This window comes from Salinivibrio siamensis, assembly GCF_001996005.1.
In the GTDB taxonomy this organism is placed as follows: domain Bacteria; phylum Pseudomonadota; class Gammaproteobacteria; order Enterobacterales; family Vibrionaceae; genus Salinivibrio; species Salinivibrio siamensis.
Genome location: NZ_MUFB01000005.1, coordinates 1 through 115343, shown reverse-complemented (window position 1 = coordinate 115343; position 115343 = coordinate 1). Strand labels below are relative to the sequence as shown.

Genomic DNA, 115343 nt, shown 5'->3' with positions numbered 1-115343 from the left:
GCGCACGCATCATGCCATGTCTGGCCATCCACGCCATCTCACCGTGATACCCGTTGTCGAGCCAGCGCTGTAATTGCGCTTCATGTTGCTTGAGATCAACATCCGTGATCCCCACTTGCTGGAAGCCTAGCGCTTGCCCCCATTGCTTGATACGTTGGGCAAGTTGGTCGAAATCAATGGATGCATCGGGCTTGGGTTGCGACATAGCGATAGATCCTGAGGCCTTGGGTGGTGCAGTACAATCAATGGAGGCACTTAATGGCGACAAGTTTACCACAGAGTTTCTATCGCGCAGAGCAAGTTCGTGAAGGCGAGCAAGCGGTCGCGCGTGCACTGTCGATTCCCATGTATCAGCTAATGCTACGTGCTGGGCAGTCAGTGTTTGACTGTATCAATCAACATTATCCCAATGCGGCACGACTATTAATCGTATGTGGTGCCGGTAACAATGCGGGTGATGGTTATGTGATTGCGCGGCTTGCCAAATCCTCGGGGTTAAGCGTTACCGTGTGGTCGCTAGTGACACCAAGCAAACTGGAGGGTGATGCGGCGACCGCTTGGCAAGAGTGGCAAGATTGTGGTGGTAGCTATGTTGAACACCCACCAACGATCAGCCAGTTCGATGTGGTGGTCGATGCTATCTTGGGTACCGGATTATCGCGTGCCGTGGAGGGGGAGTTTGCTCAGGCGATCAGCGCCATCAACCTCGCGGCGGTACCTGTGGTTGCGGTAGATATTCCCTCTGGGCTTTGTGCCAATAGTGGCTGTGTGAAAGGCGTGGCTATTGACGCCGATGTGACCGTCACCTTGATTGCGTTAAAGCAAGGATTGCTCACCGGCCAAGCGGTTGCCCATCGCGGTGAGTTAATGTTTGCAGGCCTGAATATCGCGACAGCATTCTCGCGTCAGTCCACCCCTGCGGGTTACCTTGTTCGTGATGACTGGGTCGAGCCGCATTTACCTAAACGCTCGCGTAGCGCACACAAGGGACAATTCGGTCGCGTCCTGTGTTTAGGGGGCGACCAGGGCATGGCGGGCGCAGTGGCCTTGTCAGCGCAAGCGGCGTTAAGAACCGGTGCCGGGCTTGTCAAAGTGGTGACGCAAAAAGCGCATACCCTGATGCTGGTAACACGTCAGCCAGAACTGATGACGCAAGGGTGGGAGCCCGGCCAATCACTCAGTGAGACGTTGGCATGGGCAACACATTTGGTCATTGGCCCGGGACTCGGTCAGAGTGCGTGGTCGGATGCGTTGTGGACGATCGCCATGAGTGCCCGGACGCCCAAGGTGATTGATGCGGATGGCCTCAATAAGTTAGCGCGGCAGCCACAACATCGCGATGACTGGATCCTCACCCCACATCCCGGTGAGGCCGCGCGCTTATTAGGTTGTGAAATCAAAGAAGTGGAACTTGACCGCTTTGCTGCCGTCAAAGCGATACACACGCGTTATGGTGGCGTTGCCGTACTTAAAGGAGCGGGAACAATCGTATATGATGGCACAAATTATGCTGTTGCTAATGTCGGTAACCCTGGCATGGCGTCTGGGGGAATGGGCGATGTGTTGTCGGGTGTCATAGGCAGTCTTCTGGCGCAAGGCGTAGACTTATTTCCTGCCGCGGCTCTGGGGTGCTATCTTCATGGCAAAGCGGGTGATAAGGCGGCCGAGGCAGGTGAACGGGGGTTATTGGCCAGCGATCTATTCCCCTATTTGCAACAATTAGTAGATTAGCGCACGGGTGGCGGTAGCCATGCAAGGTGCGACGAATACCCATATAAAGATGAGATCCCTTTGTAGTATGACCCAGACTTTTACCACCTCATTGACTGATGCCGATCGCACTGTGGCGTTTGGTGCCGCGTTGGCGCGTGCATGTACGCAAAATACCACTTGTTACTTGCACGGTGATCTTGGCGCCGGCAAAACCACCTTCTGCCGCGGTTTTGTGCAAGCAATGGGACATACCGGGAATGTGAAAAGCCCCACCTATACGCTCGTGGAACCTTACCTATTGCCACCCTGGCACATATACCATTTTGACCTTTATCGGTTGGGCGATCCGGAAGAGCTGGAGTTTATGGGGATCCGTGATTATTTTAATGATCAGGCGCTTTGCTTGATTGAATGGCCGGAAAAAGGCCAAGGCTGGTTACCGCGCGCCGATCTAGACATTACTCTGCGCTATGACGGTGAGCAGCGTGAACTGGTTATTGACGCGAATACCCGCGTTGGGATCGCAATTATCGACCGTCTAGAGTGGGAAGACTAGCATGATGTGGCAGCGGCTTTGCATCTTGATGATCGCCAGTTTGTTGAGTGCAACAAGTTGGGCCAATAAGATTGAAAATATTCGGGTATGGCCCGCCCCCAATGAGACACGGGTGGTGGTAGATCTTGAAGATAAACCGGATTTTAGCTATTTCTCACTGTCACGTCCCGATCGGCTGGTGGTTGATTTAAAGCAGAGCCAGCTGGCTACGCGCTTACCTAAGCCAGTCAAAGGCAGTGATATCTTGCGTAAAATCCGTAAGAGCAGTCCGCCCGAGGCATCGACGTATCGGTTAGTTTTTGAGTTAAAAGACGGTGCCAAGCCGCATATCTTCTCGCTCGCCCCCGGGGGAGAATATGGCCACCGGCTGGTGGTTGATTTACCCCATCCTAAGAAAGTAGATAAAAATAAACCCGCGTTGTCTGTTGCTGAAAAGAAGCGACGTGAGACGGTGGCTGCATTGCCTTTTGGCACCGAGGATATCGTAGTGGCAATCGATGCCGGGCATGGCGGTAATGATCCCGGTGCGGTGGGGCCTAGCCGTAAATTTGAAAAATATGTCACGCTCTCTATCGCTAAGCAAACGGCGGCACGCATTAACGCTGTTCCTGGCATGCGTGCGGTTTTAACGCGGACGGGGGATTACTTTGTCGATTTGAACCGTCGGTCTGAAATTGCGCGTCAACACAAAGCCCACTTATTGGTCTCGGTGCACGCAGATGGTTTCCATAAACCACAACCTCGTGGCGCATCGGTATGGGTCCTTTCTCGTCGCCGTGCGAACAGTGAAATTGGTCGTTGGATAGAAAAACATGAAGAACAATCTAACTTGTTGGGTGGGGGCTCTTTGCTGGCTCAGAATAATGAGGACGAATACTTAAGTCGTGCGGTATTGGACTTGCAGTTTAGTAACTCGCAAAAGGAAGGCTTTAATGTTGCGAAACGCGTCCTAAAGGAGCTCGGCAAAGTCACCAAATTACATAAATCGAGTCCAGAGCACGCCAGCCTCGCGGTATTAAAGTCACCAGACATACCGTCTTTGCTCGTCGAAGTTGGCTTTATCTCTAATCCACAAGAAGAACGCCTGCTATTTCAGCGGGATCATCAGCGCCGGCTCGCGGATGCGGTCTATCATGGTATTCGCAATTATTTTGAGCGCTTCCCGCCGGATGGCACCTTGTTTGCTGCGCGCAAAAACGGGGTAAAACACAAAGTCAGTGCCGGCCAGTCACTGTCGGTCATTGCCAAAAAATATAAGAGTTCCGTCGCCGCGATAAAATCGGCGAATGGGTTAACCTCCAATACCTTACGGGTTGGCCAAGTGTTATCGATCCCCAATGTTGATGTTGCTAAATTAGCAGGCAAGACCAGTAAAACGACGTCAACGCGTACGCTGACGCACACCGTGAGTCGCGGAGAGTTTCTTGGCAAAATTGCCGAGCATTATCAGGTCTCGGTGGCGACGCTGCGCCGCGCGAATAACTTGAAGTCTGACACGCTCTGGGTGGGGCAAAAGCTAAGCGTGCCGGGTGCGACATCGCCAGCGGTCAAACACAAAGTCAAACGCGGTGAATACCTTGGCAAAATTGCCAGCAATTACGGAGTGACCATTGAGAGCCTCCGTCGCGCCAATGAATTACGCTCTGATACGCTGGCGGTCGGGCAAACCTTGATCATCCCAGGAAGCTGATATGGCGATTGAGATTTTACCCGCGCGCCTTGCTAACCAGATTGCTGCTGGGGAGGTGGTCGAACGTCCTGCCTCGGTGGTGAAAGAGCTGGTGGAAAACAGCATTGATGCGGGAGCGACCCGTATTGATGTGGATATTGAAAAAGGCGGCAGCAAACTGATCCGGGTGCGTGATAATGGTGGTGGGATCAGCAAAGCCGATCTGCAGCTTGCCCTGAGTCGACACGCCACGTCTAAGATCCATAGCCTTGACGATCTTGAGGCGATCATGAGCCTCGGCTTTCGCGGCGAGGCGCTGGCGAGTATTAGCTCGGTATCACGTCTTACCATCACCTCGCGTCCAGCTGACCAGCAAGAAGCATGGTCGGCGTTTGCCGAAGGGCGAGAGATGGCGGTGAATGTCAAACCCGCCGCGCATCCCGTCGGCTGTACCGTGGAAGTGGTGGACTTATTCTTTAATACCCCAGCACGGCGCAAATTTTTACGCACCGACAAAACCGAGTTTGGTCACATCGATGAGCTATTACGCCGCATTGCATTGAGTCGGTTTGATATCACCATCAATCTGCGCCATAACGGCACGCAAGTGCGCCAATATCGACGTGTATCAGAAAATGGTGACCCGTTACGCCGCGTTAAGGCGATTTGTGGGCAAAAATTTGTTGAGCATGCGTTGCGGATTGACCTACATCACCACGACATGACACTGACAGGCTGGATCTGCACACCGGCAGGCGCACGACAACAAAACGATATGCAGCATTGTTTTGTTAATCAGCGAATGATGAAAGATAAGCTGATTAACCACGCGATTCGTCAAGGCTATGAACAAAGCCTTGCCCAGGATCAGTATGCCGCTTTCGTGCTGTATATTGATGTCGATCCGCATCAAGTGGATGTTAATGTGCACCCGGCCAAACATGAAGTCCGTTTTCATCAGGCGCGCTTGGTGCATGATTTTATCTATCAAGCCATTTATGACGGCTTACAACAAGCGTTGTTCTCTGAAGACCACAGTGTGGACCCTGAGACGGGCGAAGTGAGAGAAGCCGTCACTTATCAGCCGCGAGCCTCCGCGACTGCCAACCCCAACCCTTATCAACAAGCGGTTGACGCGTTTCCTGATTACCCTGGTAAACGGCAGGAAGACGGGGCATCACCGGCTTCCTGGTCGCGTGATACAGCGTATAAGCACCACGCCGATGATGGCCCAACGCGTGGCCGACCTTCTCACGGTTCAGACTGGCCGGGGAGAGCGGATGCTCCTTCTCGTTCACCCTCAAAGCAAGCGACGCAAGCGTATCAAGCATTGATGACCCCCCAACCGGATGCCGGGACTGACCTAGGTGGTGCCACGCCAACGCGTGCGACGAATTTGTCGCCATTCGACAGCGTCCCGGCAGCTCTTGATACCGTTTCAACAACCACGAGCACGGGTCAGCCTGGATTAGGGAAGGTGCTTTCAGTGGTTGAGCAGCACTATGTGCTGATGGTATGGGGTGAGAGATTATGGCTGGCCGATCATCACCGGTTAGAATGCTGGCGCCATCAAGGCGCGCTACAACCCGCTCTGGGTGAGGGGCTAGTCACGCAACCTCTATTGATCCCACAACGGTTATCTGCCTCTACAGAAGAGTGTCAGCGCGTGATCCAGTATCAGGCGTTACTTGGGCAGTTTGGTATTCATATTCGCCCTAAAGGGCAGCAATTAATGGTGATGTCAGTCTGTCAGCCACTAAGACAGCATAACTTACAGGCTTTTATCCCTGCGTTATTGGCGTTTTTAGCGCAATTAGATCCTGAGCAATCCCACATGGATCACAGCGCGAGTATGTGCTGTTGGCTGGCAAAGCAGTTGACAGTAGCATCGGATCCAGTCAGCCTTGCGCAAGCGGTACAAACCGTATCGGACATTGAACAATATTGGCAGGGGGATGCGTTAGAAAAGGGGCGCCAGCGCTACTTTAAACGCCTCGACCTGACCTCAGTGATAGAAGCATTACAGCATGACTAATCCGCTGCCTAAAGCGATTTTTTTGATGGGGCCGACTGCATCCGGGAAAACGGATTTGGCCATTGCAATACGCCAGACTTTGCCAGTGGAAATCATTAGTGTTGATTCGGCACTGATTTATCGCGGGATGGATATTGGGACAGCTAAGCCAACCGCGGAGGAATTAGCGCAAGCCCCCCATCGTTTGATCGACATTCGTGATCCGTCTCAGGCCTACTCGGCGGCAGACTTTCGTGACGATGCGCTCACAGAAATGGCGCGGATCGTCGCGGATGGTAAGATCCCACTGTTGGTGGGAGGCACCATGCTGTATTTTAAAGCATTGCTAGAAGGACTATCACCGTTGCCGAGTGCGGATTCTGACATCCGTGAAGCGTTAGAAAACGAGGCGCAACAGCATGGGTGGGAAGCATTACATGCTCAGTTGTGCGAGGTTGATCCCGTGTCGGGGGCGCGTATCCACCCCAACGATCCTCAGCGAATTACGCGGGCGTTAGAAGTCTATCGGATCAGTGGCCAGACCCTAACAGCATTAACAGAAAAAAAAGGTGAACCTTTGCCGTATCAGGTACACCAATTTGCAATAGCGCCTCAGGATCGAGGTGAATTGCATCGCCGCATCGAGCGTCGTTTCGATAAAATGATCGACGCGGGGTTTGAAAAAGAGGTACGCACACTATACGAACGCGAAGATCTGCATGTCGATCTGCCCTCGATTCGTTGTGTCGGGTACCGTCAGATGTGGGRCTATTTGGCCGGACGTTGCACCCATGATGAAGCCGTTTACCGTGGGATTTGCGCGACGCGCCAGTTAGCCAAGCGTCAGATAACCTGGCTAAGAGGCTGGGATAATGTGACTTGGCTTGATAGCGACACGCCGTCGCTGTCTTTACAAACGGTGACAAAAGCGTTGACGGCAGGGACGGAAACTTGATGTATACTGTCACTGACAAGGACGCTGCTTAACCGCGACAATTGACTACAATTACAAACAAATAAGGAAAAGAAATAATGGCTAAGGGGCAATCATTACAAGACCCATTCCTGAACGCGTTACGTCGTGAACGCATTCCTGTTTCCATTTACTTAGTAAATGGTATTAAGTTGCAAGGCCAAATCGAATCGTTTGATCAGTTCGTGATCCTGCTAAAAAATACGGTTAATCAAATGGTGTATAAACACGCGATTTCAACCGTTGTGCCGGCACGAGCTGTGAGCCACCACAACAATAACCAAGGAGCTGGTGAGCGTCCACAGGGCGAACGTCAGCAAGAAAAACCTGAGGAATAAAGCATTCTATTGCTAAGGAGTCTATCGCTTGTTTGACCGTTACGAGGCCGGTGAACAGGCTGTACTCGTTCATATAAATTTTACCCATGATGGCGAGTGGGATGATCTCAGCGAATTTCAAATGCTGGTGTCATCCTCGGGTGTCGACGCCTTGCAAGTTGTTGTCGGCAGCCGTCAGTCCCCTCACCCCAAATATTTTGTTGGAGAGGGAAAAGCCCAAGAAATAGCAGATACAGTGCAACAAGTCGGCGCGGACATTGTGATTTTTAATCACACCTTATCCGCGGCGCAAGAGCGCAACCTAGAGCAACGGTTTAAATGCCGAGTGTTAGACCGGACCGGATTAATCCTCGATATTTTTGCCCAGCGCGCGCGTACCCATGAGGGTAAGTTGCAAGTTGAGCTGGCACAGTTACGTCACTTATCTACCCGGCTTGTGCGAGGCTGGACTCACCTTGAGCGTCAAAAAGGCGGGATTGGCTTGCGTGGCCCGGGTGAAACTCAGTTAGAAACAGACCGTCGCTTAGTGCGTGATCGGGTAAAAGCGATTTTAAAGCGACTGGATAAAGTGGCGAAACAGCGAGAGCAAGGGCGGCGCGCTCGCGCACGGGCAGAAGTGCCGACTGTGTCATTGGTGGGGTATACCAATGCGGGCAAATCGACCTTGTTTAATCGGATCACCGAAGCGGGGGTATATTCGGCCGATCAGCTGTTTGCCACCTTGGATCCGACATTGCGCCGTATTGAAGTGGACGACGTGGGTACCGCGATATTGGCGGATACCGTCGGCTTTATTCGTCACTTACCGCATGACTTGGTCGCGGCATTTAAAGCAACGCTTCAAGAAACGCAAGAAGCGAGCTTGCTACTACACGTGGTCGATGCCAGTGATGAACGCTTTGGTGAAAACATTGAAGCGGTAAACAGTGTGTTAGATGAAATCGATGCGGCAGATGTGCCTCATCTTATCATTATGAACAAGATAGATAGTCTGGATCAGGCTGAGCCTCGTATTGAACGGGACGAAGAGGGCGTTCCGAAAGCAGTATGGGTGTCAGCGTTGTCTGGTCAGGGTATCGCGCTCATATTTGAAGCCCTTACCGAGCGTTTATCTGGCACCATGGTGCGGCATCAATTACGGCTACCACCCAGCATGGCCGGACGAATGCAAAGTAAATTTCACCAGATGCGATGCATTGTCAGTGAAGAGTACCAAGATGATGGGCATCTACTTGTCGATGTCAGGCTGCCACAAACAGACTGGTATCGACTAGAAAAAAGAGAAGGCAACCAGCTCGGCGACTTTATCGTCAGTGATTAGGCTGCTAGAGTAAAAAATTATCGTCAGATCAATTTGATGGAGTGCGCGAATGGCGTGGAATGAGCCAGGAAACAATGGCGGTCCCGACAAAGACCCCTGGGGGAATCGTGGAGGCCGTAATCAAGGGCCACCGGATCTTGATGAATTGTTTAACAAACTAAGTCGCAAACTGGGCGGCTTAGGTGGCCGCAAAGGTAAAGGACCATCGTTCGGCGGTGGGATGGCAGGGCTAGGCGTCCTCGCGCTAGTGGGCATCATTGTTTGGGGGATTTCCGGGTTCTATACCATCGGGGAAGCTCAGCGTGGTGTGGTCTTACGGTTTGGTCAGTATGATCGTATCGTTCAACCGGGCCTGAACTGGAAACCAACTTTTGTGGATACGGTAAGCACGGTGGACGTGGAGTCGATTCGTTCGCTCAACAGCTCTGGCCTGATGCTGACCAAAGATGAAAACGTCGTCAACGTCGAGATGGACGTTCAGTACCGCGTGATGGATCCACAGCAGTATTTGTATAGCGTGACCAACGCCGATGATAGCTTGCGTCAAGCAACTGATTCGGCATTGCGTGCGGTCGTGGGTGACTCTTTGATGGATGACATCATCACCCGGGGTCGTCAAGAAGTGCGTGAGCGCACCCAAGTTGAGCTGAACGACATCATCGACAAGTACAAAATGGGCTTGTTGGTGGTGGATGTTAACTTCCAGTATGCGCGCCCACCTGAGCAGGTCAAAGACGCCTTTGATGATGCGATTGCAGCGCGAGAGGATGAGGCCCGCTTTATCCGTGAAGCTGAAGCGTATCGCAATGATGTGTTGCCGAAAGCAACGGGTCGTGCAGAAACGCTGAAAAAAGCGGCACTGGGTTACAAAGAGCGCACGGTTAACGAAGCTGAGGGTGAAGTCTCTCAATTTGAGAAACTGTTGCCTGAGTATCGTGATGCACCACGCGTGACGCGTAACCGGCTATACATCCAGACCATGGAAGAAGTATATAGCAATACCAGTAAGGTGATGGTGGATTCGCAAAGCGGAAACAGCAACCTCATGTATCTCCCACTGGATAAGTTAATGGGAGGCGCAGCCGTTGGCGCTAACCAGCGTAAAGAAACGTCGAGCAGCCAGTACGGTATTGAGCTTGAGCAAAGCTCGCAGCCTAAACAGCAAGAGTCGGCGCCGCGTTCTGGTTCATCACGAGAAGGGAGATACTAAGCATGCGTAAGATGATGATCCCCGTTGTCGTCCTAGCGGCAGTGGTCTTTTTGATGTCGATCTTCGTGGTGAGTGAAGGTGAGCGCAGCATTGTTATCCGTTTTGGACGCGTGCTAAAAGCGGACAATGATATTGCCAAGATCTACCAACCGGGTCTGCACTTCAAACTGCCATTGTTTGATCGCGTTAAGACCTTGGATGCGCGTATTCAAACCATGGATGATCGCGCTGATCGCTTTGTCACCGCAGAGAAAAAAGACGTTATTATCGACTCTTACGTCAAATGGCGTATTAAAGACTTTGGTCAGTATTATCTGTCCACGGGGGGCGGTAATAAATTGACGGCTGAATCTCTGTTGCAACGTCGTGTTGCCGATGGCCTGCGTGCCGAAATTGGTAATAAGACCATCAAAGAGATTGTGTCTGAAAAACGTGATCAAGTGATGGAAAGCGTCCTTGAGCGTGCGGCCAGCGAGGGCTCGCGTGATTTAGGGATTGAGTTGATTGACTTGCGTATCAAGCGTATCAACCTCCCGAGTGAAATCAGTGAGTCGATTTATGCCCGTATGCGTGCTGAGCGTGAGGCGGTTGCCCGTCGTCATCGTGCACAAGGTCGCGAGGAAGCGGAAATCATTCGTGCGCAAGCCGAGCTAGAGGTGGCGACAATTCTGTCCAAAGCAGAACGTCAAGCGCGGATCACTCGTGGTGAAGCTGACGCAAAAGTGGCGAAGCTGTTTGCCAGTGCGTTCAAAAAAGAGCCTGAGTTCTATAGCTTTGTTCGCTCGCTACAAGCGTATAGTAAGAGCTTTGACAGTAAGAGCGATATGCTGGTCGTGGATCCGAAGAGTGATTTCTTCAAATACATGAAGCAACCTGAAGCGATAGAAAAGTAAATCGTTAGATGGGTAGCGACGCATAAAAGACAAGGTTCTGGCCTTGTCTTTTTTTATGTCGTCATCCCCTGTTTTCGACGTAGGAGGTAAGGATGACTAGCTTGTGGGGCGCGCTAGCGCTGGTATTAGTGGTTGAGGGGTTGGGACCGATGTTACTGCCCAAACAGTGGCGACAAATGGTCATGGCTTTAGGTGAGCAATCTGACACCCAGTTGCGGCGTATTGGCGGTTGCTTAGTGGTGATTGGCAGTATGCTGGCTTACCAGTTTTTAACCTAGCATTCAGCCACCTGGTACCGAGAAGAGGCGTGAAAATGTCAATACGGTTAAAAAATGACTGCAACCGAGTTTTTAAGGTGCTAGAATCCATTTTTAACTAGCTGCATATCGAAGAAGATGGGTAATAACGTAGTCGTTCTCGGCACCCAATGGGGTGACGAAGGTAAGGGAAAGATCGTTGATCTTTTGACTGAAGATGCAAAATACGTGGTGCGCTACCAAGGCGGTCACAACGCAGGTCATACTCTTGTCATTGACGGTGAAAAGACCGTCCTACACTTGATTCCTTCTGGTATCCTCCGCAACAACGTTAAATGCATTATCGGCAACGGGGTGGTGTTGTCCCCGGACGCCTTGCTGAAAGAAATGGGTGAGCTGGAAGCACGTGGCGTGCCGGTTCGTGAGCGCCTATTCCTGTCAGAAGCGTGTCCTCTGATCCTGCCATATCACATTGCGCTTGACGCAGCACGTGAGCAAGCACGCGGTAAGAAAGCTATCGGTACCACAGGCCGTGGTATTGGTCCTGCGTACGAAGACAAGGTTGCCCGTCGTGGCCTACGCGTTGGCGACTTGTTTGATAAAGAAGCCTTTGCTGAAAAGCTCAAAGAAGTGATGGAATTCCATAACTTCCAGCTCGAGCATTTTTATAAAACCGAGCCGGTGAGCTACGAAGAGACCTTGGCAAAAGTCATGGAGCAAGCGGACATTCTCACTGGTATGGTGATGGATGTCACCCAAGAGCTGGATGATGCTCGCAAGCGTGGTGACAAAATCATGTTTGAAGGCGCACAAGGCACCTTGCTTGATATCGACCACGGCACCTATCCGTATGTGACTTCATCGAACACCACCGCTGGTGGTGTAGCGGCAGGCTCAGGCTTTGGTCCGCGTCATCTTGGTTATGTGCTGGGTATCGCCAAAGCCTATTGCACGCGAGTAGGGGCAGGCCCATTCCCGACTGAGTTGGATGACGAGATTGGCATGCATCTTGGCACCAAGGGCGCTGAGTTCGGTGCCACCACTGGCCGTAAGCGTCGTTGTGGTTGGTTTGATGCGGTGGCAATGCGTCGTGCTGTGCAGATTAACTCGGTATCGGGTTTCTGCTTAACCAAGCTTGACGTGATGGACGGTTTGGAAGAAATCAAAATCTGCACCGGTTACAAGATGGCAGACGGTTCCACGGTTGAGGTGTCTCCACTAGCAGCTGACGCGTATGAGCACATCGAGCCTATCTATGAAAGCATGCCGGGCTGGAGTGAAAACACCTTTGGAGTGAAATCTCTCGACGAACTGCCGCAAGCAGCGCTCGATTACATCAAGCGTATCGAAGAGCTGACGGGCGTGCCTATCGATGTGATCTCGACCGGTCCAGACCGTAACGAAACCATCATCAAAGTGCATCCTTTTAATAGCTAAGCACGTGAGACGGTTCGATACTAAAAGCCAGCGTTGATCGCTGGCTTTTTTACTATTTTGGTGTGGCGTTGGAAGCCAGATCGCGTGAAAGCGGAAAAAACTTGCCGCCTTTGCTAAAGTCAGTATGCAAGGTGCCGATACAAAAAAGCACACGGCGAGCGTGCGCGTTGCTGTTGGGTTTCTTGGTTGAATAGCGAGTAGGCATGAAGTTTCGAACGCTGATTTTTTCACTTTCTCTGACGGCAGCGACGCTGACGACAGCAACGGCCCGCGCGGACGTCGGGGCGGCTGTGCCATTATATGAAGAAAGTGAGCTTATCACGCTGTTTGAAACCAACTCTCACCTTGAGCGCGTCAAACAAGACGAATGCCAGCTCGTGCAAGACATCGAAGCCCGTGCCACCCGTGTGGGGTCTCCTGCCTATGAATTTTTGTACGGTGATATGCTGGCGTGGGGTGTGTGTGTGGATCAAGACGCGGATCTCGGTGTTTACTACATGAAGCAAGCGGCGCAGCAAGGGCTGCCCGCCGCGCTAGAGCAAATTGGGCGTTACTACGCCAATGGCACCCTGGTCCAACAGGATCAACGCCGAGCGATTCCTTACCTTCGTGAAGCCGCGTCGCTGGGTGATACACGTGCGCGGATCCAACTGGCTGAGTTGTTAGTGGACGATGTTGGCTCGCCACTTGATTATGAAGACGCTTATCGCTGGCTATATCAAACCATCACTGCAGATTCTCGCACTCGTAACCGTATTTCAGAGCTTCGTGCCGCACTTGAAGCACGGATGCCACAGAATATTATCGCCCGTGCCAAACGCCGGACCAGTTATTGGTGACCGTGAGAGGCGTCAGTAGGCGACTTTATGCGCAAAATCCGTTACACTCCCTATACACATCTGTTCCCAATCTGATTTGATATGGCCTAGGTGCCATGCTCCTCTCGTTGCCTGCAAGCAAGGCGCTGAAACAAAACGTCAAACTGCGATCATCGTGGCGCAATAGCGACAGTTTACAGATATAATGAAATCAACATACGCCAATAGGAAAAGGTCTATGTCGCAAGACACAGGTTCGACAAATAATACCCCTAACACACTCGCAGCCGATCCTCATCAGGCACGCGAAGCGGAGAAATACGAGAATCCGGTCCCCAGCCGAGAGCATTTGCTGGAAGTTATCCGCAGCTTCAAGGCACCAGTGAGCCGCGATAATCTGTTTTCACACCTTGGCCTAGCCGGTGATGAGCAGTATGAAGGGCTACGTCGACGCCTGCGCGCCATGGAGCGTGATGGACAATTGGTGTTCACCCGTCGTCAATGCTATGCCTTACCCGAGCGGTTGGACTTGGTCAAAGGGACGGTGATTGGTCACCGTGACGGCTTTGGCTTTCTGCGCCCAGAAGGCAAAGGCAATCATGATGATTGGATGCTGCCACACCACCAAATGCGAAGCGTGATGCACGGTGATGTGATTTTAGCCCAAGGTGTCGGCACCGATAAACGCGGTCGCAAAGAAGCCCGTGTAGTGCGGGTGCTCGAGGCGCGCCAAGGCCAAATCGTGGGTCGTTACTTTGTTGAAGATGGCATGGGCTTTGTGGTGCCGGATGATAGCCGCCTTGGTCAAGATATTGTGATCGACAAAGAACAAACTCAAGGTGCGCGGATGGGCAATGTGGTGGTGGTCGAGATCATGCAGCGCCCAACCCGCCAAACCAATCCTGTCGGTAAAATTGTCGAAGTGCTGGGCGAGAATATGGCACCCGGTATGGAAATTGAGATTGCACTGCGTACGCACGATATTCCTCATCAATGGCCGGATGCGGTGCTCAAGCAAGTCAAAAGCTTGAGTGAAGAGGTACCAGAAAAAGCCAAAGAAGGCCGTGTCGATCTGCGTGACTTGCCACTGGTAACCATCGATGGTGAAGATGCCCGCGACTTTGATGACGCGGTGTATTGTGAGCGTAAACGCTCGGGCGGCTGGCGCTTGTGGGTGGCGATTGCCGATGTCAGTTACTATGTGCGTCCTGACTCAGCGCTGGATAAAGAAGCGCAAAATCGCGGTAACTCGGTGTACTTCCCTAACCAAGTGGTGCCCATGTTGCCGGAAGTGCTTTCCAATGGCTTATGCTCGCTGAATCCGCAAGTCGACCGCCTGTGTATGGTGTGTGAGATGACGATTTCAGAATCAGGGGCGTTATCTGGTTACAAACATTACGAAGCGGTGATGAACTCCCACGCGCGTCTGACCTATACCAAGGTGTCCCATATCTTGGAAGGCGACGAGGAGCTGCGTGAGCGCTACCGTTCTCTGGTCCCGCACTTAGAAACCTTACACGATATGTATAAGGTGCTGAGCGATGCACGTCAGCAACGTGGGGCGATTGAATTCGAGACGGTGGAAACGCAATTTATTTTCAACGCACAGCGTAAAATCGACCGCATTGTGCCGGTGGAGCGTAATGATGCACACAAGATCATCGAAGAGTGTATGATCCTGGCCAACGTCGCGTCTGCCCGTTTTGTGGAAAAACACAAAGAGCCGGCGCTTTATCGTGTCCACGAAGCGCCGGGCGAAGAGCGCCTCAGCGGCTTTAAAGATTTCTTAGGCGAGTTAGGCTTGAGTCTCAGCGGCGGCCTTGAGCCGACGCCGAAAGATTACGCGGCGCTGATGCATGTGGTGCATGGTCGTGCTGACAGTGAACTGATTCAAACCATGTTGCTCCGCTCGATGAAGCAAGCGGTGTATCAAGCGGATAACCAAGGCCACTTCGGTTTGGCGCTCAAGCAATACGCGCACTTTACCTCTCCCATCCGTCGTTATCCGGATTTGCTTCTCCACCGAGCGCTTAAATACCTGATTGCCAAACAAGCGGGTAAAAACCAAGACCGTTGGACCCCGACCGGTGGCTACCACTACTCATTTGACGATATGGATGTGCTGGGTGAGCAATGCTCGAAAACAGAGCGACGTGCCGATGATGCCACCCGAGATGTATCGGACTGGCTCAAATGTGAGTACATGCAAGATCACGTTGGTGATGAGCTGGAAGGCGTGATTGCTAATGTCACTGGTTTTGGCTTCTTTGTTCGCCTTAATGAGCTACATATCGATGGTTTAGTCCATATTTCCAACCTCGATAATGATTACTATCGCTTTGATATGGTAGGGCAACGCTTGGTGGGCGAAGGGTCTGGCCGTGTGTTCCGACTCGGCGATCAGGTGACAGTGAAAGTCTTGGCGGTGAACTTGGATGAGCGACAAATCGACTTTGAGCTGGTAGGCTCTGAACGCAAAGCTCGTCGCCCGGGTAAAACGGCTCGTGACAAACGTAAAAAAGGCCGAGCGGAGTCGAATAAAGACCCGCAAGCCCGTCGTGAGCGAACCTCGGTTCGCCAACAGCTTAAACGTGGTGCGGTGCCAAGTGTTGAAGAAGACAAGGCGCCTGCAGATAAAAACGGCAAAAAGCGTAAAGTGAAATCGCCTGCGGAAAAAGCGCGTAAGAAAAAGGCGAAGAAACAAAAAGCCAAAGCGGGTCAGAAAAAGAAGTAAACCATGAGTAATGAAGTAATTTACGGTATTCATGCCGTTAAAGCGATTTTAGCGACCGACCCTTCCCGCTTTATCGAAGTGATGGTGTTAAAAGGGCGCCAGGATGAACGTCTGGTACCTGTGCTAAATGAGATTGCGATGTTGGGGGTCAGCATCCAACAAGTGGGTCGCAAGGCCTTAGACGACAAAACCCAAGGTGCGTCGCACCAAGGGATAGTGGCACGTGTCAAAGCGGGCCGTCAGTACAACGAAAATGACTTGGAGGCGATTCTCACCAATACCGAGAACCCTTTGTTGCTGGTTCTTGATGGTGTCACCGACCCGCACAATTTGGGGGCGTGCTTACGTACCGCGGATGCGGCGGGAGTCAGTGCGGTGATTGTCCCGAAAGACAAGTCCGCTCAGCTCAATGCCACGGCGCGAAAAGTGGCCTGTGGCGCCGCTGAAGTGGTGCCTTTGGTGCGCGTGACCAACTTAGCGCGAACCATGCGTGCGCTCAAAGAGCAGGGCGTGTGGTTTGTGGGCACGGCGGGTGAAGCCGATCATGATGTTTACGACACCAAATTAGTGGGGCCGCTCGCCTTAGTGATGGGCGCAGAAGGAGATGGCATGCGCCGTTTGACCCGTGAAACCTGTGATGAGCTGATCCGGATCCCAATGGCGGGTAGCGTGTCGAGCTTGAACGTGTCCGTGGCGACCGGCGTCTGTTTGTATGAAGCGGTGCGTCAGCGTCGTTAAGCACAGCGCCTCTTGCTCAACGTTGAAGAAAAACGCCCCAGCTTGGGGCGTTTTTTATTTGGGAGGAAAAGCAGTTCGTTACAGCAATTGCCAGACTGCGGCGCTGCCCGGCTTGTCGCCTTGCGTCCACCACTTGGCTTGGTAGCGTTGGTTGTTATATTCAACTTCAGCGCCGCCCGAATAAGCGACGGTTGCTTGCCATTCACTGCTTTGGTTGGCTTGGCTATCCCCGACGCGCTCCCATGGGCCGCCTTGGTCTGGGCGCTGGCCTTTGGTCCACCACTTGGCGCGATACTCAACCCCTTGATACAGGACACGATCGCCACCCACATACACAGTGTTTTCATCCCACGCTGGCAAGCCACTGGCCGGCGTCACGGTTACCGTGAATTGCGCTTGCGTGGTGTTGTCGCCATCGCTGACCTCGACCGTGACCACATAGTCGCGATTCTCCGTCACGGTGGGCGCGGTCAGGGTCACCTGATCACCGGTGCCAGAAACGGCCAGATCGCCGGATGCACGGTAGGTGTAGCTGAGTGGATCGCCATCTGGGTCGTTTGCCTCAATCGTCACGCGGGTTTGCTCACCGCTTTTCAGGCTAACAGGGGCGATAGGTGCCACGGTGGGGGCTTGGTTTTCACCCGGTACCACCACCTTAATGATGGCGCTGGCCTCGGCATTGGCTTGGCCGTCTGACACCGTCACCGACAGGGAATAGTCGGCGCTGGTGCTCACATCGGGGGCGGTCACTGTGACCGAATCCGAGTCGCTATTGGTCAGAGCCAACGCCGCATCGCCTTGCCAGCGATAGGTCAGTGTATCGCCATCCCGATCACGCCCATTGGCAGCAATGGTTAACGACGCTCCGGGCGCCAGCGTATAGCTTTGCTGCGCAAGGGTAACGGTTGGAGCACTATTGACTGGCGGCTGACCATCCTGTGCTAATCCCTCGTGCATCGCATTAAGGATATCGCCATTGTCGGCATCGATTTCCCAAGCAAACAAACCGGCAAAGTTATGATTACGCACATACTGGCCTTTGGCTTTGACCGAGCGCTGGTTGTCATAAGTGACGAGCTTACCGTTGTCTGGGTTCCAAACATAAGCCGCTTCGGCTTGCTCATCATAGCCGGGTTGAAAACCATTGATGCCGTTCCCCGCGCTGCCGAGCATGGATTTGACGATGCCTTTGTAGTCAATCACACCGGCTTCCCAAATACCGTCTGCGGTGCTGCCTTTGATCGGGCCATTTCCGGGTGCGGTCATCGGGTTGCTAGGATCGGTCGCATTGGCAGGGAAAACGCCTTCCCAGCCACGGCCGTACATCGCGGTACCAATCACCATTTTTTCCGGTGGTACGCCGCTTTCTAGCAGTAATTGCACGCCATTATCGAGCGTGTAGGCCGGGCCTTTGCGGGGCTCGCCGTTATCATCGACGCCAGTACCATCACATTCATCGGCGCTCATATGGCTGCCGCAGTAAAGGGCGGTTTGGTGACCGGTGACATTATTCCACGCGCCGAAAAAGTCGTAGGTCATGGCAAAGATGTAATCCATGTACGGCGCGCTGGCGCTGTAATCGACGTTGGCGATTTTGTCATAACCGGCACCGACGGCCGAGGTGAGTTGGTACTCACGGCCCGTGTCGGCCTCGAGCTCATCCAGCATCGCGCGCAGCTCACGCATTAAGGCTGCGTAGGCTTGGCTGTCTTTATCTGGATTGCCTAAATCTGGGTTGGCACCGCCACCGCCTGGGTATTCCCAGTCAATGTCGACCCCATCATAGAATTTCCAGGTTTGTAGGAACTCTTTCATCGACGCAACAAAGACGTCACGGTTGGCTTTGTCGGTGAAATCATAGAAGGGGTCTGACAGGGTCCAGCCGCCAACAGATGGGAGAATTTTCAGATCCGGGTAGCGCTGCTTGAGCGCCATCATTTGCGCGTAAGTGCCACCAATCGGATCTTTAGCTGGTGTGCCGGGCAGTTTTTTCTGAATCGCCGCCCAAGGATCGTGGATCACCACTTCATAGTCGTTTGAGCCTTGGCAGGCGAGCTCAAGTGCGCGCAAGCTGTTGCCATTTTCGATGTCGCCCAATGACTCATTGGGGCCACAAATGGGGATAAAGCCATATAAGATGTGGGTGAGATTCCCCGCGGGCACCTGACTGACATCGAAGTTACGGCCATAAATGCCCCATTCGACAAAGTATGCCCCCACCACGGTATCAGGCTGTTTGGGGTAGTCATTGTTATTGGGGTCGACATTCATCGGCAGTGGGTCAAGGTGCACACCGTCGGTGTCTGCGATCACGATGGGTTTGGCGGCACTGGCCGCGCACTGGCCATCCACGCCACCTTCACACAAGGCGAGTTTAAGCTGGTGGCGGCCGCCTTTGTCATAGGGGAAAGTGACAACGCCAGATTTGGTTCCTGCCGGTAAGGTGCCTTGATTGACGACCTGATCGTCAAAGTACACCTTGTAGCTATCACCACCATCACCGGACCAAGCATTCCATTTAATCTCAATTTGGACTTCGTCCACGCGTTGCACCAGATCTTTGTAAGATCCGCGGCCATATTCGTCGACTTCAACAAAAGAATAGTTTTGTGGCTTCCAGTCCAAACTTGGGGTTGAGGGGGCCGCCACGGCGTGGCTGGCACCCAGTGCCCCAGCAATCGCCAGAGAGAGTAGGGTCATTGGCTTCATGTTTGCTCCTTATTGTGTCACGCGTTGCCAAACAAGGGCAGCGCCGGGTTGCTCGTTTCGTGTCCACCATTTTGCTTGGTAGATGTTATCGCCGTAGCGCACGCGATCCTTGGCCACATAGACCTCAGAAGCGCGCCACGCGGGCAGGTCGCTGGTGGGTTCGTCGGTAGCCGGGATCACCGACAGGTTGAAGCTATAGCTATCGTGGTGGCTAAAGACTTGGTTTTGCACCACGTCATCGGCATTAAACTGGATCTCGCCGTGACGCATCACCCCGATACGCAAGGGCTCGTTAGCTTGTTGTTCGATAAGATTGGCCAGCGCTTGTGGCCAATTCGCCACATTTTGGTCGGTCAGGGTGAGTGTGACATCCACCACTTCTTGGCCTTGGCGATTGTGCAAGCGGGCACGCACGCGATCGCCTAATGCTGCCATTTGTGGATGCGCGACAAAGTAGCCCAGCTCGTGCCACTGGGCTGGCGCTGTCTGACTGGGGGTGATGGTGATGTCGGCACAGTTGTAGAAGCCTTCACCGGCCGGATCAATGCGTTGCCAACGGCTATAGAGAATGGCGTCACCTTGACGATCGGCGGGCAGGGTCACGGTCATATCGTAATACCGGTTTCCGTCATCGCCGATCACAATGGGCAGATCGCCAAAGGTGTCGATCTTCTCGAGATCATCCCACGTCAGCGCATCGGTCGCGCCGTTGTAGTCTGGCTTGGTGAGATAAATTTCCCAATAGCTTGGGTTGTGAGGTGTGGTGGCGCGAAAACGTACGTCAATTTGGCCATTGCCATCTGGGGTGACCTCGGTGCGTTGCCAATCCGGTGAGGGCAAACTGATCCCGGCTTTATTGGGATCGCCGGCACCACATAAGTTGCCATCGGTAACGGCCGCTTTCACCGCATCCATATTGCGATAATCCGCCACCAATTGCGCCGATTCATGGTGTTGTACAAACGGGTAGTGCCCCGACTCTAAGAACGCAGCGCGACAGGCAGCGTTAGGGATTCGTGATCCATCTGAAGGCCACCAATAGCCCCCTTGCTCATGGCAAATCGCTTGGCGTGCTTTGGGGTTGTCTAAATAGCCATGTGCCATCACCTGTGAACTGCTTGCGACCAGCGCAAGGGCCACGGCGGTACGACAGGAAAACTGTGTGAACGAAGACTTGAACATAACGACTCCTTAACGGGGGCACGCAGCCCCCGCATTCAAGACCAGAAATGGATTAGAGGCTGCAGACTTGGCGCCAAGCTTGACCACCGGGTGCCGCTTGGGTCCACCACTTGGCTTCCCATACCGCCTCTTGGTAGATAAGTTGGTCGCCACCGCTGGCATGGTTGCCCCCGTTAGGCCAGTTAGGGTAGGTACTCAGGCTGGCAACATCGACGCCGGGACACTGAGACTCTCCGCCACTTTGGCTGGTGCTACCGGGTAGCGCAGGCGGAAGGCTTGGATACTCCTGCTTCACCGCATAACGCTGGCCATCTTTTTCGATGGTGATATTGGTCGGGTTGGTGATCGGCATGTAGTACATCACCTGAGCATCCAAGGTTTCACCGGGCTTAAAGCTTTGCTCAATGCCGCCCCATTCGTTAATCAGGGTGATGGCAAAGCGATGGTGCGTAGCATCAAACCCGCCGATGTTGTTGCCACTGGCGTTGCTGCTATCACGGACCACTTCCATGCGTAGCTTTTTCTGAGCGTTCCAGTCAGATTTAAAAATGGCCGAGGTGGAAACTGGCACATCAAAGCTGATGGTGGCGCCCGATAAGTCCAGATCGGAGTGGTTGGTAAAGCGGAACGTGGGGCGAATAGGATAGTTGTCATCGCCCACTGGGAAGTTCAGCGCGTCAAAGGTGACATCCACTTGCTCGCTTGGCACTTGGAAGCTAGCATCGCCACGTTGCAGTGAGTAGTCGCTGCCAGCTTGCTTAAAGGTTTGGTACGCCAGCGAAGTCAGGGTATCGCCCATAAAGTAGGCTTGACGCTGATCATCATAGCGATAATCCCCCGCAAGCTCCCAGAACATCACCCCGCCTAGACCTTTATTGATCACGTAGTCGACTTTTTCGGCCATCGAGGTTTCGTCTTCCATCGACAGGAATACGCCTTTTTCCTCGTTCCAAACCCATGGCGCTTTGGCGATGTCATCGTAATAAGCTTGATAGCTACCGGTGAGGCGATCGCTAGGATCTTGTTCAGGGTCGAGCCCGTACTTCGCGGCATAGGCCGGTAGTTTGCCGTCGAGCAGGTTTTTCACATGCCATAAAGGGTTGGAGCCAGCAGGCACTTCGTTGCCGAGCTCGTCCACATCATGCCAAAGGTTATCTATCCCGATTGCACCGTTGCCGCATTTGTTTTTCTCACCGACACCAGTGCCGGCTGGGCACTCGCTTTGGTTTGGCAGTGGTGCGCGTCCCCAAAGGCCTTTATCGCCGCCTTGTACGTCTTTAAAGCCGCGGGTGTAATACGGGATACCGATATTGATACGGCCGGGTGACATACCGCCCATAAAATAGGTTGCTGCCCAGTCGGTATTTAAATAACCAATCCCCTCAAATTCAGGCGTTTGGTAGACATTCCACTGTTTAAGCTCTGAGTCTTCGCCGGTGTCATACAGTGGCGCTTGATGGCCAACATGATCATTCCATGCCCCATGTAGGTCATAGCTCATGATGTTGACGTAATCTAAGTATTGGGTGGTTTGGAAAGTTTCCATCCCGCGCAATAAGTAACCCGATGACGGTGCGGCGATGGTCAGCATATAGTGCTTGTCATCTTGCGCACTGGCTTTATCGAGCGCTTCACGTAGCGATTTCATCAGCACTTGGTAGGATTTATTCAAGTGCGCCCGACGTGGGTTAGAGTACTCGAAATCGTCCGGATGCCCCGAGTCTTTCATTGACGATGGGTATTCATAATCAATGTCTAGACCATCAAAGCCATACTGGCGCAAGAAGGCGACGGCACTGTCGGTGAAAGCCTTAATGCCTGCTTGGTTGACGCTGCCATCGGCATTGGTGGTCATGGTGTAGAAACCGCCACTGTCGATACGCTCGCCGTTTTCACCGAAGTAGCCCCCAGTTTCGGCCCAGCCACCCACGGAGATCAGCGTTTTCACGTCGGGGTGCTGCTTTTTATACTTGTTGAGCAAGTTAAAGTGGCCTTTGTACGGCAGGGTTGGATCCATCTCTGCGCCGGCCACGCCCGGCCAGGTCATCTGGGTCGCTGGATTATCGGGTGCATTGGGATCGCCGATAGACAATTGGTTGTCCGCGTTGACGTGAGCAAAGGCGTAGTTAATGTGGGTAATCTTTTCCCAAGGAATATCGCTGACTAAATAAGCGGGCTGGCCGTTGGCACCGTTTCGCCAGCTGGTGAAATAGCCGATAACACGGCGAGGGTGATCGGCGCCCATGTCTTCAAGGCCGTTCTCGTCATACACCGAACAATATGGCACGTCGACATCTGGGGTGGTGTATAAACCAGCCGGACGACAGGCATACTCATCGCCGCCGGTTTGGTCATCCCCCACTACCTGTTGCAATGTTTGGGTATCGGTCGCGCCTTTGTCGTCGGTCACGGTGAGACTAAACGTAAAGCGCCCCGTTTGTTCGGCTTGCCAGTCAATGGTGGTCGCTTCTGCACCTTCATATAAGACAGTGTCGCCTTGTGAGAGTACGAATGAGGTCACTGTGCCATCCGTATCGGCCCCGGCGAGGGTGAAGGTGAGTGTGTCGCCAACCTCAACGGGTCCAGACGGTGACACGGTTAAGGTTGCGGTAGGGGCTTGGTTAACGCTGCCCGCGCACTGGCCGAGGATTTTCCATGCTTTCCACTCGCCAGACTGAGTGGCAGGATCGGCTTGCGTCCACCACCTTGCCTCATAGGCGGTATTGTCCGCTTTGACTTGATCCCCTTTGGTGTAGGTATTGCCATTCTGCCAATCGGGCAGAGGCTGGCAATCAACCGCAGCATGCACGCTGGGGCTACTTAACGCGAGCCCCGCCAAACCTAGCGCGACGGCACGTGATGGCGTCATTAGTTTCATATTTTGCTCCCAAAATTTTTGAAGCGAATTTCATCAATGCAGTCAGTGATTGATGCGTCCTTCCCTACGCTTTTTGCACTAAAAAACCGACTTACAGGTCAAGTCTAGGCAACAATGTGGTTATATTGGGCAATGAATGCCAAGAAATGGAGGCGAAGGTGTAATAATTTGAGCGCGGGTTCAGAAATTAATTATCGATAAAAAAGAAGTGCATCAATAGCGTGATGTCGGTTGAAAATTAAACAAACTTGACAGTTTGCAGGCTTGATTTCTTGATTTTTTTGCGATTTGTCATGCTTTTTCGGTCTATGTCACGGAGAATGTTATCAGTATGTTGTTGTTTTGAGCGAATTAAGTGGTGCGCACATTCTATGTTGTAAAGGGGGAGGATAAGGCGCGTGTTCCGATAAGTAACGCAGCGAGGGCCTTTTGACGTTGTGGTGACACGGTGACAGAAAGATAAGCGGATAAAGAGAAAATCTGTTTGCTTATGGCGCTGCAATTCTGTACTATCTCGCGCCTGATTCTCGGTCTTTTACTTTTCGTTCCTTGCTTCCGCTGGACGACCGAGCCAATTGTGGAAGCTGATTAATCCGTAAGGAGCAACTCAATGCGTCATTACGAAATCGTATTCATGGTGCACCCTGATCAAAGCGAGCAAGTTGCTGGCATGATCGAGCGTTACACTGCGTCTATCAAAGATGCAGGCGGTCAAATCCACCGTCTAGAAGACTGGGGCCGTCGTCAACTGGCTTACCCAATCAACAAGCTGCACAAAGCACACTATGTTCTGATGAACGTAGAAGCTGAGCAGGCTGTGATTGACGAGCTGGAAAGCATGTTCCGCTTCAACGACGCGGTGATCCGTAACATGATCATGCGTACCAAAGACGCTATCACTGAGCCATCTGTCATGATGAAGGCTAAAGAAGAGCGTACCGCTAAGCGTGAAGAGCGCCCAGAAGCGAAACCAGAAGCAAAAGCTGAAGCGCAAGCTGAAGGCGAAAACGCAGCTGAGTAATTGCTGTGATGACCAATCGGTTGGAGCTTGCTGGTGTTATCAGTAAAGGTCCGGTCCGTCGCCAAAGTCCTGCAGGAATTCCGCACTGTCACTTTGTGTTAGAGCACCGTTCCACGCAGGTTGAAGCTGACCTACCTCGACAAGTGTTTTGTCGCTTATCCGTGGTAGCCAGTGGGCAAGTGTCAACACAACAAACGCAAAATTTAGTTTTAGGCAGCCATATCAAGGTAAGCGGGTTTCTCGCCTACCAAACCAGCCGACAAGGCGAGGGTAAATGGGTATTGCATGCCGACAACATCATAGACATTTAGATCAGGAGATAAGCCCATGGCACGTTTCTTCCGTCGTCGTAAATTCTGCCGTTTCACTGCAGAAGGCGTTACAGAGATCGACTACAAAGATGTAGCGACTCTAAAAAATTACATTACCGAATCAGGTAAAATCGTACCTAGCCGTATCACTGGTACTCGTGCTAAGTATCAGCGTCAACTGGCTCGTGCTATCAAGCGCGCTCGTTACCTGGCCCTGCTGCCGTACACTGACAAGCATCAGTAATCGGAACTGTCCAAGTTAGAGAGGATTGAAGAATGCAAGTTATTCTACTTGATAAAATCGGTAACCTGGGTGGCCTAGGTGATCAGGTAACTGTTAAATCTGGTTATGCGCGTAACTTCCTTATCCCTCAGGGTAAAGCAGTTATGGCAACCAAAGCCAACATCGAACACTTTGAAGCACGTCGTGCTGAGCTAGAAGCGAAAGTTGCTGAGCAACTGGCAGCCGCTCAAGCGCGTGCAGAAAAAGTTGAAGCACTAGAAGCGGTTGAAATCGCCTCTAAAGCGGGTGATGAAGGTAAACTATTTGGTTCTATCGGTACCCGTGACATCGCTGATGCTGTGACTGCAGCAGGCGTTGAAATTGCGAAAAACGAAGTGCGTCTACCAGAGGGCGCATTGCGTCACACTGGTGAGTACGAAATCAGCGTACAGCTGCACTATGACGTGTTCGCAACCGTAAAAGTAAACGTTGTTGCTGCTTAATCGCGCATCAAAACGTTGATAAAAAGCCAGCCCTCGGGCTGGTTTTTTTATAGCCACTGATAGCGAAGGCCGACGGTTAGCACGCTGTCGTGGTGCTTCAATCCTGGAGGCACATCCGTCATATAGTTGTGTTTGCTGGTTATTTTTATCGAAAGCTTTTCGGTAATGGTAGAAGCCAGAGTGACGGCACCTTCCACGCTGGTATTACTGGCGCCCGAGATTACAATGCTTCTCCCCTCTAAGCTGACACTGTCGACCAGTTGCCACTCTCCTTTAGCCTGTGCACGAATCACCGGCTCGCGAACCGAGTAAGGCATGATGAGATCGTCATCGTCGATTTCATCAAGATTGGGACGCTGGTAGCGATACCCTGGCCCCACTTCCGTGCTGAGTTGGAAGGTGTCACTTTGCCACCATTGGTGGCCAAGCCCTGTGGCTAACATAAAGTCATCGTAATAGGGACCGTAGCGGTCAGCGACATAGGTAGCGTTTAGTAAGACATAGCTGCGCGCGCTAATACCACGGTTTGCTTGGGCTTCTAATTCTGTTTTACGTTTATCTTCCTCGCCATCTTTTTCCACTTGTAGCACGCTCGCGCTGGCTTGATAACGTGTTTGTTCGCCATCATATTGACCATTCACTTCCCCGTTGACTGTTTGTGAATCGGCATTGCCGCTTAACTGTTGCAGTCCTAACGACAAATCACTTTGCCAAGGGGATGACGTGGTCTCCGTGGCGTGGCTAAAAGGGAWATATAATGTGGACATCACAAGGAAGAGGGACGGCACTTTCATCGYGAATCACCTGTTGACAATATCGCGCCTTATCCTAGGTGTCCTGGCCTCCTAGGCGGTCAAATTTAAGTTAAAATCTCGGGGACTTATTCAGCGTTTGGAAAAAAATGCTGCATGGGGCAGCGTCCTGCGAGGACAGCGGGTATAATGACCCCCAGTAGCAATAGGTGAGTTTTTATGGCAGACAATCGTAAACCCGCAAAAGATCAGCAAGTCGCTAACCTCAAAGTGCCCCCACACTCTATCGAAGCCGAGCAGTCTGTGTTGGGTGGTTTGATGTTGGATAACGAACGTTGGGACGCGGTTGCGGAAAAAGTGGTCGGCCATGACTTTTATAGTCGTCCGCACCGATTGATTTATGAGTCCACCAAGTCTTTGCTTGATGAAGGCAAGCCGCTTGACTTAATCACCTTATCTGAACACCTAGAAAAAACCGGTCATTTGGATGATGTGGGCGGTTTTGCCTATCTGGCTGAGTTGGCTAAAAATACGCCAAGTGCGGCGAATATTGTCGCTTATGCGGATATTGTCCGCGAACGAGCCATGGTTCGTAACCTGATTGGGGTAGCCAATGAAATTGCGGATGCCGGCTATGACACCCAAGGGCGCACGTCAGAAGATCTGCTCGATATGGCGGAGAGCAAGGTGTTTGCGATTGCTGAGTCACGTACCAGTGAGACCGAAGGGCCGCAACATATCGACTCGGTGCTCAGTAAAACCCTTGAGCGTATCGAAGAGCTTTTCAAAACCCCACAAGATGGGGTCACGGGCGTATCGACCGGCTTTACTGATCTGAACAAGAAAACGGCAGGTTTGCAGCCTTCTGATCTTGTGATCGTGGCGGCTCGTCCTTCAATGGGTAAAACCACCTTTGCGATGAACCTGTGTGAAAACGCGGCGATGGATCAAGAAAAGCCGGTACTCATTTTCTCGCTCGAAATGCCAGCTGAACAGCTGATGATGCGTATGTTGGCCTCGCTCTCACGGGTTGACCAAACCAAGATCCGTACCGGTCAGCTTGATGATGAAGACTGGGCGCGTATCTCGTCATCGATGGGGATCTTAATGCAGAAAAAGAACATGTACATCGATGACAGCTCCGGCCTGACGCCGACGGATGTACGTTCACGCGCGCGCCGTGTTGCCCGTGAGCATGGTGGGGTGAGCATGATCATGGTCGACTATCTGCAGCTAATGCGTGTTCCTGGCTTGCAAGAGAATCGAACTCTTGAGATTGCCGAGATCTCCCGCTCCCTCAAAGCGCTCGCGAAAGAGCTGAATGTGCCTGTGGTGGCGCTATCACAGCTTAACCGTTCGTTGGAGCAACGGGCCGACAAACGCCCGGTTAACTCGGATTTGCGTGAATCGGGTGCCATTGAGCAGGATGCTGACTTGATCATGTTTATTTACCGCGACGAAGTCTATAACCCGGAAAGTGCGATGAAAGGGATTGCAGAAATCCTGATTGGTAAACAGCGTAACGGCCCGATTGGCTCGGTACGACTGACTTTCCAAGGGCAGTATTCGCGATTTGATAATTATGCAGGGCCGGCGTTTGATGACGAGTAATCCTTTTATCATGACGAATGCGGCCAAAGCCGTTATCGATCCGGAGGCGATGATACACAACATCCAGGTGATGCGTCGCCAAGCGCCCAATAGCAAAGTGATGACAGTGGTTAAATCGGATGGTTACGGCCATGGTTTGGTCTCAGTGGCCTCCACACTTGCGCCTTATAGCGATGCTTTTGGGGTGGCACGGATTGAAGAAGCACTGACGTTACGACAGGCCGGTATACGCTTGCCTATTGTTTTGTTGGAAGGTTTTTATGAAGCCGACGAGCTGCCGCTATTGGTTGAACACCAACTGACCGCCACGGTGCACTGTGATGAGCAAGTCACCATGCTGACTAACGCGGCACTGAGTGAGCCTTTACCCGTGTGGTTAAAGGTCGACTCAGGGATGCATCGCTTGGGCTTCGAGCCGGGCCAAGTACCAGACGCGCTCTCTGCCCTGACAGCGTGTGACAATGTGGCGCCAGACATCGGCTTTCTCAGTCATTTTGGTTGTGCCGATGAAATGGATAACCCCATTACGCAAGCGCAAATAGACACCTTCACACAGGTGACAGAAGGACTGCCTGGTGAACGCTCACTGGCGGCGTCGTCGGGAACCTTGTTTTGGCCGCAAAGTCACTTTGATTGGGTACGACCCGGCATTTGCCTATATGGCATTTCGTCGCGGATTGAACTGACGGGTGAACAGCTGGGCTTGAAACCGGCGATGCGCTTAACCTCAAGGGTGATGGCCGTTCGCAAGCTAAAAGCCGGTGAGCCGGTAGGGTATGGCGCGCGCTGGCGTAGCGAGCGCGATACGCTGATTGGTGTGATAGCCATCGGTTATGGTGATGGCTACCCACGACTGGCGCCCGATGGCACCCCTGTTTGGTTGAATGGCCGCGAAGTGCCACTTGCTGGGCGGGTATCGATGGATATGATCACGGTCGATTTAGGGCCAGATGCCACTGACAAAGTGGGGGATGAGGCGGTGTTATGGGGGCCTGAGCTTCCCGTGGAGCGCATTGCCCGCTTGGTCGATACCATCGGCTATGAGCTCGTGTGCCAAGTGACCGGCCGAGTGCCGCGCCAATACCTGACCACCACCTCTGAGCAGCGGGCGGCCGGCTAGGCCCCGCCCCCTTATCTAAACGTATGCTGGCCAGCGAGACTAGACGTTGGCTTGTGGTGCGCCTTGCAGGGTCACTACCAAGGTACGCATGCCGCCCTCATCGCGATGCTCGCCTAGATAAATCCCTTGCCACGTGCCTAAATTCAGCCGACCTTGGCTGATGGGCACCGTGACGCTTGCGCCTAACAATGACGCTTTGATATGCGCTGGCATGTCATCGTCCCCTTCGTAGGTGTGGCGATAATAAGGCGCTCGCTCAGGTACTGAGTGATTAAAGTGCGCCTCCATATCTTGGCGCACGGTCGGGTCGGCGTTTTCATTGAGGGTTAAGCTCGCCGAGGTGTGCTTGATAAACACTTGCACCATACCTACATCCATGTCGCCCAACATGGGGAGCGCTTGCACGATCTCGTCGGTGATCAGGTGAAACCCGCGCGGCCGAGCACGCAGACGAACCTCAGTTTGATACCACATAAGCAATCCTTGTTGTGATCTTTATCGTATGCTGTTGGCTCACAGGCGATCCAACTATTCTATGATTGATCGCAACCTACTCACAGCGATTAGATGTGAGAATCGAGCCATGATTATGTAATATTACACCAATGACCGCTGCGTACAGCGTAGTGGTGCTGACGTTATACAGGATCCTTGCCTGCTGTGATACCCACAGCAGCACTCACAACGCGATTTGGATGACATGATGCTAAAGACAACGAATCCCACTCAGACCGTGGCGTGGCAATCACTGACCGCCCATTTTGAAGAAGCGCAGGACTACACACTGGCTGATCTGTTTGCTGATAACCCAGAGCGATTTGCCCACTTCTCAACGCAATTCGAAGACAGCATTCTGTTGGATTATTCCAAAAACTTGATCAGCGAAGAAACGCTGACCAAGTTATTGGCACTCGCCGACGAAACCGGGGTGGCTGAAGCGATTGAGTCAATGTTTAGCGGTGAGAAAATCAACCGTACAGAAGATCGCGCGGTTCTCCACACAGCACTACGTAATCGTAGCAACACGCCTGTGATGGTTGACGGCGAAGATGTGATGCCTAAGGTTAATGCGGTACTGACGCAGATGCAGTCTTTTTCCGAGCGCGTGATCAGTGGCGAATGGAAAGGTTATACTGGTAAAGCGATCACCGATGTGGTGAATATTGGTATCGGTGGATCAGACTTGGGTCCTTATATGGTCACTGAAGCGTTGGCGCCGTATAAGAATCACCTTAACCTGCACTTTGTCTCTAATGTCGACGGCACCCATATGGCCGAGACGTTAAAAGACCTTAACCCGGAAACCACCTTGTTCTTGGTGGCGTCAAAAACCTTTACCACCCAAGAAACCATGACCAACGCACACACGGCGCGAGACTGGTTTATGAATGCAGCAGGGGATGAGACCCAGGTGGCGAAGCATTTTGCCGCGCTATCAACCAATGCCGATGCCGTGGCGAATTTTGGTATTGATACCGCCAACATGTTCGAGTTCTGGGATTGGGTTGGCGGCCGCTACTCACTGTGGTCGGCGATTGGTCTGTCTATCTGCTTGGGTGTAGGTTACGACAACTTTGTCGCGCTGCTTGATGGTGCGCACCAAATGGACAATCACTTCAAAACCGCGCCGATGGCACAGAACATGCCGGTTTTGTTGGCACTGATTGGTCTTTGGTACAACAACTTTCACGGGGCGGAATCAGAAGCGATTTTACCGTATGACCAATACATGCACCGTTTTGCGGCTTACTTCCAGCAAGGCAATATGGAATCAAACGGTAAGTATGTCGACCGCAATGGTCGCCCGGTTGACTACCAAACAGGACCTATCATATGGGGCGAGCCAGGCACGAATGGTCAGCACGCTTTCTACCAGCTGATCCACCAAGGCACCAAGTTGATCCCATGTGACTTCATTGCTCCTGTGCACAGTCATAATGCGATTGGCGATCATCACGCCAAATTGATGGCGAACTTCTTCGCCCAGACTGAAGCGCTAGCCTTTGGTAAGAGCCGTGAGCAAGTCGAAGCTGAGTTGACGCAAGCGGGCAAATCAGCCGAAGACGTGGCTGCGATTGCGCCATTTAAAGTGTTTGAAGGCAACCGTCCAACCAACTCGATTTTGGTGGAGAAAATTACCCCTTATACACTTGGCGCGCTGATTGCCATGTATGAGCACAAGATTTTCACCCAAGGGGTGATTTGGAATATCTTCAGCTTTGATCAGTGGGGCGTTGAGCTCGGTAAACAGCTGGCGAGTAACATTCTGCCTGAGCTCGGTGATGCGCAGCAGGTCGAAAGCCACGATAGCTCAACCAATGGCTTGATCAACGCGTTTAAGCAGTGGCGCCAAGCCTAAACTGAGCGGAACCGTGATTGAGAAAGTCAAACGCCGCGATGGTTATCGCGGCGTTTTTATATTTTTGGGGGCCAACCATTGGAGGCCAACTATTGGGGTCCAACCATTGGGGGCCGCCTAGTGAGCTATCGCCTTTGGCACAACGCGTGACCGTCTGCGACGTATGTCCGTTTAGTGATCGAAGCAGATCTCAATAAAGGCAGTGCCGTGCGGGGATTTAAATGGCATGATGATCACAGGCCCATCGCTTTTGTGGTTGATGGTATGGCCTTTGCCGGATACGACCACAGGGGTCGCCATCTCAAATTCGAAGCCCTTTTCTGACAAAATACGCTTCGCACCACCTGTCACCATATTGGTGATCTCACCGACCATATCCGTCACTTCTTCATCAATCGACTCGGACCGCTCTCCAAGCATACGCTGCATGATTTCAAGCGCCATATCTTCATCAAAGGTGACGGAAAAGGATCCCTTAGTCTGTGGGCCGACCATGCCAATTAACCCAGAAACGTCCCCTTTGGCGATCTCTGACTTTTTCAAGTGAGGCTTCTCTGGCTGGATTTCCAGCTGTGCCATCGTCTGTAGCACATTGATCAGTGAAGTAAGAAACGGGTTGACGAATTGTGCTTCCATAAAGAATGTCCGTCCTAATCAATTCAGTATTAGTGAGCTAGGCATTGTGCGCAGGTACCATGGGTTTCAATCACGTGATGTTGGACCTCAAACCCCATTGTTTGCGCCTTTTCACGCAACGCCTCAGAAAGCTCCTCAGTGTGACACTCTTCCACGGTGCCGCATTGATCACAGATGAGCAGTTGGGAGCAGTGCCCTTGGTGGCCAAGATGACAACAAGCGATATAGCTATTGGTTGACTCCACCTTATGCACAAACCCCTGCGCTAACAGAAAGTCTAGCGCACGATAAACCGTTGGTGGTTTGGCTTGTGGCTCTGTTTCACGCAGCTCGTCTAGCAGCTCATAGGCGGTGATCGCACGTGAATAGTTGGCGATAATCTCGTAAACGCGCGTCCGCTGCGGCGTTAATCGCACGCCGCGTTGCTCGCAAAGCTGCTGTGCGCGGTGCAGTAACCCAGTGGTGTTGGTCATAGCGCCTCAAAGTGCTAACAGTCAGTCAGTTATCTTACCATAGCTGTATAACATCGCACCCCACCTATCGTCATCCTATGCGCTTTGCCACAAGTGTAAATAGGTAGTCTAATATCACTTGATCGCGATCAGTTACCCTACAGTAATGATAGAAGTAAAAATAAAAACCAATCAGTCGATTTTTGAATCGGCTAACTGTTTTGCGCTGTCATGTCAGTATGATGACAGCGTGCCACAGGCATAAAAAACATACCTTTACATCCATAATAGGAGTATGTACCGATGAAAAAACTGTTAGCCCTCGCCGCCCTGGCGTTCGCGTCTGTTTCAACGCAAGCGGCTGCCAATGAGTGTGAGTTAACTGTCACCACCGGCGATAAAATGGCCTACGACCAGTCATCGTTGTCCGTACCAGCAAGCTGCAGCGAAGTCACGCTAACGCTGGAGCATCAAGGCTCAATGCCTGTGACCTCTATGGGCCACAACTGGGTGCTGTCGGAAACGTCTAACCTGCAAGATATCGCCATGAAAGGCGCCGGTGCCGGCGCAGATAACGACTATCTGCCACAAGGCGACGATCGCATCTTGGCACACACTAAGCTGATTGGCGGCGGTGAAAGCACCACCATCACCTTCTCAACCGAAGGTTTGCAAGGCAAAGACTTAACCTATTTCTGCTCATTCCCAGGCCACTGGACTGTGATGAAAGGCAAATTCACCATCGAATAAGTCTTGTCGCGAGAGAGCACCTCGTTCGGCTCTCTCGCCCATTTCATACCCTCGTCATCTTGCTCAACTAGGCTTTCCTGCATATGGATTGACGGAGCAAGGCCGTGAATAAACTCCGCTACTATAGTTATAACCTGGCACTTAATGCGATCCCTAATGATTGGTATCGCACTTGGATGCGCAGGCAACTTTTCCCCATTTATCAGCAACATCAATCCGATATCGACCAGCGCGTCAGCTACTATAACCGTTTGAATGCGCCATTTTGTTTGTCTGAGCAATATTGCGATCATCAGACGGGCCGTGTGAGACAAGATCAAGGCTCGGTATATTTTCTCGATATATTGCGGGTAATGCGCTGGTTCCCAAATGATTTGTTTCTGCATTACTTAGGCGGCGATGTGACACAACCGCCGCCCACGCCAGCATTCGTGAAAAGCCGACCGATTCATGGCGACAATCAAAACGCCGTCCTGCTCAAGCTCAACGCGGTGCGTCACTTCCAATTTATTAATGATCCCGTGCCGTTTGGGCAAAAACGCGATAGCGCGGTATGGCGTGGGCGCTGCTTCAATCACAAGCGCCGCCAGCTTCTTCAGCGCTTTTACATGCATCCAACTATTGATGTCGGGGATACACGCCCCGCGAATGATACTGACCAAGCCTATCGAAAAGCCCCGCTGACACCGCAAGCGCAGCTACAGCATAAGTTTATTCTCAGTGTGGAAGGGAAAGACGTTGCCACCAATTTAAAATGGATCATGTCCTCTAACTCGCTTTGCTTGTCACCCCCAATGGAATATGAAACTTGGTTTATGGAGGGCCAATTAATCCCTGGAGTCCACTATGCCGAGGTCAACACCGATTTTTCCAACCTAGAGGCAGTCATTGACTACTACCTCACCCATCCGCATGAAGCACAAGCGATCATCAACAATGCTCATCAATGGGTAAACCAATTTCGCGACCGACAAAAAGAGGCGGTGATCAGCTACTTAGTGGCAGAAAAATACTTTCGGCTTTCGCAGCAGCGCTAGGAGAAAAGGGTCGCCATCTACTTTAGGTCATTACAGCCGCGTTCGTATTCTCACCCGTTTCTATTTCAAACCCTTCACGTTCACCTGTTCTGCTTAAATCTTACCGGTGCAATGTGTATAATCCGCGTCCGCCTGTCGAAAACGACCGTCGTTCAACGTAATTTGCAGAGATTCGAGACCATGACTACCCCCAGCAAAACTGCCGCCAGCCCTGATGTGATGCCAAAAACGGTGATGCAGCGTTTCTCTGTTGCGCCCATGCTCGATTGGACCGATCGCCACTGCCGTTATTTTCATCGTTTATTATCAGAACACACGTTGCTGTTTACCGAGATGGTGACCACAGGCGCGATCATTCATGGTAAGGCGGATTACCTTGCCTATAACGAGCAGGAGCACTCGGTGGCGTTGCAGCTGGGGGGATCGGATCCGGCGGATTTGGCAACGTGCGCCAAGCTGGCGGCCGAGCGTGGCTATGATGAAATTAACCTAAACGTAGGTTGCCCGTCGGATCGGGTGCAAAACGGGCGTTTTGGTGCGTGCTTAATGGCTGAGCCTGAGCTGGTGGCGCAGTGCGTGGCTGCCATGCGCGAAGTGACCGAGGTACCTATTACGGTGAAAACCCGCATTGGCATTGATGAGCAAGATAGCTACGAATTTTTGACTGACTTTGTGGGTATTGTGAGTGAAAAGAGTGGCTGCGATATGTTTACGGTTCACGCGCGCAAGGCGTGGTTGAAAGGCCTGAGTCCTAAAGAAAATCGTGAAATTCCGCCGCTGGATTATCCGCGTGTTTAYCAGCTKAAAAAAGATTTTCCGCACCTGACRCTTGCYATCAATGGTGGCGTGAAAAGCCTTGAGGAGGCGGAACAGCACCTTGCGCATCTTGATGGCGTGATGGTCGGCCGCCAAGCCTATCAGAGCCCGTTTATGTTAGCCGAGGTCGATCAGCGTTTATTTGGCAAGGCAACCCCTCGCATTACACGTCGCCAAGCAGTCGAGGCGATGTTCCCATACATCGAACAGCAGCTCACTCAAGGGGCGCAACTCAATCATATTAGTCGCCATATGTTAGGTCTGTTCCAAAATATGCCAGGCGCGCGGCAATGGCGCCGCTATATCAGCGAGAATGCGCATAAGCCGGGCGCGGGGGTCGAGGTACTGACCACCGCAATGAGCTATATCCCTGAGCAATGGCTTGATGCCTGAACCGGTGAAAAGCACCAATTATTGGTGAAAATATAACCGCACCTTCATGGAGACCTGAAGGCAACGCTGTAATCCATTGAATTAATGAGAAAATATAGAGTGACAAATTGGCCTGAAACCTGCAAAGTCTGTCTCGCTATCAAGACAAGGAGATCGCAATGATCGAAATACTCTTTCTGATTGGCTTTGCTGTTGTGTTATTCATGACAGGCGTGAGCATCATGGGCATGGTGTTGGCCATGCTGGCAGGCTTTGCCGTGATGATGCTGGCCGGGATGATAGGTACGCTGCTTAAGCTACTACCATGGCTTTTGGTGATCGCCTTGGTCGTGTGGCTTGTTAAACGCCAGCGTCGCAGCCGCAAAGGTGAGCCTGAAGTGATTATCAACGAAAAGCGCTGGGCACGATTCCGTCGCCGTTAAGCGAACAAAATTTGCGCGYTGACACAGCAAACACACGCCGTTGCGGGTTTTTTTCTTCACCTCGGCACAAAGCTTGCTATTATTCTAAGCAATCGGCGACAAGGCATGGCTTTGCCGCCTCCGCGTGACGACCTTTTTTAATCGACAATGTGGAGAGTTTCATGAAAACCACTTCAATGACGCTTGCCGCCGCAGCGCTCACTGCGTTTCTGGCCATGCCCGCTCAGGCTGATACCTTGGCAGGCGGTAAAGTAGGGGCTGATGCCTGGTTTATGGATGCTGACGTCAATAATGTAGAAGCCGATGATGCGAGCACGGCTGGCTCTTATTATGCGGCGATTGAGCACCCGTTACCATTGATCCCCAATGCGAAAATCCGCCAAACCTCGGTGAGTGTGGATAACCCTGACGTTGATTTTGACCAAATCGATTTTGTTGCCTATTACGAGTTTCTCGATAACGATCTCGTGTCGGTGGATGCGGGCATCAATATGCAGCGTTTCCAATCCGGCAAGTTCCAAGGGCAAAGCTTTGATGAGTGGCAACCGAACATTTATGCCGATGCTCGTGTAGGTCTAGTCGGCACGCCTTTATTTGTATTTGCCACTGTGAGCAAAGGCGAGTTTGATGGTACCAGCACCTTGGATGCCGAAGCAGGCTTGCAATATCAGTTAGGTTTAGTGGCCGCTGATTTGAACGTGCGAGGCGGGTATCGCATGATCGACCATGATTTTGACTACTTTGATAACAACGATGGCGAGCTTGATGTGACTGGCTTCTTTGTCGGCGCAGAGCTCGACTTTTAATCGGTTGAGCGTCAAGGCTACGAGTAAAAACCGCGCACATGCGCGGTTTTTTTATACCTGAAGATTCTGCCTATTCGCTTCTGTTGCCCATGTCTCACTGCGACTTTCGCCTAATACCCAGCCAATAAAATCTCTGCCACGCTTTTTGGGCAATAACGGCAAGGAGAGAGCTGTGCGTACTCCGCCACCCACTCAAACATGGAATAAGGAAAGAGTATGATCTACGCAAAACCAGGAACAGATGGGTCAGTGGTAAGTTTTAAGTCGCGTTATCAAAACTTTATCGGTGGTGAATGGGTGCCGCCGGTGAAAGGGCAGTATTTTGCCAATACGTCACCGTGCACTGGCGAAACCCTTGCTGAAGTGCCGCGCTCAAGTAGCGATGATGTCGATCTGGCACTGGATGCGGCTCATGGCGCCAAAGACGCATGGGGGAAAACCTCTGTCACTGATCGCGCCAATATTCTGTTAAAAATTGCTGATCGGATTGAAGCGAACCTCGAAATGCTCGCGGTGGCGGAAACCTGGGAAAACGGTAAAGCGGTGCGTGAAACTCTGGCGGCCGATATTCCGCTTTGCGCCGACCACTTCCGCTACTTTGCCGGCTGTATTCGTGCTCAAGAGGGCTCCGCGGCGGAGCTGGATGCGGGCACAGTGGCGTATCATATTTACGAGCCATTGGGAGTGGTAGGACAAATCATTCCGTGGAATTTCCCCTTGCTGATGGCGTCATGGAAGCTTGCGCCGGCCTTGGCGGCTGGGAACTGCGTGGTGCTAAAGCCGGCGGAGCAAACCCCAACTACCATTTTGCTGCTGATGGAATTGATTGGTGATCTATTGCCAGCGGGTGTGGTTAACGTGGTCAATGGTTATGGCGCCGAAGCCGGACAGGCACTCGCGACGTCCCCACGGATTGCCAAGCTCGCGTTTACGGGGTCAACGCCAGTCGGTCACCACATTCTGCGTTGTGCGGCAGAAAACCTCATCCCGTCAACCGTCGAGCTGGGTGGCAAATCGCCCAACATCTATTTTGAAGACGTGATGCAGCAAGAAGAAGCCTATATCAATAAAGCGGTAGAAGGCCTGTTGCTTGGCTTTTTCAACCAAGGCGAAGTATGCACCTGTCCGTCGCGCGCGCTGATCCAGGAAAGCATCTACGACGACTTTATCGCACGTGTGATTGAGCGTGCAGGCACGATAAAACAAGGTAACCCGCTCGATACTGAGACCCAAGTGGGCGCGCAAGCGTCCGATGAGCAGTTCGATAAGATCATGAGCTATTTGAAGGTCGGTCAAGAAGAAGGCGCGAAGGTCTTAATTGGCGGTAGCCATCAGGATTTGGGCGGCGGCTATTACGTGCAGCCGACATTACTGCAAGGGCACAATGACATGCGTGTGTTCCAAGAAGAGATTTTTGGGCCGGTGATTGGAGTGACCACCTTCAAAGATGAGGCGGAAGCGTTGGCGATTGCCAACCACACCGAGTACGGGTTGGGCGCAGGGCTTTGGACACGTGATATGAACCGCGCTTATCGTGTTGGACGTGCGATTGAAGCAGGGCGGGTCTGGACCAACTGTTATCACCTTTATCCGGCCCATGCCGCCTTTGGTGGCTACAAAAAATCCGGTATTGGACGAGAGACACATAAAATGATGCTGGGTCATTATCAACAAACGAAGAACTTACTCGTTAGCTACGACATTGATCCATTGGGCTTCTTTTAATAGAGAACCCCTCAAAGCAGGGGCGGTGATAACATCGCCTCTGCGCATCAAGCTTCCCGCATGGCAGCTTTGCTTATCTGAGACTAAACTCAATAGGTGATCCAATTGAGTGGGCAAAGCATCATGACAGCCGAACAGCTCCGTGCTTTATACCGTCAACAGCTTTTGATTGAAGCGGTCGTTGAGCCTTCGTTAGATAGCGAAGGGTGGGTGGTTGAGTGTCGACACACCAGTGGCGGTTTAATGGCGCTTACCAATGCTGAAGGGATTGAACAATGCTTTACCGATATTGACCAAGCGACCTTGAACGCGCTTGAGATTGGTTTTCAGCAAGTACGTATTGCTGACTAACATTATTTTCCCGCTCAATGACACGCGATTACGCACCTACCTTACAAAACGTTATAAAACATTCGTATCTATTCTTTATTGTTATTAATTGGTGAGGGTACGCTAGCATTCACGCAATGTTAGCAAGGAATGTCGTCACCATGTTACTCAAGGATCTCTCCGGGTTAACCAGCCCGCTTAATGATCAGCAAATAGGCCAGTTGCAACAAGCCGTGGCGGAGTTGTCACCGCAGCAACTGGCCTGGATTAGTGGTTATTTTTGGGGGTTAAGCCAAACACCTGCTGGTGAAGCGGCGGCACCCAATGCTATGCCACAAGCCAGTTCTGCCCCTAACCAGACTCTGACCATTTTGTATGCGTCACAAACCGGCAACGCTAAAGGCGTGGCGGAGGCGCTGCATCAGGAAGCGGAAGCGGCTGGGATCCCAGCCAAATTGGTGGCGGCAGATAACTACAAAGGTAAGCAACTGGGCAAAGAAACCCATGTTGTGATCGTCGCCTCGACCAATGGAGAAGGCGAGCCGCCGGATAACGCCATTGAGCTGCATGAATTTTTGCAATCCAAGAAAGCGCCCAAACTTGATCACCTGCATTATGCGGTGTTGAGCTTGGGGGATTCGAGCTATGAGTACTTCTGCCAGACGGGGAAAGACTTTGATGCCTTCTTGCAAAAGCTTGGCGCCAAGCCGATGGTCGCGCGTCTTGATTGTGATGTGGATTATGAAGCCACTGCCAGTGCTTGGCGAGAGCAAACCTTAGCCGAGGTGAAGCAGCAGTTTCAGGCCAGTGGCGATGCGCAGGTGGTGCCTCTCCATCAAGCTACCGCGCAGGCAAAATACACCAAACAATCCCCGTACACGGCCGAGCTACTCACCTGCCAGCGCATTACCGGACGAGGCTCAGATAAAGCGGTTTACCATATTGAACTCGATCTCGATGAATCCGGCATTGAATATCAACCGGGTGATGCGTTGGGCGTATGGTATCAAAATGATCCCGAACTGGTGGACAGCATCGTCGCCAAGGTGGGCCTGCGTGGCGATGAAACCGTCGATATCGGTGGTGACAGCCTCTCGTTGCGAGACGCGTTAATTGCCCACTATGAGATCACCGCTTCTAACCCGCAGCAGATCACAGCGTTGGCGGCGTTATCGGAAAGCGACACACTCACCGCATTGACCGAAGACAAAGCCGCCTTGCGCGAGTTCGCGAATCGCACTCAGCTGATTGATGTGCTGGCACTGGCGGACGTCAACCTGAATGTCGAGCAGTTTCAATCGATATTGCGCCGACTGACTCCGCGTTTGTACTCGATCGCCTCTAGCCAAGCGGAAGTGGAGGACGAAGTGCACCTCACAGTCGGGCTGGTGGATTATCAGCATGAGAGCGGAGAATCACGCCAAGGCGGCGCCTCGAGCTTTCTCGCCCACCGCGCTGAAGCGGCCGAGACGGTTAAGGTGTTTGTTGAGCACAACGATAACTTCAAACTGCCAACCAGTGATGACACCCCCATTATTATGATTGGTCCAGGTACCGGTATCGCGCCGTTCCGCTCCTTCTTGCAAGAGCGAGAGCAACGCGAGGCGAAAGGCGATAACTGGTTGTTCTTTGGCGATCGCACCTTTACTGACGATTTCCTCTATCAGGTTGAATGGCAGCAATACCTTAAATCTGGCCTGCTGACGCGGATGGATGTGGCCTTTAGCCGCGATCAGGCTGAGAAAGTGTATGTCCAGCACCGGTTGCTCGCGCGTGCTGAGACAGTGTGGCAATGGCTATCAAATGGCGCTTACATCTATGTGTGTGGTGATGCCAACCAAATGGCGAAAGATGTCCATGAAGCCTTAATTGAGATTGCCCAGACACAGGGTCAACAAAGCCGTGAGCAAGCGGAAACCTTTATTAATGAATTGCGCAAAGATAAGCGCTATCAAAGGGATGTGTACTAATGAGTGAACAGAAATTTGCGGGCGATACACTGGGCCCACTGGCCGATAATGAGCGTTTGAAAGAGCAAAGTGATTACTTGCGTGGCACCATTGATCAAGACTTACAGGATTCGATCACGGGGGGGTTTACCGATGATAACTTCCAGCTGATCCGTTTTCACGGCATGTATCAGCAAGACGATCGCGATATTCGCGCTGAGCGGCAAAAGCAAAAACTGGAGCCGCTGCATAATGTGATGTTGCGAGCGCGGATGCCGGGCGGGATTATTACGCCCCAGCAATGGTTAGCGATTGACAAGTTTGCCCTTGAAAGCTCGCTCTATGGCAGTATTCGCCTGACTACCCGACAAACCTTTCAGTTTCATGGTGTCCTTAAGCCGAATATCAAGCTTATGCACCAGACCTTGAATGAATATGGCATTGACTCGATTGCCACCGCCGGCGATGTGAACCGCAACGTGTTGTGCACCTCTAACCCGGTGGAGTCAGAGCTCCATCAGCAAGCCTATGATTGGGCAAAGCGCATCAGCGAGCACTTGCTGCCTAAAACCCGCGCTTACGCAGAGATTTGGCTTGATGGTGAAAAAGTCGAAGGTAGCCAAGACAAAGAGCCGATTTTGGGTGAGCGCTATCTGCCGCGCAAGTTCAAGACCACGGTGGTGATCCCGCCACAAAACGATGTGGATGTGCACGCCAACGATCTTAATTTTGTCGCGATTGCGGAAAACGGACAGCTAATTGGCTTTAACGTTCTCGTCGGTGGCGGGCTGGCGATGACCCATGGTGACACCAATACCTACCCGCGTCGTGCCGATGACTTTGGCTTTATTCCGCTTGAACATACGTTGCAGATTGCTGAGGCCGTGGTCACCACCCAGCGTGATTGGGGGAACCGTTCAAACCGTAAAAATGCCAAAACCAAGTACACCCTTGATCGCGTGGGCGCGGATGTGTTCAAAGCGGAAGTGGAAAAGCGTGCTGGGGTGAGCTTTGCACCAAGCCGGCCTTATACCTTTACCGGACGCGGCGATCGCTTAGGCTGGACCAAAGGCATTGACGGCAAATACCACCTTGCCCTGTTTATCGAAAATGGCCGTTTGCGTGATACGCCAGAAAAACCACTCAAAACCGGCATGGCGGAGATAGCTAAAATTCATCAGGGCGACTTCCGCATGACCGCGAATCAAAACCTGATCATCGCGGGGATCCCGGAAGCGCAAAAAGACGAGATTGAGGCGTTAGCGCGCCGTTACCGTTTAATTGATGACGAACACAGTGTGCAGCGCACCAACTCGATGGCGTGTGTCTCCTTCCCAACGTGTCCACTGGCGATGGCTGAAGCCGAACGCTTCTTGCCGGACTTCGTCACGGAAGTGGAGAAAATTCAGCAAAAACATCAGGTGCAAGATGATCCGATTGTACTGCGTGTAACGGGGTGCCCGAACGGCTGTGGCCGCGCCATGTTGGCAGAAGTGGGTTTGGTGGGTAAAGCGCCGGGTCGTTATAACTTGCATTTAGGTGGGAATTGGGAAGGTACCCGGATCCCCAAAATGTACAAAGAGAACATCACCGATCGTCAGATCCTTGAAGAATTGGATCAGTTGATTGGTCGCTGGGCGACAGAGCGCGAAGCGGGTGAGCACTTTGGTGATTTCTTGATCCGCCGCGAGGTGATTGCTCCCGTGCATGTATCTAAGAGGGATTTTTATGCCTGAAACCGTTCAAACTAACGCGACGTTGGCCTTAGCTGACATTGCCGCGATGAATAAAAGCCAGCAAGCCTTGGCATTGGCGGAGGTGAATGCCACCTTGGAGGCACTCTCGGCATCTGAGCGTGTCGCCTGGGCGTTAGAGCACCTTGAAGGGCAGTTTGTCCTCTCGTCGAGCTTTGGGGTGCAAGCGGCATTGATGCTGCACTTGGTCAGCCAGGTGAAGTCGGATATTCCAGTGATTTTAACCGACACGGGTTACTTGTTTGCAGAGACCTATCGGTTTATCGATACCTTAACCACAAGGTTGGATTTGGACTTACGGGTGTATCGCGCCGCACTTAGCCCCGCTTGGCAGGAAGCGCGTTATGGCCAACTGTGGGAGCAAGGGGTGGAGGGGATCACCCAATACAATCACATCAACAAAGTCGAGCCGATGAAGCGCGCGTTGCGAGAGCTAAACGCCGGCACCTGGTTGTCGGGATTGCGCCGGGGTCAATCAGACTCTCGCGCCAATCTGCCGATACTCAGTGTCCAGCATGGAGTATTTAAGTTCTTGCCCGTGATTGATTGGTCAAACCAAGCGGTGGACGACTACTTGCGCGAGCATGATTTGCCGCATCATCCCTTGCGAGACCAAGGCTATGTGTCGGTAGGGGATGTGCATACCACCCAGCGCTTGGAGCCAGGTATGCGAGATGAACAAACACGCTTTTTTGGCTTAAAACGTGAATGTGGATTGCACGAAGATGACTTGAATGATGGCGCTGGCATATAGCGTGTTGAGTCTTGTCTGCGACAACGCTTCTCTCAAACGTCACCCTAGGGTGGCGTTTTTTTGTTCAAACACGCGGAACTTGTCTATCTTTTTTATTGAGTGACTCGTCAGCCGTGAAGTGTTCTGTGATATAAACAGCGCGCATTGCCAGGAGGCATAAATAAAAGCGGTCAGCTTTTATTTAACACGTCACGGATGCTCCATTTATGTGACCAACAGTGAAGCTTATGAACAAAAAATTCTCTTTAGTGGCGCTTGCCGTCGCCGGTGTCGTTGCCCTTGGGGCACCCGCCGTCATGGATTACTCCTCGCCTACGCCGTCGACGCCTGATACCGGCAATCGTTATATGGGGCATGGCAACGGCTGGCTAGAAGTGAGCACCTCCACCTTTGGCGACAATATTCAACGTGTGCAGCAGAAAGTCAGCGAAGGCACCAAGATTTGTGTGGTCATGAAAGCCGATGCCTATGGCAATGGTATTGCTGGTCTTTTACCTACTGTGATTGCCAGTGGCATTGATTGTGTTGGCATTGCTAGCAATGAAGAAGCGCGGACCTTGCGTGAAGGCGGTTTTACCGGCGAGATCTTGCGTGTGCGCACCGCGACCTTACAGGAAATGGAGAGCGCATTAGCATTGAATATGCAAGAGCTGATTGGGTCGGCAGAGCAAGCCGAACAAATGCGTCAGCTTGCCGAGAAACATGATATTACCATTCCAGTCCATATGGCGTTTAATGCCGGTGGAATGGGCCGCAATGGCATCGAGATGAACGAGGAAGCGGGTAAGCAAGTCGCGTTGGATATTGCCACTGACCCGCGTTTTAACGTGGTCGGTATCATGACGCACTTTCCTAACTACGAAGCCGATTATGTGCGCAGCAAGTTAGGACAATTTAAAACCAACAGTGAGTGGTTGATTGAACAGGCAGACTTGAAGCGTGAAGATGTCTTGCTGCATGCGGCGAACTCGTTTGTCACTTTAAACGTGCCAGAGGGTCATTTTGATATGGTTCGCCCTGGCGGTGCCCTGTATGGTGATCAGCCTACAAACCGAGAGTTCCCGCCCATCATGAGCTTTAAGACCAAGGTGGCCTCTATGCATCATTTGCCTGCCGGTAGCACGGTCGGTTATGACAGCACTTATACCTTGGAGCGTGACTCTATCTTGGCTAACCTACCGATCGGCTACTCGGATGGTTTCCCACGTAAAATGGGTAATGATGCCGATGTGCTTATTCAGGGCCATCGAGTGCCTGTCGTCGGGGTGGCCTCTATGAACACCATTATGGTTGATATTACTGATATTGCGGATCAAGTGGCGCCTAATGACGAAGTGGTGCTATTCGGTCAGCAAGGGGAGCAAACCATTGGCGCGGTGGAGTATGAGACCAATGCGGATGTGATTTTCCCCGAAATCTATAGCTGGTGGGGCGCGGTGAACCCACGTGAATACGTGCAATAACGCCGGATTAAAAGACAAAAAGCGATGCCTCGGCATCGCTTTTTTGCTTCCTGACCCGATTTGAAATGGGGCAGACGCTTATAGAATGTCGAGTAGCTCAACTTCAAAGACAAGGGCGGCAAACGGAGGAATGGCTGCACCCGCGCCACGCTCGCCATAGGCAAGGTCTTGGGGTACATAGAGCTTCCACTTAGAGCCAACCGGCATCATTTGCAGGGCCTCAATCCAACCTTTAATCACGCCAGTCACAGGGAATTCAACCGGCTCACCACGCGTGACTGAGCTATCAAATACACTGCCGTCAATCAATTGACCATGATAGTGAACACGCACCTGCTTGTCGCTGGTTGGGATGTCACCGTCACCTTGTACCAGTACTTCGTACTGCAAACCTGAATCTGTCACAGTCACTTCTTCACGCTTGGCATTGTCTGCGAGAAAAGCGTCGCCCTCTGCTGCTTGTGCTTTTGCAGCCTCTTGACGAACTTCTTCTGCTTTTGTGTGAAGCTCACGCAGTGCGTTATTGATGTCGTCAATTTCAATTTCTGGCATTTCGCCAGCCAGCGCGGTGCTGATGCCTTTTGCAATGGCATCAACATGTAAGCCTTCTAGGCCGCTACCGGCAAGCTGTTGGCCCATTTGTAGGCCGATGCCATAGCTCGCCTTCTGCTCGACAGTTTCCAGTTGTACGTCAGACATAACGTCTCTCTTTTTTGCGTCAATAAAGTGTGAAAGGATAACAGGTGATGGTTTCGTGGGTAAACTTTTGTGCCAATAAGGCGTCCAAGATGAGGACAGAACAACAAAACATGCGCGGAGTGGCAATGAAGTTAACAGCAATGCGTTCATACTGGAACAAACTGCGTGCTGGATGGCGAGAGAAACTCACAGCGGGATGGGAAAACCGTCCTAGCGTAAAAAGCCTACATGGTTTAACGGGGCTAAAGCAGGGTTGGCAACGCCTACCGGCTTTACACCGACGCCTATTGATGGTGCTTATCCCGACTGTATTGGTGTTGGCTGTGCTTCCTAGTCCCTCGCCCAAAGCCCCCTCGCCCCAAACTCGTCAACCCGTCGCCCTGAATACAGGGGCGAATGTATCGTCAGCGTCGCAAAATGATTCGTCAGTCGCGGCGTCAACCGCTGAGCCTGCGACTCAACAAACTGAAAAAAAAGAAAATAGCCCTTGGGTGAGCCACCAAATTGAGCAAGGGGATACGCTTGCCAAGGTGTTTCGCGATAATGATTTGGCGCTGACCGACCTTTATGCGATTGCCAATATCGAAGGGGAAGGAAAACCCATTAGCCGTATTCAGCCGGGTCAATGGATTCGCTTTAAGCGCACCGACAGTGGCGCGCTCGACATTCTTCAAGTGGAAACGCAAGCAGGTCAGTCCGTGTTGTATTTCCGTTTATCGGATGGTGGCTTTGCGCGCCAACGCTAGTCCTTCTTTTCAGGCACGGGGTCACCGTGCCTACGCTTCCCTTCTTGTTTGTTTTTTAAACTCCCGTGCCGATAAATTCGCCATTGGCGTTTTTTTCATCTACTTTTTAATAAATCAGTCAATATGGCTGGGTTTATGCTGTGACTTGGAGGTTTTTAGCGATTATTCGCTAATTTATGCGCCTGTGCCTGCGAATTTGACCAGCGTGTATGACATACTTTTTCAGGGAATAATGAGTTTTATGTCACACTTTGGTGAATTTTTGTGCTAGTATTCGCGCCGGCTGTGTAGGGGATACACGCAAGCCCGCCTCAACATGGATGTCTAGGCATTAACACGCTAATCACTATTTTGTTGAGGACTCGCTTTTCCATGTTGAAAAATCTATCTATTGGTAAAAAGTTTACGGCGGCTTTTTCCCTAATTGGTATCGCTGTGGTGATCTTTGGGTTTTACATTTTTACCCAAGTCAGCGGCATGCGCGATAACATGCTGAACTTTACTGACGATACCCTCCCTGCAGTGCTTGAGATCGAACGACTCAATGAAGAGATGATACGTATTCGTCAAGATCAGTATGCGGTGCTCACCTTTGACGATCCAGCAACACGGCGTGAAATCTTGGGCGAAATCGATGTTATGAAGCGCGATTATAGCCGTGCTCTCGACGCCTACCAAGAGACGCTTTGGTACGATGATGAAAAAGCCATTTTCAGTCGCATCCAGAACAATTGGGACAAATATAATCAAGAGCTCAGTGCTTTTCCTGACCGTGTTGAAGACGGGCAACTGACCGCGGCACAACAAATTTTATCTAAGTCATTTGGTACCTTCGGCCAGTTAGATAAGTCCTTAACGGAAATGTCTGAGTTGATGCAAGGCTTTATTGGTAAAAACCGCGCCTCCATGCTTAGCCAAGTTTCTACCGTGAGCATGACCATTATCGGGGTACTGCTTGCGGTGATCGCCTTTATGATTGTGGTGGCAGTGGTGTTTACTCGTGCGATCATCAATCCGTTGCGTTTAGTGATGGAGCAATCGTCTGCGATTGCCAAGGGCGACCTGACTTACCAGTTAGATCGTAGCCAGATTGGCAATGATGAAATGGGTAAATTGGCCGATTCCAGTATCGCTATGCAAGACAGCCTGCGCAGCTTAATCGAAGAAGTAATTGCCGCGGTAACCCAGCTAAGCAGTGCGGTCGAAGAAGTGAGTGCGGTATCGAGCCAAACCTCGACGGGGATGCAAAATCAGCAACACGAAGTGTCGCAAGTGGCGACCGCGATGGCGCMAATGAAAGCCACCGTGGCGGATGTGGCGCAGAACACCGAGAGCTCATCCACCGCGGCCAATGAAGCGAGTGAGCAGTCTCGCATGGGCGCACAAGACATTGACGGTATGGTAGCTTCGATTCGTAAAGTTGCCGAGGACATGCGTCAAACCGGCGATACCGTTAATGRGTTGGATCAGCAGTCGAAACAAATCAACATGGTGGTGGATGTGATTCGTGATATCGCAGAGCAAACCAACTTGTTGGCCTTGAACGCGGCAATTGAGGCGGCGCGTGCGGGTGAGTCTGGTCGTGGCTTTGCGGTGGTCGCGGATGAAGTGCGCACCCTGGCGGGCCGGACGCAAGACTCGACCGGTGAAATCACCACCATCATTGAGAAACTGCAGCAGTTTGCAACTCAGGCTAGCAATGCTACCACCCAAAGTTGTGAGAGCATCGAGCAATGTGTGGAGCAGGGCGATCAGGCGCAGCAATTGGTGCGTGGGATTGAAACCTCAGTGGAAAATATTGCTGATATGGGTATGCAGATCGCCAGTGCTTGTGGTGAGCAAGACTCGGTAGCGGATGAGCTAAGCCGCAATATCGAGCGCATCAATGACTCAGCCCAAGAAGTGGCGGGGGGCGCCGATCAAACCGCGCAAGCCTGTAGCGAACTGAGCCAATTGGCGCAATCACTGCAAAGCACTATGCAGCGTTTCCGTCTAACTAAATAGGTCGTACCGCCAATAGATGAAAACAAAATCCCGCTGATTCAGCGGGATTTTTTGCTTTAAACGGCGGATGCGTCACTCACCGATAAACGCATATCAATATGGGGGATCCCATCTTCTAAGTAGGCGTCGGAAAACGCCGAAAAGCCATGGGTTTGATAAAACCGCTGTAAATGTGTTTGTGCGCCAATCTCAATATCATCATGTGGCCAATGTTGCTGGCAAGCCTGAATCGCGTGGCGAACCAATTGATGCCCCCATTGACCGTTTCGGTGAGCGGGCGCAATAATCACGCGACCAATACTGCTCCCTGAGTAACTTACCCCAGGGGCGAGAATGCGGGCATAGGCGGCAAGCTCGCCGTTTAGCCAGCCCATTAAATGCACGGTATCTGACGCGGTATCGTGCGTGTCCAGCTCTGGATAGGCGCAGGCTTGCTCGACCACAAACACATCGACACGCAATTTCATCAGTGTGAATAAGGTGCGGGTATCCAGCGCATCAAAGGTTGCCTGTTGCCATTCCATGTCATTTCCTCTTGATTGCACATAAAAAATACCGCAGACAGGCTGCGGTATTCAAAGGCTATTTATCTTTCTGTGTTAATTACTGGCGAGGTTGGCCTAAATCAACATGATAAACGGCAAATCCGACCTCATCTTTTCCTTCTCGCGTCATCGACCAGCGGCCTTTTTGCTCAATAAACTGCGCTGCTTGCTCACTCGGGGAGGTTTCAAAGCTCACCACGGCATCTCCCTTAATCGGGGCAATCGACCAGTTATTGTCAGCGCTAACGGTCACCTCACCTTCCTCTTCACTCACGCGACTGATGTAGTTGGCGACCACGGTGCGGTTTTCATCCGGCGCGGCAAAGGCAATATGATCGCTGCCGGTACCTGGAAACTTCGCCCCATACGCACGGTAGTTATTGGTCGCCACCAAGAAGGTTTGCTCGGGATCAACCGGCTCGCCTTGATAGGTGAGGTTGACGATCCGTGATGCCTCTGGGTTCACTTCATTACAATCGCCGTCGTAACGCGCGGGCTGGGTGACATCAATTTGGTATTCCACCCCATCAATCACGTCAAAGTTATAGGTGCGGAAACCGTCCCAGTTTATCAGCGATTGCGGCTGCGCTGCGTTTGGATCGATTTGATTAAACTGGCCGGCGCTGCACTCCAGCCATTGGGTGAGTTCGGCGCCAGAGACTTTCAGCGCCACCAAGGTATTCGGATATAGGTAAAGATCGGCGGCGTTGCGGAAGGTCAGTTGACCGGCTTCCACTTCCGTAAAGTTGCTCGGATCGTTTTTGCGTCCACCGGCCTTAAAGGGCGCAGCGGCAGAGACAACCGGAAGGTCGGCCAAATCTGGGTCGCCTTGGATCATGCGCTCGACATAATCTTGCTGAGCGAGATTGACGATTTGTACGGTTGGGTCATCTTGTAGCAATGCCAAATAAGAGTACATCACATCATTGGCTTTGCCGATTGGTTGATTCACAAAATCTTGTGTGGCTTTATGATCGGCTTCTACCGCATCAAGCATCGCCTTATCGGCTTCAACCAATGCCTTATTGTTGGCGCGGTCAAAAATGGGTCGCGCATGCGCGTTACTATCAGTGACTTGCCATTGACCGTCCACTTGCTCGAGGGCGAGATCAATCACCCCGACGTGGCTGCCCCAGCGGCCAGCCATCACACTGGCCACGCCATTGATGGTGCCTTTTTCGATATCCGCGCCGGGAATATTGGCAAAGTCCTCGCCAGGGAATACCGCGTGCGAGTGACCAAAGGCAATGGCATCAATGCCGTCGACATCGGTGAGGTAATACACGGAATCTTCAGCCATCGCTTTATACGGCGCTTGGGAGATACCAGAGTGTGGGATTGCCACCACCACGTCAGCACCCTTGGCTTTCATCTCTGGGACGAGCTTTTCAGCGGTTTGTTTAATGTCTTTGGCGATCACTTTGCCTTCAAGGTTGGCTTTATCCCAAGTCATGATCTGCGGCGGCACAAAGCCGATGTAGCCGACTTTGATGGTATGGCTGTCACCGTCTTCATCTTTGAGTTGGTATTCTTTAATTAAATACGGGTCAAAGTAATGCTCGCCAGTCTCTGCATCGAACACGTTGGCGTTGATATACGGGAAGTTGGCGTCGTTAATCGACTCTTTTAAGAATGCTAAGCCGTAGTTGAACTCATGGTTACCGATGTTACCCACTTCATAATTGAGCAAGTTCATCGCTTTATATACCGGATGTACTTCACCGGGTTTAATGCCTTTGCTGGCCATGTAGTCGCCCATCGGGCTGCCTTGAATCAGGTCTCCGTTATCCACCAATAGTGCGTTTTTTGCTTCATCACGCGCTTGCTTAACCACAGTGGCGGCGCGAACCAAGCCGATTTTTTGTGACGGTTTGTTTTTGTAGTAGTCATAATCCATCACGTTGGTGTGAATGTCGGTGGTTTCAATCACACGTAGGTTAATGGTGTCGGCAAAGGCACTGCCAGAGGCGGCAAATAAGCCGGCTACCACAGCAGTGGCGACAGCAGATGGCATCAAACGCATAACAAAGTCTCCAGTGAAAAATGTGCGTTAGTTATCAGGCAGATGAATTATGCCGTTTATCATACCTAAAAAGCTGTGCGATTGATCGGCTTATTATCCTCGGCTGTCGGTCAACACCGATATCTTGCACGCTTTGCGATCTCAGTCATTGTTAATCCTTTCAGGCAAGGACACTTCAGATCTATTAAGCACAAAAAAGAATAAAAAATGAATTTATAGAATTTCAGGTAATAGATGTGGGGCGATATAGTGGCGGTATTGTCATCAAGGGAATGCGCGATCATGGATTATCTCCCCCTCTTTGCTCAGCTCAAACATCGTCCTTGCCTCGTGGTAGGGGGCGGCGAAGTTGCATGGCGCAAAACGCGCATGTTGCTCAAGGTGGGCGCAGCGGTCACTGTGGTTGCCCCTGACGTCGACCGTGAAATTGCGGAGGCGCAAGCGCAAGGAAAGCTGACGGTATTGCGTGAGGCGTTTCGTCCCGATCATCTGGACGGAAAGATGCTGGCGATTGCGGCGACTGACAATGCCCTTGTCAATGAGCTGGTCTCCACCGCCGCTGATAGCCGCAATGTTTTGGTCAATGTCGTTGATGATACCCCTAAATGCAGCTTTATTGTCCCTTCTTTGGTTGATCGCTCCCCGATCATTATTGCCATTTCATCGGGCGGCAAAGCGCCGGTATTGGCGCGGATGCTACGTGAAAAAATTGAAACCTTGGTGCCGCAGCATATTGGCAAGATGGCGGCAATGGCGGGCGCGTTTCGCGACAAACTGAAAGCGCGCATTCCGACCTTAACGGGGCGGCGCAAATTCTGGGAGGCCGCTTTTAGTGGGCGGTTTGCCGATTTAGTCGCGGCGGGCAAACACCAGCAAGCCGAGCAAGCGCTGGAGCAGCTTAGCGGACAAATCACCACCCAAGGCGAAGTGGCGTTGATTGGCGCTGGGCCAGGGGATCCTGGGTTATTGACCTTGCGCGCGTTGCAATTGATGCAGCAAGCCGATGTGGTGCTTTACGACTACTTGGTGGCTGAACCGATTATGGAGCTGTGCCGCCGAGATGCGGAGCTGATCTGTGTGGGCAAACGGGCGAGCTACCACAGTGTGAGCCAAGACGACATTAATCGTCTGTTGGTCGAGCATGCTCAAGCCGGAAAACGGGTGGTGCGCTTAAAAGGGGGCGATCCCTTTATGTTTGGCCGTGGTGGTGAGGAATTACAAACCCTTGCCAACGCCGGTGTCTCGTTTCAAGTGGTGCCCGGGATCACTGCGGCGGCAGGGGCGACGGCCTATGCCGGTATTCCGCTCACCCATCGCGATCATGCCCAGACCGCGCTGTTTATTACCGGTCATTTGAAAAAAGAACAAGATACCTTGGAGTGGGCGACGTTAGCCCGCCCGCGTCAGACCTTGGTGATTTATATGGGCTTGATGAAATCGGCCCATATTCAAAACCAACTGATTGCTCACGGTCGAGCGCCGGACACCCCTGTGGCGGTGATTGAAAACGGCACGCGTCCGGAACAGAAAGTCTTTACCGGTCAACTCAACAACTTACCCTCGCTGGCTGAGCAAGCTGCGTCGCCCGCGCTGATCGTGGTGGGCGAAGTGGCGGCACTCGCCGGTCAGCTGACATGGTTTGGCGAGGGGCGCGCGGTAAGCGATGCCGACCCCACGCAAGCCCCCACCGCTGTGGTTAACTTCGCTTAAAGGATAGTTAGGATGGATGTAAAAACACTTACTCACCTCCAGCAATTAGAAGCCGAGAGCATTCATATACTGCGGGAAGTCGCGGCGGAGTTTGATAACCCCGTGATGCTGTATTCGATTGGCAAAGACTCGTCAGTGATGCTGCATTTGGCGCGCAAAGCTTTTTACCCCGGAAAGATCCCGTTTCCGCTGCTACATGTCGATACCGACTGGAAGTTTCGCGACATGATTGCCTTTCGTGATCGTACCGCCAAGGAGCTGGGACTAGATCTGATTGTGCACAAAAACCCAGAAGGGATGGCTCAGGGGATCAATCCTTTTGATCACGGCTCCGATAAGCACACCGATATCATGAAAACCCAAGCGCTAAAGCAAGCGCTGGATCAGCATAAGTTTGATGCGGCATTTGGCGGCGCGCGTCGGGACGAAGAAAAATCTCGCGCCAAAGAGCGTGTCTATTCGTTCCGCGATAAGAACCATCGCTGGGATCCGAAAAACCAACGGCCAGAGCTGTGGCGCAACTATAACGGTCAAGTGAACCCGGGCGAGAGTATCCGTGTGTTTCCGCTCTCTAACTGGACTGAGCTCGATATCTGGCAATACATCTATTTGGAAAATATCGACATTGTTCCGCTTTATTTAGCGGCTGAGCGCCCAGTGGTAGAGCGCGATGGCACCTTGTACATGGTGGATGATGCGCGGATGCCGATTGGGCCCGACGAAACCGTGACCCATAAATCGGTGCGTTTTCGCACCCTCGGCTGTTACCCATTAACCGGGGCAGTCGAGTCGAAGGCTAACACCTTGCCAGAGATCATCGAAGAGATGTTGGTCGCTACCTCAAGTGAACGCCAAGGACGGGCGATCGACCACGATCAGTCCGGATCCATGGAGCGCAAAAAGCGTCAGGGTTATTTCTAAGGAGCAGTCATGAATCCAGCAATTCAACAACAGGTGGCCGATCTGGGTATTGAGGGCTATCTGCAACAGCACCAACACAAAAGTTTATTGCGCTTTTTGACCTGTGGTTCGGTCGATGATGGTAAGTCGACCTTAATTGGCCGCTTGCTGCATGACTCGCAGCAGATCTATGAAGATCAGCTGGCTGCTGTCCATGCCGATAGCCAGCGTGTCGGTACCACGGGCGAGAAACCGGATCTGGCGCTACTGGTAGACGGCCTGCAAGCTGAGCGCGAGCAGGGGATCACCATTGATGTGGCGTATCGTTATTTCTCCACCTCCAAGCGTAAGTTTATCATCGCCGATACCCCCGGCCATGAGCAGTACACCCGTAATATGGCCACCGGTGCGTCGACCTGTGATGTGGCGGTGATCTTAATCGACGCGCGCCACGGCATCTTGGATCAGACTCGTCGCCACTCGTATATCGCTAACTTGCTGGGTATTCAGCATTTTGTGGTAGCGGTAAATAAGATGGACTTGGTGGCATATAGCCAAGCTCGGTTTGATGAAATTCAACAGCAGTATCTGGCGTTTGCCGATCAGCTCAACCCCGGCTTGTCAGTGTCTATGGTGCCTTTGTCGGCACTGGAAGGCGACAACGTGGTCAATGCCAGTGACGCAATGGCGTGGTATCAAGGCGAGCCGTTGCTCAGCCAGCTAGAAGCCATCGATATTGAAAAATCGCGCGGGACGGGCGCGTTCCGTTTTCCTGTGCAGTATGTCAATCGACCGGATCTGAACTTCCGTGGCTATGCAGGCACTCTTGCCAGTGGCGAGTTGCATGTAGGCGATGAGGTTAAGGTACTCCCTTCTGGGCTTACCGCGAAGGTCGCGCGCATCGTTACCTTTGACGGTGATCGTGAATTTGCCTTTAGCGGTCAAGCGGTCACTATCACATTGGACAAAGAAATTGATATCTCGCGTGGCGATCTCTTGGTGCGTGCGGATGATGACGTGGCGGTGGGTCAACGATTTGACGCCGATGTGGTGTGGATGACGCAAACCCCACTGGCACCGGGGCGCGAATACGAGATTAAGTTGGCCAGCAAGAAAACCTCGGCGCAGGTTGAGGCGCTGTCGTATGGGGTCGATGTTAATACGCTTAACACTCACGACGCAGACACCTTGCCGCTCAATGGCATTGGTCGTTGCACCTTGACCCTGAGCGAAGCGTTGCCGCTGGATACCTATCACGATAGTCCGAATACCGGTGGCTTTATCCTGATTGATCGCCTCACCAATGTGACGGTCGGCGCGGGCATGATCCGTCATGTGGCGGAGACGCAGCCGCAAACCACCTCGTCGTTCTCAGCGTTTGAGCTTGAGTTGAACCAGCTGATCCGCAAGCACTTTCCGCATTGGCAAGCGCGGGATCTGCGTCAACTGGGATAAACGATGAGTTGGCAAGAAACCACGGTACTCACCTTGCTGGTGGCGATTGTCGCCGGCTTGGTGCTCACCCGTATAAAGCCTGTACTCTTGTTTGCGGGGGCCGCGTTTGTGGCGTTCCAAACCGGGCTTACCTCGGTTGAAGCGCTGACGGCGAACTTTACCGCGCCATCGCTGCTGACCTTGGTATTGCTGATTTTGGTTTCTTGTGCGTTGGAAAAAACCCATTTGACCAGCTGGGTCGCCCGACAGGCGTCGCACGGCGCACTCCCCACAGTGATTGCGAAATTAGGTATCTCAAGTGCGCTGCTATCGGCGCTGGTCAATAACACAGCGGTAGTGGTGTCCATGATTGGCGCGATCAAGCGCAACCGACGTCACTCACCCTCACAGCTTTTGATCCCATTGTCATACAGCGCCATTCTCGGCGGCACCCTAACGCTGATTGGCACGTCCACCAATCTCATTGTGAACAGCTTTGTTGAGCGGGCAGGTTTATCCAGTTTGGGCTTTTTTACCCCAACGATCATTGGTGCTGCTGCATTGGTGGCAGGGCTATTGGTATTAATCCCGTTTAGCTATCGGTTGCCACGCCATGATGGTGAACAAGAAGAGAGCTTGCCGTATGTGCTCGAAGCACGGTTGTCCGCCGACTCACCCTTATGCGGTCGCAGTGTGGCAGACAATGGCCTGCGGGCATTACGCCGCTTGTACTTGGCTGAAATTCATCGCCAAGACGGCGTTATTGCGCCTGTGTGTCCGGATACGCCGTTATTGGCCGGTGACAAGTTGCAGTTTGCCGGTGATGTGGAAAGTGTCGCGACCTTGCAAGAGATCCCGGGCTTGACCTTGTTCGGCCAGCATCACATTGATGGACAAAACTTGATTGAGGTGGTGGTGAGCCACAGCGCCAGTATTTGTGGCAAAACCCTCAAAGCCGCCCGTTTTCGCGAGACCTTTGATGCTGTGGTGGTCGCCATTCGCCGCGGCCACGAAAAACTCGACGGTGGGCTGGGCAATATTCCTTTGCATGCTGGCGATACGCTGGTGTTGGTGCCGGGCAAAACCTTTCGCCAAGACAGTCAAGCGTTACGGCGTGAATTCGTGCTCTTTAATGGTTTGGAAGCCAGTACCCGTCTTTCCGAGCGTAAAAGCGTTGCGGTACTGGCGGGATTTGTCGCGGTGATTGGCGCCGCCTTGCTCACTCCAATGCCGCTGCTCAATGGCTTAGCGGCGTATTTAGTGGTGTTACTGGTCACCGGCATTATCTCTTTGCACGATTTACAACGCCGCTTTCCGGTTGAGGTGGTGGTGATTGTCGGCGCGGCGCTGACATTGGCACAACTGATGTTGGCGTCAGGGCTGTCGGCACGCTTTAGTGATTGGTTTATGGCGACGTTTGCCGCAGGGGGCGCGATAGGGGCGCTGGTGGCCGTATACTTGCTGACTTTGTTGCTCACCGAGCTTATCACCAACAATGCTGCGGCGGCGCTGGCTTTCCCGCTGGGCTATAGCTTGGCGCTAGGGTATGGGGTTGACCCTATGCCTTTTGTGATGGCGGTGCTGTTTGGCGCCAGTGCCAGTTTTATTTCCCCTTACGGGTATCAAACCAATTTATTGGTATACAGCGTGGGCAATTACCAGTTACGTGATTATTGGCGTCTGGGACTGCCATTATCTGTGGTGTATTCCACGGTGGTGCTCACCTTGTTACCGGTTGTTTTTCCTTTAACGGCGGTGGCCCCTTAATGATGGCGTGGCCAACGAAATAGCGGAGACTTTCATGACTGACACTGTATCTGCGTCAACCGATCCCAATGTGATCTGGCATCAACATCATGTTGACCAAGCTCAGCGCAGCGAACAAAAACAGCAGCAACCTGTGGTGCTTTGGTTTACTGGCTTGTCTGGCTCGGGTAAATCGACTATCGCTGGGGCGCTAGAGGCGGCCTTGGTCGCCGAAGGACACCATACCTATTTGCTGGATGGCGATAACATTCGCCATGGCTTATGTCGCGATCTGGGTTTTTCCGATCAAGACAGGCGCGAGAATATTCGCCGGATTGGTGAAGTGGCCAAGTTAATGACCGATGCGGGTCTGATTGTCTTGAGTGCCTTTATCTCACCGTTTCGCGCGGAGCGAGAGATGGTGCGCGAACGTTTGCCTGAGGGGCAGTTTATCGAAGTCTTTGTCGATACGCCGCTGGCGGTGTGTGAGCAGCGCGACCCCAAAGGACTGTACAAAAAGGCGCGTGCCGGCGAGATCCCTGCGTTTACCGGCATATCGTCAGAGTATGAACCACCGCAAACACCGGCGATCCATTTAAGCGGTGATCAAAGTGTTGCCGAGCATGTGGCGACTTGTCTTCGCGTACTGCGTGATCGCGGGGTGCTGCGCCCGTCGGATTAAGCGTGGGTGTTGACCGTATCACCCACCTCGCTGTGCATCTCAAAGCCTTCGGCGAGCAACTCACAAATGGCGTGGTGGTAATCGGGGTGCACGCGTTTACCGACCAATGTCGCCAGCTCATGGCCGGTGGGACTAAAGCGGTAATAATAAAGACGCATCCCTTTGTGGAGCGGGGTGAGCATGTATTGGGTGTCTTGCAGTTTAAACGGCATGGCCGGTTGCATTTCAATCACACCGGATTCGAGCTCAGTGCGCAGGATCAGTCCCAAGTCCATCAACAGCATTAAGTCGGTATAAGACAGTTGATAGTGGCCCAGCGAAAGCTTATGGGGCGGCTCTGGGCGTAGCAGTTGCACCAAGCCTTGGCGGCGGCGAAAACCGGTCACCAGCTTTTTAGTGCTGTCTTGCCCAAACGTGCTGGATAGAGCACAAGCGCGTTGCAGTGCTTGCGCTTCACGCTGGGTCATGGTCTCGAGAATGGTCAGGGCTTTAATCGAGGTGCTGCCGGGGCGGAGCATTTCTTGTTTGAGAATTTTCGCCCACAGTTGCTGCATCGCATGGCCGTGAATATTGCGGGCTAAATCAAAAAAGCGAACCAGCCAGTCTGGGTCTGGGGTCTGAGCGGTTTCGCTATGACACTGGTCGTAGGTGAGGGCGATGATGGCTTCGAGATTAGCCTGCTGCTTTTGCATCACATGACGCTGGCGGTTGGCACTGCGGTGAGCGAGATCTTCCTGTTCAACCTCTTGCAGGCGCGCATCCACGTGGTACTCACTGGCAATCGCTTTTAGCCGCCCCTTACTGCCACGTAGATCAGCGTCTTCTTTATAACTGTGACCCTGATGTTGCCGTTTGTCGGGATGGACGTCGACGACCACGGGTTTGTCTTGCTCTGCCATGCGATTCTCACACTGATTGTCAGCAAATTTAGTGCTGGCAAATATGTTAATTAAAGATTAAATTTGTTAACATTATGGGTGTTAACAATCAAGTGTAGGGATGCGTGTGCGTAAGCAAAAACTCAACCCCATCAATCTGCTGTTGATTGCCGTGTACATTGRCGCACTGGCGATCTTGTCTCATTATATTGCCTGACAACATCGGGTGCGCCGATCGGGCTCACTGATTGATAGGGACTTATCCGTCGTCGTAGTCAGTTAATTCGGTGCCTTGTAGCACATATCCCACTTCTGCCAAGTCATGACTTATATGCTCGGTTTTCAGTGTGCCCTCGACATACACCACATCCCATAGTTGTTGAATCGGCGCGCCGCCGGCAAACTTTACATAAACAATCTGATTAGGTGGCGGCGGTGGGACATGGATACAGGCGCCAAGAAAGGGCACCAGCAGGAATTCCGTCACCACTTTATCGTCGCCTTCTAGAGGGATCACAAAGCCGGGGATTTTGACCTGGCTGTTGTTGAGCTCCGGGCGAACTGAGCCGACAAGACTTTGTGGATTCTCACTGTCGTGGCTGATTTCCGGCATCCCGCGGCTATCAAATTGGGCGCGTTCGTGCTCGGGGACCAAATCAATCCAATCTAGCGTGAGTGGCTCACTGCTTGCCCACGCCAGTGAGCTTAACAGGCCACTGAGTAAAGCGATAAGGCCGAGCGTTATCCGTTTTTTCATCTGTTACACCTTAATTGTCATGCCATCGGCGAGCGCCTGTCGATAGGCTCGCCAGGCCGGAATTAATCCCACGATAAAGCCAGCGACTAACACTCCGGCCATCAATGAAAGCTCATAAGAGGACGGCCAGTCGAGCGGTAAGAATAAGCCAAATTCACTGAGAATATAGGGCTGTGCTAGAGCGAGTCCACCATAAAGCAGGAACACGCCAGAGACGATCCCTGCAAGAGTGATCGCGACCGCCTCACTGACCAATAGCAAAATAATATGCAAAGGACGCGCGCCCATCGCACGTAAGATTGCCATTTCGCGTCGACGCTCGTTCAAGCTAGTGAGCAGGCTTGAGAGCATACCCAACAGCCCGGCGACGGCCACAAAGCCAGAGATCACCAACAGGGCTTGTTCGCCAACTCGCATCATGCCCCACAGCTCGTGCAAGGCAATACCGGGCATAATGGCGGTTAATGGTTCGCGTGGATAAGTATTAACCCAGCGCTGGACGGCAAAGGTTTTGATTTTGCTGTTTAGTCCCACCATCACCGCGGTCAGTTGTTCTGGTTGTAGCTCGCGTTGTTGCGCTTGCGCTTGGGTGAGGCCTTGGCCGAGTCGTGCGCCACTTTCCCAGCCGACATGAATCGCTTCGATGGCTTCGAGCGACACATGTACGCTACGGTCGACGGGGGTGCCAGTGGGCGCCAAGATCCCAGTGACCGTAAAGGGCAAGTTGTCATGCTGATTAAAGCCTTTGTCGGCCAGTCCATGGGCAATGACCAGACTATCGCCCATCTTGTATCCCAGCTCTCTTGCCACTTGGGCGCCAATCACGGTATCAAATAAGCCGGAAAATGGGCCGCCTTGGCGAAAGGCCAGTGGTTGTTTTTGACCATATTGATAATGGTCAAAGTAATCATTGGTGGTGCCGACCACGCGAAAGCCGCGGTGAGAGTCCCCCAGTGAAATGGGGATGGTCCAACTCACATCCGGATGCTCACGAAGGCGCTGGTAACTGTCCCAGCCGATATTGTTGGTAGCGTTACCGATGCGAAACACGGAATAGAGCAGTAAATTGATCGGACCGGAGCGGGCGCCGACAATTAAATCGGTGTTGGAGATGGTATTGGCAAAGCTGGCTTTGGCTTGGGTGCGCACCTTTTCCACCCCGAGCAAGAGCACCACGGCGATGGTGACGGTCAGCAAAGAAAGCAGGGCGGTGGCGCGGCGATTCTTGAGGCTTTGCCCTGCCAATCCTAACAGTGAAATCATTGGTTGGCCTCCTCGCGATGTATGGCACGATTAAGCGCGGGAAGCGAGACATCGCGGTCAAATAAGGGCGCCAATTGGCTGTCATGGCTGACAAACAATAAGCTGCTGTTGGCTTCCCGGCAGCGGTCTTGAAGCAACTGAATAAAGGTATTGCGGGTGTCCGCATCGAGCGCAGAGGTCGGCTCGTCAGCGATAATTAACGCCGGTGCCCCAATTAATGCCCGTGCCGCGGCGACCCGCTGTTGCTGGCCGATACTCAGCGCAGTCACTGGCTGATGGTAACAGTGTGCGGGAAGGCCCAGCTTATCGAGTAAATTGGCGGCCTCTTGGTGTGCAGGCTGGCTGAGTGCCTGACGCCGCGTGTGAGAAAAGCGCAGCGGGACGGTGACATTATCAATCACCGATAAATAGGGCAGCAGATTAAATTGCTGAAAAATATAACCAATATGGTTAGCACGGAATTGATCCCTTTGGCGATCATTCAGTACGGTCAGCGCTTGATGATTGACCGTTAGCGTTCCCGATTGTGGGGTATGAATGCCTGCAATCAGGCTCAGTAGCGTGGATTTCCCGCTGCCACTGGGGCCTTTTAAAAATACATGCTCGCCCTCACCGACCGCAAAGCTATCGATATCTAAGATCGGTTGCGGCTGAGCTGGCCAAGTAAAACGTAGTTGTTCGATGGTTATCATGCCTGACAGGGGCGCTGGATGCGCCCCGCCTCCTTGTTCACTACCACTGGATGTGCGACTTGGCACGATTCAAGGTGTCTACCCAGACCTTATCATCAGTAAAGGCCTGAATTTTGATGGTTTCTGTGTTAGGGAACAGGCTAAACCAATCAGTTTGCAATTCGGTGAAGGCTTGCGGGGTTTGGCAAACGAATTGGTAGTTCGCTGATAAGGTGTTGTGGTTACCGTGATCATGCCCATGATGCTCATCGTGGCCGTGGTGCTCGTCGTGGCCGTGGTGCTCGTCGTGGTCATGTTGCTCATCGTGGCCGTGGTGCTCGTCGTGGTCATGTTGCTCATCGTGGCCGTGGTGCTCATCGTGGCCGTGGTGCTCATCGTGGCCGTGATGCTCATCGTAGTCGCTAAAACTGCTGGTGACTTTGGCCTCGACCAGCTGGCAATTCGCCGCTTCAGCAAGCTGGAAGCGTTTCCCACCATCACGCAGCAGCGCATAAACATCTTCAAGTGTTTGCTGGTCGGCGGCATTTTTCGGGTGGTGCTCAAACCCAACCACATCATGGCCGGGTGCGGTCAGTTCAATCAGCACACGCTCACCGTCTTGGGCAAGGCTTGCCGTGACTTCACCGTGCACATGGGCATCGAACGACTGATAGTTGGCTTCTTCGGCGAGCGTGGCTGTGGACGCGGTTGCGATGGCCATGGCGATAACATTGGGTAAAAAACGCGTTTTCATTGGGTTCTCCTAGTGAATAAATGGGTTAAATCATTGCGGTATTTATTCGACTAGGTGGGTCGCGCGCCGAAAAGGCGATGGCGATGTGGTAAGCACGTGGTGGCTTAGAAAGGGTAATAATTGCGTTGACCACATAGGTGGGCGCAGGTGCTGTGACAGCATAAGCTAAGAGGGCGGGTGGCACCAAGTGGCAGGCGCTGCAGTGCTCACTGTGATGCGTTGGAGTGAAAGTATCGAGGTGATGATGCCCCCACAGCCCAGCTTGGCTGAGCAGCAAAACAAACAGCAGATGGACGATCAATCGCCGAAACATACCAACTTCCGCGCCATATAAGTAATGTGATAACATAACAATTATCATCATCAACGCCAAGTATTGAATGGCAGCGCGGGCTGTCCCCGCGCGCGGTTGTTATTGGTTGACCAGTTGGGTGACTAAGCTGACGACTTGATTCACTTCATCGGCACTTAATTTGCCTTCTTTGACAAAACGTACTGAGCCTTTGTCATCCAATACAGCAATTAACGAGCTTTCTTCTTTTAGGCGCCACGCTTCGGCAACACTGCCGTTTTCGTCGAGCACGATAGAAGACCAACTAAACTCGCGTTTACTGTCTTCGGCTGATGATTTCACAAAACCCCCGGTGCCCCACATGGCATCATCTTGGTTAATGATAGTGGTGGTTTGGTAGCGAGCGTCATCAAAGTCTGCGGCTGTGATGGCTTCCATTAACGGCGCGTTCATTTCTTTGGCACTGCTGCGTCCGGCGATAGCTTGGATCACGCGCACCTTGCCTGGCAATTGCTCGGTTTGCCAGTCTTGATAGACGATATCGTCGCCATTGAGGGTCAATTCGCCATGCTCGGCGACCTTGGCTGAAGGTAAAGGTGCACCATTTTGGATCGTGTGCGCCATACTGGTGCCAGAGAATAACGCAAAGACGAGAGCAAGTAGGGTGGTTTTTTTCATTATTAATCATCCATGTTTGTGGTCACTATTTGGCATCAGGTGCCAAGTTATCTATGGTTACGCCAGACGGTGATTTGTGCCAAGTATCTAAGGTGAATCCGTGCGCAAGATCGGAATTTTATCCGGTGATCTTAAAAAGCCTTGGCTCGTCATCGATCAAACGAGGGAACTTTTGGTGTTGTGTTGCCTCTAACACTGTGTTGGTCACCTTGGCAAGGTGGCACTTTGCTTGCTTAGCTTTGTACGCGGAGATGGTTAGATAATCTTCTGCTCTCCATGGTGGTAGCTCATATTTGCTGTGAACAGTGAATGAATAGGGTTACCGTTTCGGTCTGTTAATCAGACTTTGTTGAGAAAAAAGAAAGGGATCCTTATGCTTCGCATCTTTCGTCAATATCGACCAACCCAGATTGCGCGGTATGTGAAACGATTTTTTAAGGGCCGACTCTATATCGAAGGTGTAGGCGCGTTTGAGTTTGATGGTGGCCGTTTACTGCCGCCGGGACACAGTGACAAACGAGCGTTATCGGTAATGACCGAGGTGAATAAAGAAATCAAAGCCATGGCCATTACCGCATAAACATCGCCACACTGAAAAAACACGTCCAACCGGACGTGTTTTTTTATGCCTCACCCTTCAGCCATGGTTGATGATGAATGGCTGAGCACCAATGGTTTACTGCGGGGGGAAACAAACACCTGTGCCACCTAAGCCGCAGTAGCCTTGTGGATTTTTGTGCAAGTACTGCTGGTGGTCAGTTTCCGCGAAATAGTACGCGCCAGCGGGTGCGATCTCAGTGGTCACCGTATCTGGCTTACCCGCCTCTCTCAATGCCGCCTGATAGGTCGCCAGACTCGCCTCGACGCTGGCTTGGTCCGTTGGATCGCAATAGTAAATTGCGGAACGATATTGCGGGCCGACGTCATTGCCTTGACGCATGCCTTGAGTCGGATCGTGGTTTTCCCAGAACACTGCAAGTAGGGTGTCTAAACTCACCACTGACGGGTCAAAAATCACGTTAACGACTTCGGCATGGCCGGTTTGCCCTGTGCACACGTCTTGATAACGCGGATGCTGGGTGACGCCGCCACTGTATCCGACTGATGTCATGACTACCCCTGGCTGTTGCCACCACTTTCGCTCGGCCCCCCAAAAACAGCCCATACCAAAAATAACCTGTTTTTGACCGGCCGCTGGCGTGGCCGTGATAGGCTGATTAAATACCGCGTGCGGTTCGGTTGGAATAATAGGATCGGTGCGATCGGCTATCGCATTGTCAGGTTGGGTAAAGGAAGATTGCATCGACATAGGCATCCTTTGACTGCTGTGATGGAAAAGCGCAACGCGTGCTGCTTTGCGCGTTAATGGTTGGCGTCAGGCATGGCTCCCGCATCTTGTGATCAACATGGTACTGGCATCCATCCCCGCTCAACACGTAATATGGCAAGATATCATCAATTTAGCCGGGCGACACCCGGGTAACGGATCTCACTGTATGAATATACGGCTACTCCCGCTATTCGCGATCGCTATCAGCTTGATGGCTAGCGTTGCTCGTGCGGATGTCGACATTGATATTGAAGGGCTAGACGGCATTGCACAAGACAACGTCGAGACCTATCTCGCGGCGATTGCCCCAGAAGAGCGAGATGGCTCCTACCGATTTATAGCCCGGGTCGAAAAAGATGTGCGCAAAGCGCTGCAAGCGGTGGGCTTTTATCAACCCAAGATCACCACGCGAATGGATGAAGACGCCACGCTGGAGGTCAAGGTTGACCCAGGTAAACCCGTTCGCTTGGCACAAGTGGATGTGGTGTTCAATGGCGAAGCTAATATGGATGATGACTTTCATGCTCTCATCGCCCAAGGGCCTCAGCCGGGCGCGAGGCTCAATCACAGTGATTACGAGACGCTAAAAAGCCAGATTCAAAGTTTGGCAGTGAAAAAGGGATATTTTGATGGTCGCTTTACGCAAACGCGATTAGAGGTTGCCCCTGATCGTCAGCAGGCCTTTATTCGGCTTCACTTTGCCAGTGGTAAGCGCTATCACTTTGGTGCGATTCGCTACCAAGGTGCGCAAATTCAGTTGCAGCGTCTCGACACTTTACGTGATTTTTCTCCAGGCGAGCTGTATCGCGTGTCGGTATTGGGCGAGTTTAACCAAGCTCTCGCGAATACCGGTTGGTTCGCCAGTGCCTTGGTGCAAGCGGACATGGAAGAAGCCGATGACAACGAAGTGCCGATCAAGGTGACGCTCACCCCTGAAGCACGCAACAAGTTTGAAACCGGGATTGGGTACTCCACCGACATTGGTCCGCGGTTCAAGTTTAACTGGCGAAAGCCCTGGTATAACTCACGCGGCCACAGTATCACCACATCACTGGCGATTTCTGAGCCCGAACAGACGCTAACCTCGACCTACAAGGTCCCCTTGGAGGATGTTTCCCGCGAGTATTATCAAGTGCAGTTAGGGTTACAAAATACCGATCAACGCGATACCTCCAGCCTCGAGGTGTCCACTTCTGTCTCTCGCCATTGGCTGTATGATACCGGCTGGCAACGCAGTGTCTCATTGCGCTGGCTATATGAAAACTACACCCAAGGGCAAGATGAAGACATCGTTAGCGTGGTGCTGCCTGGGATCAATTTCACTCGCACCCGCGCTCGCGGTGGGTTAATGCCGCATTGGGGAGACAAACAATCTATTACATTGGAAGCAGCTGATCCGGTTTGGCTGTCCGACATCAGCTTGGTGCGCTTACAAGGGCGGAGTGCGTGGATTCGTAGTCTGAATAAAAACCATCGCGGCTTATTACGCGTTGATGGTGGCGCTTTGATTTCTGAAGAATTTAGTGAAGCGCCACCATCGTTGCGTTTTTTCGCCGGGGGCGACAACAGCATTCGTGGCTATGCCTACGAAACTGTTTCCCCGCGTGACGATAGCGGTCAGCTAAGTGGCGCGCGCTATATGTTAACCGGTACGTTGGAGTATCAATATCGCCTCGGCGGCAACTGGTGGTGGGCGTTATTTACCGATGGCGGTGATGCGTGGACCAGTCATTTATCGTGGAAGCGTGCGGCCGGTACCGGTATTCGCTGGTCATCGCCGGTCGGCCCGATTCGTCTTGATGTCGCACATGGCTTTGATAATGACGATGATGATTTTCGTGTACACCTTACCTTGGGGCCTGAGTTATGAGTCGCTGGTTCGTCAGGCTAACGTTTATTGCGTTAATTGCTCTTTTTTCATTGGTGGGGCTGGTGGCGGCCGCACTTTTTACTCCGGTGGGTCTGCAAGTGGGCCTGTGGGGCGCGCAAAAAGCCTTGCCAGCGTTATCGGTCGATGAGGCCGAAGGCAGCCTGCTGACCGGCTTTATTCTGCAAGGGGTGCGCTATAAGGATGCGCAGCTGCAACTGAACGCCAAACAGCTGAATCTTGTTATTGAAGGTAAGTGCTTACTGACGCCTGAGCTTTGTATTGACCAATTGGCCGTCGAAGGGGTCAGGCTCGATATTGATTTGCCCGCGAATAAGGAGGATACATCGTCGGAAGACGTATCCACGTCGGTTATCCACGCGCCGTTGCCTGTTCACATCAATGCCTTTGCCTTTAAGGATGTAGCGATTCAGGTCGCTGGACAGTCGGTGAGTTGGCACCAACTGCAAGGTGGCGTGCATTTTGTGGGTGATACGTTAACTGTATCGCCGACCGATTGGCAGCAGTTGGTGGTGAGTCTGCCGAGCAACACCGAGCCTCAAGAAAGTACCGACCAAGCGGTCGGCAAACCGGATAGCGCGGTGGCAAGCACGCCATGGCATTACCCAGGCCTGGAATTACCCACGGTGGCGCTGCCGCTGGCTATCGAGGTGGAGCAGCTTCGCTTGCAAGATACGCGGATTGAAGCGGGCACAGTACAAACCCTCTCAGCGTTATCTTTGGCGGGTAGCGTTCGAGGCAGTGCGGTAACCATTGATAGCTTCTCAGTGACCGCCCCCCAAGGCACGGCAAGCCTTGCGGGTGATATTACACTCGAGGGTGAGTACCCACTGACCTTGCAAACCCAGTTGACCACTCATCTCGCCCCGCTTCAAGGCCAAGCCTTATCACTGTCGGCTTCAGGAAGCCTGGCCGCGCTTGAGCTAAGCGCGAATGCGCGCGGTCCGGTGACGGCGACACTGGAAGGAGAGGCAAACCTGCTGGCGGCGAACTTACCTTTTGCGGTGCAATTGGGTAGCGAGGCATTGACGTGGCCGCTGACGGGGGAAGCGATCGCGGCATTACGCGAGCTACAATTTCACGCCGATGGGGATTTGTCCAACTATCAGCTCGGCTTACAAACCGGCATCGAGGGCCCTGACGTGCCAACCACTCAGCTGAATCTTGCCGGCCAAGGCAGCCTGACGGCGCTGACCCTCTCGCAGCTGGAGGCCAACACGCTCGGCGGCAAGGTGGCTGGCCGTGCCAGCGTAGATTGGTCCAGCGTGCCTTTTTGGCAAGCTGAGTTAGGCTTTGCCAACATTCAACCTCAGCAGCAATGGCCAGAGGTGACGGGAGATTTAACCGGTGCAATCAGCCACCGTGGCCGCTTAACCGCCCAAGGCGGCTGGGATGTGTCGGTGCCCACGTTGGTGGTGCATGGCGAGTTGCAAAAACTGCCGCTAGCGGTCGCGGGCGCGCTCAATGCGCATGATCGTGATGGCGATGGTCAGCCGAGCGTGTCAACACCGGGATTGACGCTGTCACACGGTCCCAACCAAGTAACGGCGCAAGGGCAAGTGCGTGATGAGTGGCAAATGGGGCTCTCGGTCGATATTGCCGATTTGTCGCAATCCTTGCCCATGCTCACTGGTGTGATCCGTGGCGATGCGCGACTGAGCGGGCCGTTTGCACAGCCAACCGCAAAGTTGGCACTCCATGCTAAGCAGCTGCGTTGGCAAGATGTGCGCATTAATCAGCTAACGGTAGACGGCAATCTTGCCGTGAAAGACCGCTTGGGTGGTGATCTGACGGTATCGGTATTGGGCGGGCGCTATCAAACCGTGCGTTTAGATAACCTCGATTTAACCGTGCGCGGTGATGAAGCCGCCCATCAGCTGGATTTGCGCTGGCAAGGTGCTCCAGCTTCTGGCGGGCTGCGCATTGAAGGTGCATTGTCGCGAGACACAGGCTGGCAAGGAAAGTTACTCGATACATCGGTGAGCGTGGAAGATCTTGGCGACATTGTGCAGCAAAGTGCAGCACCGATTACGCTCCGTTTCGCCGATATGCAAACTGAGGTTGGCGAGCATTGTTGGCAGTGGCAAGCGACCTCTTTGTGCTTATCGCAACCGGCGACAATCGGCGCGCAAGGGGAGGTGGTTGCCAAGATTGAAGGCTTTGAAGCCGCGCAAATCGCTGCCTTCTTACCGCCGGAATGGCAACTTGATACACGTGCCAATGCCGCGGTTCATGCACGCTGGCAGCCTGACGTCTCGCCGGATGTGCAAGCCTCGATTGATATCGCGGATGGTGATGTGCGCCAGCAGGCCGACACACCACTGGTGATTGGCTGGCAGCATGCCAATCTCAATGCGCGTTGGCATCAGGATAAATTGCAAGGCGCGATGGCGCTGACATTGTCCGAAGGAGGCACCCTAGCCTCGGCCTTTACCTTGACCGATCTGTTGGCGCCAAGTCGCTCCTTATTGGGGGAGGTGACGGTCAATGACGTTCAACTCGCGACACTCGAACCTTTGCTGGGTAGCGATCAGCAAGCAGATATTAATGGTGAAGTGAACGCTAACTTGCGGATGGAGGGGCCGCTGACCTTGCCGAATGTGTATGGCGGGCTGACGATTGACGCGTTGCGAGTCAAAGGCTTGGCTTCACCTGTCGATGTGAACGATGGGCGGTTAGCACTCACGGTGGATGGTAAACAAGGCAAGGTGGAAGGCGAGCTGGTGACACCGGATGGTGTGCTGGCACTTAACGGCGATGGGCAATGGCCCAGCATGGATGACTGGCGCTTTGGCTTAAACGTGGCTGGGGATACCTTACGCGTCAACGTGCCGCCCATGGTGCGGCTGGATGTGGCACCTGACCTCACGGTATCGGCAACGCCGCATGATATGACTATTCGGGGCGATATTCGTGTGCCTTGGGGGCGGATTGAAGTCGAGAATCTGCCCGAGTCTGCGATCACGGTCTCGGATGATACGGTCTTGCTGAAAGAGAACTATGTGCCAGAGGATATTGAGCAAAGTGAATCTGTGCCCTTTAATTTACAGACTGATGTGCGACTGGAGCTGGGGCAAGATGTGCAATTAGCGGCGTTCGGACTGAAATCGCGTTTGGCAGGAGCGCTTAACATCAAAAACAATCAGCAAGGTGCCTTAATTGTGGGGAATGTGAGCCTGCTGGACGGTACTTACCGCTCGTTTGGCCAAGACTTGCTGATTAAAAAGGGCGAGATCTTATTCAATGGCCCCGCTGATCAGCCGTATTTGCAGGTGGAAGCGATTCGAAATCCTGAACGCATCGAAGGGGATGTCACAGCAGGGATCCGTTTAACGGGGCCCGCCGATGACCCGGTTGCTGATGTGTTTATGGATCCGGCAGGCTCGCAGGCAAACGCCCTGTCTTATTTGTTACGTGGCCGCGCGCTTGATGCCGGCGCCGGTGATGCCAATATGACCTCGATGCTGATTGGCTTGGGCTTAGCGCAAAGTGGCAAGCTAGTGGGTGAAATCGGTCAAGCGTTCGGTGTGGAAGATCTCACTCTTGATACCGCTGGTGCTGGTGATGAGCAGAAAGTAGAAGTATCGGGTTATATCCTGCCCGATCTAGAGGTGAAATACGGTGTGGGGATCTTCGATGCGATAGGGGTGTTTACGGTGCGCTACCGATTGATGCAAGACCTTTATCTCGAAGCGGTCTCTGGGGTGGATCAAGCGGTGGATTTGCTCTATCAGTTTGAGATCAAATAGAAAAAAGCCCGCGAAGGCTCGCGGGCTTATGTGTCATTGACGCGGAGGATTACTGCTTTGCGCGCTCAAATGATGACAGGATTTCGTCTTTTGCCGCCTGGGCATCTTCCCAGCCATCCACTTTCACCCACTTGCCTGCTTCTAGCTCTTTATAGCGCTCGAAGAAGTGCGTGATTTGGGCTTTTAGCAGCTCAGGTAGGTCGTTCACGTCTTTCACGTGATCGTACTCTTTGGTTAGCTTGCTGTGCGGTACGGCGATCACTTTCGCATCTTCACCCGACTCGTCGGTCATTTTCAGCACGCCAACAGGGCGGCAGCGGATCACTGAGCCTGGTACCAATGGGAAGGGAGTGGGTACCAGCACGTCGACAGGGTCACCGTCCAACGACAAGGTGTGGTTCACATAGCCATAGTTACATGGGTAGAACATAGGCGTTGCCATGAAACGGTCAACGAAAACGGCGCCGCTGTCTTTATCGACTTCATACTTGATAGGATCGGCGTTAGCTGGGATCTCAATCACCACATAAATATCTTCAGGCAGCTCTTTGCCCGCAGGGACCTGGTTCAGGCTCATGGGATGTCCTTTTGTTTAATGAAAAAGTGTGTGCCAATTATAACCGCCAAGCGTGAAAATAACAGAGGCGACCGTGTTGGCCGCCTCTTTATCATGGAAGACTGTCGTTAGGTGTCTATTTTGCGCTTATTCGTCGTCATGATCCGGATAAGCGTCGAGATACTCCTCGACTTTATCGACCATATTGCTCGAGCCAACAAAGAATGGGACGCGCTGATGGAGCTCATTCGGAGCGATGTCCATGATTCGCTGGGTGCCATCGGTTGCTTTGCCGCCGGCTTGCTCGATAATAAACGCCATCGGGTTGCACTCATACAGCAAGCGCAGTTTGCCATTGGGGTAGGCGAGCGTGCTGGGGTAGAGGTAAATGCCGCCCTTTAGCAGGTTACGGTGAAAGTCAGCGACCAAGGAGCCAATATAACGCGACGTGTAAGGACGTTTCTCTTGTGGGACGTTTTCTTGACAGTATTTGATATATTTTTTGACGCCTTGCGGGAACTTGATGTAGTTCCCTTCGTTAATCGAGTAGATGTTGCCGTCTTTAGGAATGGTCATGTTTTCGTGAGACAGGCAAAACAGGCCGAGGGACGGGTCATAAGTGAAACCATGCACACCATCACCGGTGGTGTAAACCAACATGGTCGATGAGCCGTAAATGATATAGCCGGCGGCGACTTGGCGGTGACCGGACTGGAGAAAATCTTCTTCGGTGGGCGGTGTCCCCACAGGCGAGACGCGGTGGTAAATGGAGAAAATGGTGCCAACAGAGACGTTAACATCAATGTTAGAGGAGCCATCAAGTGGGTCAATCAACACCACATATTTGGCATTACGGTTAAGCTGTTTATTAAAAATAACCGCGTCATCTTCTTCTTCACTGGCCACGCCACACACTTGGTCGCGCGCTTCCATCGCGGCTTTAAATTTTTCGTTGGCATAGACGTCGAGTTTTTGCTGCTCTTCGCCTTGTGCGTTTTCCGTCCCAATCGCGCCGGCAATGTCGACTAAGCCGGCTTTGTTGATTTCACGGTTAACAATTTTGGCGGCCAGACGAATCGAGGCGAGAAGAGAAGATAAATCGCCGCTAGCATGCGGAAACGCGTGTTGCTTCTCAACAATGTACTCGCCGAGGGTCTTAATGTCGGGCATTCTCAATCCTTAATGATGATGAACTGTCTTTCTTGTGCAATCGGATACATGGGCAGTGGGCTGCCTCTTGGAATCGCCGCTATTCTAGCTTTCGTGACTTTTTAATCGTACTGAAGAAATGAATCAGGCGAGGGAAGTGTGATCGCGACATAAAAACCATGTCAGATGCGCGCAAGCGATAAGACCCAAGCGTTAATCCGAGGCATAATAAACGCCTGCGCCAAACGGCAGGCAATCAACAATACAGTGAAGGCTATGCATATTCATATTTTAGGCATCTGCGGGACTTTTATGGGTGGCGCAGCCATGCTGGCAAAACAACTTGGGCACACGGTGACGGGCTCTGATAGCCATGTTTACCCACCGATGAGCACACTACTGGAGTCTCAGGGAATCGATATTATCGAAGGCTATGACCCTGCCCAACTATCGCCTGCACCTGACTTAGTGGTGATTGGCAATGCCATGAGTCGAGGCAACCCTTGTGTTGAGGCGGTCCTCAATCAAGGGTTGCCTTATACTTCTGGCCCGCAATGGCTGCACGACTTTTTACTGCAAGACCGCTGGGTGCTGGCGGTATCTGGCACTCACGGAAAAACCACCACCGCGAGTATGCTGGCGTGGATTTTAGAAGACTGTGGTTATCAACCTGGCTTTTTGATTGGTGGGGTGGCGAGTAACTTTAACGCGTCGGCGCGATTAGGAGAGAGCCCGTTTTTCGTGGTGGAAGCCGATGAATATGACAGTGCGTTTTTCGATAAGCGCTCTAAGTTTATTCATTACCAACCGAAAACTTTGGTGATCAACAATCTTGAGTTCGATCATGCTGATATTTTTGATGATCTGGCGGCGATCCAGAAGCAATTCCACCATGTGGTGCGTACCGTGCCAGGGATTGGGCAGATTATCGCCCCGTCAGACGATGCCAATGTCACGGATACCCTCGCCATGGGATGCTGGAGCGAGTGTGTTTATGCGGGCCCGGATGGTCAGTGGCAGAGTGTGAAAAAAGACCCGGCTGGCAGCCAGTTTGATGTGTACTTTGCCGGTGAAATCGTGGGGACGGTGAGCTGGGATTTGGTCGGTGACCACAATGTGCGTAATGCCTTGATGGCCATCGCGGCAGCGCGTCATGTGGGGGTGACCCCGGACTTTGCTTGTCAATCGCTCGAACGATTTATCAATACCAAGCGTCGGCTTGAGTGGCGCGGTGAGCAAGCCGGCGTCACTGTGTATGACGATTTTGCCCATCATCCAACGGCGATTCGATTAACCCTTGAGGGGGTGCGCGCGAAAGTAGGCAGTGGCCGTATTTTGGCGGTGTTAGAACCACGTTCCAATACCATGAAGCAAGGGGTGCATAAAGACACCTTGGCAGCGTCATTAGCCCGTGCGGACGCGGTGTTCTTGTACCAACCGCAAGGGCTGGATTGGTCGCTCGACGCGGTGGCGGACAGTTGCACCCAGCCTGCGCACATCCATGCCGATATTGAAGCCCTTGTTACTGCGCTGTGCGAGCAAGCCCAAGCAGGCGATACCGTGCTGGTGATGAGCAACGGCGGCTTTGGTGGCATTCATGACAAGCTGCTAACAGCTCTGGCGAGTAAGGAGGCGGTTTATGGCGGATAAACGAATAACCTTGGCGTGGACAGGCGCATCCGGTGCGCCCTACGGCCTACGTTTGCTCGAGTGCCTGCTTGCGCAAGACTATCAGGTTTTCTTATTGATTTCGTCGGCCGCACGTGTGGTGTTGGCGACCGAGCATGGGCTGAAGTTGCCCGCCGGGCCGGATGCGGCGAAAAAGGTGTTAGTGGAACACTTACAATGCCACACCGATAAGCTGGTGGTGTGTGGCAAAGAGGATTGGTTTTCGCCTGTTGCGTCTGGGTCTGCGGCGCCGAAGCAAATGGTGGTGTGTCCCTGCTCGGCAGGCTCGCTATCGTCCATTGCGCATGGGTTGTCCGATAACCTGATTGAGAGAGCTGCCGACGTGGTGCTTAAAGAGCGCGGACAGTTGCTATTGGTGGTGCGCGAGACACCGTTTTCGACCTTGCACCTAGAGAATATGCACAAGCTGTCGCAGATGGGGGTAACGATTATGCCCGCCGCGCCAGGCTTTTATCATCAGCCTCAGTCAATTGACGACTTAGTGGACTTTATGGTGGCGCGCATTTTGGACCACTTGGGGGCAGAACAAACCTTGGTGCCGCGCTGGGGCTATGATCAACGCCAGCGGTAATAAATGTTCAGGCACGCCGATGCGTGCCTGAACCGTATGGTTAAGGTTTTAACACCATCACATGGACACTCGCACCCTCGAGCACTTTGGCGGCGACTGAGCCCAGCATCATTTTATTGACGCGTGAGCGCTTATGGCTTGGCATCACAATCAGATCGCAGCCGATGCGCTCTGCCGTTTTAATGATCCCCTTGTAGGGCTTGCCTTCTTCAACAGAGACCTGACAGGCCACGCTTTTGGGGACGTATTTATCCGCAAACCCTTGTAAGTTGCGCTTCATGTCGCGTTTCATTTTATTGGCAGCTTCTTCAGGGAAGTAAGAGGCGACCATCGAATTGTGAATGCCGGGCAGTACAGTGAGCAGGTGTATTTTGGCCCCTGACTGGCTGGCGAGCCAAACGGCGTGATCCACTGCGGTATCTGCAAAGCTTTCGTCGTTCAAATCAACGGGAACCAAGATATGTTTATACATAGCGATATCCTTTGCGCTTATAAAAGAAAGGGGCACGTGTTACACACGTCCCCCTGTTATTAGGCTTGGCGAATACGACGGCGTTGATTCCACCCCAACAATGCCAATAGCAAGAGGGTGGGGACAAACACCCACTCTTTCCATGGACGGACATTATCAACCGTCACCGTTTTGATTTGCCAGTCAAAATCGATGCCCGCTTTGTCAGCGTCACTGCCAAACTGGATCATATCCACCAACAACTTGTCATCTTCCTCACGAAGCATTAAGCCTGTGTCGTTAATGCGGGCTTCACCGCTTTCAAGGCTATGATCCACGGGCAGAACCACGTGTTTGGAGACTTGCTCACCAAAGAAGTTTTCCCCTTCCACTTCAAGCTGCAGCGGCTTTCCTTCTGGTAGCTGCTCCGCTACACGGGTGATCTCTGTGCCTGGGAAGCTGGTGGTCGGTGGATACACTTCGTCCCACCAAAACCCTGGGCGGAAGAGGGAGAAGGTGATTAACAACAGCAGCGCGGTTTCCCACCATTTGTTCTTGGTCATCCACCAACCTTGTGTCGCGGCAGAGAAAGCCAGCATGGCTATTGTCGCCGACACAATGGTCAAAATCAGGTGGAAGGGGCCATCGAGATCGAGCAACAACAACTGAGTGTTGAAGATAAACATAAATGGCAGGATGGCGGTGCGAATATCGTAGGTGAAACCTTGCACACCGGTGCGGATGGGGTCGGATTTAGCGATCGCTGCCGCCGCAAAGGCAGCCAGCCCCACCGGGGGCGTGTCATCGGCAAGGATACCAAAGTAGAACACAAATAAGTGCACCGCGATCAGTGGAATGATCAGCCCTTGTTGTGCACCTAAGGTAACAATGACCGGCGCCATCAGGGTGGAGACCACGATATAGTTGGCGGTAGTCGGCAGCCCCATCCCTAATAGCAAGCTGATGACCGCGGTGAACAGCAGCATCAGGAAGATGTTACCGCCGGAGATGAACTCGACGAAGTCTGTCATTACCAAGCCGATACCGGTGAGTGTCACCGTACCCACCACGATCCCGGCCGCTGCGGTGGCGACACCGATACCGATCATGTTGCGCGCACCAGTAACAAAGGCCTCGGCTAAGTCTGTCACCCCGTCACGGATCTCTTCTTTAAAGTTGTTACGCTGGTTGAAGTAGGCAATCAGCGGGCGCTGGGTGAGAATGATAAAAATCATAAACACAGTCGCCCAAAACGCAGACAGGCCTGGCGAGAAGCGCTCGACGGTCAAGCACCATACCAATACGCCGATTGGCAGCAGGTAGTACAAGCCTGAACGCACGGTGGGGCCCGGCTCTGGCACTTCGGACAAATCGGCCGCCGCGGGGTCTTCCGCTGCTTGCGATTTATACTGGGCGGAGTAGCGTACTAAAAGTACATAAGCCACCAAGGTGAGGATACCGATGACTACGGTTGCCATGGCGCCAAACACATCCTTGGTCCAACCAATGCCGTAGTAAACCGCGGCGCTGAGCACCAGCAAGCCGACAAATACCGTCATGAATGAGAACAGTTTTTGTAATACCGTGCTGGTATGGCGGCGTGGTAAGCCTTCCATACCGGCTTTACAGGCCTCTAGGTGCACGATGTAAATCAGCGCAATATAAGAGATCAGTGCAGGAAGTAGCGCGGCTTTAATCACCTCGACGTAGGAAATCCCCACGTATTCCACCATCAAGAATGCGGCAGCGCCCATAATCGGCGGAGTCAGCTGGCCATTGGTCGACGCGGCAACTTCCACCGCCCCGGCTTTATGGCTCGGGAAACCCACGCGTTTCATCAGTGGAATGGTGAAAGTCCCGGTGGTGACGACGTTGGCAATCGATGAGCCCGAGACCAAGCCTGAGAGGCCAGAGGCCACGACCGCGGCTTTCGCAGGACCGCCGCGCATATGGCCTAATAGTGAGAAGGCCACTTTAATAAAATAGCCACCGGCGCCGGCACGGTCGAGGAGTGCGCCAAAGAGCACAAACAGAAAGACGAAAGAGGTAGATACCCCCAGTGCTACGCCAAAGACGCCTTCAGTCGTCAGCCACAAGTGTGACATGGCTTTGTTCAAGCTTGCCCCTTTGTGAGCGATGACATCCGGCATGTAGGGGCCGGCAAAGGTGTAGAGTAAGAAGACACCAGCCACCACCATCAATGGAGGGCCAAGGGCGCGGCGTGTTGCTTCCAACATCAGAATCATGCCGATGGCGGCAACCGTGATATCAAACGAGGTGTAAGCACCAGCGCGATCAGCAAGCTGATTGTAAAAAAGGAAGAGATAACCTGCGGCTAAACTACCTACGAGCGCAAAAACCCAATCGAGCAAGGGAACGCGATCACGGGGTGAGGTTTTACGCGCGGGATAAGCGGTATAAGCCAAAAACATTGCGAACGCTAAATGGAGCGAACGTGCTTCGGTATTATTGAGTACGCCAAAGTCGAGCGCAAAAGGTAGCGGTGACGCATACCAAAGCTGAAAAAGGGACCAGCAAAGTGGTACCAGCCAAAGAATACGTCCTGATAGTCCATGCGGTGATCGTGCGCCTGTGTCTGCTTGCGCCACCATGTCTTGCACATCAGGAGACGATTGATGTGTCTTCGTCATGCAGTTTGTCCTTATTATCATATGCACCGCTGATGCGGCTACAGTGTCCCGAGAAATGCATACCCGGTTGCGTCACTCTCCATGAGCGACTCGCCTGTCTGCAGCCCACTGCTACGTTCGCAGTATAATTGACGTTTAACGAAAGCGTGAACAGTGTGTGGCAGCTAAAAGCAGATAGTAACAGAGGGGTATCAAAAAATTAAAACGATGTTATCGCTTTTGCTTTCGTTGTGGCGACTCAAAAGTAAGACAGGGCAGGTAGGCAGCGGCTTCACGCTGCCTGATAAAGGAATCAATAATGATATTCAAAGAGATCACACACGGCCTCAAATAAGGCTTCTGTGCTGGTACCGCGGGTGGGTGTGATAAAGATGGTGTCGTCTCCAGCCACTGCTCCTAGGATACCTTCAGCCTTGCCCAGAGAGTCAAGTAGGCGAGCGATGAGTTGCGCCGCCCCTGGCCCCGTATGGATCACCACCACAGCCTCATTATAGTCAATTTCCATCACGAGCTCGCGCAAGGCGCTGCCAGTGGTTGGGACACCGAGTTCAATCGGTAAGCAATAGACCATTTCCATTTTGGCGTTGCGGGTACGCACAGCGCCGAACTTGGTCAACATGCGTGATACTTTCGACTGGTTGATGCCCTCAAATCCTTGAGCACGTAGGGCTTCGACAATCTCACCCTGAGAACTGAACTTTTCTTCTTTGAGGATCGCTTTAAACGCTCGAACCAATTGGTCTTGTTTTTCTGAGTTACGCATGACGGCAGACTCGCAATGACAAACGAGTGGCTATTTTGCATATACATGCAACGAGGGGCAATCACTGAGGGTGTAAAATGGCGACAATATCACTGTTGCTGACCAGACACCCCGCGACAACGAAAGGGTGGGATAAAGGGAGAGCGAAAAAATGAGAGCTTAGGCTGATCATCACCGCCTGAGGCTTGAGTGGGGGTAGGGGCGGGCATATGATGAAGCAACAGTTCGCACCATTGATGGGCGATTTGTGCCCGAACAGAAGCCGGACCGGATCCGGACTATAAGAAATATCGAAAGGAGAACGACATGAAAGTTGCTGTGATTGGCGCCGCGGGAGGCATTGGTCAGGCTCTAGCCCTACTGCTAAAAAACAATTTACCAGCCGGTTCCGACCTGGCTTTGTATGATATCGCTCCTGTTACGCCAGGTGTGGCGGTTGACCTCAGTCATATCCCCACGCCGGTCACCATCAAAGGCTACAGCGGCGAAGACCCAACGCCAGCACTTGATGGGGCTGATGTGGTATTAATCTCTGCGGGGGTGGCCCGTAAGCCGGGTATGGATCGCTCTGACTTGTTCAATGTAAATGCTGGGATTGTTAAGTCATTGGCGGAAAAAATCGCCGATGTCTGTCCAAAAGCCTGCGTAGGCATTATCACTAACCCAGTGAACACCACGGTGGCGATTGCCGCGGATGTACTGAAAGCCAAGGGCGTGTATGACAAAAACAAACTGTTTGGCGTGACCACGCTGGATGTGATCCGCTCTGAAGCCTTTATCGGTGAGCTGAAAGGCATGGATCCACGTGAAGTGTCTATTCCTGTTATCGGTGGCCACTCGGGCGTGACCATTCTGCCGCTATTGTCACAAGTAAAAGGGGTGACGTTTAGCCAAGAAGAGGTTGAAGCCTTGACTCCACGCATTCAAAACGCTGGCACCGAAGTGGTGGAAGCCAAAGCCGGTGGTGGTTCTGCGACCTTGTCGATGGGTCAGGCTGCATGCCGTTTTGGTCTATCGCTGGTCCGTGCCCTGCAAGGCGAACAAAACGTGGTGGAATGCGCGTACGTTGAAGGCAGTGGCGAGCATGCCCGTTTCTTTGCTCAACCCGTACGTCTAGGCAAAGAAGGGGTCGACGAGATCCTAAGCATCGGTGAGCTCAGTGCCTATGAGCAACAAGCGATGGACAAGATGCTAGAAACGTTGCGTAAAGATATTAAAATGGGCGAAGAGTTCGCGGCAAAATAGTGGGCAATTCGACATTGGTGAGAGAAGCGGCGCAACAGCGCCGCTTTTTATTTTGGCTAGGGGCTTATATTGAGCTAGGTGTTGCGGTCAACTGCTAAATGCGCCAACGCCACTAAGGCGTGTTTATACGGGGTATCTGGCAGCGTATCGAGCGCACGGATCGCTTTTTCTGATTCCTGCTCGGCACGTTTTCGCGTATAGGCGAGAGAGCCGCAGGCGTCCATACAGGCCAGAATCGCCTCGAGTTTATCGCGGCCATTGCCTTTTTCGATGGCGGCACGAATCATCGCCGACTCTGCCTCAGACCCATGTTGCATGGCGTACAACAAAGGCAATGTCGGTTTGCCTTCGGCGAGATCATCGCCCGTTTGCTTACCCATTTCATCGTCAGCGCTGGTGTAGTCAATCACATCATCAATTAACTGGAACGCCGTCCCGAGGTAACGGCCATAGTCTTGAAGGGCTTTCTCCGTCTCCGCGTCCGCCTCGTTAAGAATCGCGCCAATCTGGGTGGCTGATTCAAACAAGCGCGCCGTTTTAGAGTAGATCACCTGCATGTAACTGGTTTCTGTGGTATCAGGGTCGTTACAATTCATCAATTGCAGCACTTCCCCCTCAGCAATCACATTGGTAGCCTCACTCATTAAATCCAGAATGCGTAACGAGCGCAGGCTGGTCATCATTTGAAACGAGCGGGTATAAATGTAGTCACCGACTAACACACTGGCCGCATTACCAAACAAGGCATTGGCCGTTGCGTTACCGCGACGCAAATCGGATTCATCGACCACGTCATCATGGAGCAAGGTGGCGGTGTGAATAAACTCAATAAACGCGGCGGCGGTGGTATGTTTGTCACCGTGATAACCAAGCGCACGCGCCGCTAATACAGCGAGCATCGGGCGCAGTCGTTTACCACCGCTATTGACGATGTAAAAGCCGAGCTGATTGATTAGCGCGACATCAGAGTTTAGCTGGGCGAGGATCTTTTGATCGACCTGCGCCATGTCGTCACTAATTAAGGCTTGGATTGATTTGAAATCCATGAATATATCCGGGCGTTGTCCTAGTTACTTGCCTGCCGAGCTAACGAAATAAATCACAACTCACTAGCAGCAAGAGGCGAAATATTGCATGTTAATACGTTCAGAATGGCGTGAAACCTTCGTCAGTATCGGCACCAGAGCGGGTATTTAGCTTCGCATAGTACACCAGATAACAGGCGACGAGATAGCGCTCACACAGGGAAAATGTGCGGGAATTAATGCTGAGCACCTTTTCACCAATTTTCTTGCTTTCCCCTCTTGCCTCAAATCAATTTCTGCCGTAGAATTCGCGCCCTATTGATGAATTATATGCGCACCCCTTGTTGCTCAATAATGCAGCAGGCCGTGCGGAAATGCGGAGTAAAACATGTACGCAGTTTTCCAAAGTGGTGGTAAGCAACACCGAGTAAGCGAAGGCCAGACTATTCGCTTGGAAAAGCTAGACGTTGAAACTGGCGCAAGTGTAGAACTTGACAAAGTATTGCTAGTGGCAAACGGCGAAGACGTTAAAGTTGGCGCGCCTTTTGTTAGCGGTGCAAAAGTAACAGCAGAAGTTGTTACTCACGGTCGCGGCGATAAAGTGAATATCGTTAAGTTCCGTCGTCGTAAACATTCTCGCAAGCACATGGGCCACCGTCAGTGGTTCACTGAAGTCAAAATCACTGGCATCAGCGCTTAAGAGTAGGAGAGAGAAGAGATGGCACACAAAAAAGCTGGCGGTTCTACTAAAAACGGCCGCGATTCAGAAAGTAAACGCCTAGGTGTTAAACGCTTCGGTGGTGAGTCTGTACTAGCAGGTAACATCATCGTTCGTCAACGTGGTACTAAATTCCACGCAGGCAATAACGTAGGTTGCGGTAAAGACCACACTCTATTCGCTCTGTCTGATGGCAAAGTGAAATTTGAGACCAAAGGTCGTCATAACCGTAAATTCGTTACTATCGAAGCTGAATAAGCTTCAACGCCAAGCGAATTTTTGAAGCCCTGCCTTTTGGCGGGGCTTTTTATTGTGTCTGGTGATCACCGGTCAGTGAGCGTCTGATCAGAGCAGCACAGAAAAGCGGTCAAAACAGAAAAATGATCCTAAGATCGATAAGATCGCCATTCACTAATCTGGGATAAAACTAATTGCAATAAACGTGCGTTTTAGCGATTGGTGCGGAGAAGTTAGCATGAAGTTTGTAGATGAAGCGATTATTCGCGTCGATGCCGGAGACGGGGGCAATGGCACCGTTAGCTTCCGGCGGGAAAAATATGTCCCTAAAGGGGGCCCAGATGGCGGTGATGGCGGCGATGGTGGTGACGTCTATCTGCTGGCCGACGAAAACCTGAATACCCTGATCGATTACCAGTTTGAGCGCTTTCATTCTGCGGCTCGTGGCGAAAACGGTCGCGGTGGCAACTGTACCGGTAAACGGGGCGACGACTTGGTGCTGAATGTTCCGGTGGGCACGCGCGCCATCGATGAAGATACCGGTGAAGTGATTGCCGATTTAACCGAGCATGGCATGCAGGTAATGGTGGCCAAAGGCGGGTTTCACGGCTTAGGCAATACCCGATTTAAGTCGTCCATCAACCGCGCCCCACGACAAAAAACCATGGGAACCAAAGGCGAAGTTCGTCAGCTGCGTTTGGAGTTGTTGCTGTTGGCTGATGTGGGGATGTTGGGCTTGCCGAATGCGGGTAAATCCACCTTTATTCGTGCGGTATCCGCGGCGAAACCGAAAGTGGCTGATTATCCTTTTACCACCTTGGTGCCAAGCTTAGGCGTGGTCCGTGTAGCGGCTGACAAGAGCTTTGTGGTGGCCGATATTCCAGGCCTGATTGAAGGTGCGGCGGATGGCGCTGGGTTGGGTATCCGCTTCTTGAAGCACCTAGAGCGTTGCCGCGTCTTATTGCACATGATTGACTTGCTGCCCGTGGATGGTACCGATCCGGTCGATAACGCGTTCACCATTATTGATGAGCTGAACCAATACAGCGAAAAGCTGGCGGATAAACCGCGTTGGTTGGTGTTTAATAAAGTGGATTTGATGCCGGAAGACGAGGCGCAGGCGCAGATTGACCGCGTGCTTGAGGCATTGGCGTGGGATGACAAATACTATGCGATATCTGCGATTAATAAAGCGAACGTCCAACCGCTTATTTACGATCTGATGGCGTCGATTGAAGCGCTACCCGCGCCGAAACCTGAAGTTGAGCCGGAAGATGAGACAGTGGCGTTTAAGTGGGATGATCACCACGAACAGCAGCTCAATCAAAGTGATGACGACGATGATTGGGACGACTGGAACGAAGACGACTACGATGTCGAGATCATCTACAAGCCTTAATCTTATAAAGCCGTTACTGTTGTAGCGGCTTTTTTTATCTCCGACGTGGCGATAATCTGAGCACAACTTTATTTGCATCAAAGACCGAGATGACGCTGTGGTGAATACTGCGAGTAGATAAGCGCAACGAAGAGGGATTTTTGAGGTGGGAAAGCGGTTAACCGAACCAGAGCAACGGGTCATATCGCGTCTGGTGATTGAAGTCGGCCAGCGGCTATTACAGCATGGTGCGGAAAGTAAACTCGTCAGTGATGTGAGCATCCGTTTAGGGCGGGCGCTAGGGCTCGATAGCGTTGAACTGGCGTTATCGGCGAGCTCCTTAGTGGTCACCACACTCAGTCAAGGTCACTGCATTACCACCGCCAGGCGTTGTCCCGATCGCGGGATTAATATGAAAGTGGTGACCGATATCCAGCGCACGGTCATTTTGGCCGAGAAAGGGATCCTCGACGCCTTGGCGGTACGTAAGCGCTTGAGCCGGATTGAGCCCTTTCGTTACCCACCTTGGCTCGTGGTGGGGATGATAGGGTTATCGTGTGCGGCCTTTAGTCGTTTAGCGGGCGGTGATGCGGTGGTGTTTGCACTCACGTTTATCGCCTCTGCCACCGGTATGCGGGTACGCCAGTTGATAGCTCACCGTCAATTTAATCCGCTTCTCACCTTCGCGGTCACCGCCATGGTCACCACCTTGATATCCAGTGTGGGGACCATAATGCATTGGGGCAATGAACCCTTCCTCATCATGGCCTCATCAGTCTTAATGTTGGTACCTGGCTACCCGTTGATAAATGCGGTATCAGACATGGTCAAAGGCTTTGTCGATATGGGTATCGCACGCTGGACGATGGCATCCTTGCTCACCTTGGCAACAGCATTAGGCATTGTCGGTGCTATGAGTCTCGTGGGGGCGTGGGGATGGTTATGAGTTTATTGCTCGCCTTACTGGAAGATATGTTTTTTGCCATGATCCCTGCGGTGGGGTTTGCATTAGTGTTCAATGTACCGGTTAAGGCGCTCAAATACTGTGCTTATGGCGGTGCCGTGGGGCATGGCTTACGCTTTTTACTGATGGAGTCTGGTGTCGCCATTGAATGGGCCACGCTGGCAGGGGCGACCACGATTGGCTTTTTAGGTGTGTACTGGTCGCAGCGCTTTTTGGCGCATCCCAAGGTGTTTACCGTGGCAGCGATCATCCCGATGATCCCCGGCGTTTACGCGTTTAAAGCGATGATTGCGTTGGTAACCATCAACAATCAAGGCTATAGCCCTGCTTTATGGGCGAGCCTTATCGAAAACCTCACCACAGCCGGCTTTATTCTCTCGGCATTGGCCATTGGTCTTGCGATGCCCGGGTTATTGTTTTATCGTCGCCGACCAGTGATTTAAGGAAAAAGGCACCTAGAATGCGCATCAGTTTAGTTGCTGCGATGGCAAACGATCGAGTGATTGGCAAGAATAACCAAATGCCGTGGCATTTGCCGGCGGATTTAGCGTGGTTTAAACGCACCACCCTTGGTCACCCTGTGGTGATGGGGCGTAAAACCTTTGAGTCGATTGGTCGTCCGCTGCCCAAACGACCGAACATTGTGATCAGCCGCGACCCTGATTTTCAGCCAGAGGGCGTCACAGTGGTGAGCTCGCCAGAGCAAGCGCTTGAAACCGTGGTCGAGTATGAGGAGGTCATGGTGATTGGTGGCGGTACCATTTATCAGGCGTTTTTGCCCCGAGCTGACCGTTTGTACCTGACCTTTATCGATCTCGACGTCGACGGCGACACCCGCTTCCCGCAGTGGGGAGAAGGATGGGTGAAAACAGAGGTCGGCGCCCATCCTGTGGATGAAAAAAACGCCTACCCCGTCACTTTTACTGTCTGGGATCGTGCCTAAGTGGCGCTATTATCTGCCGCTAACGTAAAGCAGGCTTTATCTTCCCAACGAAGGAGCGTGAGCTTACCGCCCCAGACGCACCCAGTATCTAGCCCATAAAGCTTGGGCTGGATGGTGCCATTTAACGCCGCCCAATGGCCAAACACCACCGACTGATCAAGCGGCTGGCGCGCCGGTACCTCAAACCAAGGTAACAAACCACTGTCTTCGGCCTGGTTGGGCGGCAATTTGCATTGCATATCAAGGCGGCCATCTGGGAAACAAAAACGCATGCGGGTAAAGCTATTGATGATATAGCGATAGCGGTCAAGCCCGGTGAGTGTTGGATCCCACTGATCGGGGCTGTCGGCATACATGTTTTCTAGCAACCAGCGCTGATCATCACTGCGCAATATCGCTTCTACCTCGCGAGCACAGGCGATCGCTGTCTTTTTATCCCATTGCGGGCTAACCCCGGCATGGGTGAGTAAAAAGCCACCGTCTGGCGCGGAGACATCCATCAGAAGCGGTTGCTGAGAAAGCCAGCCGAGGAGATGCTCCCTATCTGGCGCATCGAGAATGGGCTGGGTGTTGTCTTTGGCTTTGACCGGTTTTATGCCATGGGCAACGGCCAGCAAATGTAAGTCATGGTTACCCAAGACAACCTGAGCTGCGTCACCGAGCTGATAAAAGTAACGTAATACGCCAAGGGAATCTGGCCCACGTGCGACCAAATCCCCAACTGAGTATAAAGTGTCTTTATCTGGGGCAAACCCGACTTGGGTGAGAAGCGCATCTAATGTGCGCTCACAGCCATGGATATCCCCGACAAGATAGGTCGCCATATGCCTCCCTGTTGGGGTTAGTGGAGAATGTTTGGCAGCGCGAGACGAAACGGTGCGATGTCGACTTTAAATGACTGATCGTCTTGACCTTGCATGGTATAAAAACCTTGCATCACACCCACAGGGGTCTCGATGATGGTGCCACTGGTGTAGGTGTATTTTTCCCCCGCGGCAATCTTGGGTTGCTCGCCGACAACGCCTTCTCCTTCTATTTCTAGCTCTTTACCATTGGCATCGGTAATGAGCCATTTTCTGCGCATAAGTTGCGCAGGGGCATCGCCGCGGTTTTCAATGGTGACGGTATAAGAGAAGACAAAACGCTCATTGTCAGGCTCTGATTGGTCTTCCACGTATTGGGTCGCGACGTGAATCTCGAATTGCGATTGTTCAGTGGCTTGCAAATCAAGGCTCCTGTTTATGATGAGTGATTGGCGTCTAACCAGTTAGCTAAGCGGGAGAACTGCGCCAAAGTCATGTGCTCAGGACGTAAGCTGGGGTCGATACCGAGCTCGGTCAAGGTGTCCGTGCTGACTAATGATTTAAAACAGTTACGTATGGTTTTGCGACGCTGATTAAAACCTTCACGACACACGCGCTCCAACCATGACAAATTGGTGACTGGATGTGGCAGGGTTTTGTGTGGCACCAGACGGACAACGGCAGAGTCCACTTTCGGTGCGGGTTTAAAGGCACTCGGTGGCACTTCCAATACAGGGATGACTTGGCAGTAGTATTGTGCCATCACAGTGAGACGCCCATATGCTTTGGTGCCCGGGCCTGCAGCCAGACGGTTAACCACCTCTTTTTGCAACATAAAGTGCATATCTTGCACTTGATCGGCAAACGAGAACAGATGGAACATTAACGGTGTAGAGACATTGTATGGCAGGTTACCAAAAATCCGCAGTGGACCTTGCTTGGCAAGCTCGGCAAAATCAAACGCCATGGCATCGGCCTCATGGACCGTGAGTTTGCGCCCCATAAATGGATGACTGCGTAGGCGTGCGGCAAGATCACGGTCAAGCTCAACCACGTTTAAGTGATCAACTTGCTCAGTGACGGGCTCGGTGAGCGCGCCGAGGCCTGGACCAATCTCAACCAGATTCTCGCCGGATTGGGGATTAATGGCTGACACTATCCCATCGATGACATATGGGTCGTTTAGGAAGTTTTGTCCGAAACGTTTTCTGGCACGGTGGCCTTGATGGACTTTATCGCTCATGCTTGCTATCTACTAATTCAATGGCGTGGGAGATGGCCGTCCGCAGGCTTCCTGTATCCGCCGTACCGGTACCCGCTAAATCCAGTGCGGTACCATGATCTACTGATGTTCTGACAAAAGGCAGACCCAGGGTAATATTCACTGAGCGGCCAAATCCTTTGAATTTTAACACAGGTAAGCCCTGGTCGTGATACATCGCCAGCACGGCGTCTGCATCTTGCAGGTATTTTTCCTGGAAAAGCGTGTCTGCAGGTAAAGGACCGACTAAATCCATCCCTTGTTGGCGCAGATCATCCAGCGCCGGCTCAATGGTGTCGATTTCTTCTGTTCCTAAACAGCCCCCTTCACCAGCATGCGGATTCAGGCCGCACACATAAATACGAGGATGTGTGATGGCAAACTTTTCGCGTAAGTCTTGATGCAAAATGCCGATAACGTCGTGCAAGCGCTCACGGGTGATGGCCTTGGAGACATAGGCCAATGGAATATGGGTGGTGACCAAGGCGACGCGTAACCCCTCAGTGGCGAGCATCATCACGACTTGATTGACATTGGCGTGCTGGGCGAAAAACTCGGTGTGGCCACTAAAAGAGACCCCAGCACGGTTGATGATCCCTTTATGAACCGGACCGGTGACAATCGCAGCAAACTCGCCGCTCATGTTTCCTTCCGCGGCGCGGGTGAGGGTATCAAGTACATAGCGGCCGTTGGCCTCATCCAGTTGCCCGGGCGTCACCGGCGCGCCAGTCGGCGTCTCTGCGACAATGAGCTCGCCCGCCTTGTGTGCTTGCGGCTCAGTGCGGGGATCGTAGTCGCGTAAGCTGATGGCTAGCCCTAACTGCTTGGCGCGCTCAGCCAGCATCTGCTTATTGGCGACGGCGACAAGCTGATGAGGCCAGGCATGAAGCGCCATGGCCAAGACAAGATCAGGCCCGATGCCTGCAGGCTCTCCGGGCGTAATCGCGATACGCTCAGCTGTCATCGGTGAGCACCTCGACGTAAGCCCCTGCGCGTAGCTCTTGCAGCCAGGCCTGCGCTTCTTCGTTGAATTTTCTATTGAACAGCATGCGGTAAGCGCGATTTTTCACTGCCGCATCGGTTTTATCCACTTCACGACGATCGGTGACTTCGACAATATGCCAGCCATGTACGGTTTTAAACGGCTCGCTGACTTGTCCTTCTGGCAGGGCATCGACTTTGGCTTTGAAGGCAGGCACATAGGCATCTGTGGTTGACCAACCTAGATCCCCCCCATTGACTGCCGAGCCTGGATCGTCGCTGTACTGCTTGGCGAGATCGGCAAAACTTTGCTCACCACGTCGGATTTGGTTCGTCAGTTGGTTGAGCTCTTTCTCCGCGCCTTTATCACTCAGTACGATCGATGGTTTGATCAGGATATGACGCGCTTTCACTTCGGTGACCGCGACCGTTTCTAGCCCTTGTACATCGTCAATTTTGAGAATATGGAAGCCAACCCCGCTTCTAAACGGCCCGATGATCGCCCCTTTACCTTGGTTGGTGATCTGGTCGGCGAAAATGGTGGGCATTTCTTCTCGTCGCAACCAGCCCCAATCACCGCCGTCGAGCGCTTTGGGCCCTTTGGAATATTCCATCGCCAGTTCAGCGACATTCCCGTCATGGCGTAGAGTATCGACTAAGCGATGAGCTTGCTGTTTCACGCTTTCACGCTCAGCCTTGCTAGCATCGTCGTCTAACTTGAGCTGAATATGCGAAAGTTTGTATTTCACTTTTTGCATTTTTTGCTCGTTTAGTTGGCTAGCGAGCGTCTCGACTTCTTGCGGTAAAATACTAATACGGCGACGTACTTGCGCATTACGTGCTTCGGAAATGGTGAGCTCACGACGCACTTGTTCACGGTATTGTGCCCACGCGACACCTTGCTCAGCCATTTTTTCACGCAGGGCTTGTACGCTAACCGATTGCTCCTTAGCAATGTTTTCAATTGCTTGTTGCAATTGGCTGTCGTCTATCTGGATCCCTAAACGTTTAGCCTCTTGCAGCTGTAGCTCCTCAATAATCAGCCGCTCACGCATCTGCTCTTCAAGCACCTCTTGCGGCGGCAATTCGCGATCGCTGTTGGCGGCATTAAGGGTAACGGTACGACGCATCGCCGTCATATCACTTTTTAATACCACGCCGTCATTGACGACCGCAATCACGCGATCGAGTGCTTTCGGCGCGGCTTGTGTTAAAGGGGTCAGCAACACTAAAACGCCAGTGATGAGGGCGTGACTCCATTTGTTCATGCTTTGTCCACTTCTTTTCATAGGTTCAACAGTCCAGACCACAATATGGCGGGTTAGTTCTTCAGGGCAAAAGGATTACGATAACCCAACGCATTACCTGAGTCTGTGTTGAAGTTAAAGCCACTGTCAGCTCCCAGTCCCAATAGGCTAAACGAGAGGGTCACGTTGTTGTCGTATTCTGGGTCTGCATTAATATCAGAGCGCGAGAGTAAGTACTCGTTATAGCTCAGGCCGACCACCCAACAATCCGAGCGATAGGTCAGGCTAAACTGATTTTCTAGCATCACGTCTTGAGTCAGATCGCGCCAGTATTGGCCTTTAAAACTGAGGCCTCCCCACAATGGGAAGCCTGTGACCACACCGGCTTGGGATAGGCCGTCATCGGTGAGTGCGCTGATATCGCGGTTAGGCAAGGTAGACTCAATGTATTCTTGGGCCACATAGCGATAACTGGTTTGCGCGTAGAATTGTTGGTGGCGATACTCGGCAATCACGTTACCAAATTGCATTTCACTGAGGTTGCTGTCGTACTGCATTGATGCCCGTAAAAACAGGTAGTCATCAATATTCGCTTCCCCTTCGAGCGCCCACGATGAATAGTCAAAGGTTTCTGCGTCTTGGTTTGACGGCTGATCAAAGTAATAAATTTGCCCGAACGACAGGTTGAGTCGCTCTTTATAGCCACCGTCGTAAAAACGAGTGGTCGCCCCGTAAGTCAGCTGGTTAGCCGGGTTAACATAATCAATGCTGCTAAATTGATTGCCGCGGAACAAACCATAGTAGTCGGTTTGTAAGCGTGCGGTATCGTAGCCACCACCACTGAAGTTGACGGGGTTATAAATATCCCCTTGTTCTACGTCTTTGATGTACAAGTATTGCACTTGAGGTTCGATCGTTTGGCTAAAGTGCCCCCCCATCGCCCAAAAGTTACGCTCTAGAACCACGCCGGAATGCAAGCGCACGGTTGGGATTTTACGCTCCACCGACTTACTCAAGGTCGCCGTCGACTCGGCATCTGGCATGGCATTGTCAAAGCGCTGATCGTAATGGGTGTAGAGCATGCTGGCTTCGGCCGTGGCATTAAACCAAGGGCGTGTGAAGGGCATGGTCAAGGTCGGGGCGAGATGTGTGCGCGTTGCTTCTGGTTTATTCGGGTCGTCGTTAGCAAACACACTAAATTGTGCCGGTACGCTGATATCCAACCATGGCACCACTTGCGGCGCGTAGTAGTTAAAATCGACTTGCGGCATCAAACGATACACGCTGGTATTTTCTGTGAGCGGTTGGAAATCTCTCACGCGCACGGTGCTGTTCCAATCTAAGCCGCGGTAGCTGATTTCACCGGTTTGCAGCAAGGTATTGTCTTCCCGTTTACCCACGTCCGAGTCAATGTTTTGGAAGTAGGTGATGTCACTGACCTTGCTGTAATCGGCTTGGTAGCGCCAGTGACCCTGTACGCCGCTGTGTGTCCAGTTAAAGCCCCAGCGTGCGTCAAGATCTGGGTTACGCTGATCATCAGGCAGATATTCTGAGTACAAGGCGCCTGAGCCGAGTGGGGTTAAATAACGCACCTTAGTATTGAGCTGCACACCCCGTTCCGACATGTATTTGGGCGTGATCGTGGCGTCAAGTTGCGGATGGATGTTCCAATAAAATGGCGTTTCCATCTCGATACCATCGCGATCACTCCAAGAGACTGATGGGTATAAAAAGCCCGTTAGCCGGCCATCTTCAACGGGTACCCGCAGGTATGGCAGATAAAAGATCGGCACATTCATCACCTCAAACCGAGGGTGATAAAGATCAGCAAATAAGCTACTGTCTTCTTTTTCTATTTTCGAGGCAGAAAAGCGCCAGCTTTTGTCTTCGTCCGGACAGGTGGTATAGGTGCCATCTTCCAGCTCATAGAAGGTGGTACCGTTTTTAAATACCCGCTTGGCTTCCCCTCGCCCTGGCGTACACAGCATCTTGTACTGCGCATTATTGAGTGTGGTGTCTTCGTTTTCTAAATTGGCTTGTAAATAGTCCGATGTCACCATCATCTGGCCGTCATTGAACACCACATCACCTTGAGCGGTGACGATCCGTTCTGGATCGCGCAAGGTCGCGGTATCTGCCGTCATTTTACGATGACCTTGGGTCACCTCGACATTACCGTTGTAGATGGCTTTTTCATTGGTTTGCGCTTCCGCGCGATCGGCCACCACGCGAATAGGCGCATTGTTCACATCTTGGGTTTGCTCACTTGCTGGAATACAGCGCGCCTCGCTATCAGGACAAGGTTCGTTGGATGATTCCGCATTAGCAAAAACAAGGGCTGGGCCATAAAGCGCCAGGCTAATCATGGTGGCTAAAAAGCTACGTGCAGTCGGTGACATTGAAGAAGACATTCCTGTTTTATCTGATTGCGTGGTGTACACGAAGGCAACGCATCAGTATGCTTTGGCTGCAAAATGCGATTATCATAAATCAATTTACGCCCGGCATCACCTGTAAATGTTCAGGGTGTGAAACTAGCAATGAGACCATGGCATGCGACTAAATGGCAAGGTAATTGGTGCAATTCTCGGCACATTGTTGGGAGGCCCAATCGGTTTTCTTCTTGGCCTTTTCTTGGGTCATCAGTTTGATAAAGCGAAACAGCGCGCGCGTTTCGGCGGTTTTGGTGCCCAAGGCCCACAAGCACAACGTGTTTTTTTTCACGGTACCTTTGCCGTGATGGGACATATCGCCAAAGCCAAAGGGCAGGTGACACAGGATGAAATTCGTCTCGCCAGCTTATTTATGGACAGAATGCAGCTGCAAGGTGAAGCCAGGCAGTTGGCTCAGCAGGCATTCCGTGAGGGGAAAGACAGTGATTTTCCGCTGGATGAAACCCTCAACGGCATTCGTGCTTTGAGCCAAGGGCAGCGTGATTTGTCGCGTGTCTTTCTGGAAATGCAAATACAAGCGGCGTTTGCTGACGGCGAGCTACATCCTAAAGAGCGCGAACTACTCTATGTGATTGCTGAGAAACTGGGTTTTTCGCCGCAGCAACTGGAGCAACGGTTACGGATGCAAGAAGCCGCGTTTCGCTTTAGCCAAGGTTATCAAGGCGGCTGGCAGCATCAAACCGATGGGCCGGGCGCACCACCACGGCAAAGTGAGATTGATGATGCCTATGATGTGCTGGGTGTTGATGCGTCGGCTTCCTCTCAGGAGGTGAAAAAAGCCTACCGTAAGCTGATGAATGAGCATCATCCCGATAAATTGATGGCAAAAGGCTTGCCGCCAGAAATGATGGAGCTTGCCAAAGAAAAGGCGCAAGAGATCCAAAAAGCCTACGATGTGGTGAAAAAAGCCCGCGATATGTAGCGGGCTTGTGCGTTAGTCAACCAGTGTATGTTGCGGCGATCCGCTTAAAAAGCCATCAATGTTATCCACCAGTTGGTTGGCGAGACGGTTAACCGCTTCATCTGCGCCCCATGCGATATGAGGGGTGACCAGCAGGTTAGGCAATGATGCGGCGATCAGCGGGTGAGTGTTAGGTGCCGGCTCTTCACTCAGCACATCCAATCCAGCACCGCCAATTTGACCCGTTTCTAGCGCGTGTAGCAGCGCGGTCTCGTTGACTAAGCCGCCACGTCCGGTGTTGATCAATATGGCATGCTCTGGCATCAACGCCAGCGTGTCTTGGTCGATAAGATGATGGGTGTTATCGGTGAGTGGGCAATGTAAGGAGAGCACATCTGATTGGCATAGCACGTGTTCAAAAGGCAGATAACCAGGTCGGCATGCCTGTGCACCACGGTGCTCGGCGAAAACCACCTTCATTCCTACTGCGCGCGCAAGTTGTGCGACGGCCTCGCCCAATGCACCTTTTCCAATGATCCCCAATGTACTGCCGGCCACACTGCCAATAGGGTGGGTGAAAAAGCAGAACTGTCCTTGCTTTTGCCATTCGCCATTTTGGACATCTTGGTGATAGCCGAGGAGCTGGCGCTTGAGGGCAAAAATCATGGCAATGACATGCTCAGGCACCGACTGAGTGGCATAGCCTTGCACATTGCATACTTGTACACCATGCGCTTGGCAGGCCGCCAAGTCGACATTGTTTACCCCTGTTGCGGCCACCGCAATCAGTTTGAGTTTCGGGCAGGCGGTAAGCACCGTCTCATCGATCACCACCTTGTTGGTAATGGCGATATCAGCGTCTTGTAAGCGCGCGATCACATCGCTGGGTTGCGTTTCACCGTAGGCTTGCCAGTGATGTGGATACTGGGGCGTGGGCAGGACAATATGCGCTGGGATAGTGTTGCGGTCGAGAAAGACGATATTGACGGGGTCGTGCTGAGCCATGTTGATCTCCGAGTCTCAATCCATGGCTCTAGGGTGCGAGATATCGCGATGTTGTGCAATGGTTTCAGCTAGCTGGCCTGTGAATCCGTCGTTGTGCTCGCAAGTGGTACGGCCAATTGATACTCATTGGCCAAGCGGTTGTCGGGCATCGTGGGGTAAAAATCACAGGGAGCCTGAAAATGGATCGTTTCACCGGTGGCCGGATGCAGCAGGCTGAGCTCGGCAGCATGGAGGTGCAGTCGATGGGTATAGGCGAGCGCATCCGGGCAGGCATAAAATTCATCGCCGACAATGCTGTGCCCTATAGACTGCATATGCACACGCAGTTGGTGCGAGCGTCCCGTCAACGGGTACAGGGCCATCAAGCAGGTAGATGGTGAGGCTTGCAAGCAACGGTAGTGGGTTTGTGATGGCTTGCCATGTTCAAAGCACACTTTCTGACGCGGGCGGTTGGGCCAGTCACAAATCAGCGGCAAGTCAATGATGCCGTCATGGCTGTCGGGTTGTCCCCACACTTCCGCATAATAGAGTTTGGTGGGGACGCGGTCGCGAAACTGCGCTTTAAGGTTGCGCTCTGCTTCTTTATGGGCGGCAAAGGCCATCACCCCTGAGGTGGACATGTCTAAGCGGTGAACCAGCTCGGCGGAGGGAAACGCGGCTTTCACGCGCGACCATGCGCTGTCGTAATGCTCGGGATTGCGACCAGGGTTGGCCAGCAAACCACTGGGTTTGTTGATCACCACCAGATCCGCATCTTGATAGAGGATGTCTAACCAAGGGTCTGTCGGTGGATGGTATTCAGTCATTGCCATAGGGTTTATCGGGGCCGCCGGGCCCCGTCTCACTTTGGTTTATTGGTGGCTAACCACAACAAGGCGCAGCGCATCGAGTTCAATTTGTGCGTGCTGAATATGGTGCGACAAGGTGCTTATCTGCTCGCGTAATGCGTCTAGCTCATCATCACGAATATTCGGATTGACCGTTTTCAGCGCCTCTAAACGCGCTAAGGCTTGTTGGAGCTCGGTTTCCATTTCTTGGAGCGCCCGGGTTTGGATCTCACCGAGGGCTTTTTCTGCCAGTGGCTCGCTTTTTTCAATCAGATTGTGGATCTGGCTTTGTACTGAGTTGACCATTTTACTGCCAAGGTGGCGGTTTACCGGACTTAGCTGGCGATGAAAGCTTTCAAACTCGACATTGTCGGACAGATCATTGCCATTGGTATCAAGCAACAGTCGCACGGGTGTTTGCGGTAAAAAGCGGTGGATACCGCTCGATTTCGGAGCTTGGGCGTCAATGGTGTAGATAAGCTCGACAAACAGCGTGCCGACCGGCAGTGACTTGTTTTTAAGCAGTGATACCGCGGTGGTGCCGATGTTTTCGCTCAGCAGCAAATCAATGCCGCCGCGAACAATGGGGTGCTCCCAAGACACAAACTGGACATCTTCGCGACTCAATGCAGTATCGCGGTCAAAGGTGATGGTACAGCCGTCGGCAGGTAGCCCTGGGTAGCTGGGCACCATCATGTGTTCAGACGGTTTGACCACCAAGGCATTTTCCCCTTTGTCATCTTGATTGACACCGATAGTATCAAACAGCCCCAAGGTAAAGGTGACTAAGTTGGTATCACCATCCTGCTCAGCAATGGTGTTTGCCAGTTGGTTGGCGGCTTCCCCACCGTGAGAGTGCATTTCTAGCAGTTTATCGCGGCCTTGCTCCATTTCCGCTTTTAGCCGTTGGTTCATGGTGGCACTGTCGTGAATAAGGGTCGTCAGCGCATCATCTTGTTGGTTGGCGGCCAACAAGGCCAGGAGGGTCTCGCCGTATTGTTCAAACACCGCTCGGCCCGTGGGGCAAGTATCTTCAAACGCGTCCAAGCCTTCGTGATACCAGCGTGCCAAAATGGTTTGCGCGGTGCCTTCAAGGTACGGGACATGAATGGCAATATCTTGCGTCTGGCCAATACGGTCAAGGCGGCCAATACGCTGCTCGAGTAAGTCGGGATTCATCGGTAAGTCGAACATTACCAGCTGATGGGCAAATTGGAAGTTGCGCCCCTCAGAGCCAATTTCCGAGCAGATCAAGACCTGAGCGCCCCCTTCTTCTTGGGCAAAGTAAGCCGCGGCTTTGTCACGCTCGACAATCGACATGCCTTCATGGAATACGGTACCGCGAATGCCTTCGCGCTCACGCAGTGCTTGCTCCAGAGTCAGTGCGGTTTGCGCCCGCGAGCAAATAATCAGCACCTTCTCGCTGCGATGGGCCTTTAAGTAATCCAGCAGCCAGTCAATACGTGGATCAAAGCCCCACCAGCTCGCGCTATCCCCTTCAAACTGTTGATAGATATCTTCTGGGTATAGGTTTTGCACGGCCTTTTGTTCGCTTGAGCCGGTGCTACCCATCATGCCAGCGACTCGCATGGCAGTTTGATATTGACTGGGTAGCGCGAGTGGGTGCATACGCAGTTGGCGGCTGGGGAAGCCACTGATTGCCGCTCGGGTATTGCGAAATAACACACGCCCGGTGCCGTGACGGTCCATAAGATCATCAATCAATTGTTGGCGCGCCTGAGCGTTCTCTTCTGCGTTATCACTGTGCACTTGGGCTAAACGTGCTGACAGATCTTCGTGTTGCAATAGCTGACGTATCCCAGCTTGTGCCGCGTCGGTCAGTGGGGTATCACTCAGCAGCGCCTCAACGGCCTCAGCCACGGGCGCGTATTGTTGTGCTTCTTCGACAAAGACGTCGTAATCATAGAAACGGTCGGGGTCGAGCAGGCGCAAGCGAGCAAAATGGCTTTGTTGGCCCAGTTGCTCTGGCGTGGCGGTAAGTAGCAACACGCCCGGCGTATGTTCGGCAATGCTCTCAACGATTTGATATTCTCGACTCGGTGCCTCCGGCGTCCAAGTTAAGTGATGGGCTTCGTCAACCACCAGTAGATCCCAGTGGGTATCACAGACTTGTTCCACCCGGCGGCGGTTTTTGCGCAGAAACTCGAGTGAGCACAATACCAACTGTTGGGTATCAAAGGGGTTGGGGGCGTCGGCAAAAGCCTCGACACAGCGCTCTTCATCGAAAATGGAGAAATGCAGATTAAAGCGGCGCATCATCTCCACCAGCCACTGGTGCTGCAGGGTTTCGGGTACCACAATCAGCACACGTTCCGCACGGCCAGCCAGCACCTGCTGGTGGATAATCATTCCTGCCTCAATGGTTTTCCCCAACCCCACTTCGTCGGCGAGCAGCACGCGTGGAGCATGACGACGACCGACTTCATGGGCAATATAAAGCTGATGGGGGATCAGGCCAGCACGCATACCAGTTAAGCCGCGTAGCGGGCTGCGCAATTGCTGATATTGGTTGGTCAGAGCGCGATAACGCAGGGCAAAACGGTCCATACGATCGAGTTGGCCTGCAAACAGTTTGTCTTGCGGCTTGTTAAAGCGAATTTGGTGGCTGAGTAAGATCTCACGCAGTGCGACCTCATCTTCCCCTGTGTCGGAACGCTGGCCGTAATAGGTCAATACCCCATCGTTTTCCTCAACGCGTGAGACGGTCATGGTCCAGCCTTCGTGACTTTCCACCTCATCGCCGGGATTGAACATCACCCGAGTCACGGGCGCATCATGGCTGGCGTACAGCCGTGTTTCATCACTAGCAGGAAACATTAGGGTCACGGTACGGCCATCAACGGACACCACAGTGCCGAGTCCAAGATCATGTTCCGTATCACTGATCCAACGTTGTCCAAGCGCAAATGACATAGGGGAAAACCTCTGAATTAACTCGATTGTCGAAAGACGCGACGCCATTCAATACAGCGTCGTTTAAATACTCTGCTATTCAGTGTGGCACTGAAAAAATTGGCCGCCAATAGTACTCGAACTTGTGAGGAGGGTCACGATGAAACTCAACGAATCGCATCAAAGGTCACGCTGACATACAAACGTCATTAATGGGCGGCAAAGATAAAAGCGTGAGCTGGCGCAGTAAAACAAGTTGGGCGCATCCCAACGGCCAGGTCTACGCTTATTTTAAGCGCTGTCACCGACAGTGAACTGCCGACACAGGAGGTGCCTATGGGCGACGCCGACCGGAAGCTGTTTGTACTTGATACTAATATTCTCCTCCACGAGCCTTTCTCGATTTACTCTTTCCAAGAACACGATGTCGTGATCCCCATGACTGTCCTCGAAGAACTTGACCGCATCAAAGACAGCAAGCGTGATGTCTCACGGGATGCGCGTGTGGCGATCCGCGCCTTGGAAGATATTTTTAAAGAGGCTACTCCTGACGAAATTGGCGAGGGTATTGCCGTTGGCAAAGGGGATGCCACTGGCACGGTATCGATTCTCGCTGATTTTGAGATCAAAGAAACGGTCCATGCCTTCGCGGATAAAGCGGGTGATAACCGAATACTCAATGCGGTGTTATATCTACAAACCAAACGCTCGCCACGTAAAGTGGTGTTGGTGACCAAAGACATCAATATGCGTCTGCGCGCTAAAGGGGCGGGGGTGATGCATGTGGAGGATTATCGCACCGACCAGTTGATTGATGATGTACGATTGTTGACCAAGGGTTTCCACCAATTTGAAGGTAGCTTTTGGGATAAAGTGGGGGAGTGCAATAGTCAAGCCTATGGCACAGAGACCTTACATACGTTGCCCTCCGAGCTCCTCGATACCCCGTTTGTTAATCAATACCTGTTGGATGACAGTGACGATTTTGCTGCGCGAGTGCAAGCCATTGATGGCGATAAAGCGGTGATTAAAGATCTGAGCCGAGAGCGATTAATGCATCGCGCCGCGTGGGATGTGAAACCGAAAAATATCTACCAAGGCATGGCAATGGATGCGTTGCTGGATCCGAGCATTGACTTGGCGATCCTCACCGGTCCGGCGGGCTGTGGTAAAACCATTCTGGCGATGGCAGCGGCCCTTGAACAAGTGGTCGAAAAAGGGATGTATGACAAGATTATCGTGACCCGCAATACCCCAGATATTGGCGAGTCGATCGGCTTTTTACCGGGCACTGAAGAAGAGAAAATGTTGCCTTGGCTTGGGGCCGTCACCGACACGCTAGAAGCRTTGCACATGCATGACGAGTGCACTGATGGCTCGATGCGGTACATCATGGAGAAAGCCAATCTACAGTTTAAATCGATTAACTTTATGCGTGGTCGTTCGATTCAAAACGCGTTTGTCATTTTGGATGAGTGCCAAAACCTGACTGCCTCTCAGCTTAAAACCATTATCACCCGATGTGGGGAGGGAACCAAGCTGGTGTGCTCGGGGAACTTAGCGCAAATTGATTCTTCGTATTTAACCCCAGTGACATCAGGGCTAACTTACATTGTCGAGCGGTTTAAAAACTTTGAGGGCAGTGCGTGCGTATACCTCAATGGCGTGGTGCGTAGTCGGTTGGCTGAATTTGCCGAAGAGAATTTGTAGTGGATATCAGGTGGTGGTCATCAAGCCGCCACCTTTCTCCATGAGCTAAAACAATTCAACATCGTCCTCGGCGACAAAGGTTTTTATCACCCCAGATTGCAGTAAGTCATCATAAAAAGCGACTTGGTTACGGCCGTTTTGTTTGGCGTGATAGAGCGCTTGATCCGCATTGCCTAAGATGGTGCTGGTACTGAGTTGTCCACGTTCAATTCGTGTCGCGCCCATGGAAATAGTCACGGTCTGAGCGGCACCAAAATCTCGAGCGTTGACATTAGCAATAAAGGTGTTGGCTTTTTGCTCTGCCATCGCCCGCGAGCAGGGCTGAAACAGCACCACAAATTCATCGCCGCCATACCGGAACAAGGTGTCTTGTGACGAGAAGGTCTGGCGCATCAATGAAGCCAGTAACAAGATGACCTCGTCACCAAATACATGACCAAAGTTATCATTGATTTGCTTAAAGTGATCAACATCGAAAATACACACCCAAGGTGAGAGCGAGCTGTCGGAGTCACTATCTGATGTCGCCTCGCTTTGTGCTAGGCGATCACAAATAAGATCCAGCTTTTTAGAGAGGACTTTGCGATTAAATAAGCTGGTGAAACTGTCACGCTCGCTGGCCATGATAATCTGCTGATAGTTCTCGTAAATACGCGTCAATCCTGCCACTAGAGCACGTTGTTCCTGGCTGAGATCTGTGGCGCGGCCGCATAAAACACCGTTCACACCTTCTTCTTTTTCGTAATAAATGGGGACAGCAATCAATACATGATCATTGGTATGGTGTTGAGTCACCGCTTGTGTCGCCAGGCACTCTGCAAGCAGCGCGTCAATTTGATGGATGTTCTCTTGCTGAAAAGCGCTGTTGTCATTTGTGCCTAATACCGTGAAGGCAGGCTGCATATCGGCGCAGTAATCAAGCAGCACCACTTCACTCACTGGGGTAAGCTCGGTAATTGAGGTCAGCAAGCTTTTAGTAATCGCATCGACTTCCGTTTTAGCGGTAAAGTCGACAATCGAGTCGAGGATCTGGATGCTGCTGGCGGCCACAAGGCGCCTCCTTGGATTCTTCCGTGTTTTCCTTAGTATAGAAGTCTATCAGGGGGATGCCACCCGGAACGAATCGTCAGCGGTGCCCATGTAACTTTGCATCATCGCGGGTGGATGGTTGAGCGCCTCAACCGGACGGTGAAGACAGACTTTTCCCTCATCTAGATAAAGAAACTGAGAGGCAATGGCTTGAGCATCTTCAGGGTGGTGGGTGACCATCACCACGGTAGTGCCTTGCGCTTGGGCGGTACGCTTAACTAGCATCAGCATGTCTTTTTTTAGCGCGGGATCGAGTGCGGAGAAGGGCTCATCGAGCAGCAATAAAGGTTGGTTGCGTGCGATGCTTCTACCCAGTGCGATACGTTGTCGTTGCCCGCCTGACAATTGGCCGGGTAGGCGAGAGAGATAGTCGCTTAAGCCGACCGATTGCGCTGCCTGTTCAATGTTTTCCCGCTGGGTAGCGGTGAGTTTCAGTGATGGTGATAAGCCAATCGCCATATTGTCGAACACCGACAAATGGGTAAAGACATTATGCTCTTGGAACAAGATAGACAGTGGCCGCTGGTGGGCGGGGGTTGTTGTCACTGGCTTACCATCAATAGCAATCTCGCCACTATCAGGGGCAATCAACCCGGCAATCAGTGATAGTAAGGTGCTTTTGCCTGCCCCGCTGGGCCCGAGCACGGCCACAATCTCTCCAGGGGCGATATGGGCATCAAAGGTCATCCAATCTTGTTGGTAACTATACTGAACATCGGAAATCGTTAACATGCGTGTCTCCATTGGATAAGGCGCGTCAGTAGGGCATAACACCCCAAGCTGGTGAGCAGTAACAGCATCGCCGCGGCGGCGCCCGCTTCCATTTGGTAACTGCCCATTAAGCGAAACAAATACAGGGGCAGGGTTTGAAAGTTTTGACTACCAAATAAGGAGATGGCACTGAGATCGCCCATGGATAACACAAAACTCACCGCGACACCGCGCGCAATAGGTGCACGTAAACAGTCCCACTCAATCAGACGTAAACGCGTGATGCCTCTGACGCCTAAGGTGGCGCACAAGTTATGGTATGACTGAGCGAGCTGGAAGGCGGGGGCACTCAAGACCTTGATAAGATAAGGCAGCGCCATTAGGGCGTTCACGGTCATTACCAGCCACAGCGCTAAGCTGAATACGTTACTAAACTGGCGAAACAGCAAAAAAAGCCCGGTACTGAGCACGATACTTGGCACTACCAGGATGATGGCACCTAGCGTTTCTATCCCATCCGCCTGTTTTTTTCGTCCATGTAAGCGCCAGTGCCGACTGGCTAAGATCACCGCCACGGCTAACACAAAAGCAAAGGTGGTAGCGCCCGTGGCAATGAACAGCGAGTGCAGAGTTGCTTGCCACAATGCGCTATCGCCGAGCACCGCTAATGCGCTGGGGTTCAACCCGCGTGCAATCACCACGCCGAGAGGCGGTAACACCAGTAGCAAAACGAGGCCAATCCAAAGGCCATCCCAACACTTGGCCGCACGGCTATCCAAAGACGCAGGCAGCGGCAGCACTTCACTGGGTGTGCTCGGCAGCGGGCGCGTCAAGGTTTGCACGGTAAATGCGATGGCCCCGCATAGCAGCATTTGCCACAGCGCGAGGACAGCACCCGTTTGTAAATCGAAATCAAAATGAATGGCTTGGTAAATGGCCAGCTCGATGGTCGTCGCTTTCGGCCCGCCGCCCAGTGCCATGACAGTCGCGAAGCTGGTAAAGCACAACATAAATACTAGCCCCACGATATGAGGCAAGCTTTGGCGTAGATACGGCCATTCTAGGTGCTTAAAACGTTGCCAGCCTTTGAGCCCTAGCTGGGTAGCAAGACGGCGTTGATCGGCTGGGATCCCCTCTAAGGCTTGCACCATTAATTGGGCGGAAAAAGGGAGATTAAAAAACACATGGGCGAGTAAAATGCCACTTAAGCCATAAATAGAAAACGGCATAGCCGCATCGAAGTGCGCGAAAGCTTGTGCAATCCAGCCACTACGGCCATAGATAGCAACCAGTCCAAATACTCCCACCAAGACCGGCAGCACCAAGGTCATGGCGAATAACTTCAGCAGCCATGCCTTTGCTGGAAATTGTCGGCGAGACAGCGCATGAGCGACTGGCACTGCTAGCCCAACGCTAAGTACGACGGATAAAGCGGCCTGTTTAAAACTAAAGTAGGTGACATGACGCAAGTAGGTATCTTGCCATAAGGAGGCAAGTGACAAATCGTGGCTGTGAGAGAATAACGCCCAGAGTGCGCTGCCAATCAAAGCCACGACCAAGCTGGCCGCAATACTGCCCGGCCAGGTTCGAGAAGGGTTGAGCATCTTGGCTATTCAACCAGCGCGGTTTGCCAGTCACGCACCCATTGCTGGCGATTGCCCATCACTTCATCAGGCTGATACAGCAAGCTCTCTTGCGGTTTGTCCAAGGTGTAGAAGACATCAGGCAAGTTGACATCGGTGACCGGATACATCCACTGAGTGGTTGGGATCACCGACTGTGCCGCATCACTGAGCATAAATTGTAAAAACGCATCCGCACGTTCCGGCTGATCGGTATAGGCTGATTTAGCGGCGACTTCGATTTGCATATAGTGCCCCTCTTCAAACATAGCGGCGGCAAAGCGATCGTCTTCATCGGCCACTAAGTGGTAAGCCGGCGAGGTGGTGTAAGAGAGCACCATGTCCGCTTCTTTATTGAGGAACATGTTGTAAGCTTCGGTCCAGCCTTTGGTCACAGTGATCGTGTTATCGGCAAGATCGCGCCATGCTTGTTGATTATTATCGCCGTACACTTTTTGGATCCAAAGCATTAGCCCCTGGCCGACCGTTGATACGCGCGGATCTTGGTAAATCACACTGATGTCATCGCGCTCCTCAATCAAGGCTTTGAGGCTTTTGGGTGGGTCGAGCAAACGAGTAGTGTCATACACAAAGGCAAAATAGCCGTAATCGTAAGGGATAAAGTATTTGTTATCCCACCCGCCAGGCACTTGCAGGCGCTCGGTATTGACCGCGTGCTCGGCAACAATCCCACTGCGCTCGGCTTCTTTCATTAAGTTGGTATCCATACCGAGTACGATATCGGCTTGGGTGGTTTCTCCTTCAATGCGCAGGCGATTAAGTAAGGCGGCCCCATCGTCGAGAGACACAAACTCAAGTTGGCAATCGCATTGCTGTTCAAATTTCGCTTTAATTTTAGGCCCCGGCCCCCATTCAGCAATAAAGGAGTCATAGGTATAGACAGTAAGCGGGTCCGCGGCGCGGGCGCCGAGTGATAATAGCGATAAAGAAACCAGAGTGAGAACAGAGGTAAAAACTTTCACAGCACGCTCCTAAGTTGGGCGTGGGTGTTGAGGCAAGTTGATGGCAACATCAAGTCTCAATCCCTACGCCAGTGTTAGCTGGATCAGGTTCGATGGGTCTAGCGCAGTGCGCAATCTCAGCCGTGAGGCTCCCCAATGAGTACGGTGGTATTGTACTGATTGGCTTAGGGTTAACCAAGCCTTTTAGTTGCCGAGTTGGTTAAGGTCCCAGTTGTAGTTGTATTCCAGTGTTGCCTCTTGTGGCAATGGAATATCGCGATACTGGTTTATGTGAGCGATCACGCCTTGCTTATCGCCACCAAAGTCAGCTTCAAACCACTCATAAATTGAGGAAACTCGCCATTTTTCCCCTTGCTGACTCACGCCTTTATCACTGTTAATGAAGGTATAGGCGGCGTGCTCGAGCTGTGCATCAAGTGCACTTGCTTGAAAGGCTTGTGGCTGAAGGTTAGGACAGCCAAGGCTGGCACAGTTAACCGCATAGTGGGTACGCGGATCTTGCCAAAGCGGGCGTAAAATCCGGTGTTCGATATCGTTTAAAGTGAGCGGCTCGCCAGCGACGGTAACCACTTCATCATCCCAAGGGCCAAAGCTAAATAGCCCACCGAGTTTGGTGATGGAACGGACCGGGTAGTCGGCGATAATCAGTTTTACCGTGACCGCATTATAGAGGTTAACCCAATACGCGTATTGCTCGTCTTTGGTCAGGGTACGTGGGTCGCGCGCGGTGAGCATGTCAATGTAATGGTCGAGGGTTGCTTTGTCGTTATCCGTGACCGCGGCATAGTTAAATAAGGTGTGCTGCCCCTGAGATTGCAAATACTTATCGAGTAACACTTGCCAGCTGTGATGGGTAAACGTGGCTTGGCTGTCAGGGTTATGGGCATCCCACATTGCCCAGTAATCCGCTTTGGGCGCGGCTTGGCTGATGATCGGAAACACTAACCAGAGCAGAATTACCAAATGTTTTTGCATTGCCAGTCCTTAATGCGATCAAACCTTCTTTGAGACTAGACCAAGCGAGTCAGCGGTTGGTTTCATTGAGGATGGAAAAAATGGGTTGAAGCGCCAATAAGTACGGGTAACACCGCGCTTATTGGCGTTCTTGGAGGGCGTATTACACCAAAAAGTCTGGTATTTGTTTTTCAAAGCGTGAGATATCGGCTTCGTGCTGCAACGTCAGACCGATGCTATCTAACCCTTCCAACAGGCAATGACGGCGAAAATCATCCATCTGGAAGGCAAAGCAGTGTTCACCGGCACGGATGGTTTGGGCGGGCAAATCTAGCGTTACAGTCGCGCCTTCATTTTCTGCCACATACGTAAATAAAGCATCGATTTGGCCTTCTTCAAGGGTCACCGGCACCATTTGGTTATTAATGCAGTTGCCATAGAAAATATCGGCAAAACTGGGGGCGATAATCACTTTAAACCCGTAATCATCCAGCGCCCAAGGCGCATGCTCGCGGGATGAGCCACAGCCAAAATTCTCGCGGGTGAGCAAGACGCTAGCGCCTTGGTAACGTGCTTGGTTAAGCACGAACTCGGGGTTCGGTTGCTGGCCCGCATCGTCTAAAAAGCGCCAATCGTGAAACAGGTGCTGCCCAAAGCCGGTGCGGGTGACTTTTTGCAAAAACTGCTTAGGAATGATCGCATCGGTATCGACGTTCGCCGCATCCAACGGGGCAACAATGCCGGTATGAGTGTGTATGCCTGACATAAGGCCTCCTTATAATTGGTTAACGTCGACAAAATGGCCCGCAATCGCCGCCGCTGCGGCCATGGCTGGGCTGACCAAGTGGGTGCGGCCTTCACGGCCTTGACGCCCTTCAAAGTTGCGGTTACTGGTGGAGGCGCAGCGCTCTTTGGGGCCTAAGCGATCATTATTCATCGCCAAACACATTGAGCAGCCGGGCAAGCGCCATTCAAAGCCAGCGTCACGGAAAATGACATCCAGCCCTTCTTGCTCCGCCTGTGCCCGCACTTGCTCGGAGCCTGGCACCACCATGGCATGCACGCCCTCTGCCACACGTCGCCCTTTGGCGACTGCGGCGGCCGCACGCATGTCTTCAATCCGTGAGTTGGTGCAAGAGCCAATAAAGACTTTATCGATACGGATTTGGTTGATGGCTTGGCCGGGTGTCAGCCCCATATATTTTAATGCGCGTTCTGCCGAGTGACGTTCAATCGGATCGTTCATTGTCTCTGGGGCAGGCACGGTATCATGCACACTGACCACTTGGCCGGGGTTGGTGCCCCAGGTCACTTGATGGTGAATTTGACTGCCATCGAGGGTGACCACGCGATCAAACTGCGCATCGGCGTCCGAATGCAAGGTTTGCCAATAGGCGATTGCTTGCTGCCATTGCTCGCCTTTCGGGGCAAATTTCTTGTCTTTTAAATAGGCAAAGGTGGTGTCATCCGGGGCGATCAGGCCAGCTTTGGCGCCTAATTCGATTGCCATGTTGCACACCGTCATTCTCCCTTCCATCGACAAGTCGGTGATTGCGTCCCCGCAAAACTCCACCACATGCCCGGTGCCGCCGGCATGACCGACCTTGCCAATAATGGCTAGGACAATATCTTTGGCAGTGATCCCGGGGGCGGTTTTGCCCGTGACTTCAATTTTCATCGTGCGGGCGCGGGATTGCTTGAGCGTTTGGGTGGCCAGCACGTGCTCGACTTCTGAGGTACCAATGCCAAAGGCCAGTGCACCAAAAGCGCCGTGGGTTGCGGTGTGGGAGTCACCACAGACGATGGTGGTGCCGGGCAGGGTAATACCAAGTTCGGGGCCCATCACATGCACAATGCCTTGGTAAGGGTGATTCAAGTCATACAGGGTGACACCGAACTCTTCGCAGTTTTTGGCCAGTGTTTCCATTTGGATACGCGCCATTTCCCCTGACGCGTTAATGTCTTTGGTTTCGGTGGAGACATTGTGATCCATGGTGGCGAAGGTTTTACTCACTTGGCGCACCGGACGCCCTTTTTCCCGCAGACCATCAAAGGCTTGTGGTGAGGTCACTTCGTGCACCAAATGGCGGTCGATATACAGCAGCGGCGCTTCGCCGGGCTGCTCGGTGACAATATGGGCTTGATGAATTTTTTCGTACAAGGTCTTGGCGCCTTGCTGGGTGTTTGCATTCGACATAGCTCGTATCCTTACGGGTAATTATTCTGCGCCTTGGCGGATATAGGCGGCGATACGATCGCCCATTTGTTCGGTACTGAGGGCAGGATGGTTGCCCGCCAGATCAGCGGTCAGCTCACCGGCCGCCAGTGCTTGGCTGACCGCATGCTCAATCGCACAGGCCGCGTCTTCTTCGCCTAACGAGTAGCGTAACATTAGCGCGGCGGAGAGAATTTGCGCCACTGGGTTGGCGATATTTTTACCCGCAATATCGGGGGCAGAGCCGCCGGCGGGCTCATACAAACCAAATTTACTCGCGTTCAAGCTCGCAGATGGCAGCATGCCCATTGAGCCGGTGATCATTGCGCACTCATCGGAGATGATGTCGCCGAAAATGTTCGAGCACAGCATCACATCAAATTGTGACGGGTCTTTAATCAGCTGCATGGTGGCGTTGTCGATATACATATGGCTCAAGTGGACATCCGGATAGTCCTTGGCCACCTCTTCCACCACTTCACGCCATAGCATTGAGCTTTGCAGTACATTGGCTTTATCGATTGAGCACACTTGCTTATTACGCAACTGAGCCGATTGGAAGGCAATGCGGGCGATACGCTCAATTTCATAGCGATGATAAACTTCCGTATCAAACGCTTTTTCCTCGCGGCCTTCACCTTCACGTCCTTTGGGCTCACCAAAGTAAATCCCACCGGTTAGCTCTCGCACCACCACGATGTTAAAGCCTTTGTCGGCAATGTCGGCGCGCAGCGGGCAAAAGCCTTCGAGACCAGTGTGGATTTGTGCCGGACGCAAGTTACAAAACAGCCCAAAGTGTTTGCGTAATGGCAGCAAGGCACCGCGCTCAGGTTGCTCGGTTGGCGGTAAATGCTCCCACTTTGGGCCGCCCACTGAACCAAATAAAATTGCATCGGCTTTTTCACACCCAGCCAAGGTTTGTGCGGGCAGCGGCGAGCCATGGGCATCAATCGCGGCACCGCCCACAGGATAGTGGTGACGTTCCAAAGTGAGTGAGAATCGCTCGCTAACCGCATCAAGCACCTTCTCGGCTTGCGTCATGACTTCGGGGCCGATACCGTCACCGGGCAAAATAGCAATCTGATGTGCGCTGGCCATGGTTATACTGTCTCCTGTTTTAAGTGGGATTGTTCCTTAATCTGGGCGATTTTGTCGGCGCGATAAATGGCATTGATCACATGCAGTAGCGCTTCACCTGAGGCTTCGATAATGTCGGTCGACACCCCGGTGCCGTGATATTTACGGCCCTTGTAGTTAGCAATGATGTCGGCTTGGCCGAGACCATCTTCTCCTTCCCCTTTGGCGGTCAGATCGAATTTATCCAGTTCAATGTCATAGCCGGTAATGCGGTAGATGCACTGATAAAGGGCATCGACGGGGCCGTTACCAATCGCCGCCTCGCGTTTCTCTTCGTCGCCACATTGCAACTTGATGCTGGTGGTCGCCATTAGGCTGCCCGATTGCACGCCTAAATAGTTCAGCTTGTAGAAGTCGTCCTCTTCTTTGAGGTTGTTGAAGAACATCAAGGCTTCTAAGTCATAATCGAACACCTGACCTTTACGATCTGCCAGCTGCAAGAAAGATTGATACAAGGTGTCTAAATCGTAATCTTGTTGGTCGTAGCCAAGGTTATCCATGTGGCTTTTCACTGCGGCACGGCCGGAACGGCTGGTCAGATTAAGCGCCTTTTTGCCCAAACCAATCGACTCTGGGGTCATGATTTCGTAGGTGTTTTTGTTTTTCAGCATGCCATCTTGGTGGATGCCGGAGGAGTGGCTAAAGGCATTGGCACCGACCACGGCTTTATTGGGTTGGATTGGCATGTTGCAAAGCTGACTAACTAACTTGCTGGTGCGGGCAATTTCGGTGTGGTTCAATCCTGTTTCTACGCCTAACAAGTCAGCGCGGGTTTTCAAGATCATCGCAATCTCTTCCAGCGCGCAGTTCCCCGCACGTTCACCGATGCCATTGATAGTGCCTTCCACTTGGCGAGCGCCGGCTTGAACCGCGGCAATAGAGTTGGCGACCGACATCCCTAAGTCATCATGACAATGGACAGAGATCACGGCTTTGTCGATATTCGGTACGCGGTTAAACAAGGTCGCAATGATATCGCCGAATTCACTCGGCACTGTGTAACCCACCGTATCTGGGATATTGACGGTGGTCGCACCGGCATCAATCGCCGCTTCGACCATACGGCACAGATTATCTATCGGGGTGCGCCCGGCATCTTCGCAGGAAAACTCCACATCGTCCGTGTATTGGCGTGCATGCTTAACGGCGCGCACCCCCATCTCGACCACGTCATCGTAGCTGCGGCGAAGCTTATCTTTGACATGGATGGTTGAGGTGGACAAAAAAGTGTGGATACGAAAGGCGTCAGCGGCTTTGAGGGATTCGGCGGCCACATCTATGTCTTTAGGAACCGCGCGAGACAAGGCACAGACACGTGCATGTTGCATGTGCTCGGCAATGGTGCGCACGGATTCAAAATCGCCCGGTGAGGAGACCGGAAAACCGGCTTCAATAATGTCTATCTTCAAGCGGTCCAAGGCTTGGGCGATCTGCAATTTCTCTTTGACGGTTAAACTTGCTGACAGCGCCTGCTCGCCGTCGCGTAAGGTGGTATCAAACAGAATGACTTGGCTGTTCTCGCTCATGGGTGACTCCCTGTTGTGTTTGCTTGGCCGCTTTGAAGGGCTCTTTAATTGGCGCTTGATGTTATTTTGGCGACGTTAGATACAAAAAAACCCGCGTCTGGCGCGGGTTTTTGAGATTTGGCATTCACTGTTTTCTGCCCAAAACCTACCCGCGCGACTGGGTCACGATAAGGAGGAGGATGAGGCGTAGGTGAAACAGTGTCATGCTGATGTCCGTCAGTAAATATTCTGTTACCAGAAATAACAGAGCGATGGGGAAAGCGTCAATCTGAAAAAAACAAAACCCGTTTTCTGCGCAATATAATGGTAAAAAACTGGTTAATTAAACTGGTTTTAAAACTAAAAGTTAGATTTTTGTACTGTGCTCTGGCGCGGCTTTGTCCAGTCTTCATTATTTTTACTTGTCCCAACGTGCCTGAGCTCAAGCGGCGACGTAAATTCATCGAGATGACCCAATAACGTCACCGACCTGTCATACCGGCTGACTAGAGTTTAACCATCAGCTCGCCGCATTGGGAGGCAGGATGAGAAGCTTTACCGCGATTCAACGCTTCGACCACACGGTGTCGACACTGTGTTTATCTCACCGCTTTAGCGCTGGCACAGCGAAAATAGCCCGTGCCGTTTCCCGTTCAGGTGACGGGCCACTCTATCTGGTGATTGGCTTTACTGCATGGTGGCTTCATGAGGCGGTCGGGCTCTGGTTTTTGCTCACAGGATTGACGGCTTTTGCCATCGAACTCCCGATCTATTGGGTACTTAAACGCAGCTTTCGGCGCGCACGTCCTTCGCAGTTACCTGCCTTTATCACGCCTTCCGATCTTTACAGTATGCCATCAGGCCACACGGCCGCGGCTTTTCTCATGGCCTCATTGCTGAGCACCTTTTTTCCTTCGTTAACCCTTTTGGTGTTCATCTGGGCCAGCCTAATCGGTATTTCGCGCGTGTTACTGGGCGTGCACTTTGTGAGCGATATCGTGGTTGGCGCTGGGTTAGGGCTGCTGTGCGCGACGTTGGCACACAGTATCACTTTCGATCTTTACGGAATAACAGGTATTTAATGAAGCTTTTATACGGTGTTCAGGGAACCGGTAACGGGCATATATCGCGAGCCCGCGCCATGGCTCGTGCCTTGGCCGGATACGATGTCGAGGTCGATTTTGTTTTTTCTGGGCGGCCAGCCGAGCGTTATTTTGATATGGCGCCATTTGGTGACTTTCGCACGTTCACCGGCATGAGCTTTGTCAGCCGTGATGGCAAAATTGATATGTTAGCCACCGCGCGACACAATCGTTTTACACAGCTACGACGCGATATTCGCCAGCTTGATGTATCAGGCTACGATAAGGTTATCTCTGATTTTGAACCCATCAGTGCGTGGGCGTCGCGCCGGCAAGGGGTGCCATCGGTGGCCATCAGCCACCAAGCGGCGTTTTCTCACGCGGTGCCCAAACATGGGGAAACGCTGATCAATCGCATGATCATGCGTTATTTTGCGCCAACCGACTATGCCATTGGCTTGCATTGGTATCACTTTAACCAACCGATTTTACCCCCAATTATTGATACCACTCCGGTAGATAAAGCGGTGACATCGTCCACTGCGGAGAGGGCGGTGCTGGTGTATCTCCCCTTTGAATCTTTATCTGCAGTCAGTGAGCTTCTGTTGCGCTTTAGCCAACCTTTTATCTGCTTTCACCCCGAGGTTAATGCCCCCTACCAACGTGAAAACCTTACGCTAATGCCCTTAGGCAAAGAAAGCTTTCACACGGCGCTGCATCAGTGCCAGGGCGTGATCGCAAATGGGGGATTTGAGCTTCCATCGGAGGCATTAAGTTTAGGGAAAAAGCTCCTTTTAAAGCCATTGTCTGGTCAGTTTGAACAGTTGAGTAATGTCGCAACACTTTCTCAGCTTGGGCTAGCACACAGTATGGATAGCTTGAATGCGAGCGCGGTACGTGAATGGCTGCAGGCACCGGCGGTGGGCGCGATTGGGTACCCAGATGTTGCTCAAGCATTGGCGGAGTGGCTGGTAAAAGGAGAGTTAAATCAGACACGTAGCCTGTTTCACCATCTATGGGATCAGGTTGACTATCCAGAAACGGTTGAGGAGTCGATTTTGGACTTTAATCGCTCATCAATGCGCATGGATCCACACCCACTCAGGTTGCAACGCTTGATTCGGTAGTGCGATGTGCGGCGCGCGCCGATAAGCTGCTTCCACAAGGCTGAATCACGTTTTTACATTTTTGCTAGAGCATTCACTCAATTTCTCTTGAGTTTGATGGTGCGCTCGGTAAACTCGCTGTCATTATTGAGCGTACATGTGTTCGCCAAACGGCGAGCCAAGAGAGACTCCGTGAACACCCAAAACCATATCGTCACGCGCATTCGCGATCAGATTGCCGCCCAAAATGAACGCGAAGCAATCCGCTTCCAACAAGACACGCAATGGATAAGCATTAGTTGGCGCCAGCTAGGCGAACGCATCGATCAGCTGTCACGCTGCTTACTCAACGCTGGCTGTCAGGTGCAGCAAACCGTCGCCATTTTTGCGCCGAACAGCGAAAAATGGGCAATGTTGGACTATGCCGCGTTGCAAATTCGCGCCGTACCTGTGCCGATTTACGCAACTAGCACCGCCCAGCAAGCCGCACACATTATCAATGATGCAGACGTACAGTGGATTTTTGCCGGTGACGAACAACTGGAGAGCGCGGTTACTGCCCTTGAACACTGCCCCAACGTCAAAGGGGTGGTTGCCCTAAGTCAAGAGACGGCGGTTCCCGCGCATCCCAAGGTGTGGGATTGGGCCAGCTGGCTATTGCAAGACGATCGCGGCTATCAAGCCGAGTTAGACGCGCGCATTGACGGACGATGCATGGACGATCTGACCACCTTGATTTATACCTCCGGCACTACGGGCGATCCGAAAGGGGTGATGCTGGATTATGCCAATGTGGCGGCGCAGTTGGATGTGCACGATCAAGTATTGGCACTAAGCCCCGATGATGTCTCTTTGGCCTTTTTGCCGCTTTCTCATGTGTTTGAGCGCGCATGGAGCTATTACGTCCTTCACCGCGGGGCGGTCAATTGCTATCTCTCCAACCCGCTTCAGGTGCGTGATGCATTGGCCGAGGTCAAACCGACGGTAATGTGTGCGGTACCGCGTTTTTATGAAAAAATCCATGGCGCTATCCACGACAAACTCAGTCGGGCCACCGGCGTTAAACCGCATTTATTCCGATGGGCACTGCGCCAAGGTGAGCGTCATGCTGCGCAATTACGCACCGGCCAGTCTCCGTCTTGGTGTCAGCAATGGCAATTGGCGTTGGCCGACAAGCTGGTGCTCAGTAAGTTACGTGCGCTATAGGTGGCAAGATGCGTTTGATGCCATGCGGTGGGGCGCGTCTTGACCCCGAAATCGGCGCGTTTTTCCACGCGATAGGCATTAACGTCAAGCTCGGTTATGGCATGACCGAAACCACCGCCACGGTTTCTTGCTGGGACGATACCCGCTTTGATCCCCAATCGATTGGCCATCCGATGCCAGGGGCAGAGGTGCGAATTGGGACGGACGATGAAATTCAAGTCCGTGGGCCGATGGTAATGCGGGGTTACTTTAATCAGCCTGATGCGACTGCCGCCACCTTTACCGAGGATGGCTTTTTGAAAACCGGCGATGCGGGGTATCTTGATGCCAAGGGCAACGTATTTATCACTGACCGAATCAAAGAGTTGATGAAAACCTCAGGCGGTAAGTACATCGCACCACAGCGGGTGGAAGGCGCTTTGGTGCGCGATCATTTTATCGATCAGATTGCGGTGGTGGCCGAGGCGCGTCATTTTGTATCGGCCTTGATTGTGCCTTGCTTCGATGCCTTAGAAGAGTGGGCGCGGGCGGCCAATATCGAATATCAAAATCGCAAAGAGCTGCTAAAACACGCCGATGTCGTGGCCTTGTTTGAAAAGCGTTTGCAGAGCTTACAACATGAATTGGCCAAATTTGAGCAAGTCAAACGCTTTACCTTGTTGCCACAGGGCTTTTGCATGCACAGTGGCGAGCTCACGCCGACCATGAAACTGCGCCGCAAAGTGATCCTTTCACGTTACCAACATCACATTGACACCATGTATCAACGTTAGTCCTGATGCATCAAAGCGGGGGAAGGTTTCTCATGGCTGAGAATCTTCCTTTGTTTTCGTTATTTGTATGCCTTTTCCCCCTTTTTCCTCCCCACGCCTGAATAGCAAATCTGGCAAAGTGTCGATTTTATAGTGGATGTTTCCAATTTATTCCCCCGTGGTCAGCGTAAACCAGCAACATTCACTCAACATTTAGATTAAAAATGTAAATACTGATTAGCTAATAGACAGTTTTGCAAATAAAACGTTACATTGATTGCAGCTTCATCCGAAGCAGGCCAAGTGACAATCTAACGCCGCCTTACCGCCAGTATTTGGTTCAGATGTCCGCGTGGTGAGTGACCACCAGTACATCCAAGAGTAAGGGGCAGGATTAGGCTAAAAGTAAGTCCTAACTATGCAAACAGGGAGGCGTAGAGTGGAAATGTTATCCGGTGCCGAGATGATCGTGCGCTCCATGATCGATCAAGGTGTAAAACATATTTTTGGCTATCCAGGCGGGTCGGTACTGGATATTTACGACGCATTACACGAAAAAAGTGATATCGACCATGTGTTGGTGCGCCACGAACAAGCCGCGGTACACATGGCCGATGGTTATGCGCGCGCCACGGGGGAAGTGGGCGTGGTTCTGGTCACGTCAGGCCCAGGGGCAACCAATGCCATTACCGGCATTGCCACCGCGTATATGGACTCGATCCCCATGGTGGTGTTTTCTGGCCAAGTCATGAGCGGCCTGATTGGTAATGATGCCTTCCAAGAGTGTGACATGGTGGGGATCTCCCGCCCGGTGGTCAAACACAGCTTTTTAGTCCAGCGCGCCGAAGATATTCCCAATATTGTAAAAAAAGCTTTTTATCTTGCCGCGACAGGACGTCCTGGCCCTGTGGTGGTGGACATCCCCAAAGACATGCTGAATCCGGCGCAAAAGCATCCGTATCAGTATCCTGACAGTGTGCGTATGCGCTCTTACAACCCGACCACGTCAGGGCACAAAGGTCAGATCAAACGTGGCTTAAAAGCGCTACTGGCAGCGAAAAAGCCGGTGCTATACGTCGGTGGTGGGGCCATCATGGCCGACTGCGGCGAGCAAATTCGCCAGTTGTCAGAAAGTCTAAACATCCCCGTCGTTAGCACCTTGATGGGGCTGGGGGCGTTTCCCGGCACCCATGATCACGCGCTAGGGATGCTGGGCATGCATGGCACCTACGAAGCGAACATGGCTATGCACCAAGCCGATCTGATTTTTGGTATTGGTGTTCGTTTTGACGATCGTACCACCAACAATCTAGAAAAATACTGCCCCGATGCCACCATCATGCACATTGATGTGGATCCTTCCAGCATTTCTAAAACCGTGGCCGCAGATATTCCCATCGTCGGCTCGGCGGATGCGGTATTAAATAGCATGCTCAAATTGCTGGTGGAGCAAGGCGGCAATAACGACAGCGATGCGATCAGCACCTGGTGGCACAATATTCAGATTTGGCGTGAGCGCCAATGTTTGCAATATGTCGCTGATCCTGAGCGGATTAAACCCCAGCAAGTGATTGAAACCTTGTATCGCCTCACCCATGGCGAGGCGTATGTGACCTCAGACGTCGGCCAGCATCAAATGTTTGCGGCACTCTATTATCCGTTTGATAAACCACGTCGTTGGATTAACTCCGGCGGCTTGGGCACCATGGGCTTTGGGCTACCCGCCGCCATGGGGGTGAAGTTTGCGCTGCCGGACGCGCAGGTGGTGTGTGTCACCGGTGATGGCAGTATTCAAATGAACATTCAGGAGCTGTCGACGGCATTGCAATACGACATTCCGGTGGTGATCGTCAACCTCAACAACCGTTTCCTCGGGATGGTCAAACAATGGCAGGACATGATTTATCAAGGCCGCCACTCGCACTCTTATATGGACTCGGTGCCGGACTTCGCTGCGATCACTGAGGCCTATGGTCATGTGGGGATGCGCATCAATCATCCGTCCGAGCTGGAAGCGGGCTTAGAGGCAGCCCTGGCGATGAAAGATCGCTTGGTCTTTGTCGATATCAATGTTGATGAAACCGAGCACGTTTATCCGATGCAGGTACGCGGTGGGGCGATGAATGAAATGTGGTTGAGCAAAACGGAGAGAACCTAATGCGCAGTATTGTATCGGTTTTAATGGAAAACGAGCCAGGTGCCTTGTCGCGCGTGGTGGGCTTATTCTCTCAGCGTGGCTACAACATTGAATCACTCACGGTGTCACCGACGGATGACGCAACCTTATCGCGCTTGAATATCACCACCTCGGTGGTGAGCGACGCGGACCGCGAGCAAATCGAAAAGCACCTGCACAAGCTGATTGATGTGCTGAAAGTAAGCAATGTGACTGAAAGCGATCATATTGAGCGCGAGCTGGCGTTGGTGAAGGTGAAAGCCAGCGGCTTTGCCCGCGCGGAGGTAAAACGCACCGCCGATATTTTCCGCGGTCAGATTGTGGATGTGACGCACTCGCTCTACACCGTGCAGTTGACGGGTGACAGTGACAAGTTAGATGCCTTTATTCGCGCGGTCGGTGAGATTACCGAGATCATTGAGGTGGCACGCAGCGGTGTGGTTGGCATCGCACGCGGCGAGCGAGCGTTGCGTCAGTAACCAAAGCCACTGATCGTTGTGAGAGAAATGGCATGATATACCATGAAAGCAAGGCATCCATGATGGTATTGGGTTCGTAGCCACAACCTGATTTCCCTACTACAAGAAAACTTACTCACATGCAACAAACCACACTTTGCGGCTCCCCCACTGCTAAAGTGTGGTTTGTGTCTTTTCAGGTGTTTAGACTAACAAGCTGGCTAAAAACGTAGGTAAGCATCATGAGTAACACCCCAATTGTCGTATCTGTTCTCGCATTAGTGTTGGTCGGGATGCTGTTTGGCTTAAATTTCCAAGTCAGTGAATCCGCCGTTACATTTTTCAATACCATGGGTACCACGCTGTCTGGTGTTGGTGCCGCGGCAGCAGCATATATTTCATATTTGTCTATTGGAGAATGGAGGCAACAAACAAAACATTCCTTATTGTATGGTTACCTATCTGAACTTGAAGACCTATTATTAGATTTACGAAGAGACTTTGAAAAAGAGGCCTTCCCTGATTCATCT

The 115343-nt window shown here is 52.4% G+C and carries 101 protein-coding genes, 3 pseudogenes and 1 riboswitch (1 of these 105 running past the window's edge); of the genes and pseudogenes, 60 read left to right on the top strand and 44 right to left on the bottom strand.

The window, feature by feature from the left end; all coding sequences use genetic code 11:
* Nucleotides 1-178, bottom strand: partial view of a tRNA epoxyqueuosine(34) reductase QueG gene (gene queG, locus BZG73_RS04290; RefSeq protein ID WP_156146663.1) — the 5' end (the start) only. The gene continues 950 nt to the left of window position 1, outside the view; only the first 178 of its 1128 coding nucleotides appear in the window; its start codon is at nucleotides 176-178; its stop codon lies off the left edge, out of view.
* An 80-nt stretch (nucleotides 179-258) separates the two neighbouring features.
* Here queG and BZG73_RS04285 point away from each other — a divergent pair, with 80 nt between their 5' ends.
* The 14 genes from BZG73_RS04285 (at nucleotide 259) to rlmB (ending at nucleotide 16671) form a co-directional block, all read left to right on the top strand.
* Complete coding sequence (locus tag BZG73_RS04285; protein ID WP_077667694.1) at nucleotides 259-1731, top strand: bifunctional ADP-dependent NAD(P)H-hydrate dehydratase/NAD(P)H-hydrate epimerase; 1473 nt, start codon at nucleotides 259-261, stop codon at nucleotides 1729-1731.
* A 67-nt stretch (nucleotides 1732-1798) separates the two neighbouring features.
* Nucleotides 1799-2269 (top strand): tRNA (adenosine(37)-N6)-threonylcarbamoyltransferase complex ATPase subunit type 1 TsaE, encoded by a 471-nt coding sequence (gene tsaE, locus BZG73_RS04280; protein WP_046074385.1) that lies wholly within the window; start codon nucleotides 1799-1801, stop codon nucleotides 2267-2269.
* A gap of 1 nt (nucleotide 2270) precedes the next feature.
* Nucleotides 2271-3959, top strand: coding sequence for a LysM peptidoglycan-binding domain-containing protein (locus BZG73_RS04275; protein WP_046074384.1), 1689 nt, complete (start codon nucleotides 2271-2273; stop codon nucleotides 3957-3959).
* Between the two features lies 1 nt (nucleotide 3960).
* Nucleotides 3961-5973 carry a DNA mismatch repair endonuclease MutL gene (mutL, locus tag BZG73_RS04270; RefSeq protein WP_077667693.1) on the top strand — a complete coding sequence of 671 codons (2013 nt, stop codon included), beginning with the start codon at nucleotides 3961-3963 and terminating at the stop codon, nucleotides 5971-5973.
* Nucleotides 5966-6907 carry a tRNA (adenosine(37)-N6)-dimethylallyltransferase MiaA gene (gene miaA / locus BZG73_RS04265; protein WP_077667692.1) on the top strand — a complete coding sequence of 314 codons (942 nt, stop codon included), beginning with the start codon at nucleotides 5966-5968 and terminating at the stop codon, nucleotides 6905-6907. The genes mutL and miaA overlap by 8 nt, the downstream gene beginning before the upstream one ends.
* 77 nt (nucleotides 6908-6984) lie before the next feature.
* Entirely contained in the window at nucleotides 6985-7263 is a 279-nt protein-coding gene (gene hfq / locus BZG73_RS04260; protein WP_046074381.1) for an RNA chaperone Hfq, read from the top strand.
* Nucleotides 7264-7291: 28 nt separating this feature from the next.
* The gene (gene hflX, locus BZG73_RS04255) at nucleotides 7292-8584 is read left to right on the top strand and encodes a ribosome rescue GTPase HflX (protein ID WP_077667691.1); all 1293 of its coding nucleotides are present in this window, start codon (nucleotides 7292-7294) and stop codon (nucleotides 8582-8584) included.
* 49 nt (nucleotides 8585-8633) lie between these two features.
* Nucleotides 8634-9794, top strand: a complete 1161-nt coding sequence (hflK, locus tag BZG73_RS04250) for an FtsH protease activity modulator HflK (protein ID WP_069361585.1) — start codon at nucleotides 8634-8636, stop codon at nucleotides 9792-9794.
* A 2-nt stretch (nucleotides 9795-9796) separates the two neighbouring features.
* Complete coding sequence (gene hflC / locus BZG73_RS04245) at nucleotides 9797-10687, top strand: protease modulator HflC (RefSeq protein WP_077667690.1); 891 nt, start codon at nucleotides 9797-9799, stop codon at nucleotides 10685-10687.
* A 92-nt stretch (nucleotides 10688-10779) separates the two neighbouring features.
* Nucleotides 10780-10965 carry a DUF2065 domain-containing protein gene (locus tag BZG73_RS04240; RefSeq protein ID WP_077667689.1) on the top strand — a complete coding sequence of 62 codons (186 nt, stop codon included), beginning with the start codon at nucleotides 10780-10782 and terminating at the stop codon, nucleotides 10963-10965.
* Between the two features lie 117 nt (nucleotides 10966-11082).
* The gene (locus BZG73_RS04235; RefSeq protein ID WP_069361588.1) at nucleotides 11083-12381 is read left to right on the top strand and encodes an adenylosuccinate synthase; all 1299 of its coding nucleotides are present in this window, start codon (nucleotides 11083-11085) and stop codon (nucleotides 12379-12381) included.
* 203 nt (nucleotides 12382-12584) lie between these two features.
* Nucleotides 12585-13220 (top strand): flagellar protein MotX, encoded by a 636-nt coding sequence (motX, locus tag BZG73_RS04230; RefSeq protein WP_077667688.1) that lies wholly within the window; start codon nucleotides 12585-12587, stop codon nucleotides 13218-13220.
* Nucleotides 13221-13437: 217 nt separating this feature from the next.
* Nucleotides 13438-15933 (top strand): ribonuclease R, encoded by a 2496-nt coding sequence (gene rnr, locus BZG73_RS04225; protein WP_077667687.1) that lies wholly within the window; start codon nucleotides 13438-13440, stop codon nucleotides 15931-15933.
* Between the two features lie 3 nt (nucleotides 15934-15936).
* A complete protein-coding gene (rlmB, locus tag BZG73_RS04220) occupies nucleotides 15937-16671 on the top strand; it encodes a 23S rRNA (guanosine(2251)-2'-O)-methyltransferase RlmB (RefSeq protein ID WP_046074372.1) in 735 nt (244 codons plus the stop codon).
* 78 nt (nucleotides 16672-16749) lie between these two features.
* Here rlmB and BZG73_RS16315 read toward each other — a convergent pair whose 3' ends face one another.
* From BZG73_RS16315 to BZG73_RS04205, 5 genes and pseudogenes are all read right to left on the bottom strand, one after another.
* Entirely contained in the window at nucleotides 16750-17049 is a 300-nt protein-coding gene (locus tag BZG73_RS16315) for a carbohydrate-binding protein (protein WP_407690278.1), read from the bottom strand.
* Between the two features lie 9 nt (nucleotides 17050-17058).
* A pseudogene (locus BZG73_RS16310) lies at nucleotides 17059-17295 on the bottom strand (Ig-like domain-containing protein); the annotation flags it as partial.
* A gap of 96 nt (nucleotides 17296-17391) precedes the next feature.
* A pseudogene (locus tag BZG73_RS04215) lies at nucleotides 17392-19371 on the bottom strand (glycosyl hydrolase family 18 protein); the annotation flags it as partial.
* Nucleotides 19372-19389: 18 nt separating this feature from the next.
* Entirely contained in the window at nucleotides 19390-20562 is a 1173-nt protein-coding gene (locus tag BZG73_RS04210) for a lytic polysaccharide monooxygenase (protein WP_077667685.1), read from the bottom strand.
* 52 nt (nucleotides 20563-20614) lie between these two features.
* Nucleotides 20615-23440, bottom strand: a complete 2826-nt coding sequence (locus tag BZG73_RS04205; protein WP_077667684.1) for a glycosyl hydrolase family 18 protein — start codon at nucleotides 23438-23440, stop codon at nucleotides 20615-20617.
* 610 nt (nucleotides 23441-24050) lie between these two features.
* Between BZG73_RS04205 and rpsF the strand changes: the two genes are divergently transcribed.
* The 4 genes from rpsF to rplI are packed head-to-tail and all read left to right on the top strand — an operon-like array spanning nucleotide 24051 to nucleotide 25498.
* Entirely contained in the window at nucleotides 24051-24461 is a 411-nt protein-coding gene (gene rpsF, locus BZG73_RS04200) for a 30S ribosomal protein S6 (protein WP_046074370.1), read from the top strand.
* A gap of 8 nt (nucleotides 24462-24469) precedes the next feature.
* Nucleotides 24470-24772: a primosomal replication protein N gene (gene priB / locus BZG73_RS04195; protein ID WP_046074369.1), complete on the top strand. Its 303-nt coding sequence runs from the start codon at nucleotides 24470-24472 to the stop codon at nucleotides 24770-24772.
* A 16-nt stretch (nucleotides 24773-24788) separates the two neighbouring features.
* Nucleotides 24789-25016, top strand: a complete 228-nt coding sequence (gene rpsR, locus BZG73_RS04190; protein WP_021023493.1) for a 30S ribosomal protein S18 — start codon at nucleotides 24789-24791, stop codon at nucleotides 25014-25016.
* A 32-nt stretch (nucleotides 25017-25048) separates the two neighbouring features.
* Entirely contained in the window at nucleotides 25049-25498 is a 450-nt protein-coding gene (gene rplI, locus BZG73_RS04185) for a 50S ribosomal protein L9 (protein ID WP_046074368.1), read from the top strand.
* Nucleotides 25499-25545: 47 nt separating this feature from the next.
* Here the strand turns inward: rplI and BZG73_RS04180 are convergent, their stop codons facing one another.
* The gene (locus BZG73_RS04180; protein WP_077667683.1) at nucleotides 25546-26292 is read right to left on the bottom strand and encodes a DUF481 domain-containing protein; all 747 of its coding nucleotides are present in this window, start codon (nucleotides 26290-26292) and stop codon (nucleotides 25546-25548) included.
* Nucleotides 26293-26469: 177 nt separating this feature from the next.
* Here BZG73_RS04180 and BZG73_RS04175 point away from each other — a divergent pair, with 177 nt between their 5' ends.
* Both BZG73_RS04175 and alr (BZG73_RS04170) read left to right on the top strand, forming a co-directional pair.
* On the top strand, nucleotides 26470-27861 hold the full coding sequence (locus tag BZG73_RS04175; RefSeq protein WP_077578833.1) for a replicative DNA helicase: 1392 nt from the start codon (nucleotides 26470-26472) through the stop codon (nucleotides 27859-27861).
* Complete coding sequence (gene alr, locus BZG73_RS04170; protein WP_077667682.1) at nucleotides 27851-28981, top strand: alanine racemase; 1131 nt, start codon at nucleotides 27851-27853, stop codon at nucleotides 28979-28981. The genes BZG73_RS04175 and alr (BZG73_RS04170) overlap by 11 nt, the downstream gene beginning before the upstream one ends.
* Nucleotides 28982-29020: 39 nt before the next feature.
* Here the strand turns inward: alr (BZG73_RS04170) and BZG73_RS04165 are convergent, their stop codons facing one another.
* Nucleotides 29021-29455 (bottom strand): secondary thiamine-phosphate synthase enzyme YjbQ, encoded by a 435-nt coding sequence (locus tag BZG73_RS04165; RefSeq protein WP_077667681.1) that lies wholly within the window; start codon nucleotides 29453-29455, stop codon nucleotides 29021-29023.
* A 229-nt stretch (nucleotides 29456-29684) separates the two neighbouring features.
* Between BZG73_RS04165 and pgi the strand changes: the two genes are divergently transcribed.
* The gene (gene pgi / locus BZG73_RS04160) at nucleotides 29685-31340 is read left to right on the top strand and encodes a glucose-6-phosphate isomerase (protein ID WP_046074363.1); all 1656 of its coding nucleotides are present in this window, start codon (nucleotides 29685-29687) and stop codon (nucleotides 31338-31340) included.
* A 171-nt stretch (nucleotides 31341-31511) separates the two neighbouring features.
* Here the strand turns inward: pgi and BZG73_RS04155 are convergent, their stop codons facing one another.
* Together BZG73_RS04155 and zur are read right to left on the bottom strand one after the other, a co-directional pair.
* Nucleotides 31512-31976: a chemotaxis protein CheX gene (locus BZG73_RS04155; RefSeq protein ID WP_046074362.1), complete on the bottom strand. Its 465-nt coding sequence runs from the start codon at nucleotides 31974-31976 to the stop codon at nucleotides 31512-31514.
* Nucleotides 31977-32005: 29 nt separating this feature from the next.
* Nucleotides 32006-32449 (bottom strand): zinc uptake transcriptional repressor Zur, encoded by a 444-nt coding sequence (zur, locus tag BZG73_RS04150; protein ID WP_046074361.1) that lies wholly within the window; start codon nucleotides 32447-32449, stop codon nucleotides 32006-32008.
* A 282-nt stretch (nucleotides 32450-32731) separates the two neighbouring features.
* On the opposite strand from zur, the gene azu reads away from it, so the two are divergent.
* The 11 genes from azu (at nucleotide 32732) to alr (BZG73_RS04095) (ending at nucleotide 44627) form a co-directional block, all read left to right on the top strand.
* Nucleotides 32732-33178, top strand: a complete 447-nt coding sequence (gene azu / locus BZG73_RS04145) for an azurin (RefSeq protein WP_046074360.1) — start codon at nucleotides 32732-32734, stop codon at nucleotides 33176-33178.
* Nucleotides 33179-33282: 104 nt separating this feature from the next.
* Complete coding sequence (locus BZG73_RS04140) at nucleotides 33283-34215, top strand: glycosyl transferase family 90 (protein ID WP_077667680.1); 933 nt, start codon at nucleotides 33283-33285, stop codon at nucleotides 34213-34215.
* Nucleotides 34216-34395: 180 nt separating this feature from the next.
* Nucleotides 34396-35424: a tRNA dihydrouridine(20/20a) synthase DusA gene (gene dusA / locus BZG73_RS04135; protein WP_077667679.1), complete on the top strand. Its 1029-nt coding sequence runs from the start codon at nucleotides 34396-34398 to the stop codon at nucleotides 35422-35424.
* Between the two features lie 158 nt (nucleotides 35425-35582).
* Nucleotides 35583-35846 (top strand): envelope stress response protein PspG, encoded by a 264-nt coding sequence (pspG, locus tag BZG73_RS04130; RefSeq protein ID WP_046074320.1) that lies wholly within the window; start codon nucleotides 35583-35585, stop codon nucleotides 35844-35846.
* Nucleotides 35847-36007: 161 nt separating this feature from the next.
* Nucleotides 36008-36652, top strand: coding sequence for a TIGR04219 family outer membrane beta-barrel protein (locus tag BZG73_RS04125; protein ID WP_046074319.1), 645 nt, complete (start codon nucleotides 36008-36010; stop codon nucleotides 36650-36652).
* 216 nt (nucleotides 36653-36868) lie between these two features.
* Complete coding sequence (gene exaC, locus BZG73_RS04120; protein WP_077667678.1) at nucleotides 36869-38377, top strand: acetaldehyde dehydrogenase ExaC; 1509 nt, start codon at nucleotides 36869-36871, stop codon at nucleotides 38375-38377.
* A gap of 123 nt (nucleotides 38378-38500) precedes the next feature.
* Nucleotides 38501-38728: a thymidylate kinase gene (locus BZG73_RS04115; protein WP_069361645.1), complete on the top strand. Its 228-nt coding sequence runs from the start codon at nucleotides 38501-38503 to the stop codon at nucleotides 38726-38728.
* 140 nt (nucleotides 38729-38868) lie between these two features.
* Nucleotides 38869-40677 carry an assimilatory sulfite reductase (NADPH) flavoprotein subunit gene (locus tag BZG73_RS04110; RefSeq protein ID WP_077667677.1) on the top strand — a complete coding sequence of 603 codons (1809 nt, stop codon included), beginning with the start codon at nucleotides 38869-38871 and terminating at the stop codon, nucleotides 40675-40677.
* The gene (cysI, locus tag BZG73_RS04105) at nucleotides 40677-42392 is read left to right on the top strand and encodes an assimilatory sulfite reductase (NADPH) hemoprotein subunit (RefSeq protein ID WP_077667676.1); all 1716 of its coding nucleotides are present in this window, start codon (nucleotides 40677-40679) and stop codon (nucleotides 42390-42392) included. Before BZG73_RS04110 ends, cysI begins: the two co-directional genes overlap by 1 nt.
* Nucleotides 42385-43164, top strand: a complete 780-nt coding sequence (locus tag BZG73_RS04100) for a phosphoadenylyl-sulfate reductase (protein ID WP_077667675.1) — start codon at nucleotides 42385-42387, stop codon at nucleotides 43162-43164. The genes cysI and BZG73_RS04100 overlap by 8 nt, the downstream gene beginning before the upstream one ends.
* Before the next feature lie 227 nt (nucleotides 43165-43391).
* A complete protein-coding gene (alr, locus tag BZG73_RS04095; protein WP_077667674.1) occupies nucleotides 43392-44627 on the top strand; it encodes an alanine racemase in 1236 nt (411 codons plus the stop codon).
* Between the two features lie 78 nt (nucleotides 44628-44705).
* On the opposite strand, the gene BZG73_RS04090 is transcribed toward alr (BZG73_RS04095), so the two are convergent.
* Complete coding sequence (locus BZG73_RS04090) at nucleotides 44706-45326, bottom strand: FKBP-type peptidyl-prolyl cis-trans isomerase (protein WP_077667673.1); 621 nt, start codon at nucleotides 45324-45326, stop codon at nucleotides 44706-44708.
* 125 nt (nucleotides 45327-45451) lie between these two features.
* Here BZG73_RS04090 and BZG73_RS04085 point away from each other — a divergent pair, with 125 nt between their 5' ends.
* Both BZG73_RS04085 and BZG73_RS04080 read left to right on the top strand, forming a co-directional pair.
* Complete coding sequence (locus BZG73_RS04085) at nucleotides 45452-46072, top strand: LysM-like peptidoglycan-binding domain-containing protein (protein WP_158075266.1); 621 nt, start codon at nucleotides 45452-45454, stop codon at nucleotides 46070-46072.
* 372 nt (nucleotides 46073-46444) lie between these two features.
* Nucleotides 46445-48076: a methyl-accepting chemotaxis protein gene (locus BZG73_RS04080; protein WP_077667671.1), complete on the top strand. Its 1632-nt coding sequence runs from the start codon at nucleotides 46445-46447 to the stop codon at nucleotides 48074-48076.
* Nucleotides 48077-48132: 56 nt separating this feature from the next.
* Here the strand turns inward: BZG73_RS04080 and BZG73_RS04075 are convergent, their stop codons facing one another.
* Both BZG73_RS04075 and cpdB read right to left on the bottom strand, forming a co-directional pair.
* Nucleotides 48133-48600 carry a GNAT family N-acetyltransferase gene (locus BZG73_RS04075; protein WP_077667670.1) on the bottom strand — a complete coding sequence of 156 codons (468 nt, stop codon included), beginning with the start codon at nucleotides 48598-48600 and terminating at the stop codon, nucleotides 48133-48135.
* Between the two features lie 79 nt (nucleotides 48601-48679).
* A complete protein-coding gene (gene cpdB, locus BZG73_RS04070; RefSeq protein ID WP_370517157.1) occupies nucleotides 48680-50635 on the bottom strand; it encodes a 2',3'-cyclic-nucleotide 2'-phosphodiesterase in 1956 nt (651 codons plus the stop codon).
* Between the two features lie 291 nt (nucleotides 50636-50926).
* Between cpdB and cysG the strand changes: the two genes are divergently transcribed.
* The 5 genes from cysG to cysC are packed head-to-tail and all read left to right on the top strand — an operon-like array spanning nucleotide 50927 to nucleotide 57116.
* Nucleotides 50927-52354 carry a siroheme synthase CysG gene (gene cysG / locus BZG73_RS04065; RefSeq protein ID WP_077667668.1) on the top strand — a complete coding sequence of 476 codons (1428 nt, stop codon included), beginning with the start codon at nucleotides 50927-50929 and terminating at the stop codon, nucleotides 52352-52354.
* Nucleotides 52355-52366: 12 nt separating this feature from the next.
* Nucleotides 52367-53275, top strand: coding sequence for a sulfate adenylyltransferase subunit CysD (gene cysD, locus BZG73_RS04060; protein WP_077667667.1), 909 nt, complete (start codon nucleotides 52367-52369; stop codon nucleotides 53273-53275).
* Nucleotides 53276-53284: 9 nt separating this feature from the next.
* Nucleotides 53285-54709, top strand: coding sequence for a sulfate adenylyltransferase subunit CysN (cysN, locus tag BZG73_RS04055; protein ID WP_077667666.1), 1425 nt, complete (start codon nucleotides 53285-53287; stop codon nucleotides 54707-54709).
* Between the two features lie 3 nt (nucleotides 54710-54712).
* Entirely contained in the window at nucleotides 54713-56455 is a 1743-nt protein-coding gene (locus BZG73_RS04050) for an SLC13 family permease (protein ID WP_077667665.1), read from the top strand.
* A gap of 34 nt (nucleotides 56456-56489) precedes the next feature.
* Nucleotides 56490-57116, top strand: a complete 627-nt coding sequence (gene cysC / locus BZG73_RS04045; RefSeq protein WP_077667664.1) for an adenylyl-sulfate kinase — start codon at nucleotides 56490-56492, stop codon at nucleotides 57114-57116.
* Here the strand turns inward: cysC and BZG73_RS04040 are convergent.
* The 5 genes from BZG73_RS04040 to zrgA all read right to left on the bottom strand — a co-directional run bounded on the left by BZG73_RS04040 (nucleotide 57113) and on the right by zrgA (nucleotide 61439).
* Nucleotides 57113-58015: a TIGR03899 family protein gene (locus BZG73_RS04040; protein ID WP_077667663.1), complete on the bottom strand. Its 903-nt coding sequence runs from the start codon at nucleotides 58013-58015 to the stop codon at nucleotides 57113-57115. The two genes, cysC and BZG73_RS04040, sit on opposite strands and share 4 nt — an antisense overlap.
* A gap of 238 nt (nucleotides 58016-58253) precedes the next feature.
* On the bottom strand, nucleotides 58254-58751 hold the full coding sequence (locus tag BZG73_RS04035) for a DUF3299 domain-containing protein (protein WP_046074303.1): 498 nt from the start codon (nucleotides 58749-58751) through the stop codon (nucleotides 58254-58256).
* 3 nt (nucleotides 58752-58754) lie between these two features.
* A complete protein-coding gene (locus BZG73_RS04030; RefSeq protein WP_077662808.1) occupies nucleotides 58755-60014 on the bottom strand; it encodes an ABC transporter permease in 1260 nt (419 codons plus the stop codon).
* Complete coding sequence (locus BZG73_RS04025) at nucleotides 60011-60706, bottom strand: ABC transporter ATP-binding protein (protein WP_077667662.1); 696 nt, start codon at nucleotides 60704-60706, stop codon at nucleotides 60011-60013. The genes BZG73_RS04030 and BZG73_RS04025 overlap by 4 nt, the downstream gene beginning before the upstream one ends.
* A gap of 40 nt (nucleotides 60707-60746) precedes the next feature.
* Nucleotides 60747-61439, bottom strand: a complete 693-nt coding sequence (gene zrgA, locus BZG73_RS04020) for a zinc uptake protein ZrgA (RefSeq protein WP_077667661.1) — start codon at nucleotides 61437-61439, stop codon at nucleotides 60747-60749.
* A 187-nt stretch (nucleotides 61440-61626) separates the two neighbouring features.
* Between zrgA and BZG73_RS15995 the strand changes: the two genes are divergently transcribed.
* Nucleotides 61627-61773: a hypothetical protein gene (locus BZG73_RS15995; RefSeq protein WP_158075265.1), complete on the top strand. Its 147-nt coding sequence runs from the start codon at nucleotides 61627-61629 to the stop codon at nucleotides 61771-61773.
* Nucleotides 61774-61851: 78 nt separating this feature from the next.
* On the opposite strand, the gene BZG73_RS04010 is transcribed toward BZG73_RS15995, so the two are convergent.
* The gene (locus tag BZG73_RS04010; protein WP_046074298.1) at nucleotides 61852-62409 is read right to left on the bottom strand and encodes a YtfJ family protein; all 558 of its coding nucleotides are present in this window, start codon (nucleotides 62407-62409) and stop codon (nucleotides 61852-61854) included.
* Between the two features lie 373 nt (nucleotides 62410-62782).
* Between BZG73_RS04010 and BZG73_RS04005 the strand changes: the two genes are divergently transcribed.
* On the top strand, nucleotides 62783-62989 hold the full coding sequence (locus tag BZG73_RS04005; protein ID WP_025673598.1) for a DUF1107 domain-containing protein: 207 nt from the start codon (nucleotides 62783-62785) through the stop codon (nucleotides 62987-62989).
* Nucleotides 62990-63085: 96 nt separating this feature from the next.
* Here the strand turns inward: BZG73_RS04005 and msrA are convergent, their stop codons facing one another.
* Entirely contained in the window at nucleotides 63086-63718 is a 633-nt protein-coding gene (gene msrA, locus BZG73_RS04000; RefSeq protein WP_407690277.1) for a peptide-methionine (S)-S-oxide reductase MsrA, read from the bottom strand.
* Between the two features lie 187 nt (nucleotides 63719-63905).
* On the opposite strand from msrA, the gene tamA reads away from it, so the two are divergent.
* Both tamA and tamB read left to right on the top strand, forming a co-directional pair.
* The gene (gene tamA / locus BZG73_RS03995; protein WP_235606014.1) at nucleotides 63906-65609 is read left to right on the top strand and encodes an autotransporter assembly complex protein TamA; all 1704 of its coding nucleotides are present in this window, start codon (nucleotides 63906-63908) and stop codon (nucleotides 65607-65609) included.
* Nucleotides 65606-69376 (top strand): autotransporter assembly complex protein TamB, encoded by a 3771-nt coding sequence (gene tamB / locus BZG73_RS03990; RefSeq protein ID WP_077667658.1) that lies wholly within the window; start codon nucleotides 65606-65608, stop codon nucleotides 69374-69376. The genes tamA and tamB overlap by 4 nt, the downstream gene beginning before the upstream one ends.
* A gap of 49 nt (nucleotides 69377-69425) precedes the next feature.
* Here the strand turns inward: tamB and ppa are convergent, their stop codons facing one another.
* Both ppa and fbp read right to left on the bottom strand, forming a co-directional pair.
* A complete protein-coding gene (gene ppa / locus BZG73_RS03985; RefSeq protein WP_046074295.1) occupies nucleotides 69426-69953 on the bottom strand; it encodes an inorganic diphosphatase in 528 nt (175 codons plus the stop codon).
* A gap of 126 nt (nucleotides 69954-70079) precedes the next feature.
* On the bottom strand, nucleotides 70080-71102 hold the full coding sequence (gene fbp / locus BZG73_RS03980; protein ID WP_077667657.1) for a class 1 fructose-bisphosphatase: 1023 nt from the start codon (nucleotides 71100-71102) through the stop codon (nucleotides 70080-70082).
* Between the two features lie 255 nt (nucleotides 71103-71357).
* Here fbp and mpl point away from each other — a divergent pair, with 255 nt between their 5' ends.
* Complete coding sequence (gene mpl, locus BZG73_RS03975) at nucleotides 71358-72731, top strand: UDP-N-acetylmuramate:L-alanyl-gamma-D-glutamyl-meso-diaminopimelate ligase (RefSeq protein WP_077667656.1); 1374 nt, start codon at nucleotides 71358-71360, stop codon at nucleotides 72729-72731.
* Nucleotides 72721-73341, top strand: coding sequence for a flavin prenyltransferase UbiX (locus tag BZG73_RS03970; RefSeq protein ID WP_046074292.1), 621 nt, complete (start codon nucleotides 72721-72723; stop codon nucleotides 73339-73341). Before mpl ends, BZG73_RS03970 begins: the two co-directional genes overlap by 11 nt.
* A 40-nt stretch (nucleotides 73342-73381) precedes the next feature.
* Here BZG73_RS03970 and BZG73_RS03965 read toward each other — a convergent pair whose 3' ends face one another.
* From BZG73_RS03965 to argR, 3 genes are all read right to left on the bottom strand, one after another.
* Nucleotides 73382-73813, bottom strand: coding sequence for a universal stress protein (locus BZG73_RS03965; RefSeq protein ID WP_046074291.1), 432 nt, complete (start codon nucleotides 73811-73813; stop codon nucleotides 73382-73384).
* A gap of 59 nt (nucleotides 73814-73872) precedes the next feature.
* The gene (locus BZG73_RS03960) at nucleotides 73873-76443 is read right to left on the bottom strand and encodes a TRAP transporter permease (protein WP_077667655.1); all 2571 of its coding nucleotides are present in this window, start codon (nucleotides 76441-76443) and stop codon (nucleotides 73873-73875) included.
* 292 nt (nucleotides 76444-76735) lie between these two features.
* Nucleotides 76736-77206, bottom strand: coding sequence for a transcriptional regulator ArgR (gene argR / locus BZG73_RS03955; RefSeq protein ID WP_046074289.1), 471 nt, complete (start codon nucleotides 77204-77206; stop codon nucleotides 76736-76738).
* A gap of 306 nt (nucleotides 77207-77512) precedes the next feature.
* On the opposite strand from argR, the gene mdh reads away from it, so the two are divergent.
* Nucleotides 77513-78451 carry a malate dehydrogenase gene (mdh, locus tag BZG73_RS03950; protein ID WP_046074288.1) on the top strand — a complete coding sequence of 313 codons (939 nt, stop codon included), beginning with the start codon at nucleotides 77513-77515 and terminating at the stop codon, nucleotides 78449-78451.
* A 74-nt stretch (nucleotides 78452-78525) separates the two neighbouring features.
* On the opposite strand, the gene ispB is transcribed toward mdh, so the two are convergent.
* Nucleotides 78526-79497: an octaprenyl diphosphate synthase gene (gene ispB, locus BZG73_RS03945; protein WP_077667654.1), complete on the bottom strand. Its 972-nt coding sequence runs from the start codon at nucleotides 79495-79497 to the stop codon at nucleotides 78526-78528.
* Nucleotides 79498-79864: 367 nt separating this feature from the next.
* Here ispB and rplU point away from each other — a divergent pair, with 367 nt between their 5' ends.
* The 6 genes from rplU (at nucleotide 79865) to folA (ending at nucleotide 83716) form a co-directional block, all read left to right on the top strand.
* On the top strand, nucleotides 79865-80176 hold the full coding sequence (gene rplU / locus BZG73_RS03940; RefSeq protein ID WP_046074286.1) for a 50S ribosomal protein L21: 312 nt from the start codon (nucleotides 79865-79867) through the stop codon (nucleotides 80174-80176).
* An 18-nt stretch (nucleotides 80177-80194) separates the two neighbouring features.
* Nucleotides 80195-80452 carry a 50S ribosomal protein L27 gene (gene rpmA, locus BZG73_RS03935; protein WP_046074285.1) on the top strand — a complete coding sequence of 86 codons (258 nt, stop codon included), beginning with the start codon at nucleotides 80195-80197 and terminating at the stop codon, nucleotides 80450-80452.
* Between the two features lie 217 nt (nucleotides 80453-80669).
* On the top strand, nucleotides 80670-81830 hold the full coding sequence (gene cgtA, locus BZG73_RS03930; RefSeq protein WP_046074284.1) for an Obg family GTPase CgtA: 1161 nt from the start codon (nucleotides 80670-80672) through the stop codon (nucleotides 81828-81830).
* A gap of 145 nt (nucleotides 81831-81975) precedes the next feature.
* On the top strand, nucleotides 81976-82755 hold the full coding sequence (locus BZG73_RS03925; RefSeq protein WP_077606390.1) for a threonine/serine exporter family protein: 780 nt from the start codon (nucleotides 81976-81978) through the stop codon (nucleotides 82753-82755).
* A complete protein-coding gene (locus tag BZG73_RS03920) occupies nucleotides 82752-83216 on the top strand; it encodes a threonine/serine exporter family protein (protein ID WP_046074282.1) in 465 nt (154 codons plus the stop codon). The genes BZG73_RS03925 and BZG73_RS03920 overlap by 4 nt, the downstream gene beginning before the upstream one ends.
* A 17-nt stretch (nucleotides 83217-83233) precedes the next feature.
* Nucleotides 83234-83716: a type 3 dihydrofolate reductase gene (gene folA, locus BZG73_RS03915; protein WP_046074281.1), complete on the top strand. Its 483-nt coding sequence runs from the start codon at nucleotides 83234-83236 to the stop codon at nucleotides 83714-83716.
* Here the strand turns inward: folA and apaH are convergent.
* From apaH to lptD, 6 genes are read right to left on the bottom strand one after another with little or no spacing between them, the layout of a single operon-like run.
* On the bottom strand, nucleotides 83713-84540 hold the full coding sequence (gene apaH, locus BZG73_RS03910; RefSeq protein WP_077667653.1) for a bis(5'-nucleosyl)-tetraphosphatase (symmetrical) ApaH: 828 nt from the start codon (nucleotides 84538-84540) through the stop codon (nucleotides 83713-83715). The genes folA and apaH overlap by 4 nt on opposite strands.
* Nucleotides 84541-84557: 17 nt before the next feature.
* Nucleotides 84558-84941, bottom strand: a complete 384-nt coding sequence (apaG, locus tag BZG73_RS03905; RefSeq protein WP_046074279.1) for a Co2+/Mg2+ efflux protein ApaG — start codon at nucleotides 84939-84941, stop codon at nucleotides 84558-84560.
* A 14-nt stretch (nucleotides 84942-84955) separates the two neighbouring features.
* Complete coding sequence (gene rsmA, locus BZG73_RS03900) at nucleotides 84956-85762, bottom strand: 16S rRNA (adenine(1518)-N(6)/adenine(1519)-N(6))-dimethyltransferase RsmA (protein ID WP_077606389.1); 807 nt, start codon at nucleotides 85760-85762, stop codon at nucleotides 84956-84958.
* Nucleotides 85752-86744: a 4-hydroxythreonine-4-phosphate dehydrogenase PdxA gene (pdxA, locus tag BZG73_RS03895; RefSeq protein WP_077667652.1), complete on the bottom strand. Its 993-nt coding sequence runs from the start codon at nucleotides 86742-86744 to the stop codon at nucleotides 85752-85754. The genes rsmA and pdxA overlap by 11 nt, the downstream gene beginning before the upstream one ends.
* Complete coding sequence (gene surA / locus BZG73_RS03890) at nucleotides 86734-88029, bottom strand: peptidylprolyl isomerase SurA (protein ID WP_046074276.1); 1296 nt, start codon at nucleotides 88027-88029, stop codon at nucleotides 86734-86736. Before surA ends, pdxA begins: the two co-directional genes overlap by 11 nt.
* Nucleotides 88030-88082: 53 nt before the next feature.
* Nucleotides 88083-90407, bottom strand: coding sequence for an LPS assembly protein LptD (lptD, locus tag BZG73_RS03885; protein ID WP_077667651.1), 2325 nt, complete (start codon nucleotides 90405-90407; stop codon nucleotides 88083-88085).
* A 154-nt stretch (nucleotides 90408-90561) separates the two neighbouring features.
* Here lptD and djlA point away from each other — a divergent pair, with 154 nt between their 5' ends.
* On the top strand, nucleotides 90562-91383 hold the full coding sequence (gene djlA, locus BZG73_RS03880) for a co-chaperone DjlA (protein WP_046074274.1): 822 nt from the start codon (nucleotides 90562-90564) through the stop codon (nucleotides 91381-91383).
* A 12-nt stretch (nucleotides 91384-91395) separates the two neighbouring features.
* Here the strand turns inward: djlA and BZG73_RS03875 are convergent, their stop codons facing one another.
* The 3 genes from BZG73_RS03875 to rapA all read right to left on the bottom strand — a co-directional run bounded on the left by BZG73_RS03875 (nucleotide 91396) and on the right by rapA (nucleotide 96128).
* On the bottom strand, nucleotides 91396-92367 hold the full coding sequence (locus BZG73_RS03875) for a D-2-hydroxyacid dehydrogenase (RefSeq protein ID WP_077667650.1): 972 nt from the start codon (nucleotides 92365-92367) through the stop codon (nucleotides 91396-91398).
* A 68-nt stretch (nucleotides 92368-92435) separates the two neighbouring features.
* Entirely contained in the window at nucleotides 92436-93179 is a 744-nt protein-coding gene (rluA, locus tag BZG73_RS03870; protein ID WP_077667649.1) for a bifunctional tRNA pseudouridine(32) synthase/23S rRNA pseudouridine(746) synthase RluA, read from the bottom strand.
* A gap of 39 nt (nucleotides 93180-93218) precedes the next feature.
* Nucleotides 93219-96128 carry an RNA polymerase-associated protein RapA gene (gene rapA, locus BZG73_RS03865; RefSeq protein ID WP_077667648.1) on the bottom strand — a complete coding sequence of 970 codons (2910 nt, stop codon included), beginning with the start codon at nucleotides 96126-96128 and terminating at the stop codon, nucleotides 93219-93221.
* A gap of 315 nt (nucleotides 96129-96443) precedes the next feature.
* On the opposite strand from rapA, the gene BZG73_RS03860 reads away from it, so the two are divergent.
* Nucleotides 96444-97817, top strand: coding sequence for a PhoH family protein (locus BZG73_RS03860; RefSeq protein WP_046074270.1), 1374 nt, complete (start codon nucleotides 96444-96446; stop codon nucleotides 97815-97817).
* A 45-nt stretch (nucleotides 97818-97862) separates the two neighbouring features.
* On the opposite strand, the gene BZG73_RS03855 is transcribed toward BZG73_RS03860, so the two are convergent.
* From BZG73_RS03855 to leuA, 9 genes are all read right to left on the bottom strand, one after another.
* Nucleotides 97863-98867: a GGDEF domain-containing protein gene (locus BZG73_RS03855; protein WP_046074269.1), complete on the bottom strand. Its 1005-nt coding sequence runs from the start codon at nucleotides 98865-98867 to the stop codon at nucleotides 97863-97865.
* A 48-nt stretch (nucleotides 98868-98915) separates the two neighbouring features.
* Nucleotides 98916-99638 carry a thiamine ABC transporter ATP-binding protein gene (gene thiQ / locus BZG73_RS03850; protein WP_077667647.1) on the bottom strand — a complete coding sequence of 241 codons (723 nt, stop codon included), beginning with the start codon at nucleotides 99636-99638 and terminating at the stop codon, nucleotides 98916-98918.
* Nucleotides 99632-101221: a thiamine/thiamine pyrophosphate ABC transporter permease gene (gene thiP / locus BZG73_RS03845; RefSeq protein WP_046074267.1), complete on the bottom strand. Its 1590-nt coding sequence runs from the start codon at nucleotides 101219-101221 to the stop codon at nucleotides 99632-99634. Before thiP ends, thiQ begins: the two co-directional genes overlap by 7 nt.
* Before the next feature lie 5 nt (nucleotides 101222-101226).
* Nucleotides 101227-102222: a thiamine ABC transporter substrate binding subunit gene (gene thiB / locus BZG73_RS03840; protein WP_077667646.1), complete on the bottom strand. Its 996-nt coding sequence runs from the start codon at nucleotides 102220-102222 to the stop codon at nucleotides 101227-101229.
* 43 nt (nucleotides 102223-102265) lie between these two features.
* Nucleotides 102266-102367: riboswitch (TPP riboswitch) on the bottom strand.
* Between the two features lie 38 nt (nucleotides 102368-102405).
* Nucleotides 102406-103197: a DUF547 domain-containing protein gene (locus tag BZG73_RS03835; protein ID WP_077667645.1), complete on the bottom strand. Its 792-nt coding sequence runs from the start codon at nucleotides 103195-103197 to the stop codon at nucleotides 102406-102408.
* Nucleotides 103198-103339: 142 nt separating this feature from the next.
* Complete coding sequence (leuD, locus tag BZG73_RS03830; RefSeq protein WP_077606379.1) at nucleotides 103340-103942, bottom strand: 3-isopropylmalate dehydratase small subunit; 603 nt, start codon at nucleotides 103940-103942, stop codon at nucleotides 103340-103342.
* Nucleotides 103943-103951: 9 nt separating this feature from the next.
* Complete coding sequence (gene leuC / locus BZG73_RS03825; RefSeq protein ID WP_077667644.1) at nucleotides 103952-105373, bottom strand: 3-isopropylmalate dehydratase large subunit; 1422 nt, start codon at nucleotides 105371-105373, stop codon at nucleotides 103952-103954.
* 21 nt (nucleotides 105374-105394) lie between these two features.
* Nucleotides 105395-106489 carry a 3-isopropylmalate dehydrogenase gene (leuB, locus tag BZG73_RS03820; RefSeq protein WP_046074262.1) on the bottom strand — a complete coding sequence of 365 codons (1095 nt, stop codon included), beginning with the start codon at nucleotides 106487-106489 and terminating at the stop codon, nucleotides 105395-105397.
* 2 nt (nucleotides 106490-106491) lie between these two features.
* The gene (gene leuA, locus BZG73_RS03815) at nucleotides 106492-108054 is read right to left on the bottom strand and encodes a 2-isopropylmalate synthase (RefSeq protein ID WP_046074261.1); all 1563 of its coding nucleotides are present in this window, start codon (nucleotides 108052-108054) and stop codon (nucleotides 106492-106494) included.
* Between the two features lie 524 nt (nucleotides 108055-108578).
* Here leuA and BZG73_RS03810 point away from each other — a divergent pair.
* The 6 genes and pseudogenes from BZG73_RS03810 to BZG73_RS03785 form a co-directional block, all read left to right on the top strand.
* On the top strand, nucleotides 108579-109115 hold the full coding sequence (locus BZG73_RS03810) for a phosphatase PAP2 family protein (protein ID WP_046074260.1): 537 nt from the start codon (nucleotides 108579-108581) through the stop codon (nucleotides 109113-109115).
* Nucleotides 109115-110242 carry an MJ1255/VC2487 family glycosyltransferase gene (locus tag BZG73_RS03805; protein WP_077667643.1) on the top strand — a complete coding sequence of 376 codons (1128 nt, stop codon included), beginning with the start codon at nucleotides 109115-109117 and terminating at the stop codon, nucleotides 110240-110242. Before BZG73_RS03810 ends, BZG73_RS03805 begins: the two co-directional genes overlap by 1 nt.
* Nucleotides 110243-110413: 171 nt before the next feature.
* Nucleotides 110414-112200, top strand: a pseudogene (locus BZG73_RS03800) (AMP-dependent synthetase/ligase).
* Between the two features lie 418 nt (nucleotides 112201-112618).
* A complete protein-coding gene (locus BZG73_RS03795) occupies nucleotides 112619-114337 on the top strand; it encodes an acetolactate synthase 3 large subunit (protein WP_077606375.1) in 1719 nt (572 codons plus the stop codon).
* The gene (ilvN, locus tag BZG73_RS03790) at nucleotides 114337-114834 is read left to right on the top strand and encodes an acetolactate synthase small subunit (protein ID WP_046074256.1); all 498 of its coding nucleotides are present in this window, start codon (nucleotides 114337-114339) and stop codon (nucleotides 114832-114834) included. Before BZG73_RS03795 ends, ilvN begins: the two co-directional genes overlap by 1 nt.
* Before the next feature lie 221 nt (nucleotides 114835-115055).
* Nucleotides 115056-115343 (top strand): hypothetical protein (locus tag BZG73_RS03785; protein WP_131826184.1); only part of this gene is annotated, 288 nt, incomplete at its 3' end.

Excerpts from the sequence above, each read along its gene's own strand:
- BZG73_RS04285 (WP_077667694.1), top strand. The coding sequence starts at position 259 with ATGGCGACAAGTTTACCACAGAGTTTCTATCGCGCAGAGCAAGTTCGT.
- tsaE (WP_046074385.1), top strand. The coding sequence starts at position 1,799 with ATGACCCAGACTTTTACCACCTCATTGACTGATGCCGATCGCACTGTG.
- BZG73_RS04275 (WP_046074384.1), top strand. The coding sequence starts at position 2,271 with ATGATGTGGCAGCGGCTTTGCATCTTGATGATCGCCAGTTTGTTGAGT.
- mutL (WP_077667693.1), top strand. The coding sequence starts at position 3,961 with ATGGCGATTGAGATTTTACCCGCGCGCCTTGCTAACCAGATTGCTGCT.
- hfq (WP_046074381.1), top strand. The coding sequence starts at position 6,985 with ATGGCTAAGGGGCAATCATTACAAGACCCATTCCTGAACGCGTTACGT.
- hflK (WP_069361585.1), top strand. The coding sequence starts at position 8,634 with ATGGCGTGGAATGAGCCAGGAAACAATGGCGGTCCCGACAAAGACCCC.
- hflC (WP_077667690.1), top strand. The coding sequence starts at position 9,797 with ATGCGTAAGATGATGATCCCCGTTGTCGTCCTAGCGGCAGTGGTCTTT.
- BZG73_RS04240 (WP_077667689.1), top strand. The coding sequence starts at position 10,780 with ATGACTAGCTTGTGGGGCGCGCTAGCGCTGGTATTAGTGGTTGAGGGG.
- BZG73_RS04235 (WP_069361588.1), top strand. The coding sequence starts at position 11,083 with ATGGGTAATAACGTAGTCGTTCTCGGCACCCAATGGGGTGACGAAGGT.
- motX (WP_077667688.1), top strand. The coding sequence starts at position 12,585 with ATGAAGTTTCGAACGCTGATTTTTTCACTTTCTCTGACGGCAGCGACG.
- rnr (WP_077667687.1), top strand. The coding sequence starts at position 13,438 with ATGTCGCAAGACACAGGTTCGACAAATAATACCCCTAACACACTCGCA.
- rlmB (WP_046074372.1), top strand. The coding sequence starts at position 15,937 with ATGAGTAATGAAGTAATTTACGGTATTCATGCCGTTAAAGCGATTTTA.
- BZG73_RS04210 (WP_077667685.1), bottom strand. The coding sequence starts at position 20,562 with ATGTTCAAGTCTTCGTTCACACAGTTTTCCTGTCGTACCGCCGTGGCC.
- BZG73_RS04205 (WP_077667684.1), bottom strand. The coding sequence starts at position 23,440 with ATGAAACTAATGACGCCATCACGTGCCGTCGCGCTAGGTTTGGCGGGG.
- rpsF (WP_046074370.1), top strand. The coding sequence starts at position 24,051 with ATGCGTCATTACGAAATCGTATTCATGGTGCACCCTGATCAAAGCGAG.
- priB (WP_046074369.1), top strand. The coding sequence starts at position 24,470 with ATGACCAATCGGTTGGAGCTTGCTGGTGTTATCAGTAAAGGTCCGGTC.
- rpsR (WP_021023493.1), top strand. The coding sequence starts at position 24,789 with ATGGCACGTTTCTTCCGTCGTCGTAAATTCTGCCGTTTCACTGCAGAA.
- rplI (WP_046074368.1), top strand. The coding sequence starts at position 25,049 with ATGCAAGTTATTCTACTTGATAAAATCGGTAACCTGGGTGGCCTAGGT.
- BZG73_RS04175 (WP_077578833.1), top strand. The coding sequence starts at position 26,470 with ATGGCAGACAATCGTAAACCCGCAAAAGATCAGCAAGTCGCTAACCTC.
- alr (WP_077667682.1), top strand. The coding sequence starts at position 27,851 with ATGACGAGTAATCCTTTTATCATGACGAATGCGGCCAAAGCCGTTATC.
- BZG73_RS04165 (WP_077667681.1), bottom strand. The coding sequence starts at position 29,455 with ATGTGGTATCAAACTGAGGTTCGTCTGCGTGCTCGGCCGCGCGGGTTT.
- pgi (WP_046074363.1), top strand. The coding sequence starts at position 29,685 with ATGCTAAAGACAACGAATCCCACTCAGACCGTGGCGTGGCAATCACTG.
- BZG73_RS04155 (WP_046074362.1), bottom strand. The coding sequence starts at position 31,976 with ATGGAAGCACAATTCGTCAACCCGTTTCTTACTTCACTGATCAATGTG.
- zur (WP_046074361.1), bottom strand. The coding sequence starts at position 32,449 with ATGACCAACACCACTGGGTTACTGCACCGCGCACAGCAGCTTTGCGAG.
- azu (WP_046074360.1), top strand. The coding sequence starts at position 32,732 with ATGAAAAAACTGTTAGCCCTCGCCGCCCTGGCGTTCGCGTCTGTTTCA.
- pspG (WP_046074320.1), top strand. The coding sequence starts at position 35,583 with ATGATCGAAATACTCTTTCTGATTGGCTTTGCTGTTGTGTTATTCATG.
- BZG73_RS04125 (WP_046074319.1), top strand. The coding sequence starts at position 36,008 with ATGAAAACCACTTCAATGACGCTTGCCGCCGCAGCGCTCACTGCGTTT.
- exaC (WP_077667678.1), top strand. The coding sequence starts at position 36,869 with ATGATCTACGCAAAACCAGGAACAGATGGGTCAGTGGTAAGTTTTAAG.
- BZG73_RS04115 (WP_069361645.1), top strand. The coding sequence starts at position 38,501 with ATGACAGCCGAACAGCTCCGTGCTTTATACCGTCAACAGCTTTTGATT.
- BZG73_RS04110 (WP_077667677.1), top strand. The coding sequence starts at position 38,869 with ATGTTACTCAAGGATCTCTCCGGGTTAACCAGCCCGCTTAATGATCAG.
- cysI (WP_077667676.1), top strand. The coding sequence starts at position 40,677 with ATGAGTGAACAGAAATTTGCGGGCGATACACTGGGCCCACTGGCCGAT.
- BZG73_RS04100 (WP_077667675.1), top strand. The coding sequence starts at position 42,385 with ATGCCTGAAACCGTTCAAACTAACGCGACGTTGGCCTTAGCTGACATT.
- alr (WP_077667674.1), top strand. The coding sequence starts at position 43,392 with ATGAACAAAAAATTCTCTTTAGTGGCGCTTGCCGTCGCCGGTGTCGTT.
- BZG73_RS04090 (WP_077667673.1), bottom strand. The coding sequence starts at position 45,326 with ATGTCTGACGTACAACTGGAAACTGTCGAGCAGAAGGCGAGCTATGGC.
- BZG73_RS04085 (WP_158075266.1), top strand. The coding sequence starts at position 45,452 with ATGAAGTTAACAGCAATGCGTTCATACTGGAACAAACTGCGTGCTGGA.
- BZG73_RS04075 (WP_077667670.1), bottom strand. The coding sequence starts at position 48,600 with ATGGAATGGCAACAGGCAACCTTTGATGCGCTGGATACCCGCACCTTA.
- cpdB (WP_370517157.1), bottom strand. The coding sequence starts at position 50,635 with ATGCCATCTGCTGTCGCCACTGCTGTGGTAGCCGGCTTATTTGCCGCC.
- cysG (WP_077667668.1), top strand. The coding sequence starts at position 50,927 with ATGGATTATCTCCCCCTCTTTGCTCAGCTCAAACATCGTCCTTGCCTC.
- cysD (WP_077667667.1), top strand. The coding sequence starts at position 52,367 with ATGGATGTAAAAACACTTACTCACCTCCAGCAATTAGAAGCCGAGAGC.
- cysN (WP_077667666.1), top strand. The coding sequence starts at position 53,285 with ATGAATCCAGCAATTCAACAACAGGTGGCCGATCTGGGTATTGAGGGC.
- BZG73_RS04050 (WP_077667665.1), top strand. The coding sequence starts at position 54,713 with ATGAGTTGGCAAGAAACCACGGTACTCACCTTGCTGGTGGCGATTGTC.
- cysC (WP_077667664.1), top strand. The coding sequence starts at position 56,490 with ATGACTGACACTGTATCTGCGTCAACCGATCCCAATGTGATCTGGCAT.
- BZG73_RS04040 (WP_077667663.1), bottom strand. The coding sequence starts at position 58,015 with ATGGCAGAGCAAGACAAACCCGTGGTCGTCGACGTCCATCCCGACAAA.
- BZG73_RS04035 (WP_046074303.1), bottom strand. The coding sequence starts at position 58,751 with ATGAAAAAACGGATAACGCTCGGCCTTATCGCTTTACTCAGTGGCCTG.
- BZG73_RS04030 (WP_077662808.1), bottom strand. The coding sequence starts at position 60,014 with ATGATTTCACTGTTAGGATTGGCAGGGCAAAGCCTCAAGAATCGCCGC.
- BZG73_RS04025 (WP_077667662.1), bottom strand. The coding sequence starts at position 60,706 with ATGATAACCATCGAACAACTACGTTTTACTTGGCCAGCTCAGCCGCAA.
- zrgA (WP_077667661.1), bottom strand. The coding sequence starts at position 61,439 with ATGAAAACGCGTTTTTTACCCAATGTTATCGCCATGGCCATCGCAACC.
- BZG73_RS04010 (WP_046074298.1), bottom strand. The coding sequence starts at position 62,409 with ATGAAAAAAACCACCCTACTTGCTCTCGTCTTTGCGTTATTCTCTGGC.
- BZG73_RS04005 (WP_025673598.1), top strand. The coding sequence starts at position 62,783 with ATGCTTCGCATCTTTCGTCAATATCGACCAACCCAGATTGCGCGGTAT.
- msrA (WP_407690277.1), bottom strand. The coding sequence starts at position 63,718 with ATGTCGATGCAATCTTCCTTTACCCAACCTGACAATGCGATAGCCGAT.
- tamA (WP_235606014.1), top strand. The coding sequence starts at position 63,906 with ATGAATATACGGCTACTCCCGCTATTCGCGATCGCTATCAGCTTGATG.
- tamB (WP_077667658.1), top strand. The coding sequence starts at position 65,606 with ATGAGTCGCTGGTTCGTCAGGCTAACGTTTATTGCGTTAATTGCTCTT.
- ppa (WP_046074295.1), bottom strand. The coding sequence starts at position 69,953 with ATGAGCCTGAACCAGGTCCCTGCGGGCAAAGAGCTGCCTGAAGATATT.
- fbp (WP_077667657.1), bottom strand. The coding sequence starts at position 71,102 with ATGCCCGACATTAAGACCCTCGGCGAGTACATTGTTGAGAAGCAACAC.
- mpl (WP_077667656.1), top strand. The coding sequence starts at position 71,358 with ATGCATATTCATATTTTAGGCATCTGCGGGACTTTTATGGGTGGCGCA.
- BZG73_RS03970 (WP_046074292.1), top strand. The coding sequence starts at position 72,721 with ATGGCGGATAAACGAATAACCTTGGCGTGGACAGGCGCATCCGGTGCG.
- BZG73_RS03965 (WP_046074291.1), bottom strand. The coding sequence starts at position 73,813 with ATGTATAAACATATCTTGGTTCCCGTTGATTTGAACGACGAAAGCTTT.
- BZG73_RS03960 (WP_077667655.1), bottom strand. The coding sequence starts at position 76,443 with ATGACGAAGACACATCAATCGTCTCCTGATGTGCAAGACATGGTGGCG.
- argR (WP_046074289.1), bottom strand. The coding sequence starts at position 77,206 with ATGCGTAACTCAGAAAAACAAGACCAATTGGTTCGAGCGTTTAAAGCG.
- mdh (WP_046074288.1), top strand. The coding sequence starts at position 77,513 with ATGAAAGTTGCTGTGATTGGCGCCGCGGGAGGCATTGGTCAGGCTCTA.
- ispB (WP_077667654.1), bottom strand. The coding sequence starts at position 79,497 with ATGGATTTCAAATCAATCCAAGCCTTAATTAGTGACGACATGGCGCAG.
- rplU (WP_046074286.1), top strand. The coding sequence starts at position 79,865 with ATGTACGCAGTTTTCCAAAGTGGTGGTAAGCAACACCGAGTAAGCGAA.
- rpmA (WP_046074285.1), top strand. The coding sequence starts at position 80,195 with ATGGCACACAAAAAAGCTGGCGGTTCTACTAAAAACGGCCGCGATTCA.
- cgtA (WP_046074284.1), top strand. The coding sequence starts at position 80,670 with ATGAAGTTTGTAGATGAAGCGATTATTCGCGTCGATGCCGGAGACGGG.
- BZG73_RS03920 (WP_046074282.1), top strand. The coding sequence starts at position 82,752 with ATGAGTTTATTGCTCGCCTTACTGGAAGATATGTTTTTTGCCATGATC.
- folA (WP_046074281.1), top strand. The coding sequence starts at position 83,234 with ATGCGCATCAGTTTAGTTGCTGCGATGGCAAACGATCGAGTGATTGGC.
- apaH (WP_077667653.1), bottom strand. The coding sequence starts at position 84,540 with ATGGCGACCTATCTTGTCGGGGATATCCATGGCTGTGAGCGCACATTA.
- rsmA (WP_077606389.1), bottom strand. The coding sequence starts at position 85,762 with ATGAGCGATAAAGTCCATCAAGGCCACCGTGCCAGAAAACGTTTCGGA.
- pdxA (WP_077667652.1), bottom strand. The coding sequence starts at position 86,744 with ATGACAGCTGAGCGTATCGCGATTACGCCCGGAGAGCCTGCAGGCATC.
- surA (WP_046074276.1), bottom strand. The coding sequence starts at position 88,029 with ATGAACAAATGGAGTCACGCCCTCATCACTGGCGTTTTAGTGTTGCTG.
- lptD (WP_077667651.1), bottom strand. The coding sequence starts at position 90,407 with ATGTCACCGACTGCACGTAGCTTTTTAGCCACCATGATTAGCCTGGCG.
- djlA (WP_046074274.1), top strand. The coding sequence starts at position 90,562 with ATGCGACTAAATGGCAAGGTAATTGGTGCAATTCTCGGCACATTGTTG.
- BZG73_RS03875 (WP_077667650.1), bottom strand. The coding sequence starts at position 92,367 with ATGGCTCAGCACGACCCCGTCAATATCGTCTTTCTCGACCGCAACACT.
- rluA (WP_077667649.1), bottom strand. The coding sequence starts at position 93,179 with ATGGCAATGACTGAATACCATCCACCGACAGACCCTTGGTTAGACATC.
- rapA (WP_077667648.1), bottom strand. The coding sequence starts at position 96,128 with ATGTCATTTGCGCTTGGACAACGTTGGATCAGTGATACGGAACATGAT.
- thiQ (WP_077667647.1), bottom strand. The coding sequence starts at position 99,638 with ATGTTAACGATTTCCGATGTTCAGTATAGTTACCAACAAGATTGGATG.
- thiP (WP_046074267.1), bottom strand. The coding sequence starts at position 101,221 with ATGCTCAACCCTTCTCGAACCTGGCCGGGCAGTATTGCGGCCAGCTTG.
- BZG73_RS03835 (WP_077667645.1), bottom strand. The coding sequence starts at position 103,197 with ATGCAAAAACATTTGGTAATTCTGCTCTGGTTAGTGTTTCCGATCATC.
- leuD (WP_077606379.1), bottom strand. The coding sequence starts at position 103,942 with ATGTCAGGCATACACACTCATACCGGCATTGTTGCCCCGTTGGATGCG.
- leuC (WP_077667644.1), bottom strand. The coding sequence starts at position 105,373 with ATGTCGAATGCAAACACCCAGCAAGGCGCCAAGACCTTGTACGAAAAA.
- leuB (WP_046074262.1), bottom strand. The coding sequence starts at position 106,489 with ATGGCCAGCGCACATCAGATTGCTATTTTGCCCGGTGACGGTATCGGC.
- leuA (WP_046074261.1), bottom strand. The coding sequence starts at position 108,054 with ATGAGCGAGAACAGCCAAGTCATTCTGTTTGATACCACCTTACGCGAC.
- BZG73_RS03810 (WP_046074260.1), top strand. The coding sequence starts at position 108,579 with ATGAGAAGCTTTACCGCGATTCAACGCTTCGACCACACGGTGTCGACA.
- BZG73_RS03805 (WP_077667643.1), top strand. The coding sequence starts at position 109,115 with ATGAAGCTTTTATACGGTGTTCAGGGAACCGGTAACGGGCATATATCG.
- ilvN (WP_046074256.1), top strand. The coding sequence starts at position 114,337 with ATGCGCAGTATTGTATCGGTTTTAATGGAAAACGAGCCAGGTGCCTTG.